The sequence below is a fragment of the Pseudomonas fluorescens genome, assembly GCF_002022275.1.
GTDB lineage: Bacteria > Pseudomonadota > Gammaproteobacteria > Pseudomonadales > Pseudomonadaceae > Aquipseudomonas > Aquipseudomonas fluorescens_AJ.
Window position 1 is genome coordinate 173015 of sequence record NZ_MSDF01000052.1, and the last position, 112874, is coordinate 285888.

General features: G+C 59.7%; 112 protein-coding genes and 1 tRNA gene (2 of these 113 running past the window's edge). 78 read left to right on the forward strand and 35 right to left on the reverse strand.

Annotated features, from left to right (window positions below):
• The 4 genes from BFW87_RS31775 to BFW87_RS25855 form a co-directional block, all read left to right on the forward strand.
• Nucleotides 1-101, forward strand: the 3' portion of a protein-coding gene (locus tag BFW87_RS31775; RefSeq protein WP_139372507.1) for a type VI secretion system contractile sheath small subunit. 100 nt of this gene lie to the left of the window's left edge; the window shows 101 of its 201 coding nt (coding positions 101-201); its start codon lies off the left edge, out of view; it ends in the stop codon at nt 99-101.
• 165 nt (nt 102-266) lie between these two features.
• Entirely contained in the window at nt 267-977 is a 711-nt protein-coding gene (locus BFW87_RS25845; RefSeq protein ID WP_078742535.1) for an HPP family protein, read from the forward strand.
• A gap of 131 nt (nt 978-1108) precedes the next feature.
• Nucleotides 1109-2212: an enoyl-CoA hydratase/isomerase family protein gene (locus tag BFW87_RS25850; RefSeq protein WP_078742536.1), complete on the forward strand. Its 1104-nt coding sequence runs from the start codon at nt 1109-1111 to the stop codon at nt 2210-2212.
• A gap of 3 nt (nt 2213-2215) precedes the next feature.
• Nucleotides 2216-3367 (forward strand): acyl-CoA dehydrogenase family protein, encoded by a 1152-nt coding sequence (locus BFW87_RS25855; protein ID WP_078742537.1) that lies wholly within the window; start codon nt 2216-2218, stop codon nt 3365-3367.
• Nucleotides 3368-3519: 152 nt separating this feature from the next.
• Here BFW87_RS25855 and BFW87_RS25860 read toward each other — a convergent pair whose 3' ends face one another.
• From BFW87_RS25860 to BFW87_RS25880, 5 genes are read right to left on the reverse strand one after another with little or no spacing between them, the layout of a single operon-like run.
• The gene (locus tag BFW87_RS25860; protein ID WP_078742538.1) at nt 3520-4293 is read right to left on the reverse strand and encodes an enoyl-CoA hydratase; all 774 of its coding nucleotides are present in this window, start codon (nt 4291-4293) and stop codon (nt 3520-3522) included.
• An 11-nt stretch (nt 4294-4304) separates the two neighbouring features.
• Complete coding sequence (locus BFW87_RS25865; RefSeq protein ID WP_078742539.1) at nt 4305-5432, reverse strand: acyl-CoA dehydrogenase; 1128 nt, start codon at nt 5430-5432, stop codon at nt 4305-4307.
• 9 nt (nt 5433-5441) lie between these two features.
• The gene (locus BFW87_RS25870; protein ID WP_078742540.1) at nt 5442-6626 is read right to left on the reverse strand and encodes an acetyl-CoA C-acyltransferase; all 1185 of its coding nucleotides are present in this window, start codon (nt 6624-6626) and stop codon (nt 5442-5444) included.
• Between the two features lie 12 nt (nt 6627-6638).
• Complete coding sequence (locus BFW87_RS25875) at nt 6639-7406, reverse strand: SDR family NAD(P)-dependent oxidoreductase (protein ID WP_078742541.1); 768 nt, start codon at nt 7404-7406, stop codon at nt 6639-6641.
• 20 nt (nt 7407-7426) lie between these two features.
• Nucleotides 7427-9070, reverse strand: coding sequence for an AMP-binding protein (locus tag BFW87_RS25880; protein WP_078742542.1), 1644 nt, complete (start codon nt 9068-9070; stop codon nt 7427-7429).
• A gap of 213 nt (nt 9071-9283) precedes the next feature.
• Between BFW87_RS25880 and BFW87_RS25885 the strand changes: the two genes are divergently transcribed.
• From BFW87_RS25885 to BFW87_RS25900, 4 genes are all read left to right on the forward strand, one after another.
• Entirely contained in the window at nt 9284-10177 is an 894-nt protein-coding gene (locus BFW87_RS25885; protein WP_078742543.1) for a bestrophin family protein, read from the forward strand.
• A gap of 76 nt (nt 10178-10253) precedes the next feature.
• A complete protein-coding gene (locus tag BFW87_RS25890; protein ID WP_078742544.1) occupies nt 10254-11312 on the forward strand; it encodes a HEAT repeat domain-containing protein in 1059 nt (352 codons plus the stop codon).
• Between the two features lie 144 nt (nt 11313-11456).
• Complete coding sequence (locus BFW87_RS25895; RefSeq protein WP_078742545.1) at nt 11457-12956, forward strand: ATPase domain-containing protein; 1500 nt, start codon at nt 11457-11459, stop codon at nt 12954-12956.
• Nucleotides 12956-14626, forward strand: a complete 1671-nt coding sequence (locus BFW87_RS25900) for an ATP-binding protein (protein WP_078742546.1) — start codon at nt 12956-12958, stop codon at nt 14624-14626. The genes BFW87_RS25895 and BFW87_RS25900 overlap by 1 nt, the downstream gene beginning before the upstream one ends.
• Nucleotides 14627-14651: 25 nt before the next feature.
• Here BFW87_RS25900 and BFW87_RS25905 read toward each other — a convergent pair whose 3' ends face one another.
• The 5 genes from BFW87_RS25905 to BFW87_RS25925 form a co-directional block, all read right to left on the reverse strand.
• Nucleotides 14652-15029, reverse strand: a complete 378-nt coding sequence (locus BFW87_RS25905) for a response regulator (RefSeq protein ID WP_003217591.1) — start codon at nt 15027-15029, stop codon at nt 14652-14654.
• Between the two features lie 78 nt (nt 15030-15107).
• Nucleotides 15108-16301, reverse strand: a complete 1194-nt coding sequence (locus BFW87_RS25910) for a hybrid sensor histidine kinase/response regulator (RefSeq protein WP_078742547.1) — start codon at nt 16299-16301, stop codon at nt 15108-15110.
• Nucleotides 16295-16894, reverse strand: coding sequence for a chemotaxis protein CheB (locus BFW87_RS25915; RefSeq protein WP_078742548.1), 600 nt, complete (start codon nt 16892-16894; stop codon nt 16295-16297). Before BFW87_RS25915 ends, BFW87_RS25910 begins: the two co-directional genes overlap by 7 nt.
• The gene (locus tag BFW87_RS25920) at nt 16891-17721 is read right to left on the reverse strand and encodes a CheR family methyltransferase (RefSeq protein WP_016974439.1); all 831 of its coding nucleotides are present in this window, start codon (nt 17719-17721) and stop codon (nt 16891-16893) included. The genes BFW87_RS25915 and BFW87_RS25920 overlap by 4 nt, the downstream gene beginning before the upstream one ends.
• Complete coding sequence (locus BFW87_RS25925; protein ID WP_078742549.1) at nt 17722-21219, reverse strand: response regulator; 3498 nt, start codon at nt 21217-21219, stop codon at nt 17722-17724. It abuts the gene before it with no gap.
• Between the two features lie 276 nt (nt 21220-21495).
• Here BFW87_RS25925 and BFW87_RS25930 point away from each other — a divergent pair, with 276 nt between their 5' ends.
• From BFW87_RS25930 to BFW87_RS26005, 16 genes are all read left to right on the forward strand, one after another.
• Nucleotides 21496-25350, forward strand: coding sequence for a hypothetical protein (locus tag BFW87_RS25930; protein WP_078742550.1), 3855 nt, complete (start codon nt 21496-21498; stop codon nt 25348-25350).
• Nucleotides 25351-25670: 320 nt separating this feature from the next.
• Nucleotides 25671-26036: a response regulator gene (locus tag BFW87_RS25935; protein ID WP_078742551.1), complete on the forward strand. Its 366-nt coding sequence runs from the start codon at nt 25671-25673 to the stop codon at nt 26034-26036.
• Nucleotides 26037-26228: 192 nt separating this feature from the next.
• Entirely contained in the window at nt 26229-26990 is a 762-nt protein-coding gene (locus tag BFW87_RS25940) for a hypothetical protein (protein WP_139372512.1), read from the forward strand.
• 64 nt (nt 26991-27054) lie between these two features.
• Nucleotides 27055-28455, forward strand: a complete 1401-nt coding sequence (locus tag BFW87_RS25945; protein ID WP_078742553.1) for a DUF1254 domain-containing protein — start codon at nt 27055-27057, stop codon at nt 28453-28455.
• 71 nt (nt 28456-28526) lie between these two features.
• A complete protein-coding gene (locus BFW87_RS25950; protein ID WP_139372508.1) occupies nt 28527-29567 on the forward strand; it encodes a transporter in 1041 nt (346 codons plus the stop codon).
• A gap of 12 nt (nt 29568-29579) precedes the next feature.
• Entirely contained in the window at nt 29580-30329 is a 750-nt protein-coding gene (locus BFW87_RS25955) for a DUF2092 domain-containing protein (RefSeq protein ID WP_078742554.1), read from the forward strand.
• Entirely contained in the window at nt 30326-30862 is a 537-nt protein-coding gene (locus BFW87_RS25960; RefSeq protein ID WP_078742555.1) for a hypothetical protein, read from the forward strand. Before BFW87_RS25955 ends, BFW87_RS25960 begins: the two co-directional genes overlap by 4 nt.
• Before the next feature lie 24 nt (nt 30863-30886).
• Nucleotides 30887-31861 carry an AAA family ATPase gene (locus BFW87_RS25965; protein WP_078742556.1) on the forward strand — a complete coding sequence of 325 codons (975 nt, stop codon included), beginning with the start codon at nt 30887-30889 and terminating at the stop codon, nt 31859-31861.
• On the forward strand, nt 31858-32781 hold the full coding sequence (locus tag BFW87_RS25970; protein WP_078742557.1) for a DUF58 domain-containing protein: 924 nt from the start codon (nt 31858-31860) through the stop codon (nt 32779-32781). Before BFW87_RS25965 ends, BFW87_RS25970 begins: the two co-directional genes overlap by 4 nt.
• Complete coding sequence (locus tag BFW87_RS25975; protein ID WP_078742558.1) at nt 32778-33242, forward strand: DUF4381 domain-containing protein; 465 nt, start codon at nt 32778-32780, stop codon at nt 33240-33242. Before BFW87_RS25970 ends, BFW87_RS25975 begins: the two co-directional genes overlap by 4 nt.
• Nucleotides 33229-34224, forward strand: a complete 996-nt coding sequence (locus tag BFW87_RS25980; RefSeq protein ID WP_078742559.1) for a vWA domain-containing protein — start codon at nt 33229-33231, stop codon at nt 34222-34224. The genes BFW87_RS25975 and BFW87_RS25980 overlap by 14 nt, the downstream gene beginning before the upstream one ends.
• Nucleotides 34211-35677, forward strand: coding sequence for a VWA domain-containing protein (locus tag BFW87_RS25985; RefSeq protein WP_078742560.1), 1467 nt, complete (start codon nt 34211-34213; stop codon nt 35675-35677). Before BFW87_RS25980 ends, BFW87_RS25985 begins: the two co-directional genes overlap by 14 nt.
• On the forward strand, nt 35674-36723 hold the full coding sequence (locus BFW87_RS25990; RefSeq protein WP_078742561.1) for a BatD family protein: 1050 nt from the start codon (nt 35674-35676) through the stop codon (nt 36721-36723). The genes BFW87_RS25985 and BFW87_RS25990 overlap by 4 nt, the downstream gene beginning before the upstream one ends.
• Nucleotides 36720-37721, forward strand: a complete 1002-nt coding sequence (locus BFW87_RS25995) for an HAD family hydrolase (RefSeq protein WP_078742562.1) — start codon at nt 36720-36722, stop codon at nt 37719-37721. The genes BFW87_RS25990 and BFW87_RS25995 overlap by 4 nt, the downstream gene beginning before the upstream one ends.
• 75 nt (nt 37722-37796) lie before the next feature.
• Nucleotides 37797-39383: an arylsulfatase gene (locus BFW87_RS26000; protein WP_078742563.1), complete on the forward strand. Its 1587-nt coding sequence runs from the start codon at nt 37797-37799 to the stop codon at nt 39381-39383.
• A 121-nt stretch (nt 39384-39504) separates the two neighbouring features.
• Complete coding sequence (locus BFW87_RS26005; RefSeq protein WP_078742564.1) at nt 39505-41994, forward strand: fused MFS/spermidine synthase; 2490 nt, start codon at nt 39505-39507, stop codon at nt 41992-41994.
• Nucleotides 41995-42033: 39 nt separating this feature from the next.
• On the opposite strand, the gene BFW87_RS26010 is transcribed toward BFW87_RS26005, so the two are convergent.
• The gene (locus BFW87_RS26010) at nt 42034-42705 is read right to left on the reverse strand and encodes a DUF3313 domain-containing protein (RefSeq protein ID WP_078742565.1); all 672 of its coding nucleotides are present in this window, start codon (nt 42703-42705) and stop codon (nt 42034-42036) included.
• A 173-nt stretch (nt 42706-42878) separates the two neighbouring features.
• On the opposite strand from BFW87_RS26010, the gene BFW87_RS26015 reads away from it, so the two are divergent.
• Entirely contained in the window at nt 42879-45077 is a 2199-nt protein-coding gene (locus BFW87_RS26015; RefSeq protein WP_078742566.1) for a tetratricopeptide repeat protein, read from the forward strand.
• 5 nt (nt 45078-45082) lie between these two features.
• Here BFW87_RS26015 and BFW87_RS26020 read toward each other — a convergent pair whose 3' ends face one another.
• The gene (locus tag BFW87_RS26020) at nt 45083-45577 is read right to left on the reverse strand and encodes a hypothetical protein (RefSeq protein ID WP_078742567.1); all 495 of its coding nucleotides are present in this window, start codon (nt 45575-45577) and stop codon (nt 45083-45085) included.
• Between the two features lie 174 nt (nt 45578-45751).
• Here BFW87_RS26020 and BFW87_RS26025 point away from each other — a divergent pair, with 174 nt between their 5' ends.
• Nucleotides 45752-46444 carry an aspartate/glutamate racemase family protein gene (locus BFW87_RS26025; RefSeq protein WP_078742568.1) on the forward strand — a complete coding sequence of 231 codons (693 nt, stop codon included), beginning with the start codon at nt 45752-45754 and terminating at the stop codon, nt 46442-46444.
• Here BFW87_RS26025 and BFW87_RS26030 read toward each other — a convergent pair.
• The gene (locus BFW87_RS26030) at nt 46441-46953 is read right to left on the reverse strand and encodes a GNAT family N-acetyltransferase (protein ID WP_078742569.1); all 513 of its coding nucleotides are present in this window, start codon (nt 46951-46953) and stop codon (nt 46441-46443) included. The genes BFW87_RS26025 and BFW87_RS26030 overlap by 4 nt on opposite strands.
• Nucleotides 46954-47179: 226 nt before the next feature.
• Between BFW87_RS26030 and BFW87_RS26035 the strand changes: the two genes are divergently transcribed.
• Nucleotides 47180-48784, forward strand: a complete 1605-nt coding sequence (locus tag BFW87_RS26035; protein WP_176159826.1) for an alpha/beta fold hydrolase — start codon at nt 47180-47182, stop codon at nt 48782-48784.
• Here BFW87_RS26035 and BFW87_RS26040 read toward each other — a convergent pair.
• Nucleotides 48778-49935, reverse strand: coding sequence for a glycerate kinase (locus BFW87_RS26040; RefSeq protein ID WP_078742570.1), 1158 nt, complete (start codon nt 49933-49935; stop codon nt 48778-48780). The genes BFW87_RS26035 and BFW87_RS26040 overlap by 7 nt on opposite strands.
• Before the next feature lie 91 nt (nt 49936-50026).
• A complete protein-coding gene (locus tag BFW87_RS26045; RefSeq protein ID WP_078742571.1) occupies nt 50027-51133 on the reverse strand; it encodes a sugar diacid recognition domain-containing protein in 1107 nt (368 codons plus the stop codon).
• A 161-nt stretch (nt 51134-51294) separates the two neighbouring features.
• On the opposite strand from BFW87_RS26045, the gene BFW87_RS26050 reads away from it, so the two are divergent.
• Nucleotides 51295-52605 (forward strand): MFS transporter, encoded by a 1311-nt coding sequence (locus BFW87_RS26050; RefSeq protein WP_078742572.1) that lies wholly within the window; start codon nt 51295-51297, stop codon nt 52603-52605.
• A 152-nt stretch (nt 52606-52757) separates the two neighbouring features.
• Here the strand turns inward: BFW87_RS26050 and BFW87_RS26055 are convergent, their stop codons facing one another.
• Entirely contained in the window at nt 52758-53462 is a 705-nt protein-coding gene (locus tag BFW87_RS26055; protein WP_078742573.1) for an SDR family oxidoreductase, read from the reverse strand.
• A gap of 100 nt (nt 53463-53562) precedes the next feature.
• Between BFW87_RS26055 and BFW87_RS26060 the strand changes: the two genes are divergently transcribed.
• The 3 genes from BFW87_RS26060 to rarD all read left to right on the forward strand — a co-directional run bounded on the left by BFW87_RS26060 (nt 53563) and on the right by rarD (nt 56653).
• Entirely contained in the window at nt 53563-54465 is a 903-nt protein-coding gene (locus tag BFW87_RS26060) for a LysR family transcriptional regulator (protein WP_078742574.1), read from the forward strand.
• Between the two features lie 81 nt (nt 54466-54546).
• The gene (locus BFW87_RS26065; protein ID WP_078742575.1) at nt 54547-55557 is read left to right on the forward strand and encodes an aldo/keto reductase; all 1011 of its coding nucleotides are present in this window, start codon (nt 54547-54549) and stop codon (nt 55555-55557) included.
• Nucleotides 55558-55771: 214 nt separating this feature from the next.
• Nucleotides 55772-56653, forward strand: a complete 882-nt coding sequence (gene rarD / locus BFW87_RS26070) for an EamA family transporter RarD (RefSeq protein ID WP_078742576.1) — start codon at nt 55772-55774, stop codon at nt 56651-56653.
• Nucleotides 56654-56710: 57 nt separating this feature from the next.
• Here rarD and hppD read toward each other — a convergent pair whose 3' ends face one another.
• Entirely contained in the window at nt 56711-57787 is a 1077-nt protein-coding gene (gene hppD / locus BFW87_RS26075; protein WP_078742577.1) for a 4-hydroxyphenylpyruvate dioxygenase, read from the reverse strand.
• A gap of 245 nt (nt 57788-58032) precedes the next feature.
• Entirely contained in the window at nt 58033-58956 is a 924-nt protein-coding gene (locus BFW87_RS26080) for a DMT family transporter (RefSeq protein ID WP_078742578.1), read from the reverse strand.
• 77 nt (nt 58957-59033) lie between these two features.
• Here BFW87_RS26080 and BFW87_RS26085 point away from each other — a divergent pair, with 77 nt between their 5' ends.
• From BFW87_RS26085 to BFW87_RS26095, 3 genes are all read left to right on the forward strand, one after another.
• The gene (locus BFW87_RS26085) at nt 59034-59903 is read left to right on the forward strand and encodes a LysR family transcriptional regulator (protein WP_078742579.1); all 870 of its coding nucleotides are present in this window, start codon (nt 59034-59036) and stop codon (nt 59901-59903) included.
• A 119-nt stretch (nt 59904-60022) separates the two neighbouring features.
• Nucleotides 60023-61564, forward strand: coding sequence for an EAL domain-containing protein (locus BFW87_RS26090; RefSeq protein ID WP_078742580.1), 1542 nt, complete (start codon nt 60023-60025; stop codon nt 61562-61564).
• 198 nt (nt 61565-61762) lie between these two features.
• Nucleotides 61763-62128 carry a histone-like nucleoid-structuring protein, MvaT/MvaU family gene (locus BFW87_RS26095; protein WP_078742581.1) on the forward strand — a complete coding sequence of 122 codons (366 nt, stop codon included), beginning with the start codon at nt 61763-61765 and terminating at the stop codon, nt 62126-62128.
• Between the two features lie 110 nt (nt 62129-62238).
• Here the strand turns inward: BFW87_RS26095 and BFW87_RS26100 are convergent, their stop codons facing one another.
• Complete coding sequence (locus tag BFW87_RS26100) at nt 62239-62775, reverse strand: DUF4946 domain-containing protein (RefSeq protein ID WP_078742728.1); 537 nt, start codon at nt 62773-62775, stop codon at nt 62239-62241.
• A gap of 197 nt (nt 62776-62972) precedes the next feature.
• Here BFW87_RS26100 and gloA point away from each other — a divergent pair, with 197 nt between their 5' ends.
• A complete protein-coding gene (gloA, locus tag BFW87_RS26105) occupies nt 62973-63494 on the forward strand; it encodes a lactoylglutathione lyase (RefSeq protein ID WP_078742582.1) in 522 nt (173 codons plus the stop codon).
• 105 nt (nt 63495-63599) lie between these two features.
• Here the strand turns inward: gloA and ahpF are convergent, their stop codons facing one another.
• The 3 genes from ahpF to BFW87_RS26120 all read right to left on the reverse strand — a co-directional run bounded on the left by ahpF (nt 63600) and on the right by BFW87_RS26120 (nt 66912).
• Nucleotides 63600-65156 carry an alkyl hydroperoxide reductase subunit F gene (gene ahpF / locus BFW87_RS26110; RefSeq protein ID WP_078742583.1) on the reverse strand — a complete coding sequence of 519 codons (1557 nt, stop codon included), beginning with the start codon at nt 65154-65156 and terminating at the stop codon, nt 63600-63602.
• Between the two features lie 127 nt (nt 65157-65283).
• On the reverse strand, nt 65284-65847 hold the full coding sequence (ahpC, locus tag BFW87_RS26115; protein ID WP_078742584.1) for an alkyl hydroperoxide reductase subunit C: 564 nt from the start codon (nt 65845-65847) through the stop codon (nt 65284-65286).
• A gap of 132 nt (nt 65848-65979) precedes the next feature.
• A complete protein-coding gene (locus tag BFW87_RS26120; protein WP_078742585.1) occupies nt 65980-66912 on the reverse strand; it encodes a site-specific integrase in 933 nt (310 codons plus the stop codon).
• A gap of 170 nt (nt 66913-67082) precedes the next feature.
• On the opposite strand from BFW87_RS26120, the gene BFW87_RS26125 reads away from it, so the two are divergent.
• Nucleotides 67083-68090 carry a DNA-binding protein gene (locus tag BFW87_RS26125; RefSeq protein ID WP_078742586.1) on the forward strand — a complete coding sequence of 336 codons (1008 nt, stop codon included), beginning with the start codon at nt 67083-67085 and terminating at the stop codon, nt 68088-68090.
• Here BFW87_RS26125 and gorA read toward each other — a convergent pair whose 3' ends face one another.
• Nucleotides 68091-69449: a glutathione-disulfide reductase gene (gene gorA, locus BFW87_RS26130; protein ID WP_078742587.1), complete on the reverse strand. Its 1359-nt coding sequence runs from the start codon at nt 69447-69449 to the stop codon at nt 68091-68093.
• Between the two features lie 195 nt (nt 69450-69644).
• On the reverse strand, nt 69645-70478 hold the full coding sequence (gene galU, locus BFW87_RS26135) for a UTP--glucose-1-phosphate uridylyltransferase GalU (protein WP_078742588.1): 834 nt from the start codon (nt 70476-70478) through the stop codon (nt 69645-69647).
• 307 nt (nt 70479-70785) lie between these two features.
• Here galU and BFW87_RS26140 point away from each other — a divergent pair, with 307 nt between their 5' ends.
• The 11 genes from BFW87_RS26140 to BFW87_RS26190 all read left to right on the forward strand — a co-directional run bounded on the left by BFW87_RS26140 (nt 70786) and on the right by BFW87_RS26190 (nt 79666).
• Nucleotides 70786-70971, forward strand: coding sequence for a hypothetical protein (locus BFW87_RS26140; RefSeq protein ID WP_078742589.1), 186 nt, complete (start codon nt 70786-70788; stop codon nt 70969-70971).
• A gap of 546 nt (nt 70972-71517) precedes the next feature.
• Complete coding sequence (locus tag BFW87_RS26145; RefSeq protein WP_078742590.1) at nt 71518-72027, forward strand: fimbrial protein; 510 nt, start codon at nt 71518-71520, stop codon at nt 72025-72027.
• 52 nt (nt 72028-72079) lie between these two features.
• A complete protein-coding gene (locus tag BFW87_RS26150) occupies nt 72080-72634 on the forward strand; it encodes a fimbrial protein (protein ID WP_078742591.1) in 555 nt (184 codons plus the stop codon).
• A 19-nt stretch (nt 72635-72653) separates the two neighbouring features.
• Nucleotides 72654-75260 carry an outer membrane usher protein gene (locus BFW87_RS26155; RefSeq protein WP_176159827.1) on the forward strand — a complete coding sequence of 869 codons (2607 nt, stop codon included), beginning with the start codon at nt 72654-72656 and terminating at the stop codon, nt 75258-75260.
• Nucleotides 75257-76018, forward strand: a complete 762-nt coding sequence (locus BFW87_RS26160; RefSeq protein WP_078742592.1) for a fimbria/pilus periplasmic chaperone — start codon at nt 75257-75259, stop codon at nt 76016-76018. Before BFW87_RS26155 ends, BFW87_RS26160 begins: the two co-directional genes overlap by 4 nt.
• 21 nt (nt 76019-76039) lie before the next feature.
• Nucleotides 76040-76612: a fimbrial protein gene (locus tag BFW87_RS26165; protein ID WP_078742593.1), complete on the forward strand. Its 573-nt coding sequence runs from the start codon at nt 76040-76042 to the stop codon at nt 76610-76612.
• A 10-nt stretch (nt 76613-76622) separates the two neighbouring features.
• A complete protein-coding gene (locus tag BFW87_RS26170) occupies nt 76623-77132 on the forward strand; it encodes a fimbrial protein (protein ID WP_078742730.1) in 510 nt (169 codons plus the stop codon).
• 13 nt (nt 77133-77145) lie between these two features.
• The gene (locus tag BFW87_RS26175) at nt 77146-77625 is read left to right on the forward strand and encodes a fimbrial protein (protein WP_078742594.1); all 480 of its coding nucleotides are present in this window, start codon (nt 77146-77148) and stop codon (nt 77623-77625) included.
• A gap of 11 nt (nt 77626-77636) precedes the next feature.
• Nucleotides 77637-78185: a fimbrial protein gene (locus BFW87_RS26180; RefSeq protein ID WP_078742595.1), complete on the forward strand. Its 549-nt coding sequence runs from the start codon at nt 77637-77639 to the stop codon at nt 78183-78185.
• 86 nt (nt 78186-78271) lie between these two features.
• A complete protein-coding gene (locus tag BFW87_RS26185) occupies nt 78272-79228 on the forward strand; it encodes a fimbrial protein (protein WP_078742596.1) in 957 nt (318 codons plus the stop codon).
• A gap of 153 nt (nt 79229-79381) precedes the next feature.
• Nucleotides 79382-79666: a hypothetical protein gene (locus BFW87_RS26190; protein WP_078742597.1), complete on the forward strand. Its 285-nt coding sequence runs from the start codon at nt 79382-79384 to the stop codon at nt 79664-79666.
• 9 nt (nt 79667-79675) lie between these two features.
• Here BFW87_RS26190 and BFW87_RS26195 read toward each other — a convergent pair whose 3' ends face one another.
• The gene (locus BFW87_RS26195; protein WP_078742598.1) at nt 79676-79906 is read right to left on the reverse strand and encodes a hypothetical protein; all 231 of its coding nucleotides are present in this window, start codon (nt 79904-79906) and stop codon (nt 79676-79678) included.
• 111 nt (nt 79907-80017) lie between these two features.
• A complete protein-coding gene (locus BFW87_RS26200) occupies nt 80018-80368 on the reverse strand; it encodes a hypothetical protein (RefSeq protein ID WP_078742599.1) in 351 nt (116 codons plus the stop codon).
• A 212-nt stretch (nt 80369-80580) separates the two neighbouring features.
• Here BFW87_RS26200 and BFW87_RS26205 point away from each other — a divergent pair, with 212 nt between their 5' ends.
• From BFW87_RS26205 to ada, 4 genes are all read left to right on the forward strand, one after another.
• A complete protein-coding gene (locus tag BFW87_RS26205; RefSeq protein ID WP_003230751.1) occupies nt 80581-80883 on the forward strand; it encodes a DUF1883 domain-containing protein in 303 nt (100 codons plus the stop codon).
• A gap of 26 nt (nt 80884-80909) precedes the next feature.
• Nucleotides 80910-81077: a hypothetical protein gene (locus BFW87_RS32070; protein ID WP_176159828.1), complete on the forward strand. Its 168-nt coding sequence runs from the start codon at nt 80910-80912 to the stop codon at nt 81075-81077.
• A gap of 3 nt (nt 81078-81080) precedes the next feature.
• Nucleotides 81081-81746, forward strand: coding sequence for a DNA oxidative demethylase AlkB (gene alkB / locus BFW87_RS26210; protein ID WP_078742600.1), 666 nt, complete (start codon nt 81081-81083; stop codon nt 81744-81746).
• 75 nt (nt 81747-81821) lie between these two features.
• On the forward strand, nt 81822-82877 hold the full coding sequence (ada, locus tag BFW87_RS26215; RefSeq protein ID WP_078742601.1) for a bifunctional DNA-binding transcriptional regulator/O6-methylguanine-DNA methyltransferase Ada: 1056 nt from the start codon (nt 81822-81824) through the stop codon (nt 82875-82877).
• Here the strand turns inward: ada and BFW87_RS26220 are convergent.
• Entirely contained in the window at nt 82874-83467 is a 594-nt protein-coding gene (locus tag BFW87_RS26220) for a CGNR zinc finger domain-containing protein (protein ID WP_078742602.1), read from the reverse strand. The two genes, ada and BFW87_RS26220, sit on opposite strands and share 4 nt — an antisense overlap.
• 175 nt (nt 83468-83642) lie before the next feature.
• On the opposite strand from BFW87_RS26220, the gene BFW87_RS26225 reads away from it, so the two are divergent.
• The 7 genes from BFW87_RS26225 to BFW87_RS26255 all read left to right on the forward strand — a co-directional run bounded on the left by BFW87_RS26225 (nt 83643) and on the right by BFW87_RS26255 (nt 91216).
• Entirely contained in the window at nt 83643-84521 is an 879-nt protein-coding gene (locus tag BFW87_RS26225; RefSeq protein WP_078742603.1) for an alpha/beta fold hydrolase, read from the forward strand.
• A gap of 110 nt (nt 84522-84631) precedes the next feature.
• Nucleotides 84632-85696: an NAD(P)H-dependent flavin oxidoreductase gene (locus BFW87_RS26230; protein ID WP_078742604.1), complete on the forward strand. Its 1065-nt coding sequence runs from the start codon at nt 84632-84634 to the stop codon at nt 85694-85696.
• 114 nt (nt 85697-85810) lie between these two features.
• Entirely contained in the window at nt 85811-86563 is a 753-nt protein-coding gene (gene modA / locus BFW87_RS26235) for a molybdate ABC transporter substrate-binding protein (RefSeq protein ID WP_078742605.1), read from the forward strand.
• Nucleotides 86564-87244, forward strand: a complete 681-nt coding sequence (gene modB, locus BFW87_RS26240) for a molybdate ABC transporter permease subunit (protein ID WP_078742606.1) — start codon at nt 86564-86566, stop codon at nt 87242-87244. It abuts the gene before it with no gap.
• Between the two features lie 5 nt (nt 87245-87249).
• The gene (gene modC, locus BFW87_RS26245) at nt 87250-88329 is read left to right on the forward strand and encodes a molybdenum ABC transporter ATP-binding protein (RefSeq protein ID WP_078742607.1); all 1080 of its coding nucleotides are present in this window, start codon (nt 87250-87252) and stop codon (nt 88327-88329) included.
• Between the two features lie 78 nt (nt 88330-88407).
• Nucleotides 88408-89457 (forward strand): DNA topoisomerase IB, encoded by a 1050-nt coding sequence (locus tag BFW87_RS26250; protein WP_078742608.1) that lies wholly within the window; start codon nt 88408-88410, stop codon nt 89455-89457.
• 124 nt (nt 89458-89581) lie between these two features.
• Complete coding sequence (locus BFW87_RS26255; RefSeq protein ID WP_078742609.1) at nt 89582-91216, forward strand: ABC-F family ATP-binding cassette domain-containing protein; 1635 nt, start codon at nt 89582-89584, stop codon at nt 91214-91216.
• 139 nt (nt 91217-91355) lie between these two features.
• On the opposite strand, the gene BFW87_RS26260 is transcribed toward BFW87_RS26255, so the two are convergent.
• From BFW87_RS26260 to BFW87_RS26275, 4 genes are all read right to left on the reverse strand, one after another.
• Nucleotides 91356-91709, reverse strand: coding sequence for a hypothetical protein (locus BFW87_RS26260; RefSeq protein WP_078742610.1), 354 nt, complete (start codon nt 91707-91709; stop codon nt 91356-91358).
• A gap of 172 nt (nt 91710-91881) precedes the next feature.
• A complete protein-coding gene (locus BFW87_RS26265; RefSeq protein ID WP_078742611.1) occupies nt 91882-92193 on the reverse strand; it encodes an AzlD domain-containing protein in 312 nt (103 codons plus the stop codon).
• Entirely contained in the window at nt 92190-92885 is a 696-nt protein-coding gene (locus BFW87_RS26270; RefSeq protein ID WP_078742612.1) for an AzlC family ABC transporter permease, read from the reverse strand. Before BFW87_RS26270 ends, BFW87_RS26265 begins: the two co-directional genes overlap by 4 nt.
• 70 nt (nt 92886-92955) lie before the next feature.
• The gene (locus BFW87_RS26275) at nt 92956-93171 is read right to left on the reverse strand and encodes a hypothetical protein (RefSeq protein ID WP_078742613.1); all 216 of its coding nucleotides are present in this window, start codon (nt 93169-93171) and stop codon (nt 92956-92958) included.
• A 177-nt stretch (nt 93172-93348) separates the two neighbouring features.
• On the opposite strand from BFW87_RS26275, the gene BFW87_RS26280 reads away from it, so the two are divergent.
• The 9 genes from BFW87_RS26280 (at nt 93349) to BFW87_RS26320 (ending at nt 101667) form a co-directional block, all read left to right on the forward strand.
• The gene (locus BFW87_RS26280) at nt 93349-93705 is read left to right on the forward strand and encodes a metalloregulator ArsR/SmtB family transcription factor (RefSeq protein ID WP_078742614.1); all 357 of its coding nucleotides are present in this window, start codon (nt 93349-93351) and stop codon (nt 93703-93705) included.
• A gap of 19 nt (nt 93706-93724) precedes the next feature.
• Nucleotides 93725-95008 (forward strand): arsenic transporter, encoded by a 1284-nt coding sequence (locus BFW87_RS26285; RefSeq protein WP_078742615.1) that lies wholly within the window; start codon nt 93725-93727, stop codon nt 95006-95008.
• 12 nt (nt 95009-95020) lie between these two features.
• The gene (locus BFW87_RS26290; protein WP_078742616.1) at nt 95021-95491 is read left to right on the forward strand and encodes an arsenate reductase ArsC; all 471 of its coding nucleotides are present in this window, start codon (nt 95021-95023) and stop codon (nt 95489-95491) included.
• A 10-nt stretch (nt 95492-95501) separates the two neighbouring features.
• Nucleotides 95502-96191: an arsenical resistance protein ArsH gene (arsH, locus tag BFW87_RS26295; RefSeq protein ID WP_176159834.1), complete on the forward strand. Its 690-nt coding sequence runs from the start codon at nt 95502-95504 to the stop codon at nt 96189-96191.
• Between the two features lie 48 nt (nt 96192-96239).
• Entirely contained in the window at nt 96240-96851 is a 612-nt protein-coding gene (locus tag BFW87_RS26300) for a LysE family transporter (RefSeq protein WP_078742618.1), read from the forward strand.
• Between the two features lie 319 nt (nt 96852-97170).
• Entirely contained in the window at nt 97171-97464 is a 294-nt protein-coding gene (locus BFW87_RS26305; RefSeq protein WP_078742619.1) for a hypothetical protein, read from the forward strand.
• A gap of 235 nt (nt 97465-97699) precedes the next feature.
• The gene (mgtA, locus tag BFW87_RS26310; RefSeq protein WP_078742620.1) at nt 97700-100414 is read left to right on the forward strand and encodes a magnesium-translocating P-type ATPase; all 2715 of its coding nucleotides are present in this window, start codon (nt 97700-97702) and stop codon (nt 100412-100414) included.
• 65 nt (nt 100415-100479) lie between these two features.
• Nucleotides 100480-100827: a DUF2493 domain-containing protein gene (locus BFW87_RS26315; protein WP_078742621.1), complete on the forward strand. Its 348-nt coding sequence runs from the start codon at nt 100480-100482 to the stop codon at nt 100825-100827.
• An 18-nt stretch (nt 100828-100845) separates the two neighbouring features.
• Nucleotides 100846-101667, forward strand: a complete 822-nt coding sequence (locus BFW87_RS26320) for a hypothetical protein (RefSeq protein ID WP_078742622.1) — start codon at nt 100846-100848, stop codon at nt 101665-101667.
• Here the strand turns inward: BFW87_RS26320 and BFW87_RS26325 are convergent.
• Nucleotides 101664-102356: a tellurite resistance TerB family protein gene (locus BFW87_RS26325; RefSeq protein ID WP_078742623.1), complete on the reverse strand. Its 693-nt coding sequence runs from the start codon at nt 102354-102356 to the stop codon at nt 101664-101666. The genes BFW87_RS26320 and BFW87_RS26325 overlap by 4 nt on opposite strands.
• A gap of 124 nt (nt 102357-102480) precedes the next feature.
• Here BFW87_RS26325 and BFW87_RS26330 point away from each other — a divergent pair, with 124 nt between their 5' ends.
• Nucleotides 102481-103008, forward strand: a complete 528-nt coding sequence (locus BFW87_RS26330) for a DinB family protein (RefSeq protein ID WP_078742624.1) — start codon at nt 102481-102483, stop codon at nt 103006-103008.
• Between the two features lie 2 nt (nt 103009-103010).
• Here BFW87_RS26330 and BFW87_RS26335 read toward each other — a convergent pair whose 3' ends face one another.
• Entirely contained in the window at nt 103011-103469 is a 459-nt protein-coding gene (locus BFW87_RS26335; RefSeq protein ID WP_078742625.1) for a GFA family protein, read from the reverse strand.
• 182 nt (nt 103470-103651) lie between these two features.
• On the opposite strand from BFW87_RS26335, the gene BFW87_RS26340 reads away from it, so the two are divergent.
• Nucleotides 103652-103933, forward strand: a complete 282-nt coding sequence (locus tag BFW87_RS26340; protein ID WP_078742626.1) for a hypothetical protein — start codon at nt 103652-103654, stop codon at nt 103931-103933.
• Nucleotides 103934-103980: 47 nt separating this feature from the next.
• On the opposite strand, the gene BFW87_RS26345 is transcribed toward BFW87_RS26340, so the two are convergent.
• On the reverse strand, nt 103981-104529 hold the full coding sequence (locus tag BFW87_RS26345) for a hypothetical protein (protein ID WP_078742627.1): 549 nt from the start codon (nt 104527-104529) through the stop codon (nt 103981-103983).
• Between the two features lie 225 nt (nt 104530-104754).
• On the opposite strand from BFW87_RS26345, the gene BFW87_RS26350 reads away from it, so the two are divergent.
• Both BFW87_RS26350 and BFW87_RS26355 read left to right on the forward strand, forming a co-directional pair.
• Nucleotides 104755-104841: transfer RNA gene (locus BFW87_RS26350), tRNA-Leu, on the forward strand.
• A 180-nt stretch (nt 104842-105021) separates the two neighbouring features.
• Nucleotides 105022-105450 carry a hypothetical protein gene (locus tag BFW87_RS26355; protein ID WP_254865952.1) on the forward strand — a complete coding sequence of 143 codons (429 nt, stop codon included), beginning with the start codon at nt 105022-105024 and terminating at the stop codon, nt 105448-105450.
• A gap of 96 nt (nt 105451-105546) precedes the next feature.
• On the opposite strand, the gene BFW87_RS26360 is transcribed toward BFW87_RS26355, so the two are convergent.
• Nucleotides 105547-106548 carry a helix-turn-helix domain-containing protein gene (locus BFW87_RS26360; RefSeq protein ID WP_078742628.1) on the reverse strand — a complete coding sequence of 334 codons (1002 nt, stop codon included), beginning with the start codon at nt 106546-106548 and terminating at the stop codon, nt 105547-105549.
• Between the two features lie 67 nt (nt 106549-106615).
• Here BFW87_RS26360 and BFW87_RS26365 point away from each other — a divergent pair, with 67 nt between their 5' ends.
• The 7 genes from BFW87_RS26365 to BFW87_RS26395 all read left to right on the forward strand — a co-directional run.
• Nucleotides 106616-107416 (forward strand): DJ-1/PfpI family protein, encoded by an 801-nt coding sequence (locus tag BFW87_RS26365; RefSeq protein WP_078742629.1) that lies wholly within the window; start codon nt 106616-106618, stop codon nt 107414-107416.
• Nucleotides 107417-107427: 11 nt separating this feature from the next.
• Nucleotides 107428-108030: a TetR/AcrR family transcriptional regulator gene (locus tag BFW87_RS26370; protein ID WP_078742630.1), complete on the forward strand. Its 603-nt coding sequence runs from the start codon at nt 107428-107430 to the stop codon at nt 108028-108030.
• A gap of 168 nt (nt 108031-108198) precedes the next feature.
• A complete protein-coding gene (locus tag BFW87_RS26375; RefSeq protein WP_078742631.1) occupies nt 108199-108969 on the forward strand; it encodes an alpha/beta fold hydrolase in 771 nt (256 codons plus the stop codon).
• A 95-nt stretch (nt 108970-109064) separates the two neighbouring features.
• Nucleotides 109065-109754: a type 1 glutamine amidotransferase domain-containing protein gene (locus BFW87_RS26380; RefSeq protein ID WP_078742632.1), complete on the forward strand. Its 690-nt coding sequence runs from the start codon at nt 109065-109067 to the stop codon at nt 109752-109754.
• 93 nt (nt 109755-109847) lie between these two features.
• Nucleotides 109848-111317 carry an NAD-dependent succinate-semialdehyde dehydrogenase gene (locus BFW87_RS26385; protein ID WP_078742633.1) on the forward strand — a complete coding sequence of 490 codons (1470 nt, stop codon included), beginning with the start codon at nt 109848-109850 and terminating at the stop codon, nt 111315-111317.
• Nucleotides 111318-111347: 30 nt separating this feature from the next.
• Entirely contained in the window at nt 111348-112505 is a 1158-nt protein-coding gene (locus BFW87_RS26390; protein ID WP_078742634.1) for an alkene reductase, read from the forward strand.
• Nucleotides 112502-112874 carry the 5' portion of an SDR family oxidoreductase gene (locus BFW87_RS26395; RefSeq protein ID WP_078742635.1) on the forward strand. It continues 368 nt past the right edge of the window, so 373 of the gene's 741 nt are visible here — the first part of the coding sequence; its start codon is at nt 112502-112504; the stop codon falls past the right edge of the window. Before BFW87_RS26390 ends, BFW87_RS26395 begins: the two co-directional genes overlap by 4 nt.

Below are 112874 nucleotides of genomic sequence, written 5' to 3' on the forward strand. Positions count from 1 at the left end.
CGGCACTGTGTGAGAGCGTGCGCAAGCACTTGTTCGAAGACAAAGGCGTGGATCCGGTCAACAAGGCCTGCACCGGCATTGAGCGAGAACCACCGGTTTGATTTCACTATTTTTGCATTCAAACTTCATTAATATGCATTTGCGCGGCACCTGACAGGTCGGCACACTGCACTAGTTCCTCCCCCAACTGTTGGAACGTTCAAAGGGCTGCTCCGGGAAACCAGACTGGCCTTTTTTTTGCCCGCCGTTTCAGGACTTCCTCGACAATGTTTGCTCGCCTGCTCCCTGCCGCCGTCAATACCCGCCCAGCCGAATGGAGCCGCGCCGCCATCGGCATGGCCTTTGGCACGTTGCTCAGTGTGTGGCTGTGCGCCCAGGTGTTCGGCATGGAGGTCGCGCTGCACCTGCTCGGCCCGCTCGGGGCATCGGCGGTGTTGTTGTTTGCGGTGTCGTCCGGTGCGCTGGCCCAGCCGTGGTCGATCATTGGCAGCTATTTGTGTGCCGGCGTCATTGCACTGCTGGTCTCGCGAGTACTGGGCCGTACGCTGGGCAGTGCTTGCCTCGCAGCCGGCATGAGCGTGGTGCTGATGTGCTGGCTGCGTTGCCTGCATCCACCTGCCGGTGGCCTGGCCATGACCCTGGTGCTGTCTGACCCTGCGTCCATTGCGTTGGGCTGGCACGAACTGGGCGCGGTGATGCTCGGTGCGGGTGCGCTGCTGACCTGTGCACTGGCCTACAACAACGCCACGCGTACGCGCTACCCCAAAGGGCTGAGCGAGTCACCGGCGGTGGTGCTGGGCGGTGCGCCGCCGGCTACCGACCCGACGATTACAGCGGCCGATCTCAAGTTGGCACTGGCGGACATGGAGCAGTTCTACGATGTGCAGCCGACCGAGCTGGAGCAGTTGATCCACGCCGCTGAAGGCCATGCACGACGCCGCAGTATCGGCGAGGTGCTCGCCCGCCGGGCCGCCTGACGTCTCCTGCATAAATGCAACAACGACCTGCATGATTTCGGGTTGTACTGGGCAAATTTGCACTGGTACGATCGCGAGAGCGTTCGCCCGCGAACATCTTGATAAAGAACAATAAAAGCAGGGAGTTAGAGATGACTGCTCAGGTTTCATCCGAAGCAAGCCGTGCCGACAGGCTTCAGGACGAAGTGATGGCAGAGGTGCGCAACCATATCGGCCACCTCACCCTCAATCGCCCCGCCGGCTTGAATGCCATCACTCTGGACATGGTCCGCAGCCTGACCCTGCAATTGCAGGCCTGGGCAGATGACCCACAGGTTTACGCTGTCGTGCTGCGCGGCGCGGGTGAAAAAGCCTTTTGCGCGGGGGGCGACATCCGCTCCCTGTACGACAGTTTCAAAAGCGGCGACACCTTGCACGAAGACTTCTTCGTCGAGGAATACGCGCTGGACCTCGCCATCCACCATTACCGCAAACCCGTGCTCGCGCTGATGGACGGCTTCGTCCTCGGCGGAGGCATGGGCCTGGTGCAAGGCGCCGATTTGCGTGTAGTCACTGAACGCAGCCGCCTGGCGATGCCGGAAGTGGCCATCGGCTACTTCCCCGACGTGGGCGGCAGTTATTTTCTGCCGCGCATTCCTGGCGAGCTGGGGATTTACCTCGGGGTCACCGGCGTACAGATTCGCGCCGCCGATGCGCTGTACTGCGGGCTGGCGGACTGGTACATCGACAGCGTCAAACTCGCCGATCTCGACCAGAAACTCGACCGCCTGCAGTGGCAGGACTCACCGCTCAAGGACCTGCAAGGCGTACTGGCCAAACTGGCAGTGCAACAACTGCCCGATGCCCCCTTGGCGGCCCTGCGCCCGGCCATCGATCATTTCTTTGGCTTGCCGGATGTGCCCAGCATTGTCGAGCAACTGCAGGAAGTGACCGTCGCCGACAGCCACGAATGGGCGCTGACCACCGCCCACCTGATGAAAACCCGCTCGCCATTGGCAATGGCCGTCACCCTGCAGATGCTCCGTCGTGGCCGTCGTCTGCCGCTGGAGCAATGCTTTGCCCTGGAGTTGCACCTGGACCGTCAGTGGTTCGAACGCGGCGATCTGATCGAAGGCGTCCGCGCGCTCATCATCGACAAGGACAAGACCCCGCGCTGGAACCCGCCCACGCTTGACGGGCTGGACGCCGACCACGTGGAAAGCTTCTTCCATCACTTCAAGCAGGTTCCGAGATAAACCATGCAAGATCTTGAATACACAGAAGAACAAGTCATGATTCGCGACATGGCGCGCGACTTTGCCCGGGGCGAGATCGCCCCCCACGCTCAAGCCTGGGAAAAAGCCGGCTGGATCGATGATGCACTTGTCGCAAAGATGGGCGAACTGGGATTGCTGGGCATGGTGGTGCCGGAAGAATGGGGCGGCACCTATGTCGACTACGTCGCCTACGCCCTGGCGGTTGAAGAGATTTCCGCCGGTGACGGTGCCACCGGTGCGCTGATGAGTATCCATAATTCAGTGGGTTGCGGGCCAGTTCTCAACTACGGCACAGATGAACAGAAACAAACCTGGCTGGCAGACCTTGCCAGCGGCCAAGCCATTGGCTGTTTCTGCCTGACCGAACCCCAGGCCGGTTCCGAAGCCCACAACCTGCGCACCCGCGCCGAATTGCGTGACGGCCAGTGGGTGATCAACGGCGCCAAGCAGTTTGTCAGCAACGGCAAGCGCGCCAAGTTGGCCATTGTGTTCGCCGTGACCGACCCGGAGCTGGGCAAGAAAGGCATTTCCGCCTTCCTCGTGCCCACCGAGACGCCGGGGTTCGTCGTGGATCGTACGGAACACAAGATGGGCATTCGCGCTTCGGACACCTGCGCCGTCACCCTCAACGGCTGCACCGTTCCGGAAGCCAACCTGCTGGGTGAGCGCGGCAAGGGCTTGGCCATCGCCCTCTCCAACCTGGAAGGCGGCCGCATCGGTATTGCCGCCCAGGCGCTGGGCATTGCGCGTGCAGCCTTTGAGGCCGCGCTGGCCTACGCGCGCGATCGCGTGCAGTTCAACAAGGCAATCATCGAACACCAGAGCGTGGCCAACCTGCTGGCCGACATGCAAACGCAACTGAACGCCGCACGCCTGTTGATCCTGCACGCCGCACGCCTGCGCAGCGCCGGCAAACCGTGCCTGTCGGAAGCCTCACAAGCCAAGCTGTTTGCCTCGGAAATGGCCGAGAAGGTCTGCTCATCCGCGATGCAGATTCACGGTGGGTATGGGTATCTGGAGGATTACCCGGTGGAGCGCTACTACCGGGATGCGCGGATCACGCAGATTTACGAGGGCACCAGCGAGATTCAGCGGATGGTGATTGCGCGGGAACTGAAGAACTACCAGCTCTAACGGGTACGCCACAAAACCAAATGTGGGAGCTGGCTTGCCTGCGATGCTGGCACCTCGGTCTATCAGTCATACCGAGGTGATGCCATCGCGGGCAAGCCCGGCTCCCACAAAAGCCAGCTCCCACCGTTTGATCTCTGGTGTTTGAGATCGGGTTACTTATCCTTGAACTCCGGCGCCCGCTTGGCCACAAACGCCGCCATGCCTTCCTTCTGATCCAGCGTCGCAAACGCCGCATGGAACACCCGGCGCTCAAAGCGCACGCCTTCGGACAGGCTCACTTCAAACGCGCGATTCACGCTTTCCTTGACCATCATGCTGATCGGCACGGACTTGCCGGCGATCAGTGTCGCGACTTTCAGCGCCTCTTCCAGCAATTCATCGGCCGGTACGATGCGCGCCACAATCCCGCAGCGCTCCGCTTCCACCGCGTCGATAAAGCGCCCGGTCAGGCACATTTCCATGGCCTTGGCCTTGCCTACGGCGCGGGTCAGGCGCTGGGTGCCGCCCATGCCCGGCAGTACGCCGAGGTTGATTTCCGGCTGGCCAAACTTGGCACCGTCACCGGCCAGAATGAAATCGCACATCAACGCCAGTTCGCAGCCGCCGCCCAGGGCGAAACCGTTAACGGCGGCGATGATCGGTTTGCGGCGGTTAGCCACGCGGTCACTGTCGCTGAACAGGTCGTCGAGGTAGATCTGCGGGTAGGTCAGCTCGGCCATTTCCTTGATGTCGGCGCCGGCCGCGAAGGCTTTTTTCGAGCCGGTCAGCACGATGCAGCCGATTTCCGGGTTGGCCTCCAGGCTGTCCAGCGCCTGGTTCAGTTCACTGACCAGCTGCGCATTCAGGGCGTTCAGGGCTTGCGGGCGATTGAGGGTAATCAGCCCGACGCGGCCCTGCACTTCGAGCAAAATGGTGTCGTAACTCATGTTTCGGCTCCTTAAAGATTGCGTGAGATGACCATGCGCTGAATATCGCTGGTGCCTTCGTAAATCTGGCAGACCCGCACATCGCGGTAGATCCGCTCCAGGGGGAAGTCGCTCAGGTAACCGTAACCGCCCAGGGTTTGCAAGGCGGCCGAGCAGACTTTCTCGGCCATTTCCGAAGCAAACAGCTTGGCCATGGACGCTTCGACCAGCGCAGGTTTGCCGCTGTCACGCAGGGCGGCGGCGTAATGCACCATCTGGCGGGCCACGGCAATTTGCGTGGCCATGTCGGCCAGGCGAAAGGCCACGGCCTGATGTTCGATGATGGGCTTGCCAAAGCTTTCCCGCTCACGGGCGTAGTCACGCGCCGCTTCGAACGCGGCGCGGGCCATGCCCACCGCTTGCGAGGCAATACCCACGCGACCGCCTTCGAGGTTGGCCAAGGCAATTTTGTAGCCTTCGCCCTCCTCGCCCAAACGGTTGGCGACCGGCACCTTTACGTCTTCGAACAGGATTTGGCAGGTGTCGGAGGCATGCTGGCCGAGTTTGTCTTCGACCCGCGCCACCGTGTAGCCCGGCGAATCGGTGGGCACGATAAACGCGCTGATCCCGCGCTTGCCCGCTGCCGGGTCGGTCACCGCAAACACAATCACGATCCCGGCGTTTTGCCCGGACGTAATGAACTGTTTGCAGCCGTTGAGCACGTAATGGTCACCCTCCAGACGGGCACGGGTTTTCAGGCCGCTGGCGTCGGAGCCGGCTTGCGGCTCGGTCAGCGCAAACGCACCGAGCATGGCGCCGCTGGCCAGGGGTTTGAGGAATTGTTCTTTCTGCGCGTCGTTGCCGAATCTGAGGATCGGCACACAGCCCACCGAGTTGTGCACGCTCATGATGGTCGAGCAGGCGCCGTCGCCCGCGGCGATTTCCTCAAGGGCCATGGCATAAGCCAGGTAGCCTGTGTCGCAACCGCCCCACTGTTCCGGCACCAACATGCCGAAAAAGCCCAGTTCAGCCATTTCGCCGATGGCTTCCTTGGGAAACCGATGCTCACGGTCCCACTCGGCGGCGAAGGGTTTCAGGCGTTCCTGGGCAAATTGCCGGGCCGCCTCGCTGATTTGCAGTTGTTCGTCATCTGGTAGCATGGACATTCCTCAGTACAGGCATTCGACAGCCATGGCCGTGGCTTCACCACCGCCGATGCAGATGGCGGCGACGCCACGCTTCATGCCTTTCTGGCGCAGGGCCGAGAGCAAGGTCACCAGAATGCGCGCGCCGGACGCGCCGATCGGGTGGCCCAGGGCGCAGGCGCCGCCGTGCACATTGACCTTCTCGTGGGGAATTTCCAGCTTGCTCATGGTCACCAGGCTGACCACAGCGAAGGCTTCGTTGATCTCGAAGAGGTCAACGTCGCCCAGATTCCAGCCGGTTTTGCTCATCAACTTGCGAATCGCGCCTACCGGTGCCACCGGAAACAGCCCCGGCTCATCGGCAAAGGCGGCGTGGCCGTGGATGACGGCCAAGGGTTTGAGCCCGCGCTTCTGCGCTTCGGAATGACGCATCAGCAGCAGCGCCGCCGCACCGTCGGAAATCGAGCTGGAGTTGGCTGCCGTCACGGTGCCGCCTTCGCGGAAGGCCGGTTTCAGGCCTGTGATCTTGTCCAGCTTGGCCTTGGGTGGCTGCTCGTCATGCAGGATGGTTTTTTGCTCTTTGCCAACGGTGACCTGCACAGGGACGATTTCCGCCGCGAAGTTGCCGTGGGTGATCGCTTCCTGCGCACGGGTCAGCGAGGCAATGGCGAATGCATCCTGGGCTTCGCGACTGAAGCCGTTGTATTCGGCGCAGTCCTCGGCAAAGGTGCCCATCAGGCGGCCTTTGTCGTAGGCATCTTCAAGGCCGTCGAGGAACATATGGTCCAGCACCTTGCCGTGGCCCATGCGATAGCCGCTGCGCGCACGGTCCAGCAGGTACGGAGCGTTGGACATGCTTTCCATGCCGCCTGCGATGACCACATCAACACTGCCGGCCAGCAGCGAATCGTGGGCCAGAATGGTGGCTTCCATGCCCGAACCACACATTTTGTTGAGGGTGGTGCAGCGCGTGCCTTTGTCCAGCCCCGCACCCAGCGCCGCCTGACGCGCAGGCGCTTGGCCCAGGCCTGCCGGCAACACGCAGCCAAACAGCACTTCATCCACGGCATCGGTGGCGATACCGGCACGCTCAACGGCGGCGCGAATCGCGGCTGCGCCCAGTTGTGGCGCCGTCAGGCCTTTAAGGTCGCCCTGAAAACCGCCCATGGGCGTACGCGCGGCGCTGACGATAACGATGGGATCATTCATGAACATTTCTCCTTACTTGGCGGCCATGCGCAAGGCGCCGTCGAGACGGATCACCTCGCCGTTGAGCATGCTGTTTTCGATGATATGGCGCACCAGCGCGGCGTATTCGGCGGGCTTGCCGAGGCGTGGCGGGAATGGCACGCCCGCGGCCAGCGAGTCGCGCACCTCAGGCGTCATGCCGGCCATCATCGGCGTCTCGAAAATGCCGGGGGCGATGGTCATCACGCGAATGCCGAAGCGCGCCAGCTCACGGGCGGCGGGCAAGGTCAGACTGGCGATGGCGCCTTTGGACGCGGCATACGCCGCCTGGCCGATCTGCCCGTCAAACGCGGCGACCGAGGCGGTATTGATGATCACACCGCGCTCGCCGTCGGCATTCGCTTCGGTTTCGGCGATGGCCGCAGCGGCTAGGCGCAACAGGTTGAAACTGCCGATCAGGTTGACGTTGATCACCTGGGCAAAGCTGGCCAGGCCGTGGGGCCCGTTCTTGCCGAGGATTTTCTCGCCGCGCACCACACCGGCGCAGTTGACCAGCCCGTGCAAACCGCCAAAAGCGGCGACTGCGGCTTGCACGGCGGCTTCGGCGGCAGCTTCCTGGCTGATATCGGCCACAGCGCTGCGGGCGTTATCGCCCAGCTGTTGGGCTTTGGCGGCGACCGCCTCGGCGTTCAGGTCCACCAGCATCACTTTGGCACCGGCGGCCACGAGCATTTCAGCGGTGGCCGCGCCGAGGCCCGACGCGCCGCCGCTGACCAGAAATACCTTGTTTTCAATCTGCATCAATGTGTCCTTAAAGTGGATCAGGCAATCGCCGCTTTGGCGATTTCCTGGTTACGCAAAATAAAACGTTGCAGCTTGCCGCTCGGGGTCTTGGGCAAGTCGCTGACAAATTCGATTTCTCTCGGGTAGGCATGCGCGGCCAGGCGCTTGCGCACATGCAGGCGCAGTTCTTCGGCCAGCTCCGCGGTTGCGCGGTACTGCGCGTTGATGACGACGAAGGCTTTCACCACTTCCGTACGCTCCGGGCACGGTTTACCAACGACGGCCGCCTCGATCACGGCCGGGTGCTCCACCAGCGCGCTTTCCACGTCGAACGGGCCCACGCGGTAGCCGGACGTGGTGATCACGTCATCACTGCGCCCGACAAAACTGATGCTGCCGTTGGGGTTCAGCTCCACGGTGTCGCCGCTGAGGTAGTACTTGCCGACGAAGGCCTTGGTGTTCACCCCGTCGTAGCCGGCGAACCAGCACATCGGCGACTGTTCACGGTCGATCGCCAGAATGCCCGGTTGGCCGGCGGGCAATTCCTGATGATTGTCGTCGAGTACCACAATGCGGTGGCCCGGCGAGGCAAACCCGGCTGAGCCCACATGCACCGGGTGCTCAAGGCCGTGGTGGTTGCACAGCACCATGCCCAGCTCGGTCTGGCCGTAGTGGTCGTGGATGGTCACGCCCAGGTTGTCCGCGAACCAACGGATCACTTCCGGGTTCAACGGCTCGCCGGCGCTGCTGACAATACGCAGCTTGCCCTTGATGGAACTGGCGAACTGTTCGCCACCGGCAATCAGCATGCGATACGCCGTCGGCGAACCGGTGAGGTTGGTGATCGCGTATTTATTGATGACCCGGCAGGTGCTTTCCAGCGTGAACGGACCATCGTAGAAGGTAATCGGGTGGCCCATCGACAGAGGCCCGGTCACGCCGAAATAGATGCCATAGGCCCACCCCGGATCAGCGACGTTCCAGAACGCGTCTTCAGGGCGCAGGTCTACCGCGTCACGGGTGTAACTCTGAAAGGCGACGATGGCCTTGAGCGGCACCGACAGCGCTTTCGACGGGCCGGTGGTGCCGGAGGTGAACATCAGCAGGAACGGATCATCCCCGCCCAGCAACACGGGCTCGCAGACGTTGGAGTGGTTGGGCAGCTCGGCCCAGAAACTGAAATCGCCGCGCACGATGCCCTCACCCCTGGCGCCGGCGACCGTGACGATGGTCGGGCAGCCTGCCACGTCGACCAGCTTGGGCCGGTTCACCGCGTCGGTGACCACCAGCGCTGCGCCGGAACTGTTCAGGCGATGTTCGATGGCCTTGGGGCCGAACGCGGTAAACAGCGGCTGATAGACCGCGCCGATGCGCCAGGTGGCGAATACCACCACCAACAATTCAGCGGTGCGTGGCAGCAGGCCGGCCACCTTGTCACCGCGTTTGACGCCCTGGGCCAGCAGGAAATTGGCGAAACGTGAAGCCTGATCCTGCAGTTCGGTGAACGTGGACGTAGCGCTGCGCCCGTCCTTGCCCTCCCAGAACAATGCGATGCGCCCCGGCAGCGCGTGGCGGTCACAGCATTCCACACAGGCATTGAGCGCTTGCAGGTTGCCCGCCAGCGCGGCGTCGACGGTGTGCGGGTAGTCAAATTCGGTGGTGGCAGCCAAATACTCACGCATCGCTTCAAATCCTTCTGTGTTTTTATTTTCAGGACGTAAACCTCGCAAATAGTCGCTCTAGAGCGGTGCAGCGGCAATGGTCAAAGCCTTCAACCTCGCTGACTGGTTTGGCCAATGATTGATCGCGCCAATCAACCGGTCAGCCCAAGTGATTGGACGCCCGCCCGGCAGGCTTCTAACCTGAGGGTCTGCGCCACAGAAGAAACCCTCCCGATGATCGTGCGTCCCAAGCCCAACCTCCTGGGTATCCTGTTTTCCCTCAAGGGCTCGATTGCCAAACGTATTGCCTTGCGCAGCTTGCTGGTCACCCTGCTGGCCTCGGTGATCGTGCTGGTGGAGACCTGGCACCCTGCGTATTTCTCCAAGGTGAACGCTACGCCGTTCACCCTGCTCGGGTTGTCGCTGTCGATCTTCATGAGTTTTCGCAACAACGCCTGCTATGACCGCTGGTGGGAGGGCCGTAAACAGCTGGGGCAGATGATTATTGAAGTGCGTTCGCTGATTCGCGAAACCCAGGTACTCGGTGATTCGCCCGAGCGTGCGGGCCTGCTGCGCGGGCTGTGTGGTTTCGCCCATGGCTTGATCGCACGCTTGCGTCACGAAGATGAAACCCGGGCAATCAATCCCTGGATGGCGGTGAATGCTGGCCATCCCAACCTGCCCGACAGGGTGTTGCAGCACCTCGGCGCGACGTTTTCCGAACTGGCTGCACAGGGTGTGATCAGCGAATGGCGTTATACCCAATGGGAAACCCGCCTGGTCAGCCTCAGCCAGGTGCAGGCCGCGTGCGAGCGGATCAAGCACACGCCGCTGCCCTTCCCTTACACGCTGCTGTTACACCGCACCATCTACCTGTTCTGCATTCTGCTGCCGTTTGCCATGGCCGAGCCGCTGGGCTGGCTGACGCCGGTGTTCACCGCCATCGTCAGCTACACCTTCTTTGGCCTGGACGAAATCGGCGACGACCTGGAAGACCCGTTCGGTTTCGACGAAAACGACCTGCCGTGCAATGCGCTGGTACGCACCCTGGAGCGCGAGGTACTCGCCGCCCTTGGCGAAACTGACTTGCCGCCTGCCCTTGAGCCGGTGGAATACGTACTGACCTGACGCCGGTTTGACACTCGCGGTGGTCTGACCGAAGCTGATGGCTTTGCAATAGCTGCTCAAGCTTTTGGACGCCTGCATGTCAAAGTCACGCCGTAACGTCATCATCGGCCTGTGCGCCCTGCTGTTGATTGTTTCTGCCACCTGGTATTTCTCCCGCTCAACTCCGGTGACCGTGCCGCCTGCGATTGCCCATGGTTATGCCAAAGCGCTCAAACAGGCGCATAACGGCGAGCCCGGGGCTGCGCGCGTGCTGTATCAGCAATTGGGCCGCCCGGATCTGTCCCCCGAGCGTCGCGCTGCGCTGCATGCCGAATTGCCCAACTACCCAAGCCCGCAGGCGCTGAAGCTGGCCGATAAAGACCTGGCCGATGCGTCGCCGCTGGTGCGCGAGGCCGCGATCCACAGCATCGTCGGCCTGGTGCCTACCGGCCAACGCACGCTGCTGCTGGGGCCGGCACTGGACGACCCCGAGCAAGAAGTCCGCTTCGCCGCCGCCAATGCCTTGCTGGGTTTGTCGCCGGATACCCTCGGCCTGTATTTCGGCCCCCTGCAGCAAGTGCTCGATGAGTTCGTGAAAAAGATCAAGGCCGAGCCCGAATCAGCCGAGAGCTGGATTCAGCTGGCGCGCCTGTACATCCACAGCGCGTTGTTGCCGGACGCGCAAAATGCACTGCAACAGGCGATTCGCTTGCAACCGGACAACCTGCAAGCGGTGGTCGCCCAGATCGAGTTACTGGATAAGCAAGGCAAGTCGGAAGAGTCCCGCCAGCTACTCGCGCAACAACTGGCGGCGCATCCGGAATCGGCCTACTTGCAACACGCCCTGGGCATGTGGCTGCTGCACCACGGTGAGCGCCCTTACGCCCTGCTCGGCCTGTCCAAGGCGGTGGAGCTGGAACCGGACAATCAGGATTACCGTTACGACCTGGCCACCACCCTGCACGCCCAGGAGGAGCTGGAAGCCGCCCAGCGCCAGTTGGAGGAAATCATCCAGCGCCACCCCGCCAACCGCAAAGCCCGCGTGCTGCTGGTCAATTACTGGAAAGAAAGCGGCCAGCTGCAGAATGTTCAGGTGCTGCTGGCGCAATTGGAGCAGCAGAATCCGGATGATCCGGCGCTGCAGCAGGGCTTGTGATGGCACCGCAAAACTTGTCAAAATTCAACCCGTTTGTACAAATATTACAAAGCGTTGAACCGCCACAGGCCGCCACGGTCAAGTAAATATGGCGCGCCCAATGCGGGCGCGCACCTCTACTTGTACGTGACCTGAGGGCACTTCTTGTCTACATCCAAAGCGCAGTTCAGTGAAAAGGCAGCCACCGGCATTGAGGGTCTTGACGACATCCTTTCCGGGGGGCTATCACGCAGCCACCTGTTCCTGTTGGAGGGTGAGCCGGGCACCGGTAAAACCACCGTCGCCCTGCATTTCTTGCAGGCGGGCGCGAAGAACGGCGAAACCACGCTGTACATCACCTTGTCCGAAACCGAGCGGGAATTGCGCCAGGGCGCCATGTCCCATGGCTGGGACCTTGACCCAAACATTCATATCTTCGAACTGACCCCGCCGGAAAGCCTGCTCAACGCCGACCACCAGCAAAGCCTGCTGTACTCCTCCGACCTGGAACTGGGCGAAGCCACACGGCAGATCTTTGAAGTGGTCGAACGCATCAAGCCCACCCGCGTGGTGGTCGACAGCCTGTCGGAGATTCGCCTGCTGGCGCAAAGCTCCCTGCGTTATCGCCGGCAAATCCTGGCGATCAAGCATTACTTTGTGCGCTACGACGCCACGGTGCTGCTGCTGGATGACCTGACCACCGAATCCCTCGACAAAACCGTGCACAGCGTGGCCCACGGGGTGATTCGTCTGGAAGAGTTGACGCCTAACTATGGCGCCGAGCGCCGCCGGGTGCGCATCGTCAAATACCGGGGTCAGAAATACCGTGGCGGTTTCCATGACTTCACCATCATGGAAGACGGCATACACGTGTTCCCGCGCCTGGTGGCGGCCGAGCATCGCGGCGGTTACGTGCGCGAGACCTTGAGCAGTGGCATACGTGAGTTGGATGCGTTGATGGGCGGCGGTGTGGAGACGGGCTCCAGCAGCCTGATCCTGGGCCCGGCCGGTACCGGTAAATCGCTGATCTCGATGATATTCGCTGCCGCTGCCGTGGCGCGCGGTGAAAAGGCCGCGCTGTTTATCTTCGACGAAGAACTGGGCCTGCTGTTTGAGCGCATGAAAAACATGGGGATCGACCTCGCCGCCCTGCAAGACACCGGCAACCTGTTGATCGAACAGGTGGACGCTGCCGAGCTGTCCCCTGGCGAGTTCTCGCATCGAGTACGCCGCTGCGTGGATGAGCGCGGGATCAAGACAGTGGTCATCGACAGCATCAACGGCTACCAGGCCGCGATGCCCGAAGAGAACGCGCTGATCCTGCATATGCACGAGCTGCTGTTGTACCTCAACCGCCGTGGGGCTGCGACGTTCATGACCGTGGCCCAACACGGGCTGGTCGGCGATATGCAGGCGCCTGTCGACATTACTTACCTGGCCGATACGGTGATCCTGCTGCGCTACTTCGAAGCGCTGGGCAAGGTGCGTCGGGCCATTTCAATCATCAAGAAACGCACGGGCTCTCATGAATCCACGATTCGCGAATACCGTATCGGCAGCCAAGGCATGACCGTCGGCGAGCCACTGGATAATTTCCAGGGTGTATTGCGCGGCATCCCCACCTACATGGGCGCCGGCTCGCCTCTGCTCAAAGAGGAGGGCTAGTGCCTGCCCTATCCCCTGTCTCCGAGCGCGCAATCGTATTGGCGCCCATGGGCCGTGACGGCTCGCTGGCGCTGATGATGCTGAACGAAGCCGGCTATCACGGCATCACGGCCGGCAACCTTGCGCAACTGTGCGAAGCACTGGAACACGGCGCCGGCCTGCTGATCATTGCGGCGGAAGCCCTGCGCGGGGTGGATCTGGAGCCGCTGTTGGAGCACTTGCACCAGCAGCCGGCCTGGTCGGACCTGCCCATCGTGCTGATGACCCATCACGGCGGCAACGAGCAGAACGGCTCCTCTCACCTGAGTGGGCTGTTGGGCAACGTGACGTTCCTGGAACGCCCCTTCCATCCCGTAACGCTGATCAGCCTGGTCAGCGCCGCGTTGCGTGGCAGGCGGCGGCAATACGAAGCACGCGACCGCCTGGTTGACTTGAGCCAAAGCGAATTGCGCCTGCAGCGCACCCTTGAAACGCTCGAGCAACAGGTGGAAGAACGTACGGCCCAACTGCGTCATAACGAAGACGCCCTGCGCCAGTCGCAGAAAATGGAGGCGGTCGGCCAGTTGACCGGCGGCATCGCCCACGACTTCAACAACATGCTCACCGGGATCATCGGCAGCCTGGAACTGCTGCGAAGGCGTGTATCGCGCGGCAAGCTGGACGACCTCGATAGCCTGATCGACCTGGGCGTTACGTCCGCCAACCGCGCTGCCAGCCTCACCCATCGACTTCTCGCCTTTTCCCGTCGCCAATCCCTCGATTCCAAGCCGGTTGAAATCAACCAACTGGTGAGTTCGATGGGCGAACTGTTGCAACGCAGCATTAACGAAAGTATTTCACTGGATATGCGCCTTGAAGAGCAATTGTGGACGGCCGAGGCCGATCCCAACCAACTCGAAAGCGCCCTGCTCAACCTCGTCATCAATGCCCGTGATGCAATGCCCAATGGCGGCCATCTGGTGGTGGAAACCACCAACCGCCATCTCGACAGTGTGTTTACCGCCGCCTACGGCACCCTCGAACCCGGCGACTATGTGGAACTGAGCGTCAGCGACAACGGCTGCGGAATTCCGGAAAACGTCATGGACCGGGTGTTTGACCCCTTCTTCACCACCAAGCCGATTGGCCAGGGCACCGGGCTCGGGCTGTCGATGATCTACGGGTTCGCCCGGCAATCCCACGGCCATGTGACGATTCACAGTGAGGTCGGCAAAGGCACGACCGTCAGCCTGTTCCTGCCGCGTTTTGTGGGTGAGATGCAGGTGGAGACCTTGGTGAACCCGGCATTGCTACCGTTTGCCAACGCGGGCGAAACCGTGTTGATCGTCGAAGACGACCCGGCCGTGAGGGTGTTGGTCAGTGCAGTATTGAAGGAGTTGGGCTACGGCTTTGTCGAAGCAGGCGACGCCAACACGGCCGTGCCGATCATCGAGTCGGATCAGCGCATCGACCTGCTGATCAGCGACGTGGGGCTGCCCGGCATGAACGGGCGGCAACTGGCGGAAATTGGCCGGCAGATACGCCCTGGCCTCAAAGTGCTGTTCATCACCGGTTATGCCGAACACGCGGCGGTGCGGGGTGGTTTCCTGGACCCGGGGATGCAGTTGATCACCAAGCCTTTCACGTTTGACCTGTTGACGGCAAAAGTTCGAGAGATGATCAGGGACTAGGGCTGCAGCGCAGCCCTTCGGTGGCTTAGGCCAGCAGGCGCTGGATATGCTCTTGAAGTGTGTCCAGATCAAACGGCTTGGCCAGGATCGGTGCATTGCGCGTGATCGGGCTGTTGCAGTCGAGAATTTCCTGCGGGTAACCGCTGATAAAGATCACTTTCAGTTCCGGACGCAGCTTGATCGCAGGCTCGGCGATCTGCACCCCGGAAATTCCGCCGGGCAGGCGGTAATCGGTGACCATCAAGTCCAGATGCGGCTTGGTCGCGAGAATTTCAAAGGCCTGCTCGCCATCAATCGCCTTCAAGACCCGATAACCCAGGCCGGCCAGGTATTCACCCAGCACAAACATAATCGATTCGTCGTCCTCGACGATCAGTACAACGTCTTGCGCATCTTCACTCATGGGAAGCCTTTGTCCGGTCAATTGCTGCAGTTACGACCATGGGGTCACGCAGAGGTTGCGTCGGGCTGACGATTGATTTCATGCCGATGCCTCAAGGGGCAGGCACACCCGGAACAAGGCGCCCTCGCCTATCTGGCTCTCGACTTCGATGGTGCCGCCATGGGCCGCCACGATCTGCTCGGAAATAAACAACCCAAGGCCCAGCCCCGCCGCGACATGGCTCGCCGAAACGCGCTCGAACTGCTGAAAAATACGCTTCTGGTTCTCTTCGCTGATGCCGATACCGCGGTCGCGCACTTCCACGCGCGCTTCACCGTGCTCGGTGTAGACGCGCACGTCCACCGGGCTCTTGGCGCCGTAGCGCAAGGCATTGGTCAGCAGGTTGGTCACCACCTGCTCGATACGGAACTCGTCCCAATTGCCCAGCACCGCGTCTTCGGCGACCAAATGCATGGAAGAGTTGGCGGCTGCCACTTGCGGGGCGAAGTTCTCCACCAGGTTGCGCACCAACTGGGTCAGGTCAAATCGCGCCGGGCGGATCGACAGTTTGCCGGTGCGAATGCGCGACACATCAAGCATGTCTTCAATCAGACGGATCAGGCTCTGGATCTGACGCTCGTCGCGGTCGACCATCGCGTGCATCTTGTCCAGCGTGAACGCCGCGGCGTTGTCGCGGGCCAGGTGCATCTTGCGCAGTTGAGTCTCAAGGATCAGGCCATTAAGGGGCGTACGCACCTCGTGGGCAACGATCGACATGAAATCATCACGCATGCGTACCGCCTGCTCCAGCTCGGCCTGAGTGGCCTGCAGGCGCGTCAGCAGCAGTTCCTGTTCGCGACGGCTGCGCTCCAGGGCTTCAACCTGCTGTTTCATGGCCTTGCTTTGGCGGTACAGGTCGACGAACACGTTGACCTTGCTCTTGACCGCATGGATATCCAGCGGTTTATGCAGGAAGTCCACGGCGCCGCTTTCATAGCCCTTGAAGGCATAGTTGAGTTCGCGGCCGGCGGCACTGACGAACACAATCGGAATGTTTTTAGTCTTTTCGGTGCCGCGCATCAGTTCGGCCAACTCGAAACCATTCATGCCGGGCATCTGCACGTCAAGAATCGCCATGGCGAACTCGTGTTCCAGCAACAGGGACAACGCCTCGTCGGCGCTCAGGGCCTTGAACACCTGACGGTCTTCACGCTTGATCAGCGCCTCAAGGGCCAGCAGGTTTTCCGGCAGATCGTCGACGATCAGCAGTTTGGCCTGGACAGTACTTAACATGGGGAATTTTCCAGGGAAGCCAGCAATGAGCCGATCTGGCTCAAGGTGAGAATATGATCAGGTGTGTGCAGGGCCAGGGCCGCCAGGGGCATCACGGCAATCCGTGCTTCCCTGGGGTCCTGGACCACGGTGGTGCCGCCCGACTGCTTGGCGTGGGCCAGCCCGCTTGCGCCGTCCTGGTTCGCGCCGGTCAACAGTATGGCGAGCAAACCTGTGCCATAGGCATCGGCGGCTGAGGCAAACAGGTAATCAATGGCGGGCCGGGAATGGTGCACGCGGTCTTCCTGGCTCAGCGACAGGCTGCGGTCGTGCTCCACCGACAGGTGATAACCGGGACCGGCGAAATACAAGGTGCCCGCTTCAATCACTTCCTTGTCCCGCGCTTCGCGTACCGGAATGCGCAAACGTCGTGCAAATACCTCCGCCAACTGGCTGCGGCGCTCATCCGGCAAATGCAGCACAGCAATCACAGGCAAGCCAAAGCCTTCGGGCAGGTCAGCGAAAATACTCAGCAACGCCTCTACACCGCCGGCAGAGGCGCCGACGACGATGGCTTCAATCCCGCGAATCGGGCTGGCTTGCGCGTCGCTCATGATTTTCGGTAGATCCGTTCCTGTTTGACCAAGGGTTCGAATTGCTTGCTGTAGGCAGAAAAATCCAGGGTTTCCTTGCTGCCCAGCACCAGGAAGCCGCGATGACACAGCGACTCATGAAACAACCCAAACGCACGATCCTGCAATTTCTTATTGAAGTAAATCAATACGTTACGGCATGAAATTAATTGAGTTTCTGAAAAGACACTGTCGGTCGCCAGGCTATGATCAGCAAAGGTCACGTTCTCGCGCAGTGTCTTGTCGAAGATCGCGTAATCGTAGGCCGCTGTGTAGTAGTCGGCAAATGAACGTTGACCTCCGGCTTGCTGATAATTGGCCGTGTAGGCGCGCACATTCTCCAGAGAGAAGATGCCTTGCTTGGCTTTATCCAGAGACGCCGGGTTGATATCGGTGGCGTAAATGATCGTGCGCTCCAACAGGCCCTCTTCGCGCAGCAGGATGGCCATGGAGTACACCTCCTCCCCGGTGCTGCACCCGGCGATCCAGATCTTGATCGACGGGTAAGTCTTGAGCAGCGGAACGACTTCCTGGCGGATGGCCAGAAAATGCGAGGGGTCGCGAAACATCTCGCTCACCGGAATCGTCAGAAATTGCAGCAACTGCATGAACGCCGCCGGGTCATGCAGCACCCGTTCCTGCAACGCCGAAATGGTCGCGCAGTCGAACTGGCGCAGCGCGTGGGCCACGCGGCGTTTGACCGATGCACCGGAGTAATCGCGAAAGTCGTAGCTGTACTTGAGGTAAATCGCCTCGATCAACAGGCGCAGCTCAATATCGCTGCTTTTATCCAAAAAACTGCGCTCCACTTAAATGCGTTCCATCTTCGGCAGCCAGACGCGAATCAGTGAAAACAGGCGATCGAGGTCGATCGGCTTGGCCAGGTAATCGTTGGAACCTGCCGCAAGGCAGCGCTCCTGATCGTCCTTCATGGCCTTGGCCGTCACCGCAATAATCGGCAGCTTTTTCCAGCGCGGGTCCTGGCGGATCAAGGCAGTGGCCTCGTAACCGTCCATCTCCGGCATCATCACGTCCATCAACACCAGATCGATATCATCGACTTCATTGAGTTTATCGATGGCTTCACGGCCGTTACGCCCGATCACCACCACGGCGCCCTTGTGCTCCAGGGCGCTGGTCAGGGCGAAAATGTTGCGCACATCGTCGTCCACCAGCAGGATTTTGCGCCCCTCGAAAACCTTGTCGCGGCTGCGTGCGGTCTTGAGCATCTTCTGGCGATCATGGGACAGCTGCGATTCCACTTTGTGCAGAAAGAGTGTGACCTCATCCAGCAGGCGCTCCGGAGAACGCGCGCCCTTGATGATGATCGAGCGCGAATACTTGCGCAGCTCGGCCTCTTCGTCGCGGGTCAGGTTGCGCCCGGTGTAGACGATCACCGGCGGGAACGAGCAGATATCCTCGGTGGCCATGCGTTTGAGCAGTTCGTTACCGAGCATGTCCGGCAGCTTGAGGTCGATGATCATGCAGTCATAGACGTTGGTGCGCAGCAGGTCGAGTGCCGCCTGGGCGTAGCCGACGTCGGTAATTTCGATGTCATCGTCGCCAATCAGGCGGGCAATGCTGTCCCGTTGCAGGTCATCGTCTTCCACCAGCAACACGCGCTTGACCTTCTGGGTCAGCTTGGCTTCCAGGCGTGCGAACACGTCCTTGAGCTCTTCGCGAGTGGTGGGTTTGACGGCATAACCGATCGCGCCCATGTGCATGGCGGCTTCGACGCGGTCTTCCACGGAAATCACATGCACCGGGATGTGGCGCGTATTGGCGTGTTCCTTGAGGCGTTGCAGCACAGTCAGCCCGGAGTGGTCCGGCAAGCGCATGTCGAGCAGGATCGCATCCGGGATGAACTCTTCGGCGAGGCCATAGCCTTCATCCGCGCCGTGGGCAACCAGGCAGTGGTAGCCCAGCTCATGCGCCAGGTCGAACAGGATACGCGCGAAATTCGGCTCGTCTTCTACCACCAGAATGCAGCGGTTGGTGAACGGCGCCTTGTCACGGTCGTCGGCAAAACGCGGGATCTGCTTGGCGTCGGCGATGGGAAGCGGCGAAATGGCGATGGGTTTGGGCGCCGGTGCGGCCACGACCTGACGCGGTTGCTCAATGGGGCCGGCATCTTCCTCGCGTTCCACATACTGTTCCGGCAATACCAGCGTGAAGGTGCTGCCCTTGCCGGGTTCACTGGTCACGCTGATATAACCGCCGAGCAACGTCGCCAGGTCGCGGGAAATCGACAGGCCCAGGCCGGTGCCGCCGTAGCGGCGGTTGGTGGTGCCGTCGGCCTGGCGGAACGCTTCGAAGATGCTTTCCTGCTGGTCCGGCGCAATGCCGATGCCGGAGTCGCGCACGGTGAAGGCAATGCCCTCCCCCGAGGCGCGTGCCACCGACAGACTGACCTCGCCCTGCTCGGTGAATTTGACCGCATTCGACAGCAGGTTCTTGAGAATCTGCTCCAGACGCTGGCGATCAGTAAACAGCATGAGCGGTGCGTCTTTGTGCACTTCAACCTGAAAGCCCAGCTTACGGTCGGCCGCCAGCGGTTCGAACATACCGCGCAGGCCGTCCACCAGGCGCGCGACGCTGGAGTTTTCCGGGCGCATCTCCAGCTTGCCGGCTTCGACCTTGGAAATATCCAGGATGTCGTTGATCAGGTTGAGCAGGTCATTGCCCGCCGAATAGATCGACTCGGCAAACTTGACCTGTTCGGCGCTGAGGTTTTCCTGCGGGTTTTCGGCCAGCAGTTTGGCCAGGATCAGCGAGCTGTTGAGCGGCGTGCGCAGCTCATGGGACATGTTGGCGAGGAATTCGGACTTGTACTTGCTGGAGCGCTGCAACTCGTCGGCGCGGTCTTCCAGTTCCAGTTGGGCCTGATTGAGCTCGACGTTCTTGCGGTCCATGGCATCGCGCTGCGCGGCGAGGGTTTCGGTCTGCTCGGCAAGTTGCTCGTTGGTTTGCTCCAGCTCAGCCTGCTGGGTTTCCAGGTGGGCCTGGGATTCCTTGAGGATGCGCGACTGTTCTTCCAGCTCTTCGTTGGCGGTCTTGAGCTCTTCCTGCTGCACTTGCAGCTCTTCGTTAAGCTGCTGGGTTTCGGCCAGCACTTCCTGCAAGCGCTGGCGATAGCGCGCGGCTTCGATGGAGGTGCCGATATTGCCGGCGATCAGTTCCAGCAGCTCCACGTCGCGCTCATCCAGGGCGCGCAGGAAGCCCAGCTCGATGACGCCGTTGACGCGGCCGTCATCGCTGGTCGGCACGACCAACACGCTGCGCGTCGCCCCTTCGCCCAGGCCAGAGCTGACCTTGAAGTAATCCACCGGCACGTCGTCCAGGCGGATCAGGCGATCAAGCTGGGCGGCCTGCCCAACGATGCCTTCATCGCTGTAGATCGACTGTTCCTGCTGTTCCTGCTCGCGGGAGAAGCCGTACGTGGCCACGCGCTTGAGGCCGCCGTGTTCTTCACGCACGTACAGCGCTGCAACGGCCGACCCCATGTATTGGGCGAAGAATTGAAGGATGTTGCGGCCGAGCATCGTCAAGGTGAGCTGCCCAAGCACCTGCTCGGCCAGTTCAGTCTGGCCATTGCGCAGCCAGGCTTGCTGCTCAAGGCGCGCTGCGATCTTCTGTTGTGACGCGAGATTTGCGCTGTAACTGTTTGAAAGCGACACAAGATTCTTACGACCGGCATACGCCAGAAAGCCGCTCAAGCCGAGCACGAATGCAAGGTATAAAGTGACGCTGAGAACGGTCGTCTTGGTGACTTCCTCATTGCGGGTGATTCGGAACTGCTGTTCCATCGCGACCGCATCGTCATATTCCTTGCGAATTTCGTCAGTCAAACGCTTGCCACGGCCCGCCTTGACCGCGCTGCGGTAATCACCCGCCTCGCGCTGCATATCAATCATCGATTGGGCGTACTTGTTCCACTCGATCTGCAACGCTTCCAGGCGCTTGAGGCGATCGACTTGCTGTGGGTTATCCGCCACCAGCTCCTGCAAATTGCGCAAATCCGCAATGATCCTCGGCTTGGCCACTTCATACGGGTCAAGGAAATGCTCATCGCCCGTAATCAGGAAACCGCGCATTCCGGTCTCCAGGTCCACCGTCAGCTTGGACGACTCATTGAGGTTATTGATGACCCGATCGGTGTGCTCCACCCACTGGATAACCGACAACAAATAGGTGATCAACACGACAAAAAACACCGCACTGAGCACGCCTACGCTCAATGGCAGGGCCACGTTACGGCTCAGGAGTTTACGGAAGCTCTTTTCATCGACGGACGAAGCGGGAGTCATGGGCGTGCCTTGGCCAGGTGCGGAAAAAGGGGGAGTTTGCCCGAATGTCGGGGGGCAGGGCTACGTTTCGGCGTCGATTTCCTCCAAAAACCTACAAGTCACGTGGTGTTCTCGCGCTGACTTACGCCGGTTTCGTCGGAACACTTACACAGTTCAAAACAGTTGCCTGAAGCGGCCACGGAACGAAGGGGCAATGTTCGGTCACTCAAAAATGCGCCTCATGAACACGGAAGCTCTTTTGGAAGGCGTCATTTTCGACCCATTCAGGTAAGCCCTATGAGCATTACTAACACTGCACGGCAGACAATAAATACCCCCCAATACTCAGGCTCTGCGGCCGCTGCGACTACGCAGGATGCAACGAACACGGTTACACCCTCTTCCTCCCAAAGTGCCGTATCACCTGTTCAGGCCCCCACCGTCAGCCATCTGCAAAAACTGCTGGCTGACCAGGGCAACCTGCGCACGTTGGCCAGCAAGCTACGAGGCGTTGATACCCGGTCCTATGGCAAGCCCGTTAACCCGGCACAGGTTGCTTTTGGCTTGAACACCAACACACTGACCCCTCAGCAGCATTCCTCCTACGCTTCGTTGCGAACGACGCCGCAGACGTTGGGCACGGTCATCACTGATCTGGGTTTTAAACTGCCGACCAACGTCGATGAAGTTGCAGCGCTGGCATTGGAGTTGGAGCTCAAGGCTTTGCCACACCCTCTGGGAAATCTCGCTGGGGCACTTTCCTGGCCGGTACCGATGTCGAACGCAGACCTGGAAAAGATGCAGGCATTTCTGCATTCCGACGAGAGCGGGATTAAAGGTCAAGCGGGTTACCTGTTTCGAGGCAGTTCGTTCGCCGCAAGCGAGCTGCGCAATCCCGCTCAGGCGCTACAAAAAATGCTCGATAACCCACGAACCCTGGCGCTGGGGCAAGCGCTGCAAAAACACATGCAGGGAGTTTCCTCGGACGCCAGCGCTTACGACTATGTATTAGCCCTGATTCAACATCAGTTCGATCCGGAGTCCTCGGCCTCACCCGAACGCAACAAAATAGCCGGATTTGATCTGCTACAGCCCGAGAATTTGGGCCTGTCGCCCTATCAGGTCGTGCAAAAACTCAGCAATCACCTTATCGCCAAAAATCGGTCAGGCCCTGTCATTGCCAATTTTGTTAATTATTTGGTATTGGCCCGCAGTGCACCGCAGTTCTTGATCAAAGACATTCCCGACAACGTGACAATCGGCAGTCTGGCCTGGGCCAACTTGTCAATTGCCGCGGCCACTGTAGAAGCTGAGCGGCCAGGGGCTGTCGCCAACATGAGCTTCGCCCAGGTCATGAGTTATTCGAAGACCACCGAAGGTCAATCGCACGCCGATGCATCGGCGCAAAGGAACGCATTGGTGGACTGGGCAGTCGCCAACGGCGTCGTCGAAAAAAGTACCGATGACACCTACAACCCTGCACAGCTCGAAACAATCAGGAAGTCGTTCAACCAGCAAACTACCGAGCGGCTTTCTGCCTCGCAGGCATTGGACAAGGCAATACCTACCCGAAAAGAATTGGCACTGGAAAAACTGAAGGAGCGATTTGGCGACTTGGGGGCGCTTTTCGAAGAAAAACTGCTGGGTACTGACCAGTATCGAGGGGAGCCGGGAGAAGTCGGGCTGGGCGGCATGCATTCACTGTTGGACATCGCGATGATGGACTTGCCGAACTCCAGGCCCTTTACGTCCAGTGACCCACGTATCCCCCTGGAAAAGCTGAACAACAACCGAACGTTTGGCGTCACGAAGGCATTCGATGAGCAGTTCGCAAGTACGATTGAAGACAAAAAAGCTGCCGTTAATACGACGGTCCGCCACCTGATCTCGCAGTTGCCACTTGAGGACAGAAAAAACTTTGAATATGGAAAAGTCAGGTTCTTCAAGGAAGGCTCTCACAAATTAGGCACCGGTTTTTGGGGTACGACACCCGGGCCTAAACAACCGCAGCTTTTAGCCAGTATTGAGCGAAACGGCGAGACATATGCCTACGAAATCAATTTCAACGACGGCACGATTAAACCCATCAAAACTCAACGGGCCAAAACCCAACAGCATTCACGGGGGGCATGGGTGGACAAAACTGAAGCGTTCAAGCCCGATGGCAGCGCTGCCAGTCTCGAGCGTGAATTCCCTTCGACTCAATCCGCCATCAACAGCTTCAGCAGCACTCGCTCCCGCGATATTGCCAACGTATTTGTCGCGCACCTGGAGCTCGACGCTCCCGAGATAAAAGAACAAGCCCGCGGGCAGACGACCCTTGACAAGCTGAACGGAGGGCCCAAACCACTGGGTGAGTTTTTGTTGAACCTGATTCCCTTCAGGTCAGCCATCGTGAACTTTCAAAAAGGCAACTACGGCGACGCGGTATTCGATCTCACGCTGGATGTGTTCGGGTTCCTTACTGCCGGCGTGGCAACCGCGGGCAAACTGATCAAGATAGGCAGCGCTGCATTATCCACCAGCGCAAAAGTGCTAAAGGGTGCCAAAGTGATTGGCGTCTCCACCATCGGTGTGCTCAACCCCGTGAGTGGCTTGGGCGATCTGGCTTTCGCAGGCGGTAGTTTACTGGGCAAGGGATTGGGGCAACTGGTGTCCAAAGGCCGCGAAGTTGTCAACAGTCTTAAGGGGGCCAGTGGTAGTTATGACCTGCTCAAGGCCGCCAGCAAAGACCATGGTCTCTTGGCGACGGGGACCTATAAGTACGGCGAACACGCTATCGAAGGGGGAGCCGTGTTTCGAGACGGCAAATGGTACGGCTATGACTCTGTCGGTAAGCGCCCATTCGGTCCTGAACTCAAGAGTTTCACTCCCAATGTAGTGGCGTTTGAAGGGGAAGTCAGAACATTCACCGACACTTGGCTTGGAAGAATGATTGGTTCGGTGCTGGCGCCTGCGGCGCCTAACCCAAACTTTCGTCGGGACTTTCAATTGGCAATGCAAAATGCCCAATCAGCGGACAGGGCCGCCTTCATACGTGGCCAGAACACTGCAAAGCCACCGGCGATCTATGGCTACTCTGCGGCGATGACACAGGATGATTTAAAGCGCCTGGCGGTAGCCGAGGTGCGCACGCCGGAAGAGCTCGGCAGCCTGGTGAGACGAATTTCGGAACTCGATGTTCTCCCTGAACGATTAAAGATGGCCCGTGAAACTGCACAAATCGTTGACCTTGATGCTTATCAAAGGGGGTACAACACGGGGAAACCCGATGCGATCAATGGTTTTTCAGAGAACTTGACCAAGTACCAGCTGGCAGAACTTGCCGTCGTCCGCGGTCGCACGCCCGAAGAGCTTGGTCAATTGGTCCGGTATATAGAAAACCGAAGAATTAACATCAGCCTGGAAAACTACAGGGTCTTCAGCAAAGAAGTCACAGCTGCGGGCGGCGAGGCCATATCACTTCCACAAGGCTTTTACCTCAGCCAAGTTGCCCTGCTGTCACAAGGTGAGTGCGCAGCCCTCTCCGCCGCATTCGCATCAGCCGTGATAACGGGCCAAGAGAAGGTCCTCATGAAAAATCTGTTCACCGCAATGGTACCGACACTAGGCCCCTCGCAAATTGCCGAGTTGCGTAAAGTTGACCCTGCCAAAGCGCTCCTTGAAGAAAACCGGGCGACAAAAGTCAATGAGTTCCGTAAGCAGTTAAACCAGTTCCAGGGCATATTGGAAAAAGATTTCCATCACTCCACGCAGTCCCGGCAACTTACCCACACCGCTATCATGACAGAACTGACCACAGCCAAGAGCTCAACAACGAGACTCATCGAGGCCCCTGGGCATGGCATTACGGCTGGCGTGGTCTTTCAGTCAGTTGATACGATTAAGGATGGCCAGGTCATTAAGACAGTTGAAAGGGAATGGTTTTATTTCGACCCTAATTTTGGCCTAGCCACATTCCCGAATGAGGCGGCAATGAAAGCGGGCCTGGAAAGCACCTTGAACTCGGGCAGAACCAAACACTTATTGCCAGACTTTGGGGTCACGCCCGGTGTACCTGAATATAAAGTTTCAACGTTTCAAAATGTGGAGCTGACAAATATCACTAAACCCGTAGGCGATATTTCGGATTTGTTTACGACCGTCTTATAACCTCCATATCCCCACCCGCCATAGCGCGACGGCCGATGCAACCATACAGTGCGGCAACATACGCTGAGGATTGCGTCGGACGATCGTGCCGGCAACGTGTGTGAATTTGACGCATTTGATAGATCGTACCCCGGCACCGCGGCCCATCGCATGAGCATTCACTCAACCGTTGCGTTATAAATCCTTTGTCACTCGGGACATTCTTCTCGTCGAAGGTCACAATGCCAGCAACCGTTCGGAACTTGCTGGCATTGCCGAGACTCATTATTGAGTGGCCTTTGCCCACCGCGTCCCTCCCCTATTTTTCAGGAATGTTCTCTATGCCCTCCGCCACCTCCACCATCCTTGTAGTCGAAGACGACGCCATCGTGCGCATGCTGATCGTCGATGTACTCGAAGAACTGGAGTTCACGGTGGTTGAAGCAGCAGACGCCGAAGAAGCCTTGAAAATCTTCGAAAATACAGACCAGGTGATCGACCTGATGATGACCGACGTCGGCCTGCCAGACATGGACGGCAAGCAACTGGCGACCAAAGTGCGTGAACTGCGCCCCGCCCTGCCTATCCTCTTCGCCAGCGGCTATGCCGAAAACATCGACGTGCCACCCGGCATGCAGGTCATCGGCAAACCCTTCTCCATTGACCAACTGCGCGACAAGGTCAAATCCATGCTGCCCGCCGTTTAAAAAAGCGTGATGCCCCACCCACGAACCGACTAATTCTTCCGGATGGCTAGCGTGTCTCGATTTAACTGCTAGTTTCAAACGACATGTCCTACACGAATTAGTGAAAAAGGACAGCCCGACAGCTCGCCAATCGGGTCGTTTCCAGGGAATTGGGGAACTCGTATGTTCAGGTCATCGCACACGCCGGCATTCATGCTGGTCGCACTGGTATTGCCCGGGTTTTCTGCACAGGCCGATAACGCCGAGACCGCGAACAAGAGCAATAACCCGCTCAACCTCGCGCCGGGTGCCAACCTGCAGGACTATTACACGCCTCGTCTTTACGACACAGACGCCCATACCAACGACCTGTTGCTGCGTGGCACGTTGCCCATCGCACCGTCAGACTTTATCGGGGTGCCGCAATTACTGCGCGCCACCCTGCCCCTCAGCACTCGCCCCGATCCCCACAGCGGCTACAGCACCGGCATCGGCGACCTGAACCTGTTCGACATTTTCCTGCTCAAGACCGAAGGCGTGCAGCTGGGCATCGGCCCGCAAATCACCGCGCCGACCGCTGCACGGGACGAGTTGGGCACCGGCAAATGGCAGGCCGGGCTTGCCGCGATTGCCATCGACGCCTCGCCCCGCGGCTTGCTGGGCGCACTGGTGCAATACCAAAGCTCGTTTGCCGGCGACCGCGACCGCGCGCACGTGGAAAGTGCGACCTTCCAGCCGTTTATTATTCATAACCTGCCCAAGGGCTGGTACTTACGCTCCACCGGCACCTGGACCTTCGATTTGAAAAACGACACCCACTACATTCCCATCGGGCTGGGTGCGGGCAAAGCCTGGAAAGCCGGCAGCAATATCATCAACGCCTTTGTCGAGCCGCAGTGGACAGTGGCGCGCAAAGGCGATGGTTTGCCTCAGTTCACGTTGTTTGCAGGGATTAACGTGACGTTCGGCAAATAAAAATGGAAACTCGGCGCTTTGATTCCCACGCCCGTTTAAACGAACTCAGGAAGGACGCAACAACATGATTGGAAAACCGACGCGCCTGCTGTTGGCGAGCCTCTCGATACTCATGAGCACTGGCGCCTGGGCCGACTTCACGGCAACCCCCGCCGAAGCCCGCGCCATTGCCAAGGAAGCCTACCTGTACGGTTATCCGGTAGTGGCGATGTACAAGACGCTTTACACCCAGGCCGTCGACAAGGGCGGCGCCAACTTCAAGGCGCCGTTCAACCATATCGGTAACACGGCGCAAGTATTCACCCCCAAGGACACGGCTTTCGTAACCCCCAATTCGGACACACCGTACTCGTTCGTGTGGATGGACCTGCGCAAAGAGCCCTTGGTGCTGACCCTGCCCAAAATTGAAGACAACCGTTACTACTCCGTGCAGTTGATCGACCTCTATACGCAGAACATTGCTTACCTGGGCACGCGCAGCACCGGCAACAATGGCGGCCACTACATGATCGCCGGGCCTGACTGGAAAGGTCAGCAGCCGGTGGACATCGACCGCGTGGTCTACAGCGAAAGCAATATCGCCTACGCGCTGTACCGCACGCAGCTGTTTGACGAGAAGGACCTGGGCAGAGTCAAACAGATCCAGAGCGGTTATAAAGTGCAGTCGCTGAGCAACTACGTGAAGCAACCGGCACCGGCCAAAGTGCCGAAGATCGAATGGCCCAAGCCTATGGCCACCATGACCGAAGGCCCGCAGTTGTTTCGCTACCTGAACTTCATGCTGAGCTTCGCCGCGCCTCAGGACAGTGAAAAAGACCTGATGGCGCGCTTTGCCAAAATCGGCATCGCCCCCGGCGCACCGTTCAAGGTCAAGGAGCTGACGGCTGAGCAACGCAAAGCGTTGGAAGACGGCATCGCCGACGCCCGGGCTGAATTCGCCGCCTTCAAAAAAGACAAGATCGACACCCACCAAGTGACCAGCGGCGACCTGTTCGGCAGCCGCGACCGTCTGAAAAACAATTACCTGTACCGCTATGCCGGTGCCGACCTGGGCATTTTCGGCAACTCCACCGATGAAGCGATTTACCTGAGCTACTACGTCGACAGCGAAGGCAAACCGGCCAACGGCGCGCGCCACAGCTACACCGTGCATTTCGCCAAAGACCAACTGCCGCCAGCCGATGCCTTCTGGTCGCTGACCATGTACGACGCCAAGACCAAGCTTTTGGCACCTAACCTGAAGAAACGCTACCTGATCAATTCGCGGATGCTCCCAAACCTCAAGCTCGACGCCGACGGCGGCTTGACCCTGGCGTTACAGCACCACGAGCCGCCGAGAGCCGAACAGAGCAACTGGTTGCCGGCGCCACCCGGCCCGTTCTATGCCGTACTGCGTATTTACCTGCCCAAGCCTGAGGTGGGTAATGGTCAATGGAAACTGCCACCGTTGACGCCGCTTAAGTAACACCACGCGCCCGCTCGCAAGGGTGGGCGCGTCACCCAGGATTTCAGGCCGCTACAAGGATGAGTGACGCCATGATTTCACGTGTTCGATCGCATGGGTTTTGCGCTGCGGGCTTTCTCGCCAGCTGCGCTGTGTCAGCCGCCAACCTGCCGGAGCTGGGCAGCACCACGGCGCCCTCGAAAGCCGACCCCGAAACTTGCCACCGCCTGCAACAAGACTTCGATATCGACCTGAAACAGGTGGTCAAGGCCGGTTGCGACCCGTCAACCGAGCAAATCGCCAAGCTGATGGACAACCCGGTGGGCAACCTGGTGTTGCTGTTCAATCAGTTTGACTACAGCGCCCTCAAAGGCCCCCACAGCAACGGCACACGTTACCTGGGCAAATACAGTTTCATGCCGACCTTCCCGATTTCCCTCGGGGAAGACTGGAACCTGATCAACCGTATTCCAGTGAGCTACGTCAGCGCGCCAGTCAACCAGAAAGCGGGCGACCTGGTGGGTATGAGCCCCTACGGCGTGCTGACCGACCGTGACTTCCCGGCTGTTCTCAACGATCCATTTGATCGCACCTCAGGCTTTGGCGACCTGGCGTATGTCGGCGTGTTTTCACCCAAACAACCGGTGCGCTTTGCCAACGGTGGCAAGATGGTCTGGGGCTTCGGCCCGACCGCCATGTTTCCCACCGCTGAAAAAGACGTGCTCGGCACCGGCAAGTATTCCCTTGGCCCGGCCTTCGTCGCCGCCTACCTCGGCGAAGACTGGACCCTCGGCGCTTTCCCCCAGCACTGGTGGTCAGTGGGCGGTGACGCAAAGCGCAAGGACGTCAGCCTGACCAACATCCAATACTTCATCCAGCGCTCGATCCCCGGCCCCGGTCAATGGCGGGTGGGCATGACGCCCAATATCACCGTCAACTGGAAGGCCGACGGCGGCAACCGGGTCAACTTCCCCATCGGCCTGGGTGCCGGGCGCATCGTCAATTTCGGCAAGCTGCCGGTGCGCATCTCCGGCGAAGTGCAGTATTCGGTGATTCACGCCGACGATTTGATCAGCAGCCGCTGGAACTTTCGCCTGTCGTTTATCCCGGTGATCCCCACTTTCATGCTGTGAACGAGGTGCGCCATGTCGCGTTTTCATCGCACACGAACGTTATTGATCTGCCTGGCATTGACTGCCAACGCCGCCTGGGCTGAAGAGATGGACCCCAAGGCCCTCGCTGCCCTGGACCAGATGGGCGCCTACCTGCGCAGCTTGCAGCAGTTTCGCATCGAGGCCGACAGCCGCACCGACCAGGTGCTGGAGAATGGCCAGGTTGTCGAGTTCAGCCATCGAGCGCACTTGGTGGCGCGCCAGCCCGACAAATTGCAGGTCTCGCTTGAGAGTGACGGCAAGCGCCGCAGCCTGTTCTACAACGGCAAAAGCTTCACGCTGTATGATAGCCGCAGCGGCTACTTTGCCAACCAGGCCGCCCCGGCTGATATCGGCAGTTTGCTTGACCAGTTGAGCGAACGCTACGGCATCGAACTGCCACTGGCGGACCTGTTCCGCTGGCACCCGGGCACGGCCAAAGACGTCGGCATCAGCAGCGCGTTGCTGATCGGCGACGAAACCATCAATGCCACCGCGTGCACACACTACGCCTTCCGCCAGCCCGATATCGACTGGCAGCTCTGGGTTCGCCAGGGACCGCGCCCTTTACCCTGCCGCGTGGTGATCAGCCGCCGCGACACCCCGGAACTCCCCCGCCACAGCGTCAACTATCACTGGCAGTTCAACGGCACGATCAACCCCAAGGACTTTGAGTTCGTTCCGCCCGCCGGCGCGCGCTCGGTACCCCTCCAACAGCTGGAGCCACAGGGAGAGCAGCCATGAAGGCCACGGCGAGCGTGCTGACGGCAAGTCTGCTGCTGAGTCTGTTAGACCCTTTGGTCGCCCAGGCCTGGCAAATGCGCGGCGGTGGCGGCGCGCGGACCTTTGTCGTGCCGCATGGCGGTGGCGGGTTCCATCCGCCGCCCATGCCGCCACGCCCCACACCTGCGCCCAGACCATTGCCGCCGCATCCTGAGCCTCACCCGCAACCGGGGCCGCAGCCACACCCGTACCCGGCGCCAGGACCACACCCTGGCCCTCCGCCAGGGCCGCATCCTTACCCGATGCCGCCTCCACCGCCGCCACCCCCTCCCCCACACCCGGATGACTGGTATCACCCGTGGGCGGCCGCTGCCGTGGTCGGCACCACCACCGCGACGATCCTGGCCGTCGGCACCCAGGTCAGCGCGGTGCCGCCCGAATGCGTGTCGGTAATCGCCAATGGCGTGGCCTACCAGCATTGCGGGCCCACCTGGTACCAACCGCGTTACGTCGGCAGTTCCGTGCAATACATCGTGGTCGCCGCGCCCTGGTGACCCACTGACTCAAGGACGATTGGCATGACAGCACTCAACGATTTGAAGGCCTTGCAAGCCAGCATGGCGGAAAGCGTTCTGGGTCAGGACCAAGTGATCCGCCAGATTCTCGTGGGCCTGCTGGCCAACGGGCACCTGTTGCTCGAAAGCTTGCCGGGGTTGGCCAAGACCCGCACGGTCAAGGCCCTGGCGCGGCACCTGGACGCCAAGATGAGTCGCATCCAGTTCACCCCCGACCTGTTGCCCTCGGACATCACCGGCGCCGAAGTGCTGCACCAGGTCGATGGCCAGAACCAGATCCGCTTCCAGCCCGGCCCGCTGTTCGGCAACCTGATCCTCGCCGATGAAATCAACCGCGCGCCGGCCAAGGTCCAGGCGGCGTTGCTGGAAGCCATGGAAGAACGGCAAATCACTGTCGCCGGCGCCAGCCACCCGCTGCCCGAGCTGTTTATCGTGGTCGCCACGCAAAACCCCATCGAACAGGAAGGCACTTACCCGCTGCCCGAAGCGCAGATGGACCGCTTTGTGATGAAGCTGCTGCTGGACTACCCCAGTGCCGAGAATGAAAGCCAGGTGTTACGCCTGTTGCGCGAAGAGGAACAGGCCACTGCCAGCATGGCCATTCAGGGTTTTACCCTGACGCAAGAGGTGATCTTCGCCGCGCGCAGGGAAGTCAGTGCGATTCCAGTCTCCCCGGCCATCGACCGTTACCTGATCGACCTGGTCAACGCCACCCGCCATCCCGCCGATTACGACCCCGACCTCGCGCGCTGGATCGGCCTCGGCGCCAGCCCGCGTGGCGGCATCGGCCTGGACCGTTGCGCGCGGGCGGACGCATGGTTGCAGGGCCAGGCCTTTGTCACCCCGGACAATGTGCACGCGATCGTTCACCCCGTGCTGCGCCATCGGCTGCAACTGAGCTACGACGCCGTCGCGGATAACGTTACGGCCGATCAGGTGCTTGACCGCCTGCTGAGTAAAGTGGCGATTCCCGCATGAACGACGACGGCTTCGTCTACGTCAGCCTGGCGCAATTAATGGCCTTGCAGTTCCAGGCGCGTGACCTGAGTTTTGTCGCGCGCCAGCCTCAGGGCAGCATCCTCGCAGGCAACCATGCCTCACGATTGCGCGGGCGCGGGCTGAATTTCGATGAATTGCGGCGCTACCAGCCGGGTGATGACTTGCGTCACCTGGACTGGCGCGCCTCCTTGCGCACCGGCAAACCGGTGGTGCGCACCTTCACCGAGGAGCGCGACCGCCCGGCGCTGATCGTGGTGGACCAGCGCATGTCGATGTTTTTCGGATCCGTGCGCAGCTTCAAGTCAGCCATTGCCGCCGAACTGGGCGCACTGACGGCGTGGATGGTGTTCAACGCCGGTGACCGGGTCGGTGGCCTCGTGTTCAACGACACTCGCATCGACAGTGTGGCGCCGTTGCGCAGTCGCAAACGTGTGGAAGCGTTATGCAGCCGCATCGCCCAGCAAAACAGCGAGTTGAGCGCCACCCAACCAGACGGCGAAGGCGACAGCCAGCTGGACAAGGTGTTGCAGCAGTGCGTTGCACTGGCCGGCCATGATCATCTGATCTGCCTGATCAGCGACTTTGCCGGTGCAAGCGCGCGTACGTTGCAACTGTTGCAGCAGCTGTCTGCGCACAACGACGTGGTCGCGCTGCAGGTGTATGACCCCTTGGCGCTCAACGTGCCCAGTAGCGGCCAATTACTGGTGACGCAGGGCCAGTTGCAAGTCGAGCTGGCGGTGAGCAAACGCCAGGTGCGCCAGCCGCTGGGGGATTTTCTCGGGGGGCGCATCAAGGACGTCGCCAGCCTGTTGCGACGCAGCCAGGTGCCGCTGTTGATGATCAGCACCGCGCTGCCTGCGGCTGACCAGTTACGCAGCGAATTGGGGAGGCGCCGGTGAAGACGCAGGTGCCGAGCATCGAACAACTGCAGGAGTTGGGTTTGCCTGCGCCGGTCAGCTATTGGCCGCAGACCTGGGGCTGGGCGGTGTTGCTGGGTGTGGTGGTGCTGGCCTTGTTGATAGTTGCCGCGCGTAAAGGGTTGCGTTGGCGGCGTGATGCCTATCGGCGCGAAGCCTTGGCGCAGTTAAAAGCACTGGAGGACATGCGCGAGCTGCCGGCGCTGCTCAAACGTGTTGCGCTGTCGATGCCACTGGCAGACGAGGAACACCAACGCGTTCCCACCCTCAGCGGCGCCGAGTGGCAGGCGTTTTTGCAGTGCCATGCCGGTACACCGGTGCCCGCAGACCTGAGCCTGACACTCGCCAGGCTCGCCTATGGCGCGCCCTTGCCCGCCGAGCAACACGCGCAATTACTGGCCCAGTGCAAGGCCTGGGTGGAGAACCACCATGTGGCAGCTTGATTACCCCTGGCTGCTCGCGCTGCTGCCGCTGCCGTGGCTGGCGTATCGCTATTTGCCGCCCTACAGCGAAGCACGCAGCGCCGTGCGGGTGCCGTTCTTTGACGGCATGAGCCAGGCGGTTGGCGGGGCGCCCTCGGTCAGCGGTGTGCGCAACAATCGCAGCCAACGAGTGCTCAACCTGCTGGTCTGGGCGCTGCTGGTGCTGGCCATCGCGCGGCCGGTGTGGGTTGAAAAGCCCATCGAACGCCAGCAGCCGGTGCGCGACCTGATGCTCGCCATCGATATCTCCCAGTCGATGGAGACCCAGGACTTCACCGACGCCAACGGCCAGAAGATCGATCGCCTGGCCGCCGTCAAAGGCGTGGTCCACGACTTCATTCAACGCCGCAAGGACGACCGCATCGGCCTGATCCTGTTCGGCAGCGGCGCCTATCCCCAGGCGCCGTTGACCCTGGACCACGCGAGCCTGTCCTTACTGCTGGACGACAGCGGCATCGGCATGGCGGGGCCCAATACGGCCATCGGTGATGCCATCGGCCTGGGCCTCAAATTGCTCGATCAGGCCCATGAGCCGGAGAAAGTGCTGATCCTGCTCACCGAGGGCAACGACACCAGCAGCGCAATCACCCCGGACCACGCGGCCGAGATGGCGGCAGCCAAGGGCGTGGTCATCCATACCATCGGCATTGGTGACCCGCAGGCAACCGGGGAAGCCAAGGTCAATCTCGGTTCCTTACAGGAGATTGCCACCACGACCGGAGGCCGTTATTTCCGTGCCGAAGACCGCGACAGCCTGAGCCAGGTCTACGCCACACTCGACAAGATCACGCCGCATCAGGTGAAAACCCTGAGCCATCAGCCCAAGCGCGACCTGTTCTGGTGGCCGTTGTGCGCGGCCCTTGGTGTGCTTGCGCTGTATCACGTGATCGCCGCGCTGTGGCCGCACCGCTTCAAACGGGAGGCGGCCAATGGACTTCACTGACTTTCACTTCCTGCGGCCTGCGTGGCTGTTATTCGTCGTGCTCGGCGCGCTGTTGCCGATGGCCTGGCACCGCAGCCGCGACTTGCAGCGACGCCTGCGCGGCACTATTGCCCCGCACCTGTTGCCGCATCTGCTGCTCACACCCACCGACCCGCACCGACTGCGCCCGGTGCATCTGGGCAGTGCGTTGCTGGTGATCGGCGCAGTGGCGGCAGCCGGGCCGACGTGGGAGCAGGATCGCCCCGACTTCCTGGAAAATCGCGCACCCTTGATCATCGCCGTCGACCTCTCGCCGTCGATGGACACCGCCGACGTACCGCCGACCCGCCTGACCGCCGCCAAACAGAAGCTGCATGACCTGATCCAGCGCCGTAAAGGCGCACGCACTGCCCTGCTGGTGTATGCCGGCAGCGCCCATTTGGTATTGCCGCCGACGGATGATCCGGCGTTGCTCGATACCTTTATCCAGGCCCTCGGCACTGACTTGATCACCAGACCAGGCAAGGATGTCGCCGGCGTGATCGACCAGGCCAAGCGCTTGCTGGACGGCACCCCCGGCACCTTGCTGCTGATCACCGACGGTGCCGATGTAGCGCAATTACCCGCCCTCAAACAGCATCTGGCAGACAGCCCTTTGCAAGTGTTGGTGCTGGCCCTCGGCGGCAACCCAACGCTCAGGCAATTGGCCTCGGCGACCGACGCCCGGTTGGGTAGCCTGACCCTTAATGACGATGACCTGGACTGGATCGAGCTTCACGCTCAGCAGCACTTCCAGAACGCCGATGAACAGCAGCGCCTGTTGCAATGGAAAGACGCCGGTTACTGGCTGTGCTGGCCGTTGCTGATACTCGCACTGGTCAGTGTGCGGCGTGGCTGGAGTTTGAACTGGATGGCCCTGTTGCTGCTCGGTGTATTGCTTGAGCCGATGCAAGCCGAGGCCAACCCGTTTATGACGCCGGACCAGCAGGGTCGCTGGGCCTTCGAGCATCATCACTACCCCGAGGCGGCAGCGCTGTTTGTCGACCCTTACTGGAAAGGCATCGCCGCCTACAACGCTGCCGACTACGCGCTGGCCGAGGCCACCTTCACGGCGCTCGACAGCGCGCAGGCGGCGTTCTACCTGGGGAATATCCATGTGCGTCGTTTCAAGTTCGATGACGCTATCGCGGCCTATCAGCGCGCCCTGCAACTGCAACCTGTATTCCCCGAGGCCAGCGCCAACCTGGCCCTGGCGCTCGCCTTGAAAAAGGACACTGAAAGCGCGGCGAACAACACCCCCGAGGTCAAACCCGATGAGATCAAATTCGACAAGGCGCCGGGCAAGGGCCAGAGCAAAGCGATCCAGACCCAACAAGCGAACAGTGATGCCCTGTGGTTGCAGAACCTGACCACATCGCCGGCGAACTTCCTGAAACGCAAATTCAGTCTGCAGGATCAGGAGGCACAGCGATGAACCGTTACTGTGGGGTGCTGCTGTTTCTGGCCGGGCCGTTATGGGCCGCCGAACCGCAACTGAAGGTGCAGGCGCAGTTGCTGCCCGGCGCTTCGGTGGTGGTCGGCGAGCAGTTGCAGGTGCAAGTGAACGTGTTGACCGACACCTGGTTTACCAGCGGTGCCACGCTTCCCGTGCTGAAACTGCCCGGCGCGCGGGTCCAGCCACCGAGTGGCGAAGCCGAGCACACCACACAGGTTATCGACGGCAAAACCTTCTACGGCATGCGTTATGCCTACCGCATCACGCCCATTGCAGCGCAGCGCTTCACAGTACCGGTATTGACCGTCAGCGCCCAGCCGGGTCAGGCCAGTGCGCCTTTGAGTGCGCAGAGCACGCCATTGTCATTCGAGGCGACCCAGCCGCCGGGTTTCGCCCCCGGCGAGCCGGTACTGGTCTCCAGCGGCCTGCGATTGGATCAGGTCCTTGACGCCACAGACCTCAAGGTGGGCGACAGCCTGACACGTACGCTGACCCTGCAAGCTGACGATACCCCGGCGCTGTCGCTGCCAGCGCCGACCGCGGTCGCCATCAGCGGCCTGCGCCTGTACCCGCAAACGCCGAGCCTGCGTAACCTGGATGACGGGCGTGGCGCTGTCACCGGTGGTGAGCGCATCGACCGGCTGGTCTATCGCGTTGAACAGGGCGGGCATTTCACCCTGCCTGCGGTGAGCGTGAAGTGGTGGGACAGCCGCAACCATCGCCTGCAAACCACTCAAGTGCCGGCGCTCAAGGTCGAGGCTCATGCTGCCAGCGCCTACACGCCGACTTTCTCCATCGCCGATGACCTCAAGGCCCTCGGGCAACACACTCGCCTGCCGTTCTCGCGGCATTTGTTTGCCTGGATCGCTGCCATCGCGGTGTTGATTCTGGCGGTCTATCTGATCCACGCGCTGTGGCCGCGTCTGTCGTATGTGTGGCGAAAAGTGTGGCCAGCATTGCGCTGGGCGTGTCGTCAACTACGCTTGCTTCCACTGAACCCTCGTCACGAAAAGGACTTCCCATGACGTCGCTGCGTTCTGCCTTACCCCTACTGTTGTTCCTCACACTGCCCGCTCTTGCGGCCGACCCGCTGCCTTCATGGAACGAAGGCCCGAGCAAAAAACAGATCATCGAATTCGTCCAGGCCGTGACGACTGAAGGCTCCAAAGACTACGTCAAGCCTGCCGAGCGCATCGCCGTGTTCGACAACGACGGCACCCTCTGGACCGAGCAACCGGCCTACTTCGAAGTGCTGTTCGCCTTCGATGAAGTCAAACGCCTCGCGCCGCAACATCCCGAGTGGAAAACCACTCAGCCGTTCCAGGCCATCCTGGAAGGTGACCACCAGGCACTCGCCGCCTCGGGTATGCAGGGTTTACTGAAAATCATCGGCGCCACCCACACCGGGCTCACTACCCAAGCCTTTATCGACAACGCCAAAAACTGGCTGAAACAGGCCCGTCACCCGAAAACCGGCAAGCCCTACAACCAGATGATCTACCAGCCCATGCTGGAAATGCTCGACTACCTGCGCGGCCAGCAATTCAAGACCTACATTGTTTCCGGCGGTGATACCGCGTTCATGCGCGCCTTTGCCGAAGAGGTCTATGGCGTGCCGCCGGAGCAGGTCATCGGCTCGAACTTCGTCACCCAATTTCAGCTCAAGGACGGCCAGCCGCAAGTGCTGCGCACCGCCAAACTGGCGCATAACGACGACGGCCCGGGCAAGCCGGAAAGCATCGACGCAATCATCGGTCGCCGGCCCATCCTGGCCTTCGGCAACTCCGATGGCGACCTGCAAATGCTGCAGTGGACCGCCGCCGGTCCCGGCAAGCGCCTGATGGGTCTGGTGCACCACACCGACGCCACGCGCGAATGGGCCTATGACCGTAATTCTCAGGTAGGGCGCCTGGACAAGGCGCTGGACCTGGCCAAAACACAGGCCTGGACCGTGGTCGACATGGCGAGCGAATGGCGCCGTATCTACCCCTTCGATCCAGCTGTGCAAGCGAAGGTGCAATAAGAAAACGTCACGACGGACTGTAAAAAAACGTTGGTCGCACACCCTGCGACTCAAGCCCTGAAAGGAGCAAGTCTTATGACTCGCATGCGTAAGTGGCTGCCGAAACTCGCGCTGGTCGCGGTTTCGGTAATGGGGGTCTCGGCATCTGCCTGGGCCGCCGAAAAGCCGAACATCCTGGTGATCTTCGGCGATGACATCGGGCAAACCAATATCAGCGCCTACTCCATGGGCGTGGTGGGCTACAAGACCCCGAATATCGACCGTATTGCCAAAGAAGGCATGATGTTCACCGACTATTACGCGGAGAACAGCTGCACGGCCGGGCGTTCGTCCTTTATCACAGGCCAGACGCCGTTGCGCACCGGGCTGTCGAAGGTGGGTATTCCGGGCGCTCCGGTGGGCCTGCAAAAACGTGATATCACCATTGCCCAGGCACTCAAGTCCCTGGGCTATTCCACCGGTCAATTCGGCAAGAACCACTTGGGCGACAAGGATGAATACCTGCCCACCAATCACGGCTTCGATGAGTTTTTCGGCAACCTGTACCACCTCAACGCCGAAGAGGAACCGGAGCGCCCCTACTGGCCCAAAGACGATGCGGAATTCGTCAAGGCCAACACCCCGCGCGGCGTGATCCACAGCTTTGCCGACGGCAAGATCGAAGACACCGGCGCCCTGACCTCCAAGCGCATGGAAACCATCGACGACGAAACCACGGCGGCAGCCCAGGCATTCATCAAGAAACAGGCCGAAGCCAACAAGCCGTTCTTCGTCTGGATGAACACCACGCGTATGCACCTGTTCACCCATGTGCGTGATTCGATGAAGGGCCAGAGCGGCATGCCCGGTAACGAGTATGCCGACGGCATGCTGGAACACGACGGCGATGTGGGCAAACTCCTGCAAACCCTCGACGACCTGAAAATCGCCGATAACACGATCGTGGTCTACACCACCGACAACGGGCCGAACCAGTTCTCCTGGCCGGACGCGGCGACCACGCCGTTTCGCAACGAGAAAGACTCCAACTGGGAAGGTGCGTACCGGGTGCCCGCGATTATCCGCTGGCCGGGCAAAATCAAGGGCGGTGAAGTCTCCAACGAGATGGTCTCGGGCATGGACTGGTTCCCCACACTTCTTGCCGCCGCCGGTGATGCTGACGTGAAGGGCAAGCTGCTCAAAGGCTGGGCACCTACCTCGGGCGGCACCAACTTCAAGGTGCACCTGGACGGCTACAACCAATTGCCCTACCTGACCGGCCAGCAGCCTAAAGGCGCGCGTAACGAGTTCTTCTACTTCAACGATGACGGGGTGCTGGTGGCGGTGCGCTTCGACAACTGGAAAGTGGTGTTTGCCGAGCAGCGTCAGCCAGGTGGTTTCCGGGTCTGGAGCGAACCGTTCGTGCAGCTGCGGGTGCCGAAAATTTTCAACCTGAGGATGGACCCTTACGAGCGGGCGGATGTGGTGTCTGACCAGTACTACGACTGGAGCACCAAAAACGTCTATCTGGGCGCGGTGGCGGTGACCAAATCGGCGAAGTTCCTCGAAACCTTTATCGAATACCCGCCAAGCCAGAAACCCGCCAGCTTCAGCATCGACCAGATTCGTGAAGCGGTGGACAAGAAGATTGAGGCGAAGATGAAGGCCGCGCCTGCTTCATAACTGAAACAACACAAGGCAAATGTGGGAGCTGGCTTGCCTGCGATAGCGTTGGTGAATTCACCACCGTCATCGCAGGCAAGCCAGCTCCCACAGGGTTCTTCGCACTATTTGGAATTGGGCAATGACCTCACGCACCACCAGCACTCCCCTGCACATCGCTATCCCCTCAACCTTGATCCCCGCCCTCCTCCTGTTCATCTCCGGCGGTGCGGCCCTGGTTTACCAGGTGCTGTGGATCAAGCAACTGTCGCTGGTGGTCGGCGTGGAGGTGTATGCGATCACCACCGGTTTCAGCGCGTTTTTTGCCGGGTTGGCGCTGGGCGGTGTGCTGTTTGGGCGCATGGCGGACCGGTTTGCGCGGCCGCTGTTGTTGTATGCAGGTCTGGAATTACTGGTTGCCATGTTTGGGGTGGGCGCGACGCTGGCCCTGGGTACGGCGGCTGAACCGTTTGCCTGGCTGGAACAGCGCATCGGCTTGCTCGCCTGGTTGCTGCCGTTTGTTTTAGTGGGTTTGCCGGCCTTGCTGATGGGCGGAACGCTGCCGGTGCTGGTTCGCGCGTTGAATACTCACGCCAAGGGCTTGAGCCAGGCCAGTGGGCGTTTGTACGCGGCCAACACCGCCGGGGCGATTGCCGGAACCTTGCTCACGGCCTTTGTGCTGATTGCGCAGTTCGGTGTGCGCGGCAGTGCGCTGGTCGCCGCCGCCTTGAATCTGGTCGCCGCCGTGGGCGCCTTGTTGTACGTTCGTCATCAGTTGCCGGTGGCCATCGAACAGGCGCGCAAGGCACCGCCCAAACGGCTGGCATTAGTGCTGTATGCCATCGCCGGGGGCGTGGCGCTGGGTTACGAGGTAGTGTGGTCGCAATCCATCGTGCAGTTCATGAGCACTCGCACCTATGCGTTTGCAGTGGTATTGGCCACTTACTTGACGGGCTTGTTTATTGGCAGCCAGCTGATGTCGCACCGGGTTGAACGCATTCGCGATCCCTGGGGCGTGTTCGGCTTGCTGATTGCAGGCGCCGGGTTGGTGGCGTTGCTGGAAATCGCCTTTCTGGGCCGCTGGATGATCGTGCTGCAAACCCACGCCGAAGCGCTGGTGCTGAGCATGGGCGGCAGCGAATTACCGGGGATGAGCGCACGCTTTGCCGTGGCGGCGCTGTGCATCGTGTTTGTGCCGACGTTGTCTCTGGGGGCGGCATTCCCGCTGGCGTTGCGCTTGAGTGTCGGCAATAGCCATGTCGGTCGGGATGTCGGTGCAGTGGTGGCGTTCAACACCTTGGGCGGGATTGTCGGGGTGATGCTGTGTGGGTTTGTGTTGATCCCCTGGCTGGGGTTGGTGCGCACACTGGGGTTGTTGGCCGTGATTGCCGGTGGGGTGGGCTATGTGGCGGTGCGCCGTGGTCATGGCGTGAAAAAAGGCCGACGTCAGGCGGTGGTCGCGCTGGGCTTGGTGTCCTTGGCGGCGGCGCTGCTGACGCCAACGGATCGCCTCGTCAACTTGTTGCCGGGTGCGCGCAATGCCAGCTTGGCGTTTTATCAGGAAGGTCGCGGAGCCACTGTCGCGGTGGTCACCCAAGGCCAGGGCGCACGCGCCTTTCAGCGTTTGTATATTCAGGGCGTGTCGAACACCGGTGATGCGATGCCGTCGCTGCGCTATATGCGGATCCAGGCGTTGTTGCCCTTGCTGATTCATAACGCTGAGCCCAAGTCGGCCTTGGTGATTGGCTTCGGCACCGGCATTACGGCGGGTGCCTTGCTACGCTACCCGGGCCTGGAACATCGGGTAGTCGCCGAACTGTTGCCGGCTGTGGTGCAAGCCGCGCCTTTGTTCAAAGGCAATTTCAACGCGGCCAGCGATCCGGGTATCGACCTGCGCCTGCGCGATGGCCGCCAGGAGTTGCTGCGCAACCCGGATACCTATGACCTGATTACCCTGGAGCCGCCGCCGCCCTCCGCTGCCGGCGTGGTCAACCTGTATTCCCAGGACTTCTACCAGCTGGCCGCCACGCGCCTGGAAAAAAAAGGTGTGCTCGCCCAATGGTTGCCATTGCCGACACAAAACATCGACGACTCCCGCGCGCTGGTGCGCAGTTTTCTCAACGTGTTTCCGTATGCCTCACTGTGGACCAGCGAGTTTCACGAAATGCTGCTGGTCGGTTCATTGGAGCCGATGACGCTGGACGCCGAGCGCATTCGCCAACGCTTCGAGCAGCCGACGGTGCGCACTGCCCTGGCCGAGGTGGGTATCGATTCGGCAGCCACACTGCTCGCCACCTGGGTCACTGATCGTGAAGGCCTTGAGCGTTTTGCCGCCGACGCGCTGCCGGTCACCGACGACAGGCCGCGCATTGAATACGCGCCGTGGGTGCGCAGCAAGGAAATCACTCGGGTGTTGCCCGCCCTGCTGGACCTGCGCACACCTGCACCGCTGGTCAATGCGGATGCGTCATTTACACGTACCCAGGCGGCCGAGCAGCAACGTCTGATGCAGTTCTACCGCGCCAGCCTGCATGCCTACGACGGTGACCGCGAGGCGTGGGGGCGGGATATGCGCGAGGTCGTGCGTGAAGATGCCGCCAACCCGTATTACCGCTGGTTCGGCGGCCAGTGAATAGCGACGAGGGTGCAGGCACCCTCGCCGCTTCGGACCTTATTTGCCTTTGAGCTTGATGTACGACTGGTGCAAGTCAGACGCCCAGCCATCGATCACGCCTTTGACGTCATCCGCCTTCATCACCTGCGAATCATTGGACAGTGGCTTGCCGGTACCTTTGCGCACCACCTGAGCAAGCACCTTGCCGCTGGCGCCATCGAGGAACTGCGCCTCGGTGCCCAGGGTCGTTTCCTGATCACGAATGCCCGTGCCAGTACTCACGGCGGCGGCCACCAGTGCGACAGGAATGTATTCATAGGGTTTGAGACTTTCGGTCTTGCTGCTGACCGCAGTAATGGCCGCACGCACCACGATCACACCGGGGCCAGGGGCATTGGCCAACGGCAACGACTTGACCAGTTCGCGCTTGAGCGCCTGGTTGTAGTAGGTGTTGATACCGTTGAGGGTGCTGTCCGGGATTTTCGCAGTGGCTTGCGGCTTGGGGTAGAACTGTGTCGGTTCGATGAATACCGCGCTGTACGCGCCCAGGTTCAGGTTGGGATCAACCCAGCGCATCACCTCGGCGCCCGACGGGGACTTGGCTTCCTTGAGCTGGCTGTAGTCCGAGAGGAAACCGGAGTATTCGTCCGGTGAGGTGACCTTGCTGGCACAGCCTGCCATTGCGATTGAGGCAACGCACAACGTGCTGATCATTAGCCTTGATTTCATCATTGAACTCCCTGGCGGTCATCGTCGAAACACTGAGCTGTAGGTATAGCCAACTCTGGGGAATTAGCCTTTATTTCATGCCAGCTGTTTGACAGACGCGGGGCCAGCGTCAAAGCTGCACACAGCCAAAGCACGCCGTAGAGCGTCCACGCATCAAGACAACGGAAGTCGCAATGCCAGAGCCTGAGCGCCATACAGCAGCACCGCGTCGTTACCTCTATCCCGTACTCATCACACTGTTGCTTTTAGCCATGGCCGGGCTAGGGATATTCCTGCAATTCTCCACGCCTCAAGTGCGTGTACAGGCACCCGTGGTAGCGGCCAAACCCGCGCTTGCCGCGCCGGCGGCGATGGTTGACGAGCAACAGTGCCAGGGTTGCCACCAAGCTCAGGTCAAGGACTGGCAAGGCTCCCACCACCAACTGGCGATGCAGGCCGCCACGCCCCAGACGGTGCCCGCCAACTTCAATGACGCGACATTTACCGGCGAAGGCGAGACCACGCGGTTCTTTCGTCGGGCCGATGAGTTCTGGGTCAATACGCCCGGCATCGATGGCAAGACCGCCGATTTCAGGGTGGCGTACACCTTCGGCATCGCCCCGCTGCAGCAATATCTGATCGAGGTGGGTGATGGCCGCCTGCAAGCGCTGGGCGTGGCCTGGGATACCGAGAAAAGTCGCTGGTTTCACCTTTACCCGGGCCAGGGCGTGAACTTCAAGAACCCGCTGCACTGGAGCAAACCGAGCCAGAACGCCAACTTCATGTGCGTCGAGTGTCACACCACCGGCTATAAACGCAATTTCGACCCGGTGAAAAACAGCTTCGACAGCCAATGGAACAGCCTCGGTGTCGGTTGCCAGGCGTGCCATGGCCCGGCGTCAAACCATGTGCAATGGGCGGCGAAAAAAGGCGACCTGCTGCACGCCGGTTTCGCCGTGGACTTGAAGGACAAAAACGCCACCGTCGAACTGGAAACCTGCGCCCGCTGCCACGCCCGTCGCGCGCCGCTGAGCGATGGCTTTACCGTGGGCAAGCGCCTGATGGACGACTACCTGCCCAGTGTCCTGACCCGCGAGCTGTACACCCTGGACGGCAAGATCAAGGATGAAGTGTTCGAGCATGGCTCGTTTGCCCAAAGCAAAATGGCCGAAAAAGGTGTGCGCTGCAGCAACTGCCACAACCCCCACAGCACTGAACTCAAGGCGCCGGGCAATGCCGTGTGCCTGCAATGCCACAACACGGCGGGCAAGACGCCGGTCGCCACGGTCGATGGGCGCGGGCTGCAGGCTAAAAACTACGACTCCCCCGAGCATACCGGGCTTGCGGTCGGCCAACCGGGTTCTTTCTGCGTCGATTGCCACATGCCCGGCAAGTTCTACATGGGCAATGATTTTCGCCATGACCACAGTTTCAGCATTCCGCCCGCCGCGCAGGCCGTGCTCCAACAGGCGCCGAGTTACGGCGACAGCCTGGCGTTGATTCGCGGGGGTCAGCCGGGCGCCGCTCAGGCCCTGTATGACCAGTTGGCGCGCGGTAACCTGCCGGCCATCCAGCGGGCGACGTTATCTGTTGAGTTACCCAACTATCCGAGCGAACAGGCGCTGAAACTGGCGACCAAAGACCTTGGCAACCCCACGCCTCAAGTACGCGAAAGCGCAGTGCGTGCCGTCAGTGCCTTGTTGCCGCCTGCGGAACGGGTTGAACTGTATGCGCCATTGCTCAGGGACCCGGTACGTGCCGTGCGCATTCTGGCGGCACGGGACTTGCTGAGTGTGCAGGGCCTCGGTCCGGCCTGGGACAACGCCATCGCCGAGTATGAACAGGTGCAGTTGAGCCTGCTGGAACGCGCCGAAGCCAATCTCAACCTGGCAATGCTCTACCAAGCCAGTGGTCGTGGCGATAAGGTCGAGGCGCAATTGCGTACCGCCCTGCTCCGCGACCCCGACTTTTTTCCCGCGCTGGTGACGCTCGCGCAGTGGCTGGAAGCCAATGGCCGCGCGGACGAAGCACGCAACCTGATCTCCGAGCAACTGGCCCGCCAGCCCGACGCAGCCTTGTTGCAACACACTCAGGGCTTGATGTTGATTCGGGTGGGCGATGTAGCAGGTGCCATGCCGCATTTACGCAACGCCGCAGGGCTGGACCCCGCCAACGGCCAGTTCGCCTTTGTACTGGCGGTGGCCCTGCACGACAGCGGCAAGGTCGATGACGCCTGCCGCCAACTGGAGGCGCTGCTGCAACGCCAGCCGTATAACCGCAACGCGCGGCTGACGTTGATCCAGTACTACCTGGCAAACGGCCATGAGCCCAAGGCGCAGGCCGTGATGCAGAGTTGGAAGAAGCTCAACCCGGGTGACCCGGCGTTGAAATAGAAGGCTTAGGCGCGCTCGCGAGGGATCAGGCTTTGCAGCTGCGAGGCCAGAAAGTTGGCGTCGAAGGCGAAGGTGTCCGGGTCTTTCAGGCCATTGGTCTTTTTCCACAGCCAGTCGTTTTTATCCGCCGGCAGTACCAGCGAAACGCTACCGTGACGGGCGGCGGTCAGCCCGATCACCGACACGGAAATAGAGCCGCCCACGCCCATGACGTCCGGCACAAACTCCACGCTTTTGCCGGTGATCTGCACGTTGAGTTTTTCGGTCTTGAAGGTCGATGCTTCCAGTGGAACGCTGGCGCCGCTGGCGACGTAGGCTTCGCGATGAACCTCAAGCAAACCCACGCTCTTGACCGGCTCCAGCCACTGCTCGATCTGCCCGAACAGTTCGCCGAGCTTTTGCGCCCAACGCGCTGATTGCAAATCAAATTGCTGTTTTTTATGCGCTTCGCTATCGGCGTAATGACGAAGCATCTCGCCCAGTTGCTGTACGTCGTCCATTGCGGATTTCCTCCGGTGAGCCAAGTTGCGAGGCCTGATCATGGCAGATGCGACGGTTCGCCGTGGGATTAACGCCGATCCGCCAACTGCACCGGTCATTTGGCGGGCAACTGCGTATGACTAATCGGCGATCGATGGGTAAGGTGAGGCAACATTTCCTGTCCGGAGCATCGCATGCGCACCATCGGCCTTATCGGCGGCATGAGCTGGGAGTCCAGCGCCGAGTATTACCGCATCATCAATCAAACCGTGCGCGATCAGCTTGGCCCGCTGCGCTCGGCGCAACTGTTGATGTACAGCGTCGACTTCGGCCCGGTGGAACAGGCCCAGCATGAAGGGCGTTGGGACGACACCGCACTGATCCTCGAAGACGCCGCACGCCGTTTACAAGCCGGGGGCGCCGAGTGCGTGGTGCTGTGTACCAACACCATGCATTTGGTGGCACCGCGTATTGAGGCGGCGGTGTCGATTCCGTTTCTGCATATAGCCGACGCAGCCGGGGCGGCGGCCGTGGACGCCGGTACGCTCACGGTAGGTTTGCTCGGCACTGCGTTCACCATGGAGCAGGACTTTCTCAAGTCGCGCCTGACAGCGCAGGGTTTGACCGTGCTGGTGCCCGACGCTGATGAGCGCCAAGCCGTACACCGGATCATCTATGAGGAATTGTGTGTGGGGGTGATCAGCGATGCGTCACGCCAGGTCTATCAGAGTGTGATCGAAACCCTGGCGGCGCGCGGCGCCCAGGCGATCATTCTGGGTTGTACGGAGATCAGCTTGCTGATCAAGCCCGAACACAGTGACCTGCCACTGCTGGACACCACCGAGCTGCATGCGCGGGCTGCGGTGGCGTTTGCTTTGGCGGATTAAGCCGATTGGCGCAGGCGCGCCATGCTCACGGTGTCTACGTACTTGCCGTCACGCACCGCGTAATCTCGCAGCCGGCCTTCAACCTCGAAACCGAATTTGCGGTAGAGGTTCTGCGCCGCTTCGTTGTCGGCGTACACCGTGAGTTCGACGCGGTGCAGGTTCATCCAGTTGTCGGCCACGTCCAGCGCGGCCAACAGCAGTCTTGAGCCCACACCCTTGCCCTGCCAGGCGGGTGAAACGCCCATGCCGAACGAGCCAACATGGCTCTGGCGCACGCGCAGATACTGTTCCAGGCCCAACTGACCGATCACCTCGCCGCCGTGCAGCGCCACGAGCTGTAGCCGCCGTTCGTTGTCCATCACCAGGCGTTTGCGCCACATCTCCACTGACTGGAAAGGCATTTGCAGCACCTGACGGCACACCGCCGGCTCGTTATAGAGCGCGGCGACGCCTTCAAGATGGGCCTCGGTGAAGCGCTGGATCACGATATGGGGTTCGGGTGCGTGCATGGTGTTTCATCCTTTGCAAAACATGTGGCCGAGCAGTTTAGGGGGAAAGTCGCCGTTATTGCGACCCCCTTACCCCCACCTTGGTACTGCTGGCCGCGCTGGCGTGCGATGCATCCCTTAGCGTTTTCAGGTGTTGCTGTACGCCACAGCAATGCCTTCCTACAGCCTGAACAAACTGCCACTGCAATACTGGACGTCTTCCAATTGCAACTAGAGCTGTAAAAAGATGATGAAGCAACGGGTAATAGCAGGCTGCTTGTGCCTTGCCCTTTTTTTTGCAGTCGGTGCTTGTGCGACGAAACCGCATCCTCGACTGGGGGTTAAATGGCGGCCTGACTGCGAGGGGCGCTCCCTACCGAAGTTAGCGCTCGAATTTTCCGCCAGAATACAGTGCGGCATCGTCACTGTGCCGCTGGATCACTTTGATCCTGCGCGAGGCACCCTCGACCTCGATATAACGCGTATCGCGGCCTTGCAGCCGAAAAAGCGCGAGGGAACGATTTTTACCAACGATGGAGAGCCGGGCACCGATGCCAGTTACGCCGCAGTCTCTCTGGCCTGGGTTTGGACACCTGATGCTGATGAGTCAAGAACTGAAGGCTACCGGCATCTCGCCAATACCTATGACGTGATCGGTTTAACTCCGCGAGGTGCGGGCATTACGGCCAGCTCCCAATTGGTGTGCGAATCCGAAGAGGTGATTATCGCTCAAAATGACATCACCGAAGACCGTAGCCCTGCCAACATCAAGGCGATACAACACAACGTCGGCGTGTTGGCCCGAGGCTGCGCCAGCCAGCCACTGGCGCCTTACATCAACACCGAGCAAACCGCACGAGACATGGAGTTCGTGCGCATTCAGCTCAAGGAAGAAAAACTCAACTATCTTGGCTATTCCTACGGCGCGTGGCTGGGCGCCTGGTATGCGGGGCTGTTTCCAGAGCACGTCGGCCGCATGGTGCTGGACTCAGGCATAAACTGGACCTCGACGTTCCAGAACGCTTCATTGGCTCAAGCTCCGGAGAAGACGCGAATCTTCGCTCGGTTTGTCGAGGACGAAACTGCCGCCAACCCACAAGATCACCAACTGGGCAGCGATCCAGAGGCGATACGGGAAATGTTCCTGAGCCTGCTGCCTGAGGTCAGAGTGGCCCTGCGTTCAAATACTTACTATTTCAGCAATGCCTACTACATGATGGCTGCAAAAACTCTCAGTGACTGGCTGCGCGAGTCCCCGAACCTGAGCGACGCCGAGTTGCAGGCAAAAGCGACGGCCTCTCGGTTCAGCCCGCACGCTGACACTGAGCAAGCAGCACAAGATGCATTCACCTACCTGCTTTATGTCGTGCACAACCCTGCTCACTGGAATGACATCGCCCCCGGCCCTTTGAAACTGACGGCGCAACAGTCTGTGCGCAGTACGCTAATGTGCAATGACTCGGTGTCGTCAGGCGAAGCATTCTGGATCGAAAAGGAAAACCAATACGCCATCCAGTACCCGATAGGTGGCAGTTTTTTCCCGGTCCGACACTGCGCGGGATGGCCCGGTAAACAATTGACCGGTGTACCGCGACGCAACCTGGCGCAGGTGGACAGTATCCTGATGATTCAACCCGAGTACGACGATCAAGCGCCCGCAGCCGATGCCATCGTCGCGTTCCAAAGCCTGCCCAATACCTATTTGGTACTGCTCAAAGAGGCTTATCGACATGAGGTTTCTTTTTCTGATGGAAATAATAAATGCGTGAACGACAAGGTGGTTAATTACCTTGCGTACGGGCTTAAGCCCGAACGCATTTCGACCTGTACCGTCTCGAGCGACAGTCAGTAAAGCGATTGCGCAGCTGTACGTAGAGCACATTGCCACAGCCGCGCAATATCCGCTGCGCGCTCACGCAGCAGCCGCGGCGCCTCGCTGCAGGCCTGCTCCAGCGTCGTGGGGCCGGAGGGCAAGGCAAAGGCAGCATCTACGCCGTGAGCGTACATTTGCTCGTAACCTTCGCCTAAAGTGCCAGCAATCACGATAACGGGCACCTTGTGTTGCTTGGCAATGCGCGCCACGCCGAACGGGGTTTTGCCGCGCAGCGTCTGGGCGTCGAAACGGCCTTCGCCGGTAATCACCAGGTCGGCACCGCGAACGGCTTTATCCAGGCCAACCAGTTCGGCGACCACCTCCACGCCGGCCCGGAACTGCGCGCCGAGGAAAGCCTTGGCCGCAAAGCCCAGGCCACCGGCGGCGCCGCTGCCCGGTTCGTCGCGCACGTCTTTAGGGAGCACCTTGGCGCAGTGGTCAGCGAAATGGCCGAGGGCTACGTCAAGCAGTTGAACTTGCTCGGGATTGGCGCCTTTTTGCGGGCCGAAAATGGCAGATGCGCCGTGAGGGCCACAGAGCGGGTTGTTCACGTCGGCGGCGATTTCAAAACGCACCTGCGCCAGACGAGGGTCCAGCTGTTCGAGGTCGACACGCGCCAAACGGCCCAAAGCCAGGCCGCCCGGTGGCAATGGCAGGCCTTCGGCGTCGAACAAGCGCACGCCGAGGGCCTGCATCGCGCCCGCCCCAGCGTCGTTGGTCGCACTGCCGCCAATCGCCAGAATAATGCGCTCGGCGCCAAGGTCCAACGCCGCGCGGATCAACTCACCGGTGCCGTAGGTTGTGCTGGAGCACGCGTCGCGCTTGCCCGGTGGCACCAGTTGCAAGCCGCTGGCTTCGGCCATTTCGATGATCGCGGTGTGGCTGTCGCCCAACCAGCCCCAACGCGCCTGCACCGTGCCGCCCAATGGCCCTTGCACGGTTTGGTGGCGTAATTGGCCGTTGCAGGCGGCGAGTACCGAATCCACCGTCCCTTCACCACCATCCGCCATCGGGCACTGGACCAATTGAGCATCCGGCCAAACCTGGGCCAACCCTTCGGCAATGGCCCGGGCAACGCCATCGGCACTCAGGCTGTCCTTGAACGAGTCGGGGGCGATGATGATTTTCATGGGCTTTCTCCGGTTTTTATAACGCCCATGCTGCCAGTTGGCTGGGAGAATGACGCCGGTCCGATGCACAAGGTCGGCGCAGGTTTGTTGTTCATTCCGACAAAACCTGGGGCAATAGCTGTACGCCGAGGTAGAGCGCGAGCATGCCGTCCAGGGTCAGCGGATCGACGCCGCTCAGTTCGGCGATGCGCTCCATGCGATAGCGCAGGCTATTGCGATGAATGCCCAGCGCGTCGGCGCAGGCCTGGCTTTGGCCGTCGTGTTCGCACCAGCTGCGCAAGGTGGCGAGGAGTTGGCCGTTGCTGTCTTTGGCCAGCACTTTGCGCAACGGGTTGAGCAATTCATCGAGAGCGTCGTCGTTACGATGGCGCCAGAGCATCACGGGTAGTCGATAGCGGTTGAGGGTCAGCAAGCGTGAGCCCGGCAGTATGTCGCGCCCGTAAGCCAGCAAGTCGCCCACACGGCGATAACAGCGACGCAGCCCGGCCAATCCATCCGCCTGGCCGCCGACGGCAACGCGCAGAACGTTCCAGCCGAGCCCCGTGAGTTTGTCCAGCAACTTCGGGTTATCGACCTGCACCGCTGCCGGGCGGCACCACAACAGGGAAAACTGCGCGGAGCTCACGCACCAGCTGTCCGGGTAACGGCTGCTCAGCCAGGCGCTTAACGCGTCCGCCGACTGCCCCGCGCCCAGCTCAAACAAGTAAGGCGTGCGCGCCAGTTGCGGCTTGAGCCCCAATTGCTGCGCTTCATCGACCAGTCGCGGTGAATCGCCGCTGTCGGCCAGCAGCAGCGCCAGCAGGTCATCACACCGCTGGCGGCGCCATTGCTGTTCGGCTTGTTGATGGCGGTGGCTGACCAGCATTTCGGCGGTCATGCGCACCAGCTCCGCGTAGGTGCGCAACAGCTCCGGCTCGCCGGTGATGCCCAGCACACCGATCAACCGTTGATCGTGCATCAACGGCAGGTTGATGCCGGGCTGCACACCTTTGAGGTGCTTGGCGGTCTGGCCGTCGATTTCCACTACGCGGCCATTGGCCAATACCAACTGCGCGCCCTCGTGGCGGGTGTTGATGCGTTCGGGCTCGCCGCTGCCGAGGATCAGCCCCTGGCTGTCCATGACATTGACGTTGTAAGGCAGGATGGCCATGGTGCGATCGACAATATCCTGCGCCAGGTCATGATCCAGCTCGAACATGAAGCTAACTTCCTTAAAAGGCGTGGTTGTTCATAGGCACAGCGCAATTCATGCTTCACTGTGCGCGAGCACAAAGACAGCGCCGGGCAAGGTGGCCGAGACTCGTCTGGCGATAGACGTTACCCTCGCATCGCAAAAAATCATAATAAAGAGAGACTGCCATGTCACAGAGCGCCGCTGCCACACTGGCCACCGATGACGATAAAAACGCCATCTACAAGCGCATCACACTGCGCCTGATCCCCTTCATATTCATCTGCTACCTGTTCAACTACCTCGACCGGGTCAACGTTGGCTTTGCCAAGTTGCAGATGCTCGATGCCTTGAAATTCAGTGAAACCGTGTACGGCCTCGGTGCCGGGATCTTCTTTATCGGCTACGTGCTGTGCGGCGTTCCGAGTAACCTGGCGCTGACCAAATTCGGCCCACGGCGCTGGATTGCGCTGATGATGATCGTGTGGGGCACGCTGTCCACGTGCCTGCTGTTCGTCACCACGCCGACACACTTCTACGGTTTGCGCCTGCTGACCGGCGCGGCGGAAGCCGGCTTCTTCCCGGGTGTGGTGCTGTACCTCTCGCAGTGGTTTCCGACCTTCCGCCGTGGGCGGATCATGGCGCTGTTCATGTCGGCGATTCCGGTGTCCGGCTTGCTCGGCAGCCCGTTCTCCGGCTGGATCCTCAACCACTTTGCTGCGGGCCAACACGGTTTGGCGGGCTGGCAGTGGATGTTCCTGCTGCAAGGCGTCCCCACCGTGATCCTGGGCGCCCTCGCCTACTTCCTGCTCAGCGACAGCTTTGCCAATGCCAAATGGCTCAAGCCCCACGAGCGCGCGGTGCTGGAAGCTGACCAGGCCACCGATCTTGCCAATAAACCAAAGACCACCACGGATTCGCTGGCCGAGGTATTCAAGAACCCGGCCATCTGGGCGTTCGGCCTGATCTACTTCTGCATCCAGAGCGGCGTGTACGCGATTAACTTCTGGCTGCCGTCGATCATCAAGAACCTGGGGTTCAGCGACAACCTGGTGATCGGCTGGCTCAGCGCGATTCCTTATCTGCTGGCCGCGGTGTTCATGTTGCTGGTGGGCCGTTCGGCGGACTTGCGCAAGGAGCGTCGCTGGCACTTGGTGGTGCCAATGCTGATGGGCGCCATCGGGCTGGTGATCGCCGTGAATTTTGCGACCACCCCGGCGATTGCGATTCTGGGCCTGACCATCGCCACCATGGGCGCCCTCACCGGCTTGCCGATGTTCTGGCCGGTGCCGACCGCCATGCTCAGCGCGGGCGCGGCGGCGGGTGGTCTGGCGTTGATCAACTCCATGGGGCAGATGGCGGGTTTTCTGAGCCCGTATATCGTCGGGTTTGTGAAGGATGCCACCGGGTCCACGGATATTGCGTTGTATCTGCTGGCGGCGGTGATTGTGGCCGGTAGCGTGCTTGCGCTGCGCATGACCCGTACTTTGAAGGTGTAACACGATCAATGTGGGAGCTGGCTTGCTGTGGCGAGGGAGCTTGCTCCCGCTCGAGCGCGCAGCGGTCGCCAGCTTTTTGGGGGCGCTTCGCACCCCAGCGCAAGCAAGCTTGCTCGCCACAGCAAGCCAGCTCCCACATTTTTGCTCTGTGTTTACAACAGGCCACCGCCGTCGACGTCGATGATCGCGCCGGTCATGAAGCCATTTTCCATGGCCAGTACATAGCCCGCCGCTACCTCCTCTGCCTGCCCCACGCGCCCTACCGGCAACGCCCCGCCCGCCTTGGCATACATCGCCTGGCGCTGGTCTTCAGCCAACCCTGCATACGCCGGCGTATCAATCACCCCCGGGCTGATTACATTGACGCGACGTGGCGCCAGTTCCTTGGCCAACTGTTTGCCGAGGGCTTCCGTGGCGGCATTGATGCCGGTCTTGATGAACTGGCCCGCCGCAAATTTACGGCCGAGCTGGCCCGAGGTCAGGGTGATACTGCCGCGCTCATCCAGAAACGGTAGCGCGAGCTGGATGGCACGCAGCGAACCCCAGAGTTTCACGTTGAAGTTTTCCTGAGCTTCGGCCAGGTCGGTTTCAATCAGCGGCTTGGCACGTACCGACGGGCCGGAGGTGTACACCAGGTGATCGAAGCGCCCTACCGTCTCGAACAAACGCTGCAACGAGGCGCTGTCGGTTGCGTCCACCGGTTCGCTGCGCACGCCGTTTTCGACACCGGAGGTCAAACGGCGCCCGGCCAGCACCACCTGCGCGCCCCGTGCTACGGCGGCTTTTGCCACCGCAGCGCCAATGCCGCTGCTGCCGCCGATCACGATGACGGTTTTACCGCTGAGGGAAGATGTCATGAAGGGAAACCTGATTGAGAAAGTGAGCGTTCATCTTCCCCGCTTGGCAATCGGCGAAAAATCCCGGTAAAACGACAAGATCTTTAAAGGATTTTTACAAATGAGCTCAATTCTGGATCTGGAAGTGTTTGTGCGCACCGCGGATACCGGAAGCCTTTCAGCCGCCGCGCGGGGCCTTGGTTTAACACCGGCTGCCGCGAGCATCGCCCTCAAACGCCTGGAAACGCGCCTGGGCATCCGCCTGCTCGCCCGCTCCACGCGCAGCATGCGCCTCACCGAAGAAGGTCGACGCTACCTCGACAGCGTGCGCGTGGCGCTGGAAGCCTTGTCGGAAGGCGAGCACGCAATCAAGCAGCAAGGCCAAAGCCTCAGCGGCTTGCTTCAGTTGGCCGCCCCCTCGGATTTCGGGCGCAATGTGCTGCTCGGCTGGCTGGATGAATTCAAGATCGAACACCCGACTATCCGCCTGCAACTGTTGCTCAACGACAGCAATGCCGACCTGTTCCGCGACACCGTCGATATCGCCTTGCGTTTTGGTGTGCCAAGGGACTCCAGCCTGGTGGCGCTGCCGGTGGTACCGGGCCATCACCGAATCCCCTGCGCCAGCCCCGATTACCTCGCGCGCCACGGCACACCGCAGACACCGGCGGACTTGGCACACCACAGCACGTTGCGCTACATGCGTCGCGGGCAGGCCAATAACACCTGGTACTTTCGTCAGGGCGCCTTGCTGCAAGAAGTCGAAGTCACCGGCGATTACCTGAGCGATGACGGCGAAATCGTGCGCCGCTGGGCGCTGGCCGGGCATGGCATCGCCTACAAAGCCAACCTGGACGTGGCCCGCGATATCAAGGCCGGGCGATTGGTGCCGCTGCTGCCCGACTGGCAAGGCGAACCCACGCCCTTCAACCTGATGTGCCCGCACCGCCTGCAAGTGTCGGAGCGGGTGAAAGTGCTGCATCGCTTTTTACAGACGCGCTGTCAGGTCTTGCTGAGTGAATGAAGAAACGCGCACAGGGGTTGTTCCAGAGCGGTTGAGTCTGGTATTGCATACCTTGCGTTTCCCTGCCATGAGGAGCTTTGCATGATTTACCGCACATTGGGCCAGTCCGGGTTGAAGGTCAGCGCGCTGACCCTGGGCACCATGATGTTTGGCGAGCAGACCAACACCGAAGACTCGTTGCGCATCATCGACAAGGCCTGGGACCAGGGCATCAATTTTATCGACACTGCCGACGTCTACACCGGTGGGCGCTCGGAGGAAATCGTCGGCGAAGCGATTGCCCGTCATCGTGAGGATTGGGTGGTGGCCTCCAAGGTGGCAATCGGCCCCACCGACGGCCTGCCCAACCGCAGCGGCCTGAGCCGCAAGCGTATTTTCAACGCGCTGGAAGCCAGCCTTTCACGCCTTGATACTGACTACCTGGACATCTACTACCTGCACCGCGAAGACCACGAGACGCCGCTGGAAGTCACGGTGTCGGCGATCGGTGACCTGATCCGTCAGGGCAAGATTCGCTATTGGGGCCTGTCCAACTACCGTGGCTGGCGCATTGCCGAAATCATCCGTGTCGCCGAACGCCTGGGCGTTGACCGGCCGGTCATCAGCCAGCCGTTGTACAACATCGTCAATCGCCAGGCCGAGGTCGAGCAGATTACCGCTGCAGCAGCCTACGGCTTGGGCGTGGTGCCCTACAGCCCGCTGGCCCGTGGCGTGCTCAGTGGCAAGTACGCACCGGACGTAACGCCTGAAGCCGGCAGCCGTGCGGCGCGCCAGGACAAGCGCATCCTGGAAACCGAATGGCGCGTGGAGTCGCTGCGTATCGCCCAGCAGATCCAGCAGTACACCCAGGGGCGTGGCGTGGGGATTGTGGAGTTTGTGATTGCCTGGGTGCTGAACAACTCGGCGGTAAGTTCAGCGATTGTCGGGCCGCGTACCGAGGCGCAGTGGGACGCCTACACGGGGGCGCTGGATGTGAAGATCACGGCTGAAGATGAGGCGTTTATTGACTCGCTGGTGACACCGGGGCATTCGTCTACGCCGGGGTTCAATGATGTGAGCCATTTTGTGTCTGGCCGCACACCTCGTTCATAAACCTTTTGTGGCGAGCGGGCTTCTTGTGGCGAGCGGGCTTGCCCGCGTTGGAGTGCGCAGCGCTCCCTTTTTTTTGGGGCCGCTACGCAGCCCAACGCGGGCAAGCCCGCTCGCCACAATGATTTCTCGCACATCCAAAAACAGCACAACCCTCCAGCGCCAAAAGCACCATAATCTCCGCTCTTCTGAATCAATCGTTTTTCGCGAGGGCAGTGTGTCTAAAGGTGTTGTGTTATCGGTCCTGGCCTCGGTGTTGTTTGCCGTGATGTATTACTTCACATCATTGCTGACGCCACTGAGCGGCCTGGAAATTTTCGGCTGGCGCATGCTGCTGACCGTGCCGTGCATGACGGTGTTCATGATCGTCAGCGGTGAATGGCGGCGAGTGTGGGAGTTGGTGCGGATGCTGGCTGGCAAACCGCGACTGATCGGCGGCGTGCTGTTGTCGTCGGCGTTGCTGGGCGTGCAATTGTGGTTGTTTATGTGGGCGCCGCTCAATGGCCGCAGCCTGGATGTGTCGGTGGGGTATTTCCTGCTGCCCCTGACCATGGTGCTGACCGGGCGCCTGGTGTATGGCGAACGCTTGTCGCGTTTGCAGCAGATCGCAGTGTTTTTCGCTGCGCTCGGCGTATTGAATGAGCTGTACCAGGCTGGCGGTTTTTCCTGGGCCACATTGGTGGTGATCATCGGTTACCCGATCTATTTTGTGGTGCGCAAATACCTGACCACCGACCATCTGGGCGGCCTGTGGCTGGACATGGCGCTGATGTTGCCGGTGGCCTGGTGGTTTGTGCAGCACGGTGAGCAAGGCTTTGCGGTGATGGATATTCATCCGAAGCTGTACGCGTTGATTCCGATGCTGGGGGTCATCAGTGCGTCGGCGTTGGTGAGTTACATCGTTGCCAGCCGTTTGCTGCCTTTCAGCCTGTTCGGGCTGCTCAGCTACGTGGAGCCGGTGCTGCTGCTGGCGGTGGCGTTGATACTGGGTGAAGGCATCAAGGGCGGCCAATGGCTGACCTATATTCCGATCTGGCTGGCCGTGATGGTGTTGGTGTACGAAGGTTTCAAGCATTTGGTACGTCAGCGCAAAGCCTGAATGTCAGGCAATAAAAAGCCCGGCCGAGAATGAATCCCGGCCGGGCTTTTTATTGGCTTAGTCGGCGGTCAACACACCGCGACGCACCTGGTCACGCTCGATCGACTCGAACAGTGCCTTGAAATTGCCCTCGCCAAATCCATCGTCACCTTTACGCTGAATGAATTCGAAGAACACCGGGCCCATGAGGGTTTCCGAGAAGATCTGCAGCAACAGGCGCTTGTCACCTTCAATCGAGGAACCGTCCAGCAGAATGCCGCGCGATTGCAGTTGGTCTACCGGCTCGCCGTGATTCGGCAGGCGGCCTTCGAGCATTTCGTAGTAGGTGTCTGGCGGCGCGGTCATGAAGCGCATGCCGATCTTCTTCAACGCGTCCCAGGTCTTGATCAGGTCGTCGGTGAGGAACGCTACGTGTTGAATGCCTTCGCCGTTGAACTGCATCAGGAACTCTTCGATCTGGCCTGCGCCCTTGGACGATTCTTCGTTCAGCGGGATGCGGATCATGCCGTCCGGGGCGCTCATGGCCTTGGAGGTCAGGCCGGTGTATTCGCCCTTGATGTCGAAGTAGCGCGCTTCACGGAAGTTGAACAGTTTTTCGTAGAAGTTGGCCCAGTAGACCATGCGCCCGCGGTAGACGTTGTGGGTCAGGTGGTCGATCACCTTGAGGCCCGCACCCACGGGGTTGCGGTCGACGCCTTCGAGGTAGACGAAGTCGATGTCGTAGATCGAGCTGCCTTCGCCGAAACGGTCGATGAGGTACAGCGGCGCGCCGCCGATGCCTTTGATCGCCGGCAGGTTCAACTCCATCGGGCCGGTCTGGATATGGATCGGCTGCGCGCCGAGTTCCAGTGCACGGTTGTACGCCTGCTGCGAATCCTTGACGCGGAATGCCATGCCGCACACCGACGGGCCGTGTTCGGCCGCGAAGTAGGATGCGAGGCTGTCAGGTTCGTTGTTGAGGATCAGGTTGATCTCGCCCTGGCGGAACAGGTCGACGTTCTTGGAGCGGTGGGTCGCGACTTTGGTGAAGCCCATGATCTCGAAGATCGGCTCCAGGGCGCCCGGGGTTGGCGATGCGAATTCGATAAATTCAAAGCCCATCAGGCCCATTGGGTTTTCGTATTGGTCGGCCATGTCGGCACCTCATCATTCTTGTCATTAGCTGGAATTTATTGGCGAGAGAAGATGAGGTTGCAGGGTGGCGCACAGGAGAGACCTCGCACGCTGCGGGCGAGGAAGTCACCAAAGATGAGGGGGGAGCCGAGTAGCTTCATGGTGTCATCAGTCTCTGACGGCCGAGGCTTGCGTGAGCGCAAGTCCATATTCTTGTATGCGTAAATCGATTCTACACAGCGTAACAGGGTTTGTCCGTACTCTTATCAAATCCCCATTGCCTTGGCCGGCGCAAGGGGTTTGTTGCACTGGTAGATGCCGAGCAGGATCAGCCCGCCGCCCAGCAACATCGGCAGCGTCAACGGCTCGCCCAGCAGCATCGCCCCACAGATCACCGCCGTCAGCGGATTCAGCGCGATAAACACACCGGCGCGGGTCGCACCGATGTGGCGGATACCCTCATACCAAAGAATGTAGGCCAATGCCGAACCCAGCACACCCAGGTACAGCAGGCTAAGCCACTGCGGCAACTCAATAGCCTGCACGGCGTTGACTGTCAGCCTGCCGCTGAACGCAGTCGTCGCCGCCAGCATCAAGGTGCCGAGTAAAATCGACCAGGTGACCGTCTGCAATGCGCCCAGCGCCTGGTTCAAGCCACGGGAAAACAGCGAATACGCGCCCCACCCCGCCACGCAGCCGAAAATCAGCACATCGCCGATCCAGGCGTTCGCCGTGCCGTTCAGAAGCGCGGGGTTACGACTGACGATTACGGCACCCGCGCCGCCCAGGCAGAACACAATGCCCACAAGTTTGGCGGGCCCCAGGCGCTCCTTGAATACTACCCATGACGCCAGGCCGATCACCGCCGGGTTCAACGCCACGATCAGGGACGCCCGCGATGCATTGATGTACTGCAGCCCGTAGAAAAAGCACAGGTTGTAAAAATAGATGCCGAAGAAACCCAGCATAGCCAGTTGCAACAGCTGCCTGACGCTCGGCCGAACCAGACGCACCCGTGCAAAGGCGACGAATACAAGCAACGCCAGGCTGGCCAACACGAAGCGCAACGTTGCCGCGAGCAGCGGCTCTACGCCGGACGCCAGGTAGCGGCCAGCGACAAAGGTGGTGCCCCAGATCATGGTGACCGCGGCGAGCTTCACATAGGTCAGGCGGTTGGAGGATGAAGTCATTGGCGCGTGCTCATTGGCGATCAGGATTGGCGTATCCTCCAGCTAATGAATAGTCATCGTAAAATGAGTAAAGACTCATGACACTCACCCAACTTGAAATCTTCTCGCGGGTCGCCGAGCTACAAGGCTTTACCAGCGCCGCGCTGCGTCTGGGCATCAGCCAGTCGGCGGTGTCCCATGCGATCAAGGCCCTGGAGCAGGAACTGGGCGTCGAGTTGTTTCGGCGCCATCAATCCCAGGTCGAACTCACTGACATCGGCCAACAACTGTTGATGCGCGCACGTACCTTGCTCGGTGTGGCCAGCACCCTGCAGCAGGAAGCTTCCGATGCCCGGGGCATGAAGCGTGGCACGCTACGCATCGGGTCGTTCGGCCCGACCGCCTCCAATCGGTTGCTGCCGCGCATTCTCAAGCCGTTTCGCGAGGCGCATCCGGGCATCGAAGTGCATGTGGACGAAGGCCCGGATCGCCAGGTGATCCAGTGGCTGGATGAGCGCCGCATCGACGTGGGGTTTGTCGTGCTGGAACAGGAACGTTTCGACACGTTTGCGCTGTTCAAGGACCAGATGGTCGCCTTGTTGCCCGGTGCGCACCCGTTGGCCGCACACGCCAGTGTGGCGTTGAAGGCGCTGTGCGAGGACCCGTTTATTCTGACCGAAGCCGGTTCGCTGGAGTTGGTGTCGCGCTTGTTCAGTAGCGCGCGGCTTACGCCCAAAGTGCGTTACCGCTGCTCGCAACTGCTCAGCACCCTGGAGGCCGTGAGCCGGGGCGATGGTGTGAGCGTGGTGGCGCAGGCGTCGCTGCCTGAAGCAGGTGACGCGCGTTATCAGGTGCGGCCACTGTCGCCGCCGGTCAGCCGTGAAATCGGCCTGGCCGTGCTGGACCAGCGCGAGTCAACACCGGCCACCCTTGCCTTTATCCGGTTGGCGCAATGCATTGATTTTTAATCGCGCGTACTGGCCGAACGGTCAGGTGCGGCGAGCTTTCTTGCAGCGAGCCAACTATCATCGAAGCATCTGATTGGCCCTTCGGCGCTTTCCCTACTCTGCAACAGGCCGTTATACCCATGCCCCTGACCGTCAACGGCCCGCGAAAACGCGCCACCCGCTACCTGATCACCACACTCAGCGGGCTGCTGCCGATTGCGCTGGGCGTGTTCATTCTGTACTGGCAAGCCGAGCGCACGTTGCAATACAGCACCGCGCAAACCGCCCGGGAAGCCGTGCGCCAGTTTGACCTGATGCTCGACAACACGGCCCTCGCCGCCCAGACCTTGCTGCCGCTGGGAGGCCAGCCATGTGACAACGGTGCGCAACTGGCGCTGCGCGAACAAGTCACGCGTCGGCCTTTTGTGCGCGCGACGACCTTGTCCTGGCAGAAAAACATCTATTGCAGTTCGCTGTTCGGCGATAACTATCAGTCGCCGGTCAACCCCGAAGATTACGTCGATGGCAAGCTGTCGCTAATGAATGGCAACCCCGTGACACCCGATACGGCGTTGCTGGTTTATCGCCTTGTCGAGGGCGATAAAGCCGCGTTTGCCTCCGTTGACGGCTATCACCTGACCAACGCATTGCGCCTGATCAGCCGCTACGCACACCTGATTCTGCAAGTGGGCCCCAACTGGCTGGATGCCGACGGTAAGGTGCATAACACCGCCACGCCGGTATTCCCCGTTGCGCATCATCATTTGGTCTCCGAGCGCTATCACTACGGCGTCGACGCCGGCATGCCCGCCGGTGAAGTGTGGCGCTACATGGCCGCACGCTACCCGGCGCTGTTCAGTCTACTGGTGTTTTTTGGCGTGCTGGCCGGCGTCCTGGCGCACTGGCTGCAAAAGCGCTCATCGGCGCCGACCCATGAGCTACAGCGCGCATTGGGTGCCAACGAATTCATTCCGTATTTCCAGCCGGTGGTGCGCGGTGACACCCTTGAATGGGCGGGCTGTGAAGTCTTGATGCGGTGGCAGCATCCCAAGGAAGGCCTGGTGCGCCCTGACCTGTTTATTCCGCTGGCCGAGCACTCCGGGTTGATTGTGCCCATGACCCGCGCGCTGCTGCGCCAGACCGCCGCGCAACTCGCGCCGCATGCCTCGCGCTTCTCGCCGGGTTTTCATATCGGCGTAAATATTACCGCACGCCATTGCCAGGATCTGGCGCTGGTGGATGACTGCCGGGAATTTCTCGCTGCCTTCCCGCCCGGCCAGGTCACGCTGGTGCTGGAGTTGACTGAACGCGAGCTGATTGAACCCACTGACATTACTCGCCAGCTGTTCGACGCCCTGCATCAGTTGGGCGTGATGATCGCCATTGACGACTTCGGTACAGGCCACTCGAGCCTGGGTTACTTGCGCAACTTTAATGTGGACTACTTGAAAATTGATCAAAGCTTTGTCGCCATGATTGGTGCCGATGCACTCTCGCGGCACATTCTGGACAGCATCATCGAATTGTCCGGCAAGCTTGATCTGGGCATTGTAGCCGAGGGTGTAGAAACACCCGAACAGCGTGACTATCTGGCGGCGCAGGGAGTCGATTTCCTGCAAGGCTACCTCTTCGGGCGACCCTTGCCCTGCGCCGAATTCATTAAGTCTTTGGCCAGCCATTGAATAGCCATCTATGCCCGGAGATGAAATATCTTATTTAGACAAAAGACGTGATTTACTCGTGGCGAATTAACTACTACAATTTTTCCTGCCTGTGCAGACTCGCAGAAAGGCGTTTTTTTTTGAGTTATTTTATAAGCCATGGCTTATAAGCCCTGTCTGCAGTTGATATCAGCAAACTACACTATTGGAGTACAGATTTTGTCCAGACTCGCCGAATTTCGCGCAGCAGAAAAAGCCCTTCAAGAGCAGCTGGCCCAGCTGGAATCCCTGAAGAACGACGCCGGCCTGAAGAAAGAAATCGAATTCGAAGAAAAGCTTCAAGCGCTGATGAAAAGCTACGGTAAAGGCCTGCGCGACATCATCTCGATCCTCGATCCCAACCCTGGCAAGGCCGGTGCAGTGACCGTTGCCGCGCCAAAACAGCGCCGTGCACGGGTGGTCAAGGTTTATCACAACCCGCACACCGGCGAGCTGATCGAAACCAAAGGCGGCAACCACCGCGGCCTGAAAGCATGGAAAGAACAGCACGGCGCCGCCACTGTAGATTCCTGGCTTCGCGGCTGATCAACACGCACTAACGAAAAAAGCCCCGCACATGCGGGGCTTTTTGTTAAGGGTTCGAAAACGAACTTAACTATCCGTTCATTTCTTCAAAATCGATCAGCGCAACGCCGTTAAAGTTTCAAGCTATCGCGAACTGAACTGACTTCGTCTTTGCTCGCCTCATAGGCATCCGCCTGGCCGGCATATGAAAAAACATAGGCCTTATCCGCATCCACCGCGCCCACCAATGTTTGCGACAACACATGACGACCGTTCTCGGTAATCACACAAGTAGTTTCCAGCGCGTCAAGATGACTCAATGTGGTTGGGTGCATCTTGCTGCACACGCTTTGATAGCCGCCGCCCGCGAAATCTTTCTGGATGGATTTACGCATTTCCAGCAATACACCCTGAAGATTAACTTTATGGCCAGCTTCAATCGGAGTGCCCGTCAACTCCATCACCATCAGGGTGGTGCCATTTTCATCATTCTTGATTGAGCGCTGGCGAGACACTGTCTGAGGTTTAACGGGGGTTTCACCGTCGGGAACCACTTCCTCGAGTTGCCAACCACTGGGCCAGTGAATCTGCGGGTCGGCCGCCCACACGAACGGGCTGACCAACAACAGACACACACTACTCAACAGCGGTTTACGAAATTCAATCATCGCGAAAAACACCCAAGGTTCAAGCGACAAAGTTTGAGCCCCCGCACCCGCTGGTCGCAAGGCCTGTGTGACCTTTTTCATTTGGCGCAGTGGGCGGGCCTTGCGTATCATGGGTCGGCTGCATGGACGCTTGCCGCAAGCCAACGGACCACGCCTCTCTTTTCAGTCGCGTTTGCCCCATTTTTTCTGGAGGGCCCATGAGCCTGCATGATCTGAACACCTTCCCGGGCGTCACCGCCCAACCTGACACCGCCACCGCGAACTTCGTGTTCAACCACACCATGCTGCGGGTCAAGGACATCACCAAATCGCTGGACTTCTACACCCGCGTCCTGGGTTTCTCCCTGGTTGAAAAGCGCGACTTCCCGGAAGCAGAATTCAGCCTGTATTTCCTGGCCCTGGTGGACAAGGCACAGATTCCCGCCGACGCCGCCGCACGTACGCAATGGATGAAGTCAATCCCGGGCATCCTCGAACTGACGCACAACCACGGCACCGAAAACGACGCCGACTTCGCCTACCACAACGGCAACACTGACCCGCGCGGGTTTGGTCATATCTGCATTTCCGTGCCGGATATCGTCGCGGCTTGCGAGCGCTTCGAAGCACTGGGTTGCGACTTCCAGAAGCGTCTGAGCGATGGCCGCATGAAAAGCCTGGCGTTCATCAAGGACCCGGACGCGTACTGGGTTGAGATCATACAGCCAGCGCCGCTATAAGAGAGTCTCTCTGACGCGGAGCGTCACTGGATGCATTCCCACGCAGAGCGTGGGAACGAAAAAACCCATGATTACTCATGGGTTTTTTATGGCTGATGCTGAAGGTTACGACGTACGGATCAGGTGATCGAAAGCACTCAGGGAGGCCTTGGCGCCCTCGCCGACTGCAATCACGATCTGCTTGTACGGCACGGTCGTTACGTCACCGGCGGCAAACACGCCAGGCAGAGAGGTCTCGCCACGTGCATCGACGATGATCTCGCCGCGCGGTGTCAGTTCTACAGTGCCCTTGAGCCAGTCGGTGTTAGGCAGCAAGCCGATCTGCACAAAGATGCCTTCCAGGTCGATGGTCTTGAACTCGCCGCTGTCGCGATCCTTGTACGCCAGGCCGGTGACTTTCTGGCCATCGCCTTTGACTTCACTGGTCAACGCGCTGGTGATCACGTCCACGTTCGGCAGGCTGTAGAGCTTGCGCTGCAACACGGCGTCGGCGCGCAGCTTGTTGTCGAACTCGAGCAAGGTGACATGGCTGACGATACCGGCCAGGTCGATGGCCGCTTCAACGCCGGAGTTACCGCCGCCGATCACCGCCACGCGCTTGCCCTTGAACAACGGACCATCGCAGTGCGGGCAGAAGCACACGCCCTTGGCCTTGTATTCCTGCTCGCCCGGCACACCCATTTCGCGCCAGCGGGCGCCGGTGGCCAGAATCACGGTTTTGGACTTGAGCGTCGCACCGCTTTCAAAGCGAATTTCGTGCAAGTCACCGGCGTTTTTTGCCGGAATCAGGCTGCTTGCACGCTGCAGGTTCATGATGTCCACGTCGTACTGCCGCACGTGGGCTTCAAGGGCGCTGGCAAGTTTCGGCCCTTCGGTCTCTTGCACCGAAATAAAGTTCTCGATGGACATGGTGTCCAGCACCTGCCCGCCAAAACGCTCGGCGGCCACGCCGGTGCGGATGCCTTTTCGTGCGGCGTAGATCGCAGCTGCGGAACCGGCTGGGCCACCACCGACCACCAGCACATCAAACGCGTCTTTGGCGCTGATTTTCTCGGCGGCTTTTTCAACGCCGCTGGTGTCGAGCTTGGCGAGGATTTCTTCCAGGCCCATGCGGCCCTGGCCGAAGTTCACGCCGTTGAGGTAAACGCTCGGTACCGCCATGATCTGGCGCTCATCGACTTCGGCCTGGAACAACGCGCCGTCGATGGCGACGTGGCGGATGTTCGGATTAAGCACAGCCATCAGGTTGAGCGCCTGGACCACGTCCGGGCAGTTCTGGCAGGACAGTGAGAAGTACGTCTCGAAGCTGAACTCGCCTTTAAGGGCGCGGATCTGTTCAATCACTTCAACACTGGCTTTCGACGGGTGGCCACCGACTTGCAGCAGGGCCAGCACCAGCGAAGTAAATTCATGACCCATGGGGATGCCGGCGAAACGCAGGCTGATCTCGGCACCCGGGCGGTTGACCGAGAACGAAGGCTTGCGCGCATCATCGCCATCGGTTTTCAGGGTAATCAGCGTGGTGAGGCTGACAACATCCTGCAAAAGAGCGAGCATTTCCTGGGATTTCGCGCCGTCGTCGAGGGAGGCGACGATCTCGATCGGCTGGGTGACCCGTTCCAGGTATGACTTCAACTGAGCTTTAAGATTGGCGTCCAACATACGGGCGATTTCCTGTTAATTCGGTTTATTGCAGACAAAAAAACGCCCGAGCGAATCTCGCCCGGGCGTTCTGAGGGCGGTTGCAGCTTACTTAGGTGCGGATACCCGCCCTTGAGGCTTCACAGACTTAGATCTTGCCGACCAGGTCCAGGGACGGAGCCAGAGTGGCCTCGCCTTCTTTCCACTTGGCTGGGCACACTTCGCCTGGATGGGCAGCAACGTACTGGGCAGCCTTGATTTTGCGCAGCAGCTCGGAAGCGTCACGGCCAACACCGCCGTCGTTCAGTTCAACGATCTTGATCTGGCCTTCCGGGTTGATCACGAAGGTGCCACGGTCTGCCAGGCCAGCTTCTTCGATCAGCACGTCGAAGTTGCGGGAAATGGTCAGGGTTGGGTCGCCGATCATGGTGTACTGGATTTTGCCGATGGCTGGCGAAGTGTTGTGCCAGGCAGCGTGAGCAAAGTGGGTGTCAGTGGAAACGCTGTAGATTTCGACGCCCAGTTTCTTGAATTCGTCGTAGTTGTCGGCCAGGTCTTCCAGCTCGGTTGGGCAAACGAAGGTGAAGTCGGCTGGGTAGAAGAACACAACGGACCATTTGCCTTTCAGGTCAGCGTCCGACACGTCTACGAAGTTGCCGTTTTTGTACGCGGTAGCTTTGAACGGTTTTACTTGGCTGTTGATGATAGGCATCGTTGACTCTCCGTCAGGGTTAAGAATTTGATGAGATGAATCCTACCGACTCTTTCCGCCGATGGCTCATTGGCAAACCTGATGCTGACGATTGGTTTTCCCTATCAGGTAACTGTATTAATAGAAGAATTCTCAAATCAGCGGCGGGTTGGCCAAGGTCATGCCGAGAAAGGGCGTCGCTTCAACATAGCGCATGGCAGATTTCATGTCGCTCCAGCCGACGTAACTCATCAACGACTTCAAATCCCAGCCGCTGCGATGGGCCCAGGTCGCGAAGCCTCGGCGCAGGGAGTGACTGGTGTAGAGGTCGGCCGGGATGCCCGCGCGCTCCAGCGCCTGGCGCAACAGCGGAATAACACTGTTGGAGTGCAGGCCCTCCTCGCCCAGGTTGCCCCAGCGGTCAATGCCCCTGAATACAGGGCCGCGCACCAGTGCCGAGGCGCTTAGCCAGTCGCTGTAGGCCTGAACCGGACACAGACGCAGCAATGCCGGGGTCTGATAGGTTTTGCCAAGGTTGTCGCGGTCACTTTTGCTGCGCGGCAGATACAGGCTGATGCCCGCGCCGGGCACCGCGTGAACGTGTTGAATCTCCAGGCGGCACAATTCATCGCTGCGAAACCCTCGCCAGAACCCCAGCAAGATCAGCGCCGTATCGCGCTTGGCACGCAACAAGCGGGGCGCGTCCTCAGCATCACTTGCCTGCTTCGCCTCAGCTTCCAGAGACGCCACCACCTGTTCTAAATGTTTGAGCTGCAAAGGCTCGGCCTGCTTCTCACGTGCGGGGTGCACGGCACGAATGCCTTTGAGCACTTTGCGCACCACTGGCGCTTTCGTCGGGTCCGGGAAGCCCTGGCTCGTGTGCCACTGCGCCAACGCCGAGAGCCTCAGCTTCAAGGTGTTGACGGCCAGCACGCCCGCGTGCGCCACCAGATAGCGCGCCACGCTGTCGCTGGTGGCAGGCAGAAAACCACCCCAATTCACTTCGAAGTGCTCGATGGCCGCGCGATAGCTGCGCCGCGTGTTGTCGCGGGTGGCGGCGTTGAGGTAACGATCCAGATCGCTCATGAGGGGCCCATTCGTACTGCTGTGGCGTGCATCGGTGCTTTAAACCGCTATGACACGGGATAATACGCCAATATCCCATCTGTTAAATCATGAATTTAAACGAGTTTTTATCCATGTTACAGTATGTATCTACATACCACGTACCACAGTACTAAATCGACGGAGACCCCATGGCGCGCGGCGGCATAAACAAAGCAGTAGTTCAAACGGCACGCCTGGCGCTTTTGGCCCGCGGCGAGAACCCCAGCATCGATGCGGTACGTATCGAGATGGGCAATACCGGCTCGAAAACCACGATTCACCGCTATTTAAAGGAGTTGGACGAGAGCGAAACCCGCCTCACCATCACCGAAGCGCCTATCGATGACGAACTGGGCGAACTGGTGGCGCGACTGGCACAGCGCCTGAAAGAGAAAGCCCAAGAGCCCATCGACTTGGCGCTGGCGAAGTTCGAGCAGGAGAAAACCGCCCTGCTCTCCCAGCTTGAAGCGCTTGAAGAAACGCACGCTCAGCTCAAACAGTCGTTTGATATCCAGGCCGCTGCCCTGGCCGAAGAAAGTGCCGCCCTGCAAACCGCCAGCACCAGCCTGCAGACCGAGCAAACCCGTAACGCCGGGCTGAGCCAGGCATGCAGTGATTACGAGCTGAGAATCAACGACAAAGACGAGCAGATTCGCTCACTGGAAGACAAGCACCTGCACGCCAGGGACGCGCTGGAGCATTACCGCAACGCAGTCAAAGACCAGCGCGAACAAGAGCAGCGGCGCCACGAAGGCCAGTTGCAGCAGGTGCAGGCCGAACTGCGCCAGGCCCAGCAAAGCGCGATGGTGCGCCAGGATGAAATCACCCAACTGCATCGCGACAATGAGCGACTGCTGATTGAACACCGCGTTACAGCCAAGGAACTGGCGACTGCCCAGGACCAAACCCGCAAGGATCAGTCCCAACAGCAGAAGCTGAGCGAACAACTCAGCGCAGTTGAAAGCGAGCGCACGTTACTCCAGGAACGCTTACGTGTTGCAGCGCTGGAGAATCAGTCACGTCAGGCAACACTGGAGGCTCAGCAACAGACGAACAAGGCGCTGGAGCTGGACCTTATCAAGGCCCAGTCCAGTATCGAGGCATTGCGCCTGGCCGCCGTCGTTGCAACGGCACCCGACGCAAACCCTGCCACCTGATCAGTCGGCTTTCGGCGTGCGCATGGTGACGAATTCTTCCGCCGCCGTGGGGTGCACGCCGATGGTTTCGTCGAAATGCTGCTTGGTCGCGCCCGCCTTGAGCGCAATCGCAAGGCCTTGCACGATCTCACCGGCATCCGGGCCGACCATGTGGCAACCCAGGACTTTGTCGGTGTCGGCATCGACCACCAGCTTCATCAGGGTTTTTTCCTGGCATTCGGTCAGGGTCAGCTTCATCGGCCGGAAGCGGCTTTCAAAAATCTGCACCTTGTGGCCGTTCTTCTTCGCCTCTTCTTCCGTCAGGCCCACGGTGCCGATATTCGGCAGGCTGAACACCGCCGTCGGGATCATCGCGTAGTCCACCGGGCGATACTGCTCGGGCTTGAACAGGCGACGCGCCACCGCCATGCCTTCGGCGAGCGCCACGGGCGTCAGTTGCACGCGACCGATCACATCACCAATGGCCAGGATTGACGACTCGGCGGTCTGGTATTTGTCATCCACTGCGACGAAGCCACGCTCGTCGAGTTTGACCCCGGTGTTTTCCAGCCCCAGGTTGTCCAGCATCGGACGACGGCCCGTGGCGTAGAACACGCAGTCGGCTTCCAGCACGCGGCCGTCTTTCAAGGTGGCCTTGAGGCTGCCATCGGCTTGTTTGTCGATACGCTCGATGTCGGCGTTGAATTGCAGATCCAGACCACGCTTGGTCAGCTCTTCTTTCAGGTGCGTGCGCACCGAGCCGTCAAAACCGCGCAAGAACAGGTCGCCGCGATACAACAGCGAAGTCTGTGCGCCCAGACCATGGAAGATGCCCGCAAATTCGACGGCGATGTAACCACCGCCAACCACCAGCACACGTTTTGGCAGCTCTTTGAGGAAAAACGCCTCGTTGGAACCGATGGCGTGCTCACGGCCCGGAATGTCCGGAATCTGCGGCCAGCCGCCCGTGGCGATCAGAATATTCTTGGCGGTAAAGCGCTCGCCGTTGATTTCCACCTCATTGGGGCCCACCAGACGTGCATGCCCTTCATGCAGGGTCACGCCGCTGTTGACCAGCAAGTTGCGGTAGATGCCATTGAGGCGATTGATTTCGCGGTCCTTGTTGGCGATCAGCGTCGCCCAATCAAAGTTCGCTTCACCCAGGGACCAACCGAAACCGCTGGCTTGCTCGAAGTCTTCGGCGAAATGTGCGCCGTACACCAGCAGTTTTTTCGGCACGCAGCCAACGTTTACGCAGGTGCCGCCCAGGTAGCGGCTCTCCGCGACGGCCACTCTGGCACCAAAGCCTGCGGCAAAGCGCGCTGCGCGAACACCGCCGGAACCGGCGCCAATTACATACAGGTCAAAATCGTAGGCCATTTCACTCTCCTCGGCAGAACATCAGCATACCGACTTACATGGGGCTGAAAAACGAAAAAGCCAACCATACCGAGTGTTAAAAACACCCATAACGAAAAATGCTCCGAATCTTTCGATACGGAGCATTTTCTTTGCTCGTCAGTTTGCGCACTGCCAGCAGTGCTCTACCTGACAGGCTGAGAGGACCTCAGCGCTTTAGCTGCCTTTCTTGTAGAAGTGCTCGAAGCAGAAGTTGGTTGCTTCGATGTAACCCTCAGCGCCGCCGCAGTCGAAGCGGGTGCCTTTGAACTTGTAAGCCAGCACGTTGCCTTCCGCAGCCTGCTTCATCAAAGCGTCGGTGATTTGGATTTCACCGCCTTTGCCTGGCTCGGTTGCTTCGATTTTTTCGAAGATGTCCGGCGTCAGGATGTAACGACCGATAATGGCCAGGTTCGACGGTGCATCTTCCGGCTTCGGTTTTTCAACCATGTCAGTCACACGAAACAGACCTGGCTTGATTTCTTCACCGGCAATAACGCCGTATTTCTGGGTTTCGCTTGGGTCAACTTCCTGAATGGCAACGATCGAGCAGCCATAATGTTTGTGAAGTTTGACCATCTGGGCCAGTACGCCTTCACCTTCGAGGTTTACGCACAAGTCATCCGCCAGGACAACGGCGAACGCCTCGTTACCGATCAAAGGACGACCGCTGAGGATCGCGTGACCCAGGCCTTTCATTTCAGTCTGACGCGTGTACGAAAAGCTGCACTCGTCGATCAGACGACGGATACCGACCAGGTATTTTTCCTTGTCAGTGCCCTTGATCTGGTTTTCCAGCTCGTAGCTGATGTCGAAGTGGTCTTCCAGCGCGCGCTTACCACGGCCGGTGACGATGGAGATTTCGTTCAAGCCGGCATCCAGTGCCTCTTCGACGCCGTACTGAATCAGTGGCTTGTTCACCACCGGCAGCATCTCTTTGGGCATGGCTTTGGTCGCTGGCAAGAAGCGAGTGCCGTAACCGGCTGCTGGGAACAAGCATTTCTTGATCATATGAGTCCTTACAAAGGGCTGTGCGTACGGAATTCGGCGCAGTCTAATCAGGCCGCAGTCACCTTACAATGGGTCCTGCTGGCGTTGCGATGTCATCATAGAGAAAAAATGTCGGCGTAAGTTCCGCTGAATCTGCGAACAGCTTTACCAGCGGTCCCCCCACCTGCATCCCGCCCCATCCTGTTTAAAGGGCCTCTACCGTTTTAGCACGGTTTTTCCCGCGCGGCACTGACCTGCAACAACTTGCCCGCCTGCGCGGCATTTGGCGCTATGATGGCCCGCTTGAACCACACCACGAGATTGATAGATGTCAGAACCAAAAGGCGTAAACGGCTACCTGATCACGCAGCGAGCGGACGGCTGGCACTTGATCAACTTCCATGGCGACAGCGTCGCAGGCGTATTCGCGACTGAACGTGAAGCGATTGCGGTCGCTGAAGTGTTTGTGGATGAGGCCGGCCACGCGTCGAGCAAACGCCCGAAAGGTAAATAAAACCTCCAGGCCTTATACAAAAAGCCCCGTTGATCGGGGCTTTTTTTTTTGCGCGCCTGTTTAGCCAGGCCGGTCTTCCACACCACACTCTTAACTAACGCTTGAAGTCACACATTAGTTGAGCAGGCCACTATTGTTTTCCTGCGAATGTAATCCCATTCTTACAACCATTGCAACACTGAAAACATTCTCATTAATCGACATGTAGCCATTCTCCTACAGTCGCATATCAAGTTTTGGCAAATAGCCATATCCATCTCACACATCCCGACATATCTCGACTACACAACTAAGCGAATCGGGCGACTTACTTTCTCTCGCACAGGCCGGACAATTGCCTCGCTTCGAACAAATCCTGAAATGGCAATACAACTAGTTGGAAAAACCAGCCTGTTCACACTGCCAATCGGAACAACCCGAAGTCGCAATAACAGGATCGCAATGGCGCTGGCCATTTTTGTATACCTGGAAAGTCCTGCGCACAACAGCGAGGGGGCTTCTTTATGACTTTTACTAATAGATGGGTCTTTGCAAATGAAAACTGAAATGAAAACAGCACTGTTGGCTATCGGTCTGCTCATGGGTTCAATCTCCACTGCTCAAGCAGCAGACGGAACAATTACGTTTTTGGGGTCGGTTCACTCGGGCGCCTGCTCTATCAAACCTGAATCCGTAGATCAGTCAGTTCCTCTGGGGGCCATTGCAAAGCACCAGTTGCAAAACGGCGGGAAGTCCAATGCCCGGCCCGTACTCATTGAGCTTGAAGGTTGCGACTTGACCGGCCTTACCGACAACACGGTAACCACGACCTTCACCGCAGCGCCATCAACTGTCGTGCCTGGCGCGATTGGCACAGTCGGCGGTGCGGGCAATATCGGCATCATGATGACCCACGGCGGTACCCCGGTAGAACTCGGCGTGCCGACCTCCCCGCAAGCCATTGTCGCCGGTGATAACACGCTGCAATTCGGCGCCTACGTACAAGGTGCTGCTACCGGCACCATCGTTCCGGGTGATTTCACTGCGGTCACCAACTTCACCCTGGCTTATCAGTAAGTGTTTCCCCCGCCACCCTGTGTGGCGGGGAAAACTTTGGCGGGAGACAACGGTGAACACATTCATAAGCCTCGCTATCACCAGCTCACTGATGATGCTCATCAGCCCTGACGTGCTGGCGCAAGGTCAAGGAGATGGGGTCGTCACGCTGGGTGGAGAGATCATTGACTCAGCGTGCGGACTGGAACTGTCCAGTGTCGACCAGACCATCGAGATGCCACCCGAGCCAATCGGCCGGCTTTTGCGCAGTGCGCTGGGTGCGCCTCACCCCTTCCAGCTACGCCTGGTCAATTGCACATTGACCCGTCCTGACCCCAATCGCCCAGGTGCAAGTTTGCCTGACTGGGAGCATCTGCGGGTGACGTTTGACGGCGCCCGCGACCGAGACGGTCGCTCCTTTGCTGCCTCCGGGTTTTCCCAGGGAGTTGCCTTGCATATATGGGATGCGGCAGGCCAGGAAAGCATCCCGGGTGAGCGGATGGCGCCTTATCCGTTGAATGAAGGTGACATGACGCTCAATTACACGCTCCGCCTGATCGGCAACGGGCTGCCCGTGTTGCCTGGTGCGCACAGTGCCGCCGTGCGGTTTGAGCTGGAATACTTTTGAACAGTGATGGGTTGCTTTCATGTTGAATGCGTCGAAGATCAAAAACACACTTTGCCCACGTCTACTGTTTGGCGGTTTGATATCCGTGGCGGGAACAGCACTGGGTGCCGGTGATATCGAGTTTAATACCGACGTTCTTGACCTCAGTGATCGCTCTAATATTGATTTATCTCAATTCTCACGCCGTGGCTTTATTCTGCCGGGCACTTACTCAATGGTTGTGCAGATAAATGGCCAGGCTGTTTCCGAACAACCGGTGACGTTTTATCCACCCGATGACGATCCCAAAGGAAGCCAGGCCTGCTTATCCAAAGCGCTGGTAAAACAGCTGGGATTAAAGACGTCCAGCCTGCCCAAACTGAGTAACTGGAAAGACGGCGAATGCCTGGATACTCGTAGCCTGCCCGGCATGGAAGTCAGTGGCGACCTGGCCACCTCCACGCTGAACATCGACCTGCCCCAGGCTTACCTTGAGTACACCGCCATTAACTGGGACCCACCTTCCCGTTGGGATGACGGAGTGCCAGGGTTGCTGATTGATTACAACATGACCGCGCAATCCGGTTATCAGAAGAACGACGGCACTCGCACCAACATCAGCGGTAACGGGACGATGGGCGCCAATGCCGGGGCGTGGCGCCTGAGGGCCGATTGGCAGGGTCGCGTCGACCAGGACCGCGAGGCGTCGGCCCAGCGTCGGCAGCTGGAATGGAGTCGTTACTACGCCTACCGTGCAATCCCTGAACTGCAGGCGCGCCTGGTGGTGGGAGAGAACTACCTGTATTCGGACCTGTTTGACAGCTTCCGCTTTACCGGCGCCGCGCTCAATTCAGACGAAAGCCAGTTACCGCCCAACTTGCGTGGCTACGCCCCGGAAGTGGTCGGGGTCGCCAAAACCAACGCAAGGGTCATCATCAGCCAGCAAGGGCGTGTGCTCTATGAAACGCTGGTCGCGGCCGGGCCTTTTCGTATTCAAGACCTGAATGACGCCGTGACCGGCAGGCTGGATGTGCGGGTGGAAGAACAGGACGGTTCGGTAAACACCTTTCAATTCGATACAGCAGGTGTGCCCTATCTGACGCGCCCCGGGCACGTTCGCTACAAGCTGGCAACGGGGCGACCGTCGAATCTTCAATATGGTGCGGATGGTGACTTTTTCGGCACCGGCGAGTTTTCGTGGGGTGTCAGTAATGGCTGGTCGCTGTATGGCGGCGGCATCACCGATAACAACTACCGGGCGTTGTCGGTCGGGGTTGGGCGTGACTTGCTGGCCTTCGGTGCCCTCTCGCTGGATGCCACTCAATCTCGCGCAACGCTCTGGAATGAAACGCTATCAGGCAAATCCTATCGCCTTCAATATTCCAAGAACTTCCAGGAATACGACAGCCAGGTCACCTTCGCCGGTTACCGGTTTTCCGAGAAGAACTACCTGAGCATGAGTGAATACCTGGATGCCCGTCATTACGGACTCAATGGTGAACTTGCCGGGCGCGATCAGTACGGTGATTTGATCAAGGACTGGCGCCCCATCGGCGGTAGCAAGGCCCTTTATACCGCGACGTTCAACAAGCAGTTTCGTGACTTGGGCGCAACCGTCTACGCCAGCTACAACAAACAGACGTACTGGGAACGGCCGGCCACTCAGCGCTGGAACCTGTCCGTGTCGCGCTACTTTAACCTTGGGACAGTCAAGAATATGAACCTGTCCCTGAACCTGCATCGCACGCAGGAATACAACTATCAGGATAACGGCGTATCGCTGACCGTCGGCCTGCCGCTGGGGCGCTCCGGCACACTGTCAATGGATGCGAGTAGAGCCGCTGGTGATAACACGTTTGCAACGCGCTACAGCGATCGCATTGATGAGCGTAATAGCTACCAGCTCAGTGCAAGCGATAAATCGGCCAGCGGCTACCTGAATCATGTGGGTGACACGGCGGATGTTGATCTCGCCGCCAGTAAGCAAGAAGGCGGTTATTCCACCCTCAGTGTGTCTGCTCGCGGCGGTGGCACTCTCACGCCTTATGGCGCTGCACTGCACCGCACCAACAGTACCGGTGGCACCCGCCTGATGGTCGATACCGGGGGTGTACCCGATGTGCCCGTGCGCGGTTACGGCGCGCCAACCCGTAGCAACACCTTCGGCAAAGCGGTCATCGCCGATATCGGCAACTACCAGCGTATGGCGGCCAGTGTCGACCTGGAGAGCTTGCCGAGTAACGTCGAAGCCATCCAATCAGTCACCCAACTGACCCTCACCGAAGGGGCTATCGGCTATCGGTCCCTGCCGGTGATTGCCGGTGAAAAAGCCATGGCGGTGCTTCGTCTGTCGGACGGCAGTTCACCGCCCTTTGGCGCGACGGTGAAAAACGAAAAACAACAAGACACCGGCATCGTCAATGACGGCGGCAATGTCTACCTGAGCGGCATTCAGCCTGGCGAAGAGATGGTTGTGAGTTGGGGCGGTTTCGAGCGCTGCATCCTCACGCTCCCCCTCGTATTACCCGCAGATGGCTTGACCGATGCCCTGAACCTGGGCTGCCGGATGGTAGCCACTGATCAATCCTTGACCGAGCCCGCCACATTGACCGGCAAGCGAAACACTACGGAGAAAACATCCTCATGACACTGAACACACGATTCACTCGCCAGGCGTTCGCGTTGCTGGCTCTGGGTTTGAGCCAGACTGCTCACGCCGCTGTAGGCCTGGACCGCACTCGGGTGATTTTTGACGGTGGCAAAGAGGCCACCAGCGTGAACATCACCAATAACAATACCCAGTTGCCGTATTTGGCTCAGGGCTGGATTGAGGATGAAGGCGGCAAAAAAATCACCTCGCCCTTGATCGTGCTGCCGCCGGTTCAACGCCTGGAACCCGGCAAGCAAAGCCAATTGAAAGTGCAGGCATTGCCGGCTGCCAAATTGTTACCGCAGGATCGAGAGACGGTCTACTACTTCAACTTGAGGGAAATTCCACCCCGCAGCGATAAAGCCAACACCTTGCAGATTGCGCTGCAAACCCGGATCAAATTGTTTTACCGGCCGCAAGCCATCGCGCCGAGCCAGCAGGACCTGTCCAACCCCTGGCAGGAAAAACTGACGCTCACCCGCGAAGGCGAGCGTTATCAGGTGAACAACCCTACGCCCTACTACGTGACGCTGGTGGATGCACGCAGCACCAAAGACGGTAAGACCGTGGCCGGCTTCGAGCCATTGATGATCCCGCCCAAAGGCGCGCTGCCTCTGGGGCCCACCTCCAAAGCACTTGGCACTACCCCGTATCTGGCTTACGTAAATGATTACGGAGGACGACCGCTCATGGCCTTCACCTGCCGGGGTACCACTTGCACAGTGAGCGCGCAGGCATCAACGCCTAATGAATAGCGCCTGCTGGCGGAGAACCTTATGAACTCGCATAACGTGAAGATCCTGGGCGCACTGCTGATGGTCTCTGTGACGGGCGCCCACGCCCAGGATGTCGAGGGCATGAACGGGATGCTGAACATCAGCGGGTCGATGCATGAAACCCCCTGCAGCCTGGAAATGACCTCACTGCATCAGACCATCGACCTGGGCGCCGTCTCGACCAGCCGACTGCAACGCCCTGGTGATCAGGCTGGTCCGATCGCATTTCAACTGAGCTTCGCCGATTGCATGCGCAAGGCTGGCGGCATACGCAGTGAGCGTACAGGGAGCCTGGTCTGGAGTGCCTTTCAACCTGTGGTGTCGGTAGCGTTTGACGCGCCTGCCGATGCCGATGATCCGCGTCTGGTCAAAGTGCAGGGCATCACCGGGATGGGTTTGCGCTTGACCGATTCCCTTGGCCGGGATGTGCAGTTGGGTTCAAGGGGTGAACCGCTGTTCCTGCCGCTGGGCAGTAACACCCAAACATGGAATGTGCAGCCCACGCGCACCTCCGCGTCGTTGACCAGCGGAGCATTTCGGGCTGTGGTGGATTTCAGGCTGAATTATGAGTAAGGGCACAACAATGGCTAAGCCAACCGGCCAACGGGCCGTATTTTCAGGGGCGATACTGATAGGAGGCTGCCTGCTCTGGGCCGCCAGCCAAGGTGTGCAGGCTCAGACCAGCCTGACCATTCGCGCGGTGATCATCGCGCCTCCACCGTGCGTGATTAACAGCGGCAGTACGCTTGATGTGCCCTTCGGGAATGACCTCCTGACGTCACGGGTTGACGGGGTCAATTACCGGCGAGATGTGCCGTATACGGTCACGTGCGACTCCCCTTTCAGCAATGCGTTGACGCTGGAACTCAAGGGCACGGGAGCTGCGTTTGACAGCGCAGTGCTGATGACGCGCAAGGCCGACCTTGGCGTAAAGCTGTTTGTAAATGGCGCTGACTGGCCGCTGAACAGGGCCGTCAATTTTACTTATCCAAACTTTCCGGTTGTGCAGGCGGTGCCTGTCAAACGTGTGGGCAGCACACTCACGGGAGGGGCATTTGATGCGACCGCCACGCTGGTGGTCGATTATCAATGAAGAGGAATGATCAATGAAACGTTGGCAGCAGCGAGCCCTGCTCGCCTTGTGCTCCGTCGGCCTATGCAGTGGTGCGTCGGCCAACCTGACATTCAGCGGAACGCTGAACGAGCCGCCCCCTTGCACGATTGATGCGGGCAACACGATTGAGGTCGATTTTGGCGATGTGGGGGTAAAACGCGTCGACGGCGTGAAATACCGCCGGGGCGTTGGCTACACCATTACCTGTGGCCCCGCCACGCTGCCGTGGGAGCTGAAATTGAGTATCAACGGTTCGGCAACCGCATTTGACGGTGCAGCGGTGCAGACCAATGTGCCGGCGCTGGGCATCCGGATCTTTCAAAACAGCGTGCCCTTTCTACTCAACACGCCATTGGACATAACACTCTCGTCGCCACCGACATTGGAAGTTGTGCCCGTCAAACAACCCGGTGCCATTCTGGCCCCCGCCAGGTTTTCAGCAGTGGCCACGCTGCTGGCTGAGTACGAGTAGGAGCCGAATGTATGCAATATGGACTGGAACATAAAACGGGGTGCTGCACCTGGCTGGCGTTACTGGCGACTTTCGCCCTGACGCCCAGCGCAAATGCCGCGGACAACTTGAGTTTCAAGGGCAACCTGGTTGAAGAGGCTTGCACGATCCGTCCGGGTGACGAGGCAATCATCCTTGAACTCTGGGACGTTACGAGCAAGCACCTCTACATCAACACGCGCACGCAAGGTAAGGGTTTCAAGCTGCACCTGGAGGACTGCGACACCACGATTGGCGACACGGTGACCATTCTGTTCGGCGGCAGGGAAAACACCGCGCTACCGGGGTTGTTCGCGCTGGACGGTGGAAGTGGCGCTTCCGGTATCGGCATCGGCCTGGAGACACCGGGCAACAAGCCATTGCCCTTGAATACCGTCAGCGACGAACAGGTGTTGAGCAATGGCAGCAATGTCATCGAGCTCAAAGCCTATGTGCAGGGTGAGCCGGATGCGATCCGGGACCAGACCATCGGGCACGGCCGTTACACGGTGACCTCGACGTTTACGCTCGACTATCCGTAACAGCCTCAGATAAACCTCAAGTCTTTCCAGGGCGCGGACCGAGTTCGCGGGGCGCTGCCTGGGTGGAACAACAGCCAGAGATCAAAATGAAACGACTACATGGAACCATGACGCTCCTTTTGTTGATGGGTGCGACTTCAACCGCGCAGGCTGTCGACTGTCGAGTCAACGGAGGGCCCTGGCAGAATGGCAATCCCAACCTGAGTGTTCCCGTCACGGTCACCCTAAGCGCAGACGGCACCCGAATCACCCTCGAAGGGGCAAGACTGGAGTGTCGATACACGCCCGATGGCGGCCCTGCGTGGCGGGAGGATTACTGGGCAACGGGGAGCACCGCAGGCACAGCCTGGACTCCCGGGCCTAAATTCAGCGGCGAAAGGACCGGTTTACGCATCAATGGATCGTTCTTTAACAGCCCTGTCCAAGCAGGTGTACGGATAGTCACCATTCCGAACAACGCGGCGTTTTACCCGGTAAATGTCACCCCCTACATTTTGATGCGTGACAATCCTTCCAATCCCATTGATGTTCGAGTCGGGGATAACCTGGGACTGCTACGTCTCACCAGCTCGAACAACTACGACGGCACCCGGCCACAACTTACCGTCACGTATTCGGCCGCCAACAATTTCACCGTCTCACCCTCAACCTGCACGATCAACAATAACAATCCGATCGAGATCAATTTTGGCACCGTACACCAGAGGGCAATGGGAACCGACCCGCTTACGACGTCTATCCGCAGCGATCGCAGGCTGACCTACTCGTGCCCACAAGGCGGAATTACTACACCGATAACGATCTCCTACAAAGGCAATCCGTCTTCGTTCGACACACGTTTGTTAAGCATGACCAATCCGGACGTCGGCACCGCGCTTGTCAGGGCAGGGTCTGCGGTTCAAGTTGGCAGCTCATTCTTGACCAGCATTACCAATAGTGTGGGGGGCGACGATGTGACATTTTCGCTGGTTCGGCGCGCCGGATCCTTACCTGCCGCCGGGCCTGTAAGCGGGAGCGGCGTGCTGGTAATGGGTGTGCCGTGACCCATCCGGAGACCTGAAACCGAGGTCACCTGACTGGCCTCCCAGTCGTCGATCTTATTTCTGAGACTACACAGGTGGCAGTTCGCTATAATCTGCCACCAACGCCCCACGACAGTGTCAGCGCCCTCCCACACCCTCGACGACGACCCCACCATGAACAAGATCCTGGCTCTGACTGCAGCACTGGCGCTGATAACCGGCTGCACCACTACGTCCGACACCTACCTGAAAAATGGTGAGCAAGGCCTGACCATCGACTGTTCGGGCGAAGCCAACTCATGGGCCAGCTGCTATGAAAAAGCCGACGCCTCTTGCGCAGGCACCGGTTACCGCATCGTCGGCACCGAGGGCACACCAGCGTTGAAGGAAGATGACAAAACCCTGGGCAAAGACGTGGGTAACTACAAAAGCCGCAGCGTCGTGGTGGTTTGCAAGTAAGCCACCAGGCTAGAGGTGGATTTCGGCGAACTTAATGCCGAGTCCGCGCAGGATTTCGATCAAGTCGTCCAGGCGTGGGAAAGACTCGACCTCATCCTGTTCATCCACCAAAAAGTAACTGCGCCCTCCACTTTTCTTGAAAAATACGATCCATTCACCCAGGTCAGCCGGGTTCTGGATGACATGGGTAGCCGAGATCTGCCCTTCGGCGTGGCGGGCTTTGACAACTTCACGTTTCATCAGCGCATTCCAGATAAAGACAAATGCCGCGCAGGCAAAAAAAGCCTGGCACTGCAAACGCAGAGCCAAGCTTTTTTATCGGATTCGAGTGCATGAGACAAGCCTGAAGGCTCAACCGGAAATGCAATCCTCGCCGGCTTTCTTGATATCGCCCGGGCGGATCGGCACATTGGACATGCTTTCATAAAGCTTGATGCTACTGCCGCTGGAACGCTCCTCAATTTCGAAAATCGCCGAAGGGTCGGCCGAGAATTTCTGCGGCACGATCACCTGTACGCCCTCCTTGTGCGGTTCAATCTGCGGCGGGCGCCGGGTGTCAGCGAGCTTGCGCACCACACACGCGGCGTATTCCTGTGGTTTTTTCCCAGAGATGACCACCAAGGTGGGCGGGGTCTGCTTGATATCTGCAACCGAAGCACACCCACCTAACGCCAAGGCCAGAACCCACACACTCCACTTCATACTTAAACCTCCGATAAAGATCCTACGACAGCGTAGAGCGTACTTTTCTCCCGCTTCTGTAGGATTTATCTCTGAAAACTCGGTAAATAACTGTTTTAAATTGTCGAAGTCATCGACGACGGCGCGATAATAAACGCGCTGGGGCTGATAAACTCCATCTTATCCTACGTATCATTCTGATTTTTCAGAAAAAGCCCTTCTGGAGACACCCCATGAAATTTATTCACCAGCGCGAGCACCTCAACGAGGGCGACATCGTTGTCATCGAATGCTCGCAGACCTGCAACATTCGCTTGATGAGCGACGCCAACTTTCGCAGCTTCAAAAACGGCGGCCGCCATACCTACCACGGCGGCGCATTCGACCAGTTCCCGGCAAAAATCACCGCGCCCAGCACCGGTTTCTGGAATATTACCCTGGACGTTGTGACACGCCGCGCCATCAGCGTTACCCGCAAACCCGCGCTGTCCCACAAAATCCGCATCGTTCGTCGCACCAGCAGCAAACTGAGCTGAACCGGACACTCGACAGGAAAAAAGCTGTGACCCCTACGACCAAATACGTCATCAAGTACAAGCTCAACGGCGAACGCCGCTTCGAGTTCGCGCAGTTGCAGAGCAACAGTGTGGAAGAAGCCAAGCAAGCCCTGGCGAAAATTCACGATGCCAGCGATGAAATTAGCGACATCAATGTGAGCAAGGCGCTGTAAGCCATGCGCGGCCCTACTGCCGATTTGTTCGCCGACGCTGCTTTGCAGCAACCGACGGGGCGCGAGCAAATTGGCGAAGAGTCTTACGTGCTGCGCGGCTTCGCCCTGCCCTGGATTGATCGCCTTCTGCCCGAACTGCGGCGCGTGCTGGCCCAATCGCCGTTTCGGCAGATGGTCACCCCCGGCGGCTTTACCATGTCAGCCGCCTTGAGCAGTTGCGGCGCGCTGGGCTGGACGACGGACAGCAGCGGTTACCGTTACAGCCCGCTCGACCCGCGCAGCCAGCAGCCTTGGCCGACGATGCCCGACACCCTGCATGAATTCGCCACTTTGGCGGCAGCCGAGGCCGGTTTCGCTGACTTTGCCCCGGATGCCTGCCTGATCAACCGCTACGTGCCCGGCGCCAACATGTCCCTGCATCAGGACAAAAACGAGCGCGATTACCGTGCCCCGGTGGTTTCGGTGTCCCTTGGCCTGCCGGCAATCTTCCTGTTCGGCGGCCACGAGCGCAGTGACAAGACGCAAAAGGTCTCACTGTTTCACGGCGATGCCGTGGTCTGGGGCGGCGTTGATCGCTTGCGTTTTCATGGGGTGATGCCGATCAAGGAAGGCGTGCATCCGGTGATGGGCCCGCAGCGCATCAACCTGACCTTTCGTACAGCCGGCTAATTTGACCGCAAGCTTCAGAGTGCCGCCAATGATCCGCGCGGTTAATCTGCCGGTGAACCGTCAAGAGTGCAGGCCATGAGTAACGAAACAGATCCGCGCTGGGCCGCCATCGTCGCCCGCGACGCCAAGGCAGATGCGCTGTTTGTCTACGGCGTGAAAACTACCGGAGTGTACTGTCGCGCCAGCAGCGCCTCACGCCTGCCGCGCCCGGAAAATATCGAGTTTTTCGACACCTTTGCGCAAGCCGAAGCAGCGGGTTATCGCCCGAGCAAACGCGCCACCGGCGACCAGACACAATTGGCGGCGCACCATGCTCAGGTGGTGGCCAACGCCTGTCGCCAAATAGAACAGGCCGAGACGCCGCCGAACCTGGAATCGCTTGCCCGCCAAGCGGGGCTGAGCACCTTCCATTTTCATCGGGTGTTCAAATCCGTGACCGGCCTGACCCCCAAGGGTTACGCCAGCGCCCTTCGTTCGCGCAAAGTGCGCGATGGGCTCAAGGGCGCGCACTCCGTGACAGATGCGCTGTACGAGGCAGGCTTCAATTCCAATAGCCGCTTCTATGAGTCCGCCGACCAAGTGCTCGGCATGAAGCCCAGCGACTACAAGGCCGGCGGAGCCAACAGTGAGATTCGCTTCGCAGTGGGCGACTGTTCATTGGGCGCCATTCTGGTGGCGCAGAGCCAAAAGGGCGTGTGCGCAATTTTGCTCGGGGATGACCCTGACGCTCTGCTGCGCGACCTGCAGGACCAATTCCCCAAGGCTGAACTGGTAGGGGCTGACCGCGATTTCGAGCGATTGATCGCCCAAGTGGTGGGTTTTATCGAGGCGCCGGCCCTTGGCCTGGATTTGCCGCTGGACCTGCGCGGCACTGCCTTTCAGGAGCGCGTGTGGCAAGCCCTGCGGGAAATCCCGGTGGGCAGCACGGCCAGTTACGCACAGATTGCCGAGCGGATCGGCGCGCCCAAATCCTTTCGCGCCGTGGCTCAGGCCTGTGGTGCCAACAGCCTGGCGGTGGCGATTCCGTGTCATCGGGTGGTGCGCAGCAGCGGTGAGCTGTCGGGCTATCGCTGGGGCGTGGAACGCAAACGTCAGCTACTGGAACGGGAAACCGGCGCCAAGCCTTCCTAAAGCTTGAGTTTGCGTTTACGAAATTCGGCGACCTTATGCCGATTGCCACACAACGCCATGCTGCACCAGCGGCGCTTGTGAGCCTTGGTCCGATCATAAAACCACAGGATGCAGTCCGGATGTTCGCAACGGCGGATCAGATTGAAATCACCGGCCACCAATAAATGAGCGGCGGCTTCGGCAATCGGTGACAAAAACTGTTCTGCGGTCTGCTGCTTGCGCTGGCGCTCCACTTGCGGCGCACCGGTTGCCGGCCAGACCAGCTGCGGGTGGCTGACCGCTTTGCGCAAAAAGCTGTTAAGCGCTGCAGGGTTCCCCTGTTCACCGGCCTTGCGTGCGGCCACCAACTCCCGGATTACCTCACGCAGCGTCGTTGCAGCGCTGAGCAAGTCACCCGCCTCAAACGTAGGCAGATCGCCCTCCTTCGCCCACTCCAGGCGCACCAGCCAACGCTCGACATCGGCGTAGGTCTGCCAGAAATCCCACGGCACGCCGTCGATATTCGCCAGGGTATTGAGCATGTCCAGCACCGGGTCATCGGCCAGTACATGGGGTTGCTGGGGTATGGCTGGGGAAGCGGGAGTGGGCATGTTTTATCCTCTTGAGCGCCAGGCGATGGTAACCCCTATTTTTTGGAATGAACAGTTACCTTGTTTTTTTAACTAACCCGATAAACATGATTGACAGGTTACATAATTGGGCGCAGCTTTAAAAAACGGTAACCCGTATCATCCATTTATCAAGTTACTAAAAGGTGCACTCATCATGCCTGTTCAAGCCCCAGTCGTTCGCTATCACCACGTCGATGTCGATGGCGTGCGCATGTTCTACCGCGAAGCCGGCGACCCCACAGCACCGGTGATGTTGCTGCTGCACGGCTTCCCCAGTTCCTCGCACATGTACCGCGACCTGATTCCGCTGCTCGCCACCCGCTTCAGGGTGATCGCGCCGGATTTGCCGGGCTTTGGCTTTACCGAGGTGCCTGCCGAGCGGGCTTATCACTACAGCTTCGATAACCTGGCGATCACCGTCGGGCATTTCGTCGACGCACTGAAACTGACGCGCTACGCCCTCTACGTCTTCGATTACGGCGCACCCGTGGGCCTGCGTCTGGCGGTGGCACATCCAGAGCGGGTCAGCGCGCTGGTCTCGCAAAACGGCAATGCGTATCTGGAAGGGTTGGGCGATGCCTGGGCGCCGATTCGGGCTTACTGGGCGCAGCCGAGCCAGGCCAACCGCGAGGTTATCCGCAACGCCGTGATCAGCCTGGAAGGCACGCGCTATCAATACCTGCACGGTGTGAACCAGCCAGAGTTGGTCGCGCCGGAGTCCTATATGCTCGACGTCCTGTTGATGCAGCGCCCCGGCAATGACGAGATCCAGCTCGACCTGTTTCTCGACTACCGCAACAACCTCACGCTCTACCCGGCATTCCAGGCGTTCTTCAAGACCAGCCAGGTGCCAACCCTGGTGATCTGGGGCCAGAACGATCCGTTTTTCATTCCGCCCGGCGCGCATGCCTACAAGGGCGATAACCCCAATGCCACGGTCGAGTTGCTGGACACCGGCCATTTCGCCCTGGAAACCCACGCGGCGCATATCGCCGAGCGGATTCACGCAGTGTTGGGTTCGGCAATCGACTGATTGCTGCAACACGAAACGCCGCTTTCGTCCAGTGAATAAAACAGACTGGCCGGGTGCCAGAGGCCCTGCTAAAACAGCGAAACGCCTTACTAACGCTGGAGACGCATCCCATGAGCACCTGGCCAGACACGCGAATTCTCGACCTGCTGGGCATTGACGTGCCCATCATCCAGGCACCGATGGCGGTGGGCACGACCACCGCCATGGTCATCGCCGCTAATGAGGCTGGTGCACTTGGCTCAATGCCGGCTGCCGCGTTGAGTATCGAGCAACTGCGCGACGCCTTGACCACCATTCGCCAGGCCAGCACGCGCCCCCTCAACGTGAATTTTTTCTGCCACCAACCGCCTGCCGCTGACGCGACACGCGACCGCCGCTGGAAGGATTTGCTGGAACCTTACTACCGCGAGTTGGGCGCTGACTTTGACGCACCAACGCCCGTGTCCAACCGCGAACCCTTTAACGAAGCAGCGTGCAAAGTGGTGGAAGAGTTTCGCCCTGAAGTGGTCAGCTTTCACTTCGGCCTTCCCGAAAAAGCCCTGTTGGACCGGGTCAAAGCCACGGGCGCGAAGGTGCTGTCCTCGGCAACCACCGTGGAAGAAGCGGTCTGGCTGGAACAGCATGGCTGCGATGCGATCATCGCCATGGGCATTGAGGCCGGCGGCCATCGCGGCCTGTTCCTGACCGACGACCTCAACACCCAAATTGGCCTGATGGCGCTGGTGCCACAAATCGTCGACGCCGTCAGCGTGCCGGTGATTGCGGCGGGGGGTATCGGCGATGCACGCGGTATTGTTGCGGCCTTCGCCCTGGGCGCCTCGGCCGTGCAGATCGGTACTGCTTACCTGTTTACGCCAGAAGCCAACGTCACAGCCTCCCATCACTACGCCCTGCGCAATGCCCAGGCCAGTGAAACCGCGTTGACCAACTTGTTCACCGGACGCCCGGCACGGGGCATCGTTAACCGGGTGATGCGTGAACTGGGCGCGATTAACCCTGCGGCGCCGGCATTTCCTACCTCGGGCGGTGCGTTGATGCCGCTCAAAATCAAGGATGAAGCCGGCTTCAGTAACTTGTGGTCGGGCCAGGCGCTGCGCCTCGGCAAGGATATTTCCAGTTATGACCTGACGCGCGAACTGGCCGAGCAGACGCTGGCCAAGCTCAAGCAGTTCTGACACCCGGGGCAACTTTAGGCTGTACCGGCGATGGCCAACCGCTATATATTCCTATACATAGCGGTTAAGCCTTCTCTCTATAACAAGCCTTAAAAACCCCCAAGGAGCTGCTTCATGAAGATTCACGCCTCACGCCTGGCCATCCTGGTCGCCGCCCTCGCCTTTGGCTCAGCCCATGCCGATGAAGTCCAGGTGGCCGTGGCCGCCAACTTCACCGCGCCGATCCAGGCGATCGCTGCCGACTTTGAAAAAGACACCGGTCACAAGCTGGTCGCGGCTTATGGTGCCACCGGCCAGTTCTACACCCAGATCAAGAACGGCGCGCCGTTTGAAGTGTTCCTGAGCGCCGACGACACCACGCCGCAAAAGCTTGAAGCCGAAGGCGACAGCGTCAAAGGCTCGCGCTTCACCTACGCCGTGGGCACCCTCGCCCTGTGGTCGGCTAAAGAAGGCTACGTGGATGCAAAAGGCGACGTGCTGAAGAAAAACGAATTCAAGCACCTCTCCATCGCCAACCCGAAAGCCGCGCCGTACGGCCTCGCCGCCACTCAAGTGCTGGCCAAGGAAGGGTTGACCGAGAAGGTCAAGGACAAGCTGGTTGAGGGCCAGAACATCACCCAGGCTTATCAGTTCGTGTCCACCGGCAACGCCGAACTGGGCTTTGTGGCCTTGTCGCAGATCTACAAAGACGGCAAAGTCACCAGCGGTTCGGCGTGGATTGTTCCAGCGTCCATGCACGACCCAATCAAACAGGACGCGGTGATCCTCAATAAGGGCAAAGACAGCGCCGCTGCCAAGGCCCTGGTTGAATACCTCAAAGGGCCAAAAGCCGCTGCCGTTATCAAATCCTACGGTTACGAGCTGTAAATGCCGCTATCGAGTGCCGATTTTTCCGCCATCTGGCTGACCATCAAACTGGCGTCACTGACCACAGTGATCCTGCTGGTCATCGGCACTCCGATCGCTTTGTGGCTGTCGCGCACCCGCTCGTGGTGGCGCGGGCCCATTGGCGCTGTCGTCGCATTGCCGTTGGTGCTCCCGCCAACGGTAATCGGTTTCTACCTGTTGTTGACCATGGGGCCCAACGGTTACTTCGGCCAGTTCACGCAATGGCTGGGGCTGGGTACCCTGACCTTCAGCTTCGCCGGACTGGTGATTGGCTCGGTGATTTATTCCATGCCGTTTGTGGTGCAGCCGTTGCAAAACGCCTTCTCTGCCATTGGCACTCGCCCGCTGGAAGTGGCTGCCACCTTGCGCGCCAATCCGTGGGACACCTTCTTTACCGTGATCCTGCCCCTCGCTCGCCCGGGCTTTATCACCGCCTCAATCCTTGGCTTTGCCCACACCGTCGGTGAATTCGGCGTGGTGCTGATGATCGGCGGCAACATCCCCGACAAAACCCGCGTGGTTTCGGTGCAGATCTACGACCACGTCGAAGCCATGGAATATGCCCAGGCGCATTGGCTGGCCGGCTCCATGGTGGTGTTCGCGTTCCTCGTATTGCTGGCGCTCTACTCCAGCCGTAAAACCAAAATGGGCTGGGGCTGACCGCGATGATTGATGTACGCCTGCAGCTGAATTATTCCGGCTTTGCGCTGGATGTGGACCTGCATTTACCCGGCCGGGGTGTGACCGCGTTGTACGGGCATTCCGGCTCCGGCAAGACCACTTGCCTGCGGTGCATTGCAGGGCTGGAACAGGCCAAAGACGGGTTTATCCAGATCAACGATGACGTCTGGCAGGACAGCCGCAACGGGCTGTTTGTGCCGCCGCATAAACGCGCGTTGGGTTATGTATTTCAGGAAGCGAGCCTGTTTCCCCATTTGTCCGTGCGCGCCAATCTGGAGTTCGGCCTTAAACGCATCCCGCGCCAACAGCGGCGTGTGGACATGGCCCAAGCCACCGAATTGCTCGGCATCGGCCACCTGCTCGAGCGTAACCCGCAGCACTTGTCCGGCGGCGAGCGCCAGCGTATCGGCATTGCCCGCGCATTGCTCACCAGCCCGAAACTGTTGTTGATGGACGAACCGCTGGCCGCCCTCGACAGCAAGCGCAAGGGCGAGATTCTGCCCTACCTTGAGCGCCTGCACGACGAGCTGGATATTCCGGTGCTGTACGTCAGCCATGCCCAGGATGAAGTGGCACGCCTGGCCGATCACATCGTGTTGCTCAGCGACGGCAAAGCTCTGGCCAGCGGGCCGATTGGTGAGACCCTGGCGCGGCTCGATCTGCCCTTGGCGTTGGGCGATGACGCCGGCGTGGTAATCAATGGCACGGTCTGCGCCTACGACGCGCACTATCAACTTCTGACGCTGCAATTGCCGGATTGCCCGTTACAGATCCGCGTGGCGCATGCGCCGCTGGCAGTCGGCAAGCAGCTGCGGGTCAAGGTTCAAGCACGGGATGTAAGCCTCAGCCTGCAGGCCGAGGAACACAGCAGCATCCTCAACCGCTTGCCGGTGACAGTCACCCATGACATTTCAGCGGACAACAACGCCCATGTGCTGGTGCGCCTGGACGCCGGCGGCACGCCGTTACTGGCGCGCATCACGCGGTTCTCCCGCGATCAATTGCAGGTGCACCCCGGCCAGACGTTGTGGGCACAGATCAAGGCGGTGGCCGTACTCGCGTAGAAAACCTTTTGGCACGACCGCAAAGGGCTGCGGTCAATCAGACATACCGGCCTGATTTGTTGCCAAGGAACTTGCACCATGCCTGACTCCGCACCCCTTCCCGACCTGCCCCGCGACCTGCATTACGTTGACGACACCACGCCCGGCATCAGCCGCAAGCTGCTGCGGGGCAAGTTCCAGTACTTCGACCCCAAGGGCACGCGCATCACCGATGCCGACGAAATCCAGCGGCTCAACGCACTGGCCGTGCCACCTGCCTACACCAACGTATGGATCTGCGCCGACCCGCGCGGTCACCTGCAAGCCACCGGCTTTGATGCGCGGGGCCGCAAGCAGTACCGCTATCACGCGCGCTGGCGCGAAGTGCGTGACACCGATAAATACGCGCGCCTGCAAGCGTTCGGCAGTGCCTTGCCCAAGTTACGCAAACAGCTGGAAGCACAGATTGCCGAGCCCGGTTTCACCCGCGATAAAGTCCTGGCCACGGTGGTGATGCTGCTCGACGCAACGCTGATCCGCGTCGGAAATACGCAGTACGCCCGCGATAACAAATCCTACGGACTGACCACCCTGCGCACGCGGCATGTCGACGTCAAAGGCAGTGCGATCAAGTTCCAGTTTCGCGGCAAGAGCGGCGTGGAACATCAAATCACCGTGAAGGACCGGCGCTTGGCCACGGTGGTCAAACGCTGCCTGGAACTGCCGGGGCAGAACCTGTTTCAGTACCTGGACGAAGACGGCGAGCGGCATACCGTCAGCTCCTCGGACGTCAACGCTTACCTGCACAGCCTCACCGGAGCCGACTTCACTGCCAAGGACTACCGCACCTGGGCCGGCACTGCCATGGCATTGGCCGTGTTGCGCGAACTGGAATGGCAACCCGAATCGGACGCCAAACGCCATGTGGTGGCGATGGTCAAGGACGTGGCCAAGCAGCTGGGAAATACCCCGGCGGTGTGCCGCAAGTGCTACATCCACCCGGCGGTGCTCGAACATTTCAGCCTTGGCGAGCTGTCAAAGTTACCCAAGCCGCGCGTGCGCAAAGGCTTGAAAGCCGAAGAGGTCGCGCTGGCAATGTTCCTTGAACAATTGGCCGCCGACTTGCCGAAGAGTGCAAAGGCGAGTTAGCCTTTGCACCCCTTCTGACTTACGGGACGACTGCCGACGTGAACAACTAAGCCTTCCAAAATGTACCTGCGACGAGCCGCCCTGCGCGCTTGTCTGCCTGCTCGACATTTTTTTGGAGGTGCTGATGACTGACGTCAACCGGCTGCCCGTACTCGTTTCCCTGCAACACCTGTGCTTCCAGTTCGCCAACGGCGAAACCCTGCTGGAGGACCTCACCTTTTCGATTGATCACGCGCCCACCGGGATTGTCGGCCGTAACGGGCGCGGCAAAAGTGTGCTGGCAAAATTGATCGCTGGGCACCTGGCGCCGTCTTCCGGCACGCTGAAGTGTTTGGCCCGCGTGGCGTACGTCCCGCAAGTGGTGGCAGTGGCGCCGGGACAAACCGTGGCGGACGTGACCGGCACCGCCGCAGTACTCGCCGCTCTGGAACGCTTGGCAGAGGATGATTTCGAACTGATAGACGATCGCTGGGATGTGGCCGAACGCTTGCGCGCCGCATTCAATGCAGCGGGTTTGCCACATTTGAGCGCGCAAAGCCGGGCCGATCAACTCAGCGGCGGCCAACTGGCAAGGCTCGCGGTGATCGGCGCGCTGCTCGCGGCACCACAGTTGCTGATTCTGGATGAACCGACCAACCACCTCGACGACGCCGGACGCGTGTGGCTGCTGAGCGTGTTGAAGGCGTGGCGCGGGGGCCTGGTGGTGGTCAGTCATGATCGGCAGTTGCTGAATACGATGGAGCGCATTATCGAGCTGTCCCCCCTCGGCGCCCGAGCGTATGGCGGCAACTATGATGCCTATCGCCTTCAACGCGACACCGAACAACACGCTGCGATGGCTGCCCTGGACCACGCGCGCCTGGAGCGCAGCCGCGAGCGTGGGCGGCTGCAAAAAGATCATGACAGCCTGCAACGCGGTGCAGCCCGCGCGCGTAAGCACGCAGAAACCGCCAACGTGTCGCGGTTCACCAAGGCACGCTGGAAAGGCGCCGCCACGGAAATACTCAGCACCGTGCGCAGCGCCCATCATGCGCACAAACAACAACTCGACGCCCGGGTGCGCCACGCCTACGAGCGCGTCACGGAGGAAACGCCGACCCTGTTCGCCTTGCCGGGCTCCACCGTGCCGAACGGGCGGCACGTCATGACCCTGGAGAATGCCCAACTGCCGTGGCTGGACCCGCAGGCACCGTCGACCTGCGTCACGTTCAACCTGATGGGCCCGGTGCGCATTGCGGTACGCGGGCCGAATGGCTGCGGCAAGTCCACGCTGCTCAAATTGCTTGCCGGTCGGTGGCAGGCCGTCAGCGGCAAATGCACCGTGCACGTGCCCGGCGCCTATCTCGATCAGCATTTGGCATTGCTGGATGACAAACGCTCCATCGTCGAACAGCTCAACCTGCTAGACACTCCATTGGCTGAAGCCGAACTGCGTACGCGCCTGGCCTTGCTGCAACTGGATGCGTTGCGCGTGACGCAACCTGCCGGCCATTTGAGTGGTGGTGAACGCTTGAAAGCGGCGATGGCGCTTGCCTTATGGCGCGAAGTGCCGGCGCAACTGCTGTTGCTGGATGAGCCGACCAACCATCTGGACCTGGAGTCCGTGCTGGCGTTTGAGCAGGCATTGCAGGGGTTCAGTGGCGCCGTCGTAGCGGTGTCACACGATGCGGCATTTATGCAATCGATCAAGCCCACGCACAGGCTGGACTGGCACCCGGAAGGCTGGCGCCTGGTGCTGACAGAAGAGTGGGGAGGTTAGAAAAGATGCTCGCTCGAAGATTCGGCCTCGACGTCCGTGTACTGGTAAAGAGCCATCACCTCGAGCGAGCGCAGTGATGATAAGCCAATGCCCGACGGCTGTCCCGCCGGGCTTTTCCGAAATTCACTAAGGCAAAGGATTACAGGCAAGTCGCCAGTGCCGCCTGGCGACGCATGGCCGGCATGCTGTTTTGCGCTGCGTAATACTTCACAGTGGAGCCGGCACCTGCGCTGCGCACGTCGGCGAAATAGTCGCCGCCCGTGGTGTACACCGTGAAGCCACCGGCTTCGAGCGGTTCCTTGAAGCCGCCGGCATCCACACCGAAGACGGCTTCGTCCTGCCAGCCAAACTGGATGCATTGGGCAACCACCAAGGGCGCCTTGTCCGATGCCAGGGTTTTGTAGGGCTGACCGGCGCGCGCCTCTTTCATCTTCGAGCCCGCGCAGCCGGTGAGTGCTGCCAGTACCAATGCACCAATGACAATTTTGCGCATGCCTTCACTTCCTTGAAAAAAACGCGACTGTACCACCGCTCACGCGCGGGCTGATGCATGCATGAACTTTCTTTCACTGTGAAGGCAGAGCCCAACGCCTATAGTTGGCTGGCTCATTTTTAAGAAGTCTCCCTTCGGCCCGCTCTCCCGCGGGTTTTTTTTCGCCCGGGTTTCAAAGCCACCAGCGAAACAGATAGAACAGCGCCATGCTCAGCAGCACGGTGATCAGCACGCTGCGCGTCCAGAACATCAACGCCACCGCGCTGATACCCGCCAGCAGATAAGGGTTGGCCGGGCTCAGGTTGAGTTTGTGATCGGCGAGAAAAATAATCGGCCCGCAGATAGCCGTGAGCATGCCCGGCACTGCAAACCCGAGAAACTCCCGTGCGCCACGGTTCAGGCGCACTGGCAGGCGCGGTTCGATAAACAGGTAACGATTAAGGAATACCACTAGGCCCATGGCCACAATCATGATGTAGATCATCGCTGCCCTACCCCCAACCGTTTGCAGGCATAACCTGCGCTCATGCCCAGCACGCCCGACACCACCACCGCCGATTCCCAGTGCAAGTAACTGAGCCACACCGAGCACAGCAAAGACACCGCAACGCACACCACCGTCGGCACATCGCGCACCACCGGCGTGATCAAGGCAATGAAGGTGGCGGCGATGGAAAACTCCAGCCCCAACTGATCAAGCCCCGGAATGCTTTTGCCGAGCACGATGCCGGCCAGGGTGAACAGGTTCCAGGCGATGTAAAACGTCAGGCCCACGCCCAGCGCATACCAGCGGTTGAAGGTCTCGCGGTCGTAGTGGTTGACCAACGCAAAGAACTCATCGGTCAGCAAAAAGCCCAGGCTCATGCGCCAGCGGGCGTTGAGCGAAGAAAGGGTCGGACGCATATGCATGCCGTACAGCAGATGCTGGGAGGTCAGCAGCAACGTGGTCAGCACAATGGAAATCAGGCTGGCGCCGCTTTTGACCATACCGATGGCCACCAACTGCGCAGCGCCGGCGAATACGATGGCGGATAAGCCCTGGGCTTGCAGCGGGCTGAATTGCGCATCAATGGCCATGGAGCCGGCGAGCAGCCCCCATGGCGCGCAGGCCAGGGATAACGGTATGACGGCGATTGCGCCGCGAGCGAAGGCTTGATAAGGGACGGCAGCAGGCATGAAGAGGGCTCATCGACAGACAGTCGGCAAGCATGCCAGCGTCACACGGGGTTGTCTTGAACGATCGTGCTCAGGCCAGTTTTACCGACACTTGTTCCACCGAGTCACGGGCTTCGCGCAGTTCGTAGGCGTCCTGATTAAGCCGGTGAATGGTATTGAGCAGGCGTTGGCGCAGCACTTCATCGCCAAGCTTTTCAACGGCGCGCATCAGGTCAAACGCCGCGGTTTCGTTATTGTCCGCGACGGAATCGAGGGTCTTGCGCAGGTTGCGAGTGGCACGGGTCACGCGGTTCTTCCTTCTTCAGCAATGGGCAGGCACTTTAGGACATTCGTGTTTCAGTTTAATTTCAGTCACTTGTGGCTGATTTACCGGGTTTTGATCCACATCAATCGAATTCAGGATTTGACCTACATATATGAATATCCGTATATTCGGATTTCCATATGTTTATAGAACGCTGTCATGTCAGAACTCTTTTCCCCGCCCTCCCTGTTCAAATGCCTGGCAGATGCCACCCGCGCACGGCTGACCTTATTGATTCTGCGCGAAGGCGAACTTTGCGTGTGCGAACTGATCCATGCCTTGGACGACAGCCAACCGAAAATTTCCCGCCACCTGGCGCAACTGCGCGGTTGCGGGCTGTTGCTCGATCGTCGTCAGGGGCAATGGATCTATTACCGCATCAATCCGGCACTGCCCGCCTGGGTGACTCAGGTGCTGGACACCACTTTGCAAGCCAACCAGCCATGGTTGCACGACGACGCGCAGCGTCTGGGTGCAATGGGCGACAGACCACAACGGGCCAGCACCTGCTGCTGAGCCACCGGAGCGTTTATTCATGCTTGTCGCAATTGCGATTTTTATCTTCACCATCGTCCTGGTCATCTGGCAGCCCAAGGGCCTCGGCGTAGGCTGGAGCGCAAGCATGGGGGCGGTTCTGGCCCTCGCTTGCGGCGTGATCAGCTTCACCGACATTCCGGTGGTGTGGCACATCATCTGGAACGCTACCGGCACCTTCGTCGCGCTGATCATCATCAGCCTGTTGCTCGATGAAGCCGGTTTTTTTGCGTGGACGGCGCTGCATGTGGCGCGCTGGGGCCGTGGGCGTGGGCGCCGGCTGTTTGCGTACATGGTGCTGCTGGGTGCGCTGGTGTCGGCGTTGTTTGCCAATGACGGTGCGGCGCTGATCCTGACCCCCATCGTGATGTCGATGCTGCTGGCACTGCGTTTCTCTCCAGCGGCCACCCTGGCATTTGTGATGGGCGCCGGGTTTATCGCAGACACGGCAAGCCTGCCACTGGTGGTGTCGAACCTGGTAAACATTGTTTCAGCTGACTATTTCAAGATCGGTTTCAACGAATACGCTGCCGTCATGGTGCCGGTGAACTTCGTCAGCGTCGCTGCAACCCTCGCCGTGCTGCTGTGGTTTTTCCGCCGAGACATTCCCCAGACTTACGACCCCGCCGACCTCGAAGACCCCGCCAGTGCTGTCCACGACCGCGCCACCTTCCGCGCCGGCTGGTGGGTGCTGGGCATTCTGCTGGTCGGCTGTTTTGCCCTGGAACCGCTGGGCATTCCGATCAGCGCGATTTCCGCGGTATGCGCCGTGTTGCTGCTGGTGATCGCCGCCAAAGGCCACAAGATTTCCACACGCAAAGTATTGAAAGAAGCGCCTTGGCAAATCGTGGTGTTTTCCCTGGGCATGTACCTGGTGGTCTACGGCCTGCGCAATGCCGGGCTCACCACCTACCTCGCGACTTGGCTGGACACCTTCGCCACGTTCGGCGTGTGGGGCGCGGCCATGGGTACCGGCGTGTTGACGGCACTGCTGTCGTCGGCAATGAACAACCTGCCGACGGTATTGATCGGCGCGCTGTCCATCGAGTCCAGCCATGCGGTGGGCGTGGTCAAGGACGCGATGATCTACGCCAACGTGATCGGCAGTGACCTCGGCCCGAAAATTACCCCCATCGGCAGCCTGGCGACGTTGCTGTGGCTGCATATCCTGGCGCGCAAAGGCATCACCATTACGTGGGGTTACTACTTCAAGGTCGGCATCGTGCTGACTTTGCCGGTGTTGTTGATCACCCTCGCCGCCCTCGCCCTGCGTCTGAGTATCTGAAGGAGATACGCCATGAAAGTCCTGTTTATGTGCACGGCCAACAGCTGCCGCAGCATCTTGTCCGAGGCGGTGTTCAATCATCTGGCGCCGCCCGGCTTTGAGGCTGTCAGTTCCGGCAGCTTTCCCAAGGGCGTAGTGTTGCCCCGCAGCTTGAGCACGTTGCAGGCAGCCGGAATCAGCACTGAAGGGCTGTACAGCAAAGGCAACGACGCCTTTGAAGGCAGCCCGCCGGACGTGGTGATTACCGTGTGCGACAAGGCCGCCGGCGAAGCGTGCCCGGTGTATTTCGGGCCCGCACTGAAGTCGCACTGGGGGCTTGAAGACCCCTCCGATGTTCAGGGCGACGAGGCAAGCCTTAACGCTGCATTCAACGCCACCCTGGGCATCATTGCTTCGCGCTGCCAAGCTTTTTTCGCCCTGCCCTTTGCCCGCCTCGGCCCTGTCGAACTGAAGGCTGAACTCGACCGCATTGCGCGGTTGTAGCTGGGAGAACCTGATGACCACCCTGCCCAACCTTGACCTGAGCCTTTCACCGCCCGCGCGCACTGATGCGATACACCCGCCGCGCATCCTGCTGCTTTATGGCTCCACCCGGCCGCGCTCATTCAGCCGATTGTTGGTGGAGGAAGCGGCGCGCCTGTTACGCCACTTCGGTGCCGACACACGCATTTTCAACCCGTCGGGGCTGCCACTGCCGGACGACGCACCAGGCGACCATCCCAAGGTCCAGGAACTGTTGGAACTGATGCAGTGGTCCGAAGGCCAGGTCTGGTGCTCGCCGGAGCGTCACGGCTCGATGTCAGCCGTGTTCAAGGCGCAACTCGACTGGGTTCCGCTGGCGCTCGGCGCGGTACGCCCCACTCAGGGCAAAACGTTGGCGGTGATGCAGGTATCCGGCGGTTCGCAATCGTTCAACACGGTCAACCAACTGCGTGTGCTGGGCCGTTGGATGCGCATGTTCACCATCCCCAATCAATCCTCGGTGCCCAAAGCCTTCATGGAGTTCGATGAGCAGGACCGCATGAAGCCCTCGGCGTTGTATGACCGTGTCGTCGATGTGATGGAAGAACTGGTCAAGTTCACCGTCCTGCTGCGCGACCACCCGGAACTGGTCGACCGCTACTCGGAGCGCAAGGAAAGCGCAGAGGCGTTGTCACAACGCGTCAATCAACGGTCGATTTGATGGCCTGAGTCGTCGTATGCTCCTGCCCTTTCTCGAAAGGACGCGGGCATGTTGACGATCTTTTTCTATGCGCTGATCTTTGGTTTTGTGTTTTGCCTGTCCCCCGGGGCGGTGCTGGCAGAGACCTTGCGCCGTGGCTTGCTTCACGGATTTACCCCGGCGCTGCTGGTGCAATTCGGTTCGCTCGTAGGCGACGCCGTGTGGGCAGTCATCGGCCTCACCGGCATCGCCCTGCTGATCCAGCACGACGCGGTGCGTGTCCCCCTGACGATTCTGTGCGCCCTCTACCTGGCCTGGCTGGGCGTGCGCAGCCTGATCGATGCCTGGCAGTTGCCTGAAGCCGACAATGCGCCAGCCGGAACCGGTCAGAATGCGCTGGCAGTCGGCGCCGCCATTTCCCTGGCCAACCCGAAGAACATCGTTTATTGGGGAGCATTGGGCAGCGCCTTGACCGGCATCGTCGGCGCGACACCCAGCCATGGGCAAACCCTGATGTTTTTTGCAGGCTTCATGCTGGCGTCAGTGTTGTCGTGTTTTCTGACCGCGGCACTGGTCAACCTGCTGCGCAAGAACGCATCGCCGTTGTGGCAGCGCATCAGTTATGGCACCTGCGGTGGGGTGTTGTTATATCTCGCTGTTCTGGCGGCTCAAGGGATATGAAGTTATATATCGCGGGCAACTTGTTTATGCGGCTTGTCTGAATAAACTCTGAACACCGGCGATTTTAATTAATCATGCGTTGACATTTTGTAACGGTCTGAGTAGATTGCCCGTGCCCGCAACTGGGGCCTTTTTTAAACCTCACAAAAGAAGCCAATGGACACAGTATCTAGTCGCTGTCCGAGCACCGCGTTTGCGGGCATCGGGCGCCAAACCCAGAATATGACAGGACTCGCCTCCCGGTCCGGTAAGCTGCGCTAGAGCTCGATGCTCCACCGTAACTGCCTCGCCGGTCGCTTGTCCGGTCCCGAGGTGTGTTATGACCTTCCAACTTATTGCTTTGCCTGATATTCGCACGCTAGCCGCAGCCCTGCGCGCCAAGCTGTGCCGCGAGCCCGCAGGCTTTTCACCTGCCCGTTCGCCTTTTGCTGCACCCTCCCTCCAAGTGCGCCCGGCTCCCCCGCTGGCGCACTGGCGTGTCTGCCCCGACAGCGGCCAACTGCTGCAACACTGGGACCACGCCGACCCTCAAGACCCGCAGAGACCGAACGTTTCCATGCTGGCTCAAACCAGCCTGATGTTCGCCTTGTACGTGAACGCCCGGGCTGCGTGAACCCGCTGGAAACAGCAACTTCCTGATCAATACCCTGGAGTTCTTTATGAACAAGTCCAGTAGTAGCCCGCTGCGCGCCAGTTAACTAACGCGCTATTAGCGGGCCCTGTAGAAGTTATGTGAACACCTTATTTAAACCGATCGCGAAGTCCGCGGCTCGGCATGCTTTCGCTCGCCTGTATTCAGGTAAGTACCGGGTATGTTTTGTCGAGAATTGGCGACAGGAGTACAGACAATGAGCGCCGTAAAAAACACGCCACTGCACAAGAAAAATGGCACCGATACCGACACCAAACTGTCGATGCGTGCCGCCCGCGAAGCCCAGAACGGCCTGCAGGCCACCCTCGCCAATGTACGCGCCACCAGCGATGGCCTGACCGAACTCGACGCCTCGGCGCGCCTGGCTCGCGAAGGCTACAACGAAGTGGCCCACGACAAGCCGCCGCACGCCATCGTCCAGTTCCTGCAGGCGCTGAACAACCCCTTCATCTACGTGTTGCTGACCCTGGCCGGCATCAGCTTTGTCACCGACTATTGGTTGCCGCTGCAGGCGGGTGAAGAAGTCGACCTGACCAAGGTCATCATTATCATGACCATGGTCCTGCTCAGCAGCCTGCTGCGCTTCTGGCAGGAGCACTGCTCGGCCAAATCCGCCGAAGCCCTGAAAGCCATGGTGCGCACCACCGCCACGGTGTTGCGCCGTGAGCAAGTCGGCAGCCAGCCGATCCTGCGTGAAGTGCCGATGCGTGAGCTGGTGGCGGGCGATATCGTGCAGCTGTCGGCCGGCGACATGATTCCGGCTGACATTCGCCTGATCGAGTCCCGCGACCTGTTTATCAGCCAGGCGGTGCTGACCGGTGAAGCCTTGCCGGTGGAAAAATACGACACCCTCGGTGACGTGACGCAGAAATCGGCCTCCTCCATGGCCGCCGACCAGGGCAACTTGCTCGACCTGCCAAACATCTGCTTTATGGGCACCAACGTGGTCAGCGGCCGGGCCAAGGCCGTGGTGGTCGCCACCGGGCCGCGCACCTACTTTGGTTCGCTGGCCAAAGCGATTGTCGGCTCGCGGGTGCAAACCGCCTTCGACCGTGGCGTGAACAGCGTCAGCTGGCTGCTGATCCGCTTCATGCTGGTGATGGTGCCGATCGTGTTCCTGCTCAACGGCTTCTCCAAAGGCGATTGGGGCGATGCCTTCCTGTTTGCCTTGGCGGTTGCCGTGGGCCTGACCCCGGAAATGCTGCCGATGATCGTCAGCGCCAACCTGGCCAAAGGCGCAACCGCCATGGCCAAGCGCAAAGTGGTGGTCAAGCGCCTCAACGCGATCCAGAACTTCGGTTCGATGGACGTGCTGTGCACCGACAAGACCGGCACCCTGACCCAGGACAAGATCATCCTGGAGCATCACGTCAACGCCCTCGGCCAACGCGACGACGCGGTGCTGTCCCTGGCTTGGCTGAACAGCTACCACCAGAGCGGCATGAAAAACCTGATGGACCAGGCGATCGTACAGTTCTCGGAACAAAATCCGAAGTTCCAGGTGCCGTTTGCCTACAGCAAGGTCGATGAATTGCCGTTCGACTTTGTGCGCCGTCGCCTGTCGATCGTGGTCAAGGACGCCGCCGGTGACCAACTGCTGGTGTGCAAAGGCGCCGTGGAAGAGATGCTGAGCATTTCCACGCACATGATGGAAGCCGGCGAAGCCGTGCCGCTGGATGATCGCCGTCGTGATGAGTTGCTGGCCCTGGCCAATGACTACAACGAGGACGGCTTCCGTGTGCTGGTGGTTGCCACACGCAATATCCCCAAAGCGCTGGCCCGTCAGCAGTACACCACCGTCGATGAGCGCAACCTGGTAATCCAGGGCTTTCTGACCTTCCTTGATCCTCCGAAGGAAACCGCAGGCCCGGCGATTGCGGCACTGCAACAAATCGGCGTGGCGGTCAAAGTGCTGACGGGCGATAACGCCGTGGTCACCAGCAAGATCTGCCGCCAGGTCGGCCTGGAACCTGGTCAACCGTTGCTGGGCGTGGAAATCGAAGCGATGGACGACGCCACCCTGCTGCGCCGCGTGGAAGAACGCACGGTGTTCGCCAAGCTGACGCCGCTGCAGAAATCCCGCGTGCTCAAGGCCTTGCAAGCCAACGGCCATACGGTGGGTTTCCTCGGCGACGGCATCAATGATGCACCGGCGTTGCGCGACGCTGATGTGGGTATCTCGGTGGACACCGCCACCGATATTGCCAAGGAATCGGCAGACATCATCCTGCTGGAAAAGAGCCTGATGGTGCTCGAAGAAGGCGTGCTCAAGGGCCGCGAAACCTTCGGCAACATCATGAAGTACCTGAACATGACCGCCAGCTCCAACTTCGGCAACGTGTTCTCGGTGCTGGTGGCCAGTGCGTTCATCCCGTTCATGCCGATGCTGGCGATTCACCTGCTGCTGCAAAACCTGATGTACGACATCTCCCAGCTGGCCCTGCCGTGGGACAAGATGGACAAGGAATACCTGGCCAAGCCGCGCAAGTGGGACGCGAAAAACATCGGCCGTTTCATGATCTGGATCGGACCGACCTCGTCGATCTTCGACATCACCACCTTTGCGCTGATGTGGTACGTGTTTTCCGCCAACAGTGTGGAAATGCAGACCCTGTTCCAGTCCGGCTGGTTTATCGAAGGGCTGCTGTCGCAAACCCTGGTGGTGCACATGTTGCGCACCCGCAAGATCCCGTTCTTCCAGAGCACGGCCGCGTGGCCTGTGTTGATGATGACCGCGCTGGTCATCGGGCTGGGCATCTACGTGCCGTTCTCGCCGCTGGGCACCCTGGTGGGTCTGGAGCCGCTGCCGCTGGCGTACTTCCCATGGCTGGTGGGCACCTTGATCAGCTACTGCTGCGTCGCCCAACTGATGAAGACGATCTACATCCGCCGCTTCAAGCAGTGGTACTGATCTCCCCCGCCGTTTAAACGGTGGCAGTCGCCCGACTGCCACCGTGCACTACAAGGATTTGACCCATGCGCGTGTTGATCTGTGCAGGTCGTCATTACGCCGACACCAAAAAGTCCCGCCAAGTGCTGGACGCTTACCACCGCCTGCGCCCGGTGCAGGTTTTGATTCACGGCGGCAACCAGTTCCTCGGCAGCGACATCGAGGAATGGGCACGGGAAATGAGCATCGACGTGGTGCGCTACCCGCCCAACTGGCAACGCCACGGCAAACAGGCAGAACGCCAGCGCAACCATTTCATGCTGGCCGACAGCCGCCCCGATGTGGTCATCGCCCTGCCGGGGGGTGACGACACCTCCGAGCTGGTGTGCCAGGCCACCGCCAACGGCATTTCGGTGCTGACCGTAGAAAGCTGAATTCAAGCGAGGTGCATCATGCACAAAAAACACACCCCAACCCGTCAGGACGGGTTTGCCAAATACCGTGCGCGTCACTACCGCGGCGCGCACAACACCTTGTTGCTGTTGCCACCGGCCAAACGGCGGGCGCTGCAACGTAACCTGATATTTATCGGCGTGACTCTGGGCTTTATTTTGCTCGTCGCCGTGTTTTCCAAGGCCTATGCGGCGGGTGGCGCCTATGTGGTGGATGACGGCGCGGTCAACGATCCGGGCGAATGCAACGTCGACGCCTGGTACACCGCCAATCGGCATCAGGGCAACGTTCATAACGAAACACTCAACCCGGCGTGCACTTTCAGCGCATTGCCTTCGGTGCAATGGAGTGCTGCGCTGTCGCGAGCCAGCAGCGCAGGAAACGCCGAAACCCAGGTCAGCCCGCAAGTGAAGGCGCAGGTGTGGTCCCGGGAAGATTTGGGGCTGCAAATGGCTGTGTCAGGTACCAGCCATTTCGCCCTGGACCGCCAACATGCATTCGACGGCGCGGACTTGAACATTCCGCTGACCTGGCAACCCGTGCAAGCGCTGCGCCTGAACCTCAATGGCGGCTGGACCCACGCTTACAACGGTGGCGAGCAAAACCACCGGCTGACGTGGGGGACCGGTTTCGAGTATCAGGTGATGGACGCACTCACGCTGATCGGTGAGCGCTACGGCCAGGAAGGCGGCGACCAGGCGTGGCAAGCCGGGCCGCGCTTCCATTTGGGCAAATTGATCGACGTGGACGTGGTGGCCGGGCAAAGCCTCAGTGGCGAGCGCAACCGGTGGCTGACCACCGGCGCCACCCTGCGCTTTTAAGCCTTGGCTTGCTGTTCCAGGTGCAGTTGCAGCTGTGGGTCGATTTGCAACTGCCCTGCCAAGTCATCCAGGTAATTGCGTTCGGCATCCTGCTGGTCATCCACCAGCATCACACTGGCCAGGTAGATTTCCGAGGCCAGCGCCGGGTCAGTGGCGTACTCGGCAAAATCCGCGGCATCCAGGGGCTTGGCGACTTCGGCGTCGAGCCACTGCTGTAACTGGGGGTCATCGGTGTGGCGGCCGATCTCCGCGCTGATCATCTGCTGTTCCTGCTCATCAATCCTGCCATCTGCCTTGGCGGCGGCGATCAGTGCGCGCAACACGCCGTGGCTGTGTGCTTCAGCCTCTGGGCCATCGAGTTGATCCACGGTCTGGATCGCTTGTTGCGGCGCGCTGGCCTGTTGGCGTTGCCAGTTCTGATAGGCCTGGAATGCCGCCATCCCCAACGACGCCAAGGCTGCGTAGTTCATACCGCCGGAGCGCCTCTGCGGCGTGCCCGTGGCCGGCGCGCCACCCAGCAAGCCGCCGAGACCACCCAATATCCCGCCCAAACCGCCACCGGCCGCGGCATTGCCGCCACCGGTGCCTTTCAACAAGCCGCCGAGCAGGCCACCGAGGCCGCCACCACCTGTGCCACCGCCTTGCTGCCCGGCGCGCAGTAATTGTTCGAGTAGATCGCTGGTGTTCATGGTGTCACCCTCCTGGGCAGAATATTGGCGTTCAACAACCATAGCCCGCCACCACGGGAACACCATGACCGCCGGGCGGGCACGCCTTATGATGGCGTCATTGAGCCATTGAGGGAGGCATTAGGTGAATCGCATTGAGCACATCCAGTTGCTGGCCGACTACAACCAGTGGATGAACCGCAAACTTTACGACGCGGCCCGCACGCTGACGGATGCTGAATTGGTTGCCGATCGACAAGCGTTCTTCAGTTCCATCCTCGGCACCCTGAACCACCTGGCGCTGGGTGACACTGTGTGGCTCAAACGTTTTGCCAGGCACCCCGCAGGCTTTCCGGCACTGGAGCCGCTGAACGCCATCGACACTCCGACAAATCTCAAGAAGCTGGCCTTCGCGGATATTCGCGAACTCTCGGTTCGCCGCGCCTGGCTGGATCAGCTCATCATTGAGTGGGCCGGGAGCCTGAACGAGTCAGACCTGGACCATCGCCTGCACTACCACAACATGGGCGGTGTCGCGAACAGCAAACCCTTTTTCAGCCTGCTGGTGCATTTCTTCAACCACCAGACCCATCACCGGGGCCAGGCAACGACGCTGCTGACCCAGGCGGGCGTGGACGTGGGCGATACCGACCTGCTGGCGCTGATTGACTGAACTCAGCGAGCGCTGAACTCGGCATAGGCCTGCATCAGGCGCGGAAAATCCTGAGGCTGTGGCAACTGTTCAAAGCTTTCAACCGCAGGTGTGGAGGCCCAGGGCAGTTTTTCGCGGGTCCAGGTTTCCATAAAGGGTACGTAGCTCTGGGCATCATCCAGCAAGGCCGCGCGCACATTGACGAACTCGTCGATGCCATGGGGGCGTGTAAACAGCCAGCTCATGCAGTGCGGGCAGCAATAGTGGCGGTCCACGCCGTGCAAACCGCCCATTACCGGGCAGCCTTGGGTCACGGTGAAGCCGCTGGCGGGAATCAGCGCGCTGAGGGAGAACGCGCTGGAGGTCATTTTCTGGCAACCAGTGCAATGGCAGGCCATGGTGATCACCGGGGCAGAGCTGACGCTGAAACGCACGCGGCCACACCGGCAACTGCCTTCCAACGGCTGATTTTCGACGCTCATCATGTAGTCCTTTTTTATGATTTTTCGCGCCACAGGGTAACGCGAACCCGCCCGAGATTAAAACCGAACGCCGCGCCGTGCGTGGGGTCGAAATTTCAGGTGACGGGATGTTTCGCAGCCCGCCCTCCCCGCGCGCATCCACGCCTTACCGGAGCGCGTACCCCAGAGAAGGAGACGCTTAGATGGTCACTCACTTCAAGGTCGCCGGGCATTTGGCCTGCGGCCACCACGGCAATAATCTCACGTCCAGCACCGAGCTGAACCGGGTTAAATGCCGCACCTGCCGCAACACCGAAGCCTACAAAGAAGCCCGCCGCACTCAGCGCAATGCCGCTCGCCGCGCTTCACGCAGCGCCAAAACCCATACAGCCAGCGACTGGCGCAGTGCGTGGACGCAACGCCTCACCGACCTGCCCGGGTTGCAGCGTTTGCCACGGGGTTTCCACGGCCAGCAATTCGTTTAGTGTGAGCACGGCGCCTGCTCATGCGGGCGCCGGCCTTCAGGGCGGGGTTATTTGACCTTGCTACTCAATGTATCAACGTTACGTTTCAGGTCATCAAGGCTGCGTTTCTGATCACTGACATCGCTTTTGAGTCGGGACAACTCACTTGAGCTGGAACTCGAACTGGAACTTGAATTTCGCTTCAAGTCATCCACTTCACTTTTCAGCTTGTCGATTGCGCTTTTTTGGTCCGCTATCGTGCGCTTCAAGTCAGTGATCTGACTGTCGCTGGCACTGGAGCTGGACCCGTCCTTGCGCTTGAAATCGTCGAAATAGCGCGCCTGTTCTTCCAGCTTGCTGTTTAAACGCAACAGTTCCTGATGGTCGCTTTTCTGGCCTTCCCGAAATTTTTCAAGATCGCCCACGGTAAAAGAGGTCGTGCCCAACACCCGTTTGGCACCCTCCGACGAGCTGGTCGCAAGCGAATCGCCACTGCCTGCACCAAAGGCCCCCCACTGCACGCCACTCTCTGCCTGTGCCGAATTGACGCCCAAGACGGCCAGCAGTCCTATCACGCTTGCAGCACTCATCAGAAAAGGTTTACGAACACTGAGCATCAACTGATTCCTTTCGAAAATGCCGGGATGGCATATCGCTATGACTGGAATTCAGTGATCTTGTTCCCGCGCTGAAAATATCCTCGGTATTGCGCCAGGAGATTTATGTAGATCACTGATCTATCGAGCTTTTTCAGCAATGGATTTGTGCAACAAACGCGCCTTTCGACCTTGCAACGATGCGCCCGGGTCTATATATTCCCAACCCTGCTTCACCGCGCTACCGCCCGAATGGCGAAACTGGTAGACGCATGGGACTTAAAATCCCCCGCTCGTAAGGGCGTGCCGGTTCGATTCCGGCTTCGGGCACCATACCTATCAAAGGCCTGCATGAGTTATCTCATGCAGGCCTTTGTCGTTTGTGCTCCGCAATTATCCCTCCCATGCGGCCTGCATACCTGGATCAAAACCCTCGATTCATCTGCATAGCGATTCCATGCCTTTAAAGGATATGATCAAATAAGTGATGGCCTTTTGCTATGGAACGCTCAGTTGAAACAATATCGCGGATTGATAATCTTTTTTTCGGCAATGACTTTGCTTTTTATCCTGGTACAGGTATGGCACGTACAGTCTGCTCCGGAAGAGAAAAAGCAGGAGCGGGAACGCCAGCTTAAAGCTTCGGCGCTCATCATGAATGCTCAGTCCGGGAAAATGCTCGATGGATCAACTCGCCTCGATTCGGTGACGTATGACCATGAGGTCATGCGAATCTCATACACAGTTACCGACTTTTCGAAAGACGACGTCGATTCCGAAGAGTTTGCCAAGAACGCAAAAGCTTCTCTAGCGTCTGCAACCTGCACTGGAAAAGGTCTGGGAGAATTCGTGAAATCGGGTCTTTCCGTTCACTACATCTTCCAGGACTCAACCCGCTCACCAATCTTCGAGTTTCAGATAGACAAGTCCGACTGCCTCTGAAGTCCCGCCCTGCGCGCTAAAGCCCGCCTTCGTCGCGGGCTTTTTTCTGCGCGTCGTACTCGCTAACGAGGCCGCGCGATTACTCGAAAGGCGACATCAGCTAGCCGAGCTGAAACGACGACGGTACTCCGTTGGCGTAAGGCCAACGACCTTTCGAAACCGCGACCGGAAGGTCACCGCAGACCCGAATCCGGAAAGAAATGCCGTTTGATCAATCGATGTCTCGCTCTCTTCAAGCAATTCACGCGCTCGGTCAATACGAGCGGTGAGAAGCCACTGTAAAGGCGTCATGCCGGTCTGTTCTTGAAATCGCCGAGCGAAGGTGCGGGCGCTCATGTTGGCGCGAGCCGCAAGACTATCGACCGTGTGCGAACTGTTTAAATTGTCCCGTATCCATTCGATCAGGGGCATTAAGCTGGTTGGAGAGCCTGGAAGCTCCTGACGAATAAATTGGGCCTGACCGCCATCACGATACAGTGGCGCGACCACCAGGCGGGCAGTGTTTGCCGCAACAGACTGCCCGAAATCGCGACGCACGATATGCAAACACATATCCAACCCTGCCGACGCGCCGGCCGACGTCACGATGCTGCCTTCATCCACGAATAGAACATTGGGTTCTACTGTGATCTGCGGATAAAGCCTGGCCAAGTCTTCGGCGAAACGCCAATGCGTCGTGACGCGTTTTCCGCCAAGAAGACCGCTCGCGGCAAGGATAAAAGCCCCCGTACAGATTGACGCTAATCGTGCACCACGCGTATGTGCCTCGCGAAGCGCAATTCTTACCGCTTCCGGAACCACTCCAAACGGGTCTTCACACCCGGGGATCACAATAGTGTGGGCTCGCTCAAGACGGTCGAGGCCGTACCGCACCTGCATGTCAAAGCCAGCGGCCTGAATTGTGCGCTCAGGTGCGCACACCTCCACCTCGTAAGCTTTGCTCCCATCAACCTGAGCAGCCAAAGCGAAAACTTGATAGCCGATCCCAAAGTCCAACGGCACCACATCATTCAATACCAGAACCGCAATCTTGTGCACCCCGTGGACCTCTGCTCGCGAAATAGAAATGACTGGCAAAAAACGAACGTTTGATGTCATTTAAGCCACTCACGTGGAGCGTCCAGCAGGAATACTCTTTAGTCAACCACGACTAGAGGAGACGGTAATGTCTGATGAGCTGAGCAATAAGATCGAAGACCGCCAACTGCAGATTGGCATGGTGATTTTTCCGGGTTTCACTCTGCAGGATTTGGCCGGCCCACAGACGGCGTTCGGCCTTCATGCCAACACTCACATAATCTGGAAAACCCTGGAGCCCGTTCCTACGGATATGGGCGTCACGCTGAACCCTACGATCACGTTTGATGACGTTCCAGATAACCTGGACGTGTTGTTTGTCGCAGGTGGTGGAGGAACGCCTGAAATCATGAAGGACCAGGAGCTGCTCGATTTCATTGCTCGCGCAGGAAAGACTGCCACCTATGTAACCGCTGTATGCACAGGCTCTGTACTTCTTGCTATGGCGGGATTATTGGAGGGCTACCGTGCAGCGACCTATTGGCCTTTCTACGAACCTCTTATCGCACTGGGTATCGAGCCGAGCTACGAACGGGTATGCGTCGACAGGAACCGAATCACGGGTGGCGGCGTAACGGCAGGCATCGACTTTGCGCTGCTGGTTATCGCGAAACTCAAAGGTCGGGATGCGGCCGAGTTTACCCAACTCGTGCTCGAGTACGACCCACAGCCGACAATGACCTCGGGGAACCCACGTACCGCGCGACCGGAAATCGTTGCGCAGATAAAGGGGCTGTGGGGGCGAACCGACGAAGCGGTAAGAGTCGCGAATGAACATTTGGAGCGCCGAGCTCGGTTATCAACCACGTCCAGGCCGCGAACGCAGATTGCCCCCGCAACCAATGTTGAAATCGCGACCCTAGTAGACCGATCAACTAGAAGCGACTAAGATCCACGCCCATGAACACTCCAAAAACCCGCGAAACATCCGACGTCCGCCAAGGAATCCTTGATGTAGGCCAACGAATCATGGCCGCCAAAGGGTATACCGCCGTGGGCCTGAACGAGATCCTGGCCACTGCCGGTGTGCCGAAGGGGTCTTTCTACCATTACTTTGGCTCCAAGGACGCGTTTGGCGAGGCCTTGCTCGAGAACTATTTCGAGGGCTACCTCGCCGATATCGATCAGACCCTCGCCCAGCCCGACCTGACGATGGCACAACGGCTGCTCAACTACTTTCACATCTGGCAGGACACCCAGTCCTTTCAGGACTGCCAGGGCAAATGCCTGGCCGTGAAGTTGGGCGTGGAGGTGGCTGACCTGTCCGAAACCATGCGCGCTGTGCTCAAGCGCGGTACCGCCGCAATTATTGATCGCCTCGCCAATGGGATAGAGACCGGAGTGGCAGAGGGTTCACTGCACGTCACCGCCACGCCTCACGACGTTGCGCAGAGCCTGTATCAATTGTGGGTCGGCGCCAGTGTCATGGTGAAGATTACGAAAAGTGTTCAGCCCTTCCAGACGGCGATGAGCACGACCCGCCAGATTCTCAACCTGCCCTGATTCATTCTCCAACGGCGCATCGTCTATCCGGGCGATGCACCACTCCCCCCACACCAAAAAAACCTTAAGAGCGGCGCGCAAAAAAAATTTGAAAAAGTTACTAGACGACCGGTCTATTTTGAAATACTGTGACCCCACATTCACTCACCCGGCAAAAGGAACACCGCAATGAACACTCGCACCCAGCTGGCCGCATTCATCGCCTCAGTCGTACTCGCCGCCCACGTCGGTATTGCCGCTGCCCAGAGCACAACAGCCAGCGCCCCGGCGAAAACGGTCGTGTTGGTTCACGGCGCATTCGCCGACGGCTCCTCATGGAACAAAGTGATTCCACTGCTGCAGAAAGCGGGCTTGAAGGTTGTTGCGGTACAGAACCCATTGGACTCTCTGGCGGGCGATGTAGCCTTCACCCAGCGTGCTATCGACGACGCTGAAGGCCCGGTAGTCCTGGTGGGGCATTCCTGGGGGGGCGCGGTGATCACCGAAGCAGGTACAAACGATAAGGTCCACTCGCTGGTTTACGTCGCCGCTTTTGCTCCAGATAACGGCCAGTCTGCGCTGGACACCGTCAAGGGCTATCCAAAGAGCCTGGGCCAGTCGACGTTTGTGAAAGATGCAGCCGGTTATGTGAAGGTCAGCGATGAAGGCGTCGCCAAGTATTTCGCTGCGGACCTGCCCCGTGAGGAACAGGTGCTAGTTGCTGCCACACAGGGCGCCTTGAACAGCCGCGCGCTCAATGAGCCGGTGAAGAATGCGGCCTGGCACACAGTGCCGTCCTTCGCGGTGATTGCCGGCAATGACGCGATCATCAACCCGCAACAGGAAAGGGATCAGGCCAAACGCATGCATGCCGTGTCGGTGGAAGTGCCATCAAGCCACGTAGCGATGTTGTCCTATCCTCGCCAAGTGGCGGATCTGATCATCCAGGCTGCCAAGTAATTTATCGACGCCAACGAACTAGACGACCGGTCTAATTAACTGATTTAACAGGGTGTGACCGCACGCCCTCCAACCACTGAAAACAGGAAGCTCACATGAAAATTCTTATGGTCCTCACCTCCCACGACACCCTTGGCAACACGGGCCGTAAAACCGGTTTCTGGCTGGAGGAACTGGCAGCGCCCTACTACGCCTTTCTCGCCGCCAACGCCGAGATCGTCCTGGCCTCGCCCAAAGGCGGCCAGCCACCGCTGGACCCAAAGAGCAACGAGCCATCATTCCAGACTGATGTCACGCGTCGCTTCGAGAATGATGCCGCGGCAACCGCACAGCTCGCCAACACCGTGCGGCTGGACAGCGTGTCTCAAGATGACTTCGACGCTGTGTTCTACCCAGGCGGCCACGGCCCACTGTGGGATCTGGCCGAAGACTCGAACTCGATCCAACTGATTGAAGCATTCCTGGCCGCCGGCAAGCCTGCTGCCCTGGTGTGCCACGCCCCCGGCGTACTGCGCCATGTGAAAAAACCCGACGGCACACCGCTGGTCGCTGGCAAAAAAGTCGCCGGTTTCACCAACACCGAGGAAGAAGCGGTCGGCCTGACGGACGTCGTGCCCTTCCTGGTTGAAGACATGCTGATCGCCAACGGCGGCCTGTACTCCAAGGGTGCTGACTGGTCCTCTTATGTCGTCAGCGACGGCCTGCTGATCACCGGCCAGAACCCGAGCTCGTCCACTGAAGCGGCCCAGGTCCTGATCGCCAAACTGGATCAGCTCAGCGTCTGAAGGCCATTCACGGGAGACGCGCAAACGTCTCCCAGCGTTATTGCCCGCTCTTCTGCTCGCACAGCACAGACCCGTCGAACCACCGGAGAAATCATGACAACGTTTAACCTGGAACAGATCAAAGCCGCCGGCTGGCTGAAAGAAGCCAATTACATCGGGGGTCAGTGGGTAGCGGCGGATGACGCCAATGTCTATGGCGTCGTTGACCCGGCCACAGAAGCACAGATCGGCCAGATTCCATGGGTGGGTGCCACTGAAACCCGCCGCGCCATCGATGCCGCACAAGACGCCTTCGGCGCCTGGTCGATGACCACCGCCGCAGAACGCGCAGGCTTTCTGGGCCGCATGGCGCAGATCGTGCGTGACAACCTCGACATCCTCGCCAGCATGCTCACCCTCGAACAAGGCAAGCCGCTGGCCGAAGCCCGCAACGAAATGAAGCTCGGCGCCGATTACATCCAGTGGTTTGCTGAAGAGGCACGGCGCATCAATGGCGAGATCATTCCGTCGCCATGGAAAGACCGCCAGATTCTGGTCACACGTGAACCCGTGGGTGTCGTCGGCGCGATTTCGCCGTGGAATTTCCCGTTTTCCATGCTCTCACGCAAGGTGGCCCCGGCGCTTGCCGCCGGTTGCACCATCGTTATCAAGCCCTCTGAGTTCACTCCCTTTTCCGGCCTGCTCTATGGCGTGCTGGCCGAGCAGGCAGGGATACCTGCCGGCGTGGTCAACGTGGTGACGGGTGACGGCGCCGCCGTCGGTGGCGAGTTTTCCTCCAACCCCTTGATGCGCAAAATCACCTTCACCGGCTCCACCCGGGTCGGCAAACTGCTCTACAAACAATCCGCCGACACCATGAAAAAGCTCTCCATGGAGTTGGGCGGCAATGCACCGACGATCATTTTTGACGATGCCGACATGGACCTCGCTGTGGAAAACGCCGTCGCCGGAAAATTCCGCAACAGCGGCCAGACTTGCGTGTGCACCAACCGCTTCTACGTGCAAGACGGCATCTATGACGAATTCGCCCGCCGCCTGACCGAGCGCGTACGCCAGATGAAAGTCGGCAACGGCTTCGATGAAGGTGTTGAGCAAGGCCCGCTGATCAACCAGGCCGCCGTCAGCAAAGTTGAAGCCCACGTTCAAGACGCACAAGCCAAAGGTGGGCGCGTGTTACTCGGAGGCAAACGCCACGCGTTGGGCGCGACCTTCTTCGAGCCGACTGTCATCGCCGACGCCACCTCGGACATGCTCATCGCCCACGAAGAAACCTTCGGCCCGGTTGCCGCACTGTTTCGCTTCAGCACCGAGCAAGAGGCTGTCGACGCCGCCAATGCCTCGGAATTCGGTCTCTCCGCGTACTTCTACACCCGTGACCTGGCGCGCACTTTCCGCGTATCCCGTGCCCTGCAAAGCGGCATGGTCGGCATCAACGCCGGCGTGATCACCACCGTGGAAGCACCGTTCGGTGGCGTCAAAGACAGCGGCATCGGTCGCGAAGGCTCAAGCCACGGCCTTAATGAATACCTGAACCTCAAGTACCTCAGCCTCGGCGGCCTGTAAGCCCGACTGACGCAAAAAAGGAATCACATCATGCAGCACAGTTCCCTGTTCGAACCGACTACCCTTGGCCCCTTGACGCTGAAAAACCGCATCATCATGCCGCCCCTGACGCGTCAGCGCAGTGGCCAGCCAGGCGATGTACCCACGGCCCTCATGGCCACCTACTACCAGCAACGCGCCAGCGCCGGCCTGATCATCAGCGAAGGCACCCAGATTGAACCACGTGGCAAGGGCTATGCCTGGACACCGGGGATTTACAGCCAGGCGCAAATCAACGGCTGGCGCACGGTTACCGACGCCGTACACGCTGAAGGCGGGGTGATATTCGCGCAATTGTGGCACGTCGGCCGGGTGTCCCACACCGACCTGCAACCGGACAGTGCAGCGCCCGTCGCGCCCTCGGCGATCCAGGCCCAGAAGGTCAAGGCCTTCATCGAAACCGCTCCGGGTACCGGCACGCTGGTTGAGCCTTCCCTGCCACGGGAACTGAGCGTGACGGAAATCAAAGCGCTGGTGGAGCTCTACGCCCAGGCGGCACGCAATGCCCTGAGCGCGGGCTTCGATGGCGTTGAAATCCACTCGGCGAATGGCTATCTGGTCAACCAGTTCATCTCTACCCACGCCAACCAGCGCACCGATGAATACGGTGGCTCGCTGCACAACCGCCTGCGTTTCCTGCGCGAAGTCGTGCAGGCCGTCAGTGCCGTGGTCGGCCCTGATCGGGTTGGCGTGCGGTTTACACCGCTGTTCACCAGCACCGACGAAGATCGCGTGTATATCGGCTTTGTCGAAGAAGATCCGCATCAGACCTACATCGAAGCCATCAAGGTGCTGGAAGAGACCGGCATCGCTTACCTGTCGATTGCCGAAGCCGACTGGCCGAATGCCCCTGACCTGCCCGAAACGTTTCGCCGCGAGGTCAGAAGCACCTTCAGCGGCAAAATCATGTATGCCGGCCTGTACACCGCCGAGCGCGGCGCACGCCTTGTGGACGCGGGCCTGGCCGACATGATTGCCTTCGGTCGGCCCTTTATCGCCAACCCCGACCTGCCAAAGCGCATCGCCCAGGGCTGGCCGCTGAATGCCCTGAACCCCGCCAACCTGTATGGCGGTGGTGAACAAGGCTTCACCGACTACCCGCTGTACGCCCCTTCTGAAGTCAACGAAAAGGAAAAGGTGCTGGCATGAACCAAGGTATTGAAGGAAAAGTCGTGTTGATCACCGGTGGCAGCACTGGCATCGGCGCCGAAGTGGCCAGGCTGCTCGCCTCCCGAGGCGCCAAGGTGGCTATCGCCGCACGCCGCAAAGACAAACTGGAAGAGGTGGTGGCTGAGATCACCGCGCAAGGTGGCATCGCCAAGGGCTACACCCTCGATGTCACAGACAAGCACCAGGTGGAAGCAGTGGTCGCTGCGATAGTCGTGGATTTCGGCAAGCTCGATGTACTGATCAATAATGCCGGGCTGATGCCGATTCGGCCGATGTCGGAAGTCAACACCGATGAATGGGACGCGATGATCGACGTCAACCTCAAAGGCACGCTCTACGGCATTGCCG

Excerpts from the sequence above, each read along its gene's own strand:
- BFW87_RS26250 (WP_078742608.1), top strand. The coding sequence starts at position 88,408 with ATGCCTGACTCCGCACCCCTTCCCGACCTGCCCCGCGACCTGCATTAC.
- BFW87_RS25915 (WP_078742548.1), bottom strand. The coding sequence starts at position 16,894 with ATGAGCGACGCGCAAGCCAGCCCGATTCGCGGGATTGAAGCCATCGTC.
- BFW87_RS26225 (WP_078742603.1), top strand. The coding sequence starts at position 83,643 with ATGCCTGTTCAAGCCCCAGTCGTTCGCTATCACCACGTCGATGTCGAT.
- gorA (WP_078742587.1), bottom strand. The coding sequence starts at position 69,449 with ATGGCCTACGATTTTGACCTGTATGTAATTGGCGCCGGTTCCGGCGGT.
- BFW87_RS26035 (WP_176159826.1), top strand. The coding sequence starts at position 47,180 with ATGATGAAGCAACGGGTAATAGCAGGCTGCTTGTGCCTTGCCCTTTTT.
- BFW87_RS26050 (WP_078742572.1), top strand. The coding sequence starts at position 51,295 with ATGTCACAGAGCGCCGCTGCCACACTGGCCACCGATGACGATAAAAAC.
- BFW87_RS26045 (WP_078742571.1), bottom strand. The coding sequence starts at position 51,133 with ATGTTCGAGCTGGATCATGACCTGGCGCAGGATATTGTCGATCGCACC.
- BFW87_RS25995 (WP_078742562.1), top strand. The coding sequence starts at position 36,720 with ATGACGTCGCTGCGTTCTGCCTTACCCCTACTGTTGTTCCTCACACTG.
- BFW87_RS26255 (WP_078742609.1), top strand. The coding sequence starts at position 89,582 with ATGACTGACGTCAACCGGCTGCCCGTACTCGTTTCCCTGCAACACCTG.
- BFW87_RS25860 (WP_078742538.1), bottom strand. The coding sequence starts at position 4,293 with ATGAGTTACGACACCATTTTGCTCGAAGTGCAGGGCCGCGTCGGGCTG.
- BFW87_RS26090 (WP_078742580.1), top strand. The coding sequence starts at position 60,023 with ATGCCCCTGACCGTCAACGGCCCGCGAAAACGCGCCACCCGCTACCTG.
- BFW87_RS25880 (WP_078742542.1), bottom strand. The coding sequence starts at position 9,070 with ATGCGTGAGTATTTGGCTGCCACCACCGAATTTGACTACCCGCACACC.
- BFW87_RS26290 (WP_078742616.1), top strand. The coding sequence starts at position 95,021 with ATGAAAGTCCTGTTTATGTGCACGGCCAACAGCTGCCGCAGCATCTTG.
- BFW87_RS25935 (WP_078742551.1), top strand. The coding sequence starts at position 25,671 with ATGCCCTCCGCCACCTCCACCATCCTTGTAGTCGAAGACGACGCCATC.
- BFW87_RS25940 (WP_139372512.1), top strand. The coding sequence starts at position 26,229 with ATGCTGGTCGCACTGGTATTGCCCGGGTTTTCTGCACAGGCCGATAAC.
- BFW87_RS26325 (WP_078742623.1), bottom strand. The coding sequence starts at position 102,356 with ATGAACACCAGCGATCTACTCGAACAATTACTGCGCGCCGGGCAGCAA.
- BFW87_RS26060 (WP_078742574.1), top strand. The coding sequence starts at position 53,563 with ATGAGCTCAATTCTGGATCTGGAAGTGTTTGTGCGCACCGCGGATACC.
- BFW87_RS26340 (WP_078742626.1), top strand. The coding sequence starts at position 103,652 with ATGGTCACTCACTTCAAGGTCGCCGGGCATTTGGCCTGCGGCCACCAC.
- BFW87_RS25950 (WP_139372508.1), top strand. The coding sequence starts at position 28,527 with ATGATTTCACGTGTTCGATCGCATGGGTTTTGCGCTGCGGGCTTTCTC.
- BFW87_RS26265 (WP_078742611.1), bottom strand. The coding sequence starts at position 92,193 with ATGATCTACATCATGATTGTGGCCATGGGCCTAGTGGTATTCCTTAAT.
- BFW87_RS26280 (WP_078742614.1), top strand. The coding sequence starts at position 93,349 with ATGTCAGAACTCTTTTCCCCGCCCTCCCTGTTCAAATGCCTGGCAGAT.
- BFW87_RS25965 (WP_078742556.1), top strand. The coding sequence starts at position 30,887 with ATGACAGCACTCAACGATTTGAAGGCCTTGCAAGCCAGCATGGCGGAA.
- BFW87_RS26165 (WP_078742593.1), top strand. The coding sequence starts at position 76,040 with ATGAACTCGCATAACGTGAAGATCCTGGGCGCACTGCTGATGGTCTCT.
- BFW87_RS25955 (WP_078742554.1), top strand. The coding sequence starts at position 29,580 with ATGTCGCGTTTTCATCGCACACGAACGTTATTGATCTGCCTGGCATTG.
- mgtA (WP_078742620.1), top strand. The coding sequence starts at position 97,700 with ATGAGCGCCGTAAAAAACACGCCACTGCACAAGAAAAATGGCACCGAT.
- BFW87_RS26155 (WP_176159827.1), top strand. The coding sequence starts at position 72,654 with ATGTTGAATGCGTCGAAGATCAAAAACACACTTTGCCCACGTCTACTG.
- BFW87_RS26305 (WP_078742619.1), top strand. The coding sequence starts at position 97,171 with ATGACCTTCCAACTTATTGCTTTGCCTGATATTCGCACGCTAGCCGCA.
- BFW87_RS26180 (WP_078742595.1), top strand. The coding sequence starts at position 77,637 with ATGCAATATGGACTGGAACATAAAACGGGGTGCTGCACCTGGCTGGCG.
- BFW87_RS26190 (WP_078742597.1), top strand. The coding sequence starts at position 79,382 with ATGAACAAGATCCTGGCTCTGACTGCAGCACTGGCGCTGATAACCGGC.
- BFW87_RS26200 (WP_078742599.1), bottom strand. The coding sequence starts at position 80,368 with ATGAAGTGGAGTGTGTGGGTTCTGGCCTTGGCGTTAGGTGGGTGTGCT.
- modA (WP_078742605.1), top strand. The coding sequence starts at position 85,811 with ATGAAGATTCACGCCTCACGCCTGGCCATCCTGGTCGCCGCCCTCGCC.
- galU (WP_078742588.1), bottom strand. The coding sequence starts at position 70,478 with ATGATCAAGAAATGCTTGTTCCCAGCAGCCGGTTACGGCACTCGCTTC.
- BFW87_RS25985 (WP_078742560.1), top strand. The coding sequence starts at position 34,211 with ATGGACTTCACTGACTTTCACTTCCTGCGGCCTGCGTGGCTGTTATTC.
- BFW87_RS26170 (WP_078742730.1), top strand. The coding sequence starts at position 76,623 with ATGGCTAAGCCAACCGGCCAACGGGCCGTATTTTCAGGGGCGATACTG.
- BFW87_RS25930 (WP_078742550.1), top strand. The coding sequence starts at position 21,496 with ATGAGCATTACTAACACTGCACGGCAGACAATAAATACCCCCCAATAC.
- BFW87_RS26085 (WP_078742579.1), top strand. The coding sequence starts at position 59,034 with ATGACACTCACCCAACTTGAAATCTTCTCGCGGGTCGCCGAGCTACAA.
- ahpC (WP_078742584.1), bottom strand. The coding sequence starts at position 65,847 with ATGCCTATCATCAACAGCCAAGTAAAACCGTTCAAAGCTACCGCGTAC.
- BFW87_RS26195 (WP_078742598.1), bottom strand. The coding sequence starts at position 79,906 with ATGAAACGTGAAGTTGTCAAAGCCCGCCACGCCGAAGGGCAGATCTCG.
- BFW87_RS25990 (WP_078742561.1), top strand. The coding sequence starts at position 35,674 with ATGAACCGTTACTGTGGGGTGCTGCTGTTTCTGGCCGGGCCGTTATGG.
- BFW87_RS26205 (WP_003230751.1), top strand. The coding sequence starts at position 80,581 with ATGAAATTTATTCACCAGCGCGAGCACCTCAACGAGGGCGACATCGTT.
- BFW87_RS26120 (WP_078742585.1), bottom strand. The coding sequence starts at position 66,912 with ATGAGCGATCTGGATCGTTACCTCAACGCCGCCACCCGCGACAACACG.
- BFW87_RS26315 (WP_078742621.1), top strand. The coding sequence starts at position 100,480 with ATGCGCGTGTTGATCTGTGCAGGTCGTCATTACGCCGACACCAAAAAG.
- BFW87_RS26140 (WP_078742589.1), top strand. The coding sequence starts at position 70,786 with ATGTCAGAACCAAAAGGCGTAAACGGCTACCTGATCACGCAGCGAGCG.
- BFW87_RS25980 (WP_078742559.1), top strand. The coding sequence starts at position 33,229 with ATGTGGCAGCTTGATTACCCCTGGCTGCTCGCGCTGCTGCCGCTGCCG.
- BFW87_RS26335 (WP_078742625.1), bottom strand. The coding sequence starts at position 103,469 with ATGAGCGTCGAAAATCAGCCGTTGGAAGGCAGTTGCCGGTGTGGCCGC.
- BFW87_RS26345 (WP_078742627.1), bottom strand. The coding sequence starts at position 104,529 with ATGCTCAGTGTTCGTAAACCTTTTCTGATGAGTGCTGCAAGCGTGATA.
- BFW87_RS25865 (WP_078742539.1), bottom strand. The coding sequence starts at position 5,432 with ATGCTACCAGATGACGAACAACTGCAAATCAGCGAGGCGGCCCGGCAA.
- hppD (WP_078742577.1), bottom strand. The coding sequence starts at position 57,787 with ATGGCCGACCAATACGAAAACCCAATGGGCCTGATGGGCTTTGAATTT.
- BFW87_RS26375 (WP_078742631.1), top strand. The coding sequence starts at position 108,199 with ATGAACACTCGCACCCAGCTGGCCGCATTCATCGCCTCAGTCGTACTC.
- BFW87_RS26185 (WP_078742596.1), top strand. The coding sequence starts at position 78,272 with ATGAAACGACTACATGGAACCATGACGCTCCTTTTGTTGATGGGTGCG.
- BFW87_RS26010 (WP_078742565.1), bottom strand. The coding sequence starts at position 42,705 with ATGAAATCAAGGCTAATGATCAGCACGTTGTGCGTTGCCTCAATCGCA.
- BFW87_RS26145 (WP_078742590.1), top strand. The coding sequence starts at position 71,518 with ATGAAAACAGCACTGTTGGCTATCGGTCTGCTCATGGGTTCAATCTCC.
- BFW87_RS26020 (WP_078742567.1), bottom strand. The coding sequence starts at position 45,577 with ATGGACGACGTACAGCAACTGGGCGAGATGCTTCGTCATTACGCCGAT.
- BFW87_RS26365 (WP_078742629.1), top strand. The coding sequence starts at position 106,616 with ATGTCTGATGAGCTGAGCAATAAGATCGAAGACCGCCAACTGCAGATT.
- BFW87_RS26080 (WP_078742578.1), bottom strand. The coding sequence starts at position 58,956 with ATGACTTCATCCTCCAACCGCCTGACCTATGTGAAGCTCGCCGCGGTC.
- BFW87_RS26320 (WP_078742622.1), top strand. The coding sequence starts at position 100,846 with ATGCACAAAAAACACACCCCAACCCGTCAGGACGGGTTTGCCAAATAC.
- BFW87_RS26300 (WP_078742618.1), top strand. The coding sequence starts at position 96,240 with ATGTTGACGATCTTTTTCTATGCGCTGATCTTTGGTTTTGTGTTTTGC.
- alkB (WP_078742600.1), top strand. The coding sequence starts at position 81,081 with ATGCGCGGCCCTACTGCCGATTTGTTCGCCGACGCTGCTTTGCAGCAA.
- modC (WP_078742607.1), top strand. The coding sequence starts at position 87,250 with ATGATTGATGTACGCCTGCAGCTGAATTATTCCGGCTTTGCGCTGGAT.
- BFW87_RS26260 (WP_078742610.1), bottom strand. The coding sequence starts at position 91,709 with ATGCGCAAAATTGTCATTGGTGCATTGGTACTGGCAGCACTCACCGGC.
- BFW87_RS26370 (WP_078742630.1), top strand. The coding sequence starts at position 107,428 with ATGAACACTCCAAAAACCCGCGAAACATCCGACGTCCGCCAAGGAATC.
- BFW87_RS25850 (WP_078742536.1), top strand. The coding sequence starts at position 1,109 with ATGACTGCTCAGGTTTCATCCGAAGCAAGCCGTGCCGACAGGCTTCAG.
- BFW87_RS25855 (WP_078742537.1), top strand. The coding sequence starts at position 2,216 with ATGCAAGATCTTGAATACACAGAAGAACAAGTCATGATTCGCGACATG.
- BFW87_RS25885 (WP_078742543.1), top strand. The coding sequence starts at position 9,284 with ATGATCGTGCGTCCCAAGCCCAACCTCCTGGGTATCCTGTTTTCCCTC.
- BFW87_RS25870 (WP_078742540.1), bottom strand. The coding sequence starts at position 6,626 with ATGAATGATCCCATCGTTATCGTCAGCGCCGCGCGTACGCCCATGGGC.
- BFW87_RS26285 (WP_078742615.1), top strand. The coding sequence starts at position 93,725 with ATGCTTGTCGCAATTGCGATTTTTATCTTCACCATCGTCCTGGTCATC.
- BFW87_RS26160 (WP_078742592.1), top strand. The coding sequence starts at position 75,257 with ATGACACTGAACACACGATTCACTCGCCAGGCGTTCGCGTTGCTGGCT.
- BFW87_RS26385 (WP_078742633.1), top strand. The coding sequence starts at position 109,848 with ATGACAACGTTTAACCTGGAACAGATCAAAGCCGCCGGCTGGCTGAAA.
- BFW87_RS25910 (WP_078742547.1), bottom strand. The coding sequence starts at position 16,301 with ATGTTAAGTACTGTCCAGGCCAAACTGCTGATCGTCGACGATCTGCCG.
- BFW87_RS26360 (WP_078742628.1), bottom strand. The coding sequence starts at position 106,548 with ATGACATCAAACGTTCGTTTTTTGCCAGTCATTTCTATTTCGCGAGCA.
- BFW87_RS25905 (WP_003217591.1), bottom strand. The coding sequence starts at position 15,029 with ATGAGTGAAGATGCGCAAGACGTTGTACTGATCGTCGAGGACGACGAA.
- BFW87_RS26040 (WP_078742570.1), bottom strand. The coding sequence starts at position 49,935 with ATGAAAATCATCATCGCCCCCGACTCGTTCAAGGACAGCCTGAGTGCC.
- BFW87_RS25875 (WP_078742541.1), bottom strand. The coding sequence starts at position 7,406 with ATGCAGATTGAAAACAAGGTATTTCTGGTCAGCGGCGGCGCGTCGGGC.
- BFW87_RS25925 (WP_078742549.1), bottom strand. The coding sequence starts at position 21,219 with ATGACTCCCGCTTCGTCCGTCGATGAAAAGAGCTTCCGTAAACTCCTG.
- BFW87_RS25970 (WP_078742557.1), top strand. The coding sequence starts at position 31,858 with ATGAACGACGACGGCTTCGTCTACGTCAGCCTGGCGCAATTAATGGCC.
- BFW87_RS26005 (WP_078742564.1), top strand. The coding sequence starts at position 39,505 with ATGACCTCACGCACCACCAGCACTCCCCTGCACATCGCTATCCCCTCA.
- BFW87_RS25845 (WP_078742535.1), top strand. The coding sequence starts at position 267 with ATGTTTGCTCGCCTGCTCCCTGCCGCCGTCAATACCCGCCCAGCCGAA.
- BFW87_RS26230 (WP_078742604.1), top strand. The coding sequence starts at position 84,632 with ATGAGCACCTGGCCAGACACGCGAATTCTCGACCTGCTGGGCATTGAC.
- BFW87_RS25890 (WP_078742544.1), top strand. The coding sequence starts at position 10,254 with ATGTCAAAGTCACGCCGTAACGTCATCATCGGCCTGTGCGCCCTGCTG.
- BFW87_RS26390 (WP_078742634.1), top strand. The coding sequence starts at position 111,348 with ATGCAGCACAGTTCCCTGTTCGAACCGACTACCCTTGGCCCCTTGACG.
- BFW87_RS26030 (WP_078742569.1), bottom strand. The coding sequence starts at position 46,953 with ATGCACGCACCCGAACCCCATATCGTGATCCAGCGCTTCACCGAGGCC.
- BFW87_RS26000 (WP_078742563.1), top strand. The coding sequence starts at position 37,797 with ATGACTCGCATGCGTAAGTGGCTGCCGAAACTCGCGCTGGTCGCGGTT.
- gloA (WP_078742582.1), top strand. The coding sequence starts at position 62,973 with ATGAGCCTGCATGATCTGAACACCTTCCCGGGCGTCACCGCCCAACCT.
- BFW87_RS26270 (WP_078742612.1), bottom strand. The coding sequence starts at position 92,885 with ATGCCTGCTGCCGTCCCTTATCAAGCCTTCGCTCGCGGCGCAATCGCC.
- modB (WP_078742606.1), top strand. The coding sequence starts at position 86,564 with ATGCCGCTATCGAGTGCCGATTTTTCCGCCATCTGGCTGACCATCAAA.
- BFW87_RS26100 (WP_078742728.1), bottom strand. The coding sequence starts at position 62,775 with ATGATTGAATTTCGTAAACCGCTGTTGAGTAGTGTGTGTCTGTTGTTG.
- BFW87_RS26055 (WP_078742573.1), bottom strand. The coding sequence starts at position 53,462 with ATGACATCTTCCCTCAGCGGTAAAACCGTCATCGTGATCGGCGGCAGC.
- BFW87_RS26220 (WP_078742602.1), bottom strand. The coding sequence starts at position 83,467 with ATGCCCACTCCCGCTTCCCCAGCCATACCCCAGCAACCCCATGTACTG.
- BFW87_RS26175 (WP_078742594.1), top strand. The coding sequence starts at position 77,146 with ATGAAACGTTGGCAGCAGCGAGCCCTGCTCGCCTTGTGCTCCGTCGGC.
- BFW87_RS26065 (WP_078742575.1), top strand. The coding sequence starts at position 54,547 with ATGATTTACCGCACATTGGGCCAGTCCGGGTTGAAGGTCAGCGCGCTG.
- BFW87_RS25945 (WP_078742553.1), top strand. The coding sequence starts at position 27,055 with ATGATTGGAAAACCGACGCGCCTGCTGTTGGCGAGCCTCTCGATACTC.
- BFW87_RS26015 (WP_078742566.1), top strand. The coding sequence starts at position 42,879 with ATGCCAGAGCCTGAGCGCCATACAGCAGCACCGCGTCGTTACCTCTAT.
- BFW87_RS26380 (WP_078742632.1), top strand. The coding sequence starts at position 109,065 with ATGAAAATTCTTATGGTCCTCACCTCCCACGACACCCTTGGCAACACG.
- ada (WP_078742601.1), top strand. The coding sequence starts at position 81,822 with ATGAGTAACGAAACAGATCCGCGCTGGGCCGCCATCGTCGCCCGCGAC.
- BFW87_RS26125 (WP_078742586.1), top strand. The coding sequence starts at position 67,083 with ATGGCGCGCGGCGGCATAAACAAAGCAGTAGTTCAAACGGCACGCCTG.
- BFW87_RS26025 (WP_078742568.1), top strand. The coding sequence starts at position 45,752 with ATGCGCACCATCGGCCTTATCGGCGGCATGAGCTGGGAGTCCAGCGCC.
- ahpF (WP_078742583.1), bottom strand. The coding sequence starts at position 65,156 with ATGTTGGACGCCAATCTTAAAGCTCAGTTGAAGTCATACCTGGAACGG.
- BFW87_RS25960 (WP_078742555.1), top strand. The coding sequence starts at position 30,326 with ATGAAGGCCACGGCGAGCGTGCTGACGGCAAGTCTGCTGCTGAGTCTG.